This is a genomic window from Nonomuraea sp. NPDC050663, assembly GCF_044456985.1.
GTDB lineage: Bacteria > Actinomycetota > Actinomycetes > Streptosporangiales > Streptosporangiaceae > Nonomuraea.
In genome coordinates this window covers 372,205-484,717 of the sequence record NZ_JBITGL010000002.1, presented here as the reverse complement: position 1 = coordinate 484,717, position 112,513 = coordinate 372,205, and the positions used below count along the sequence as shown (strand labels likewise).

Sequence of the window (112,513 nt, the reverse complement as noted above, 5' to 3'; positions counted from 1 at the left end):
GCCGGGCAGCGGGCGGCGCACGGGCCGCAATACCAGCACTCGTCGACGTGCATGTAGGCCTTGCCGGTCTCGTCGCTGATGGCCAGGGAGTCGAGCGGGCAGACGTCCACGCAGAGCGTGCAGCCGCTGATGCACAGCGCCTGGTCGATGGTCACCGGGACCTCGACGCGCTGGTTGACGAGACTCACGGGTGCTCCTGTCTGCTGAGGTGGCCGCGCATGGTGAGGCGGTCGCCACGGAAGCGGATGAACTCCAGGTCGATGGGGCGGCCGTCGGCCAGGTGGGCCAGGCGCTCCACCATCAGCAGGGCGGCGCCGCGGGGCGCGCCGAGGACGGCGGCGGTGTGGGGGTCGGCGTTGATCGCCTCGACGGTCAGCTCGGCGCTGCCCAGGGGCTGGCCGGCGATCCGCTCCAGCAGCACGAAGATGTCGTTGTGGGCCAGGTCGGCGTCGAACAGGGGCTCGCCGACGTCGGTGACGATGTAGGTCAGGTCCAGCGAGAGCGGCACCCCGTTGAGCCTGCGCAGCCGCTCGATGTAGACGACCGGCTCCCCCTCGGCGATCCGCAGGCGGCCGGCGACGGCGGCGGGCGCCTCGATGATCGTCATCGATCTGACCTCGTTGACCACCTGGCCGTGCTCGTGGAGCGTCTCGGCCAGGCCGAGCAGCCGGTGCAGGCCGTGGGGATACTTCTCGCCCGCGACCGTGGTGCCCACGCCGGGGCAGCGGTCGATGAGCCCTTCCCGCCGCAGCAGGTCGAGGGCCTCGCGCATGGTGTTGCGCGTCGTGCCGTACTCTCGCGCGAGCACCGCCTCCAGCGGCAGCGGCCGGTCGCCGAACTGGCCGTGCAGCACCTGCCGGCGCAGCAGGTCGGCCACCTGCCTGGCACGATCCGCCCGTGTCCGCATCACGAACCCCCCTTCCCGACTAACCCTACTTAGGTGGTAGGAATATGGGAATAACGACGGGATTGCGCCACTTTTCTGCCTCTCCGACCTGGTGGAAAGGTGGACATCCGCCACCGGATACCGTGGCGTCCGTGGACGTCTGGGTGATCAGTGGACCGCCGGGAGCGGGCAAGTCGACCGTCGCCGCCGAGCTGCTGGCGACCCTCTCCCCCACCCCGGCCCTGCTCGACAAGGACACCGTCTACGGCGACTTCGCCGGCGCGGTCCTGGAGGCGCATGGCAGGCCGTTCGGCGAGCGCGAGGGCCCCTGGTACGACCAGCACGTCAAGCGCCACGAATACGCCGGGCTCACCCGCCTGGCCAGGCAGATCCGCTCCCACGGCTGCCCGGTGATGCTCGACGCGCCCTTCACCTCCCAGATCCACTCCGCGCCGTTGTGGGAGGCATGGGTGGAGGAGCTCGGCGGGCCCGCCGTGCACCTGGTCTGGGTGCGCTCCGACGGGCCCACGCTGCGGGCCCGGCTGGAGGCGCGGGGGCGCCCTCAGGACGCGGCGAAGCTGGCCGACTTCGACAACTGGCTGAAGGCGATCAGAGTGGACGAGCCGCCCGCCGTGCCTCACCTGGAGGTCGATCGGCGGACAGGTCGGTGATCGCCATGTGGCCGGGCAGGTGCGCGATGGCGTAGGGCACCCCGCTGACCATGATCGCGACCTGGGGCGTCACGCCGCAGGCCCAGAAGACCGGCGTCTCGCCCGGGCGCACCTCCACGAAGTCTCCGAAATCCGGCTTGTCAAGATTGATCGCGATCTCTTCGGGGCTGCCGACGTGGACGGGTTCGCCGTGCGCGTGCGGGAACCTCCGGCTCACCTCGATCGCCGCCGGCACGAGGTGGTCGGGGATCGGCCGCATCGACACCACCATCGGGCCCGAGATCCGCCCCGCGGGTTCGCACACGATGCTGGTGACGAACATCGTCACGTTGCGTCCCAGCTCCAGGTGGCGCACCGGCACCCCGGCCGCCAGCAGCGCCTCCTCGAAGGTGAAGGTGCAGCCGATCAGGAACGGGACGAGGTCCTCGCGCCACTGCCCGGTCACCTCGGCGTGTTCCTGCGCGACCCCCTCGCGGTAGACCCGGTAGCCGGGCAGGTCGGTCCGCAGGTCGCCGGGGAACCAGCGCGTGCTGTGCGCCCCGGGCTCGCCGACGTCGACCAGCGGGCAGGCCGCGGGGTTGAGCCGGGCGAAACGTTCCAGGTCACCGGCGTACTCCTCGGGGACCGCGATCAGGTTCGCCTGGGTCCAGCCCGCGCACCAGCCCGCCGTGGGAACCTTCTCGCCGTGGCGGAACCTGGCGCGTGCCTGGGCGGGCGTGAGTCTGGCAACCTCCATAGTTGGTCTTATCCCCCCGAGTCCCGCCGCGTCCAGACCGTGATGTCGTGACATTTACGGGTAGCGGCGCTGCCATGCGCCTGGACGTCAACCTCCTCGACTACGCGCTCATCGCCATCTACTTCGTCGTCGTCCTCGGCATCGGCTTCGCCGCCCGCCGGGCGATCACCACCCAGGACGACTTCTTCCTGGCCGGCCGCGGCCTGCCCGCCTGGGTCACGGGCCTGGCCTTCGTCTCGGCCAACCTGGGAGCCATCGAGATCCTGGGCATGGCCGCCAACGGCGCGCAGTACGGCGCGATGACCGTGCACTACTACTGGGTGGGCGCGGTTCCCGCCATGGTCTTCCTCGGCATCGTGATGATGCCCTTCTACTACCGCTCACGCGTGCGCAGCGTGCCCGAGTTCCTGCGCAGGAGGTTCAACCCGTCCACGCAGCTGCTCAACGCGATCATGTTCGCCGTCGCGCAGATCCTCATCGCCGGGGTCAACCTGTACGCCCTCGCCCTGGTGATGGAGGCGCTCCTCGGCTGGCCGCTGCCCGCCTCCGTGCTGGTCTCGGCGCTGATCGTGCTGTCGTACATCACCCTCGGCGGGCTGTCGTCGGCGATCTACAACGAGGTGCTGCAGTTCTTCGTCATCCTCGCCGGCCTGATCCCCCTGACCGTCCTGGGCCTGATGCGGGTGGGCGGCATCGACGGCCTGGCCGACCGGGTACGGCAGAGCACCCTGGGAGAGGCCGGGCTGCACACCTGGGCCGACACCGCCGGCGACAACCCCATGCAGGCGCACTGGATCGGCATCGTCTTCGGCCTGGGCTTCGTGCTCTCCTTCGGGTACTGGACCACCAACTTCGCCGAGGTCCAGCGTGCCCTCTCGGCCCGCAACACCAACGCCGCCAGGCTCACCCCGATCGTCGCCGCCTACCCCAAGATCTTCATCCCGCTCGTCACCGTCATCCCCGGCCTCGTGGCGCTCGTCATGTTCGACGGCCTGGGACAGGGCGACTCCGAATACAACGACGCCATCCCGATGCTGATGCGCGACCTGCTGCCCAACGGCCTGCTCGGCATCGCCGTCACCGGCCTGCTGGCGTCGTTCATGGCGGGCATGGCGGCCAACATCAGCGGCTTCAACACCGTCTTCACCAACGACCTGTGGGCCGCCCACGTCGTCAAGGACCGCGACGACGCCTACTACGTGCGCGTCGGCCGCATCGCCACCGTCGTCGGCGTCGCCCTCGGCGTGGGCACCGCGTTCATCGCCGCGGGCTACTCCAACATCATGGAGTACCTGCAGGCGCTGTTCTCCATCTTCAACGCCCCGCTGTTCGCGACCTTCCTGCTCGCGCTGTTCTGGAAGCGTATGACCGCCTGGGCGGGATTCTGGGGCCTGCTCGGCGGAACGCTCGTGGCCATCGCCTCGTACGTGCTGTACAAGAGCGGCACGATCGACTTCGGCACCGAGCTCAACGCCAGCTTCTGGGGCGCGGGCCTGGCGTTCGCCTCCGACATCCTCATCTCCGTCATCGTCACGTTCTTCACCGCGCCCAAGCCCGTCGACGAACTGCGCGGCCTGGTGTACGGGCTCACCGTCGACGTCGAGGACGACGCGCTCAAGGGCGACGAACGCTGGTACCGCAACCCGCTCGTCCTCGGCATCGGCGCCCTCGTCCTGTCCCTCGCCATGTACGGAGTGATCCTGTGAAGCTCGACATCAGGCAGGTCATCGGCGGGCTCTTCCTGCTCTACGGCGTCATCCTGATCGCGGTCGGCCTGATCGGCGGCGAGGCGCCCAACCTGTGGACGGGCGTCGCCATGGCCGTCTTCGGCGGCGCCTTCCTCGCGTGGGCGCGCCTGAAGCGGATCTAGAGTGGCCGGTGTGCCGCCGGAGAACCTGCCCGTCATCGAACGCGACGCGGTCCGCGTGGTCGTCATCGACTCCGCGGACCGCATCCTGCTCTTCCACACCCGTGACCCGACGATGCCCGAGAAGGGGCAGTGGTGGGAACTGCCCGGAGGCGGGATCGACCCGGGCGAGAGCCCGGCCGAGACCGCGGTGAGGGAACTGCGGGAGGAGACGGGCATCGCCGTCTCCCCTGAGCAGGTGTCGGCGCCCTCGTGGAGACGGGACGCCTCCTTCCGGTACCGGGGCACCCGGCGGCTGCAGCACGAGGTCGTGGTCGCGGTGCGGCTGGGAGTGCCCGGTCCGCCGGTCGACGGCGGCGGGCGGGTGGAGTTCGAGGACGAGGACTACTTCGGGTTCCGGTGGTGGCCGGTGGACGAGGTGGTGGGCAGCACGGAGCTGTTCTACCCGCGGGAGCTGCCCCGGCTGCTGAAGGCGTTTCTCGCGGGCGAGCAGATCGACCAGCCGTTCGAGCTGTGGTCCTAATCTCTGGCCACCACACCCTCAGGCGGCGTCGAGAGCTCCGGTGATCTTGCGCGACATGTCGGCCAGGGCAGGGCCGGGGGTGCCCTCGTGGGTGCGGGCGGCCGCCTCGACGGCGACGATGACGGTGCGACGGAAGTTGTCCGCCTCGTCCGGGACCTGCTGCTTGAGCAGGCTCATGGCCGCGGTCAGGGCCGGCAGCACCTGGTCGGCGATCGCCGCCACGGACGTGCTGTCCAGCTTCATGTCCTTGGGGTAGTCGGCCAGCACGTGCCCGACCAGCCCAGTGGCCGAGGCCAGGGCGAGGGAGCCCTGGGTGGCGGCCCGGTGGGGCTTGCCGGCGGCGTCGGCGGCCGACATCAGCGTGACGGCGCCGTAGGCGGCGGTGCGCAGGGTGAGCTTGTCCTGGTCGGTGAGGGTTACGGTCATGGCAAGTGCTCCTTAGTTGTCGAGTGCCTGGTAGACGGTGGTCCAGAAGTCGTGGAAGACGTGGGCCGAGTTGGGGACGGACAGGCCGACCTGGGTGACGAGGATGCCGGTGAGCTGGTTGACCGGGTCGGCGTAGGCGGAGGCGCCGCTGCCGCCGTCCCAGCCGAACTGGCCGATCGGGGCGTAGTCGCTCTGGTAGGTGCGCACCGCCATGCCCAGGCCCCAGCCGCCGTGCTGGCCCTGGCCGAAGGAGATGTGCACGTTGTCGCGGGCCAGCGCGTTGCGGGCGGCGTTCTGCTCGGCGGTGAGCCGGTTGGTGGTCATCAGCTGGACCGCGGCGCGGGACAGGATGCGCTGGCCGTTGTGGACGCCGCCGTTGAGCAGCATGCGGAAGTAGGCGTCGTAGTCGTCGACGGTGGAGTTGAGGCCCCCGCCGCCCGACGGGAACGCGGGCGGCCGACTGTGGCGTCCCCCGTCCGCCGGGTCCCACACGTGGAACTCGCCGGTCTCCGGGTCGGGCGCGTACAGGTCGGGCAGCCGGTACAGCTGGTCGGCCGGGACGTGGAAGCCGGTGTCCTTCATGCCGAGCGGGTCGAAGACGCGCTCGCGCAGGAACGACTCGAACGGCTGGCCGGTCACCCTGGCCACCAGCACGCCGAGCAGGTCGTTGCCGATGTGGTACTGCCAGCGTTCGCCGGGCTGGCTCATCAGCGGCAGCGTGCCCAGGCGGCGCAGCCACTCGTCCGGCTCGGGCATCGGCACCGGCAGGTTGGGCGTCAGCCCCTGCTCGAAGATCGCGTTGAAGATGGGCGTGCCCACCGCCGTGAAGTCCAGGCCGAGCCCGAAGGTCGAGGTCAGCACGTCGCGCACGGTGATCGGCCGCCGGGCGGGGACGGTCTCGTCCACGGGGCCGTCGATCCGCTTGAGCACCTGCCGGTCGGCCAGCTCGGGCAGCCACTGCTGGACCGGGTCGTCGAGCCGCACCCGGCACTCGTCCACCAGAACCATCGTCGCCGCGACCGTGACCGGCTTGGAGGTGGAGGCCATCCGGAAGATGGTGTCCCGCGCCATGGGAGCGCCGCCCCCGGCCGCCATCGTGCCGAGCGCCTCGACGTGGGTGTGCCCGCCCCGGCTGACCAGGGCGACGACTCCGGGGACCTTCCCCGAGTCGACGTGCCGCGCCAGCGTCTCGCGCAGCCTGCGCAGTCCGGAGGAGGAAAAGCCGGTTGATTCGTGGTTCGCCATGCTGAGAACGCTAGGCAGCGGCCCGGGGGCGCCGAATCTGTCGCGTTACCGAAGGTCCATGCGGGCGAGTTCGTGACGGGAGGCGACGCCGAGCTTGGGATAGGCCTTGTACAGGTGATGGCTGACCGTTCGCGGGCTGAGGAACATCTGCCCGGCGATGTCGCGGTTGCTCATGCCCGCCGCAGCCAGCCGTACGACCTGGAGCTCTTGCGCGGTGAGCTGGGCCAGCAGGTCGGGGGCCTGCTCGCGGGCCTGGGGCGTCTCGCCGGTGGCCCGCAGCTCGGTGGAGGCGCGCTCGGCCCAGGGGGTGGCTCCCAGCCGCAGGAAGGTCTCCAGCGCGATGCGCAGGTGGGGGCGGGCCTCGGCCCGTCGGCGGCCGCGCCGCAGCCACTCGCCGTAGAGCAGCTCGGTCCTGGCCTGCTCGAAGGGGACCGTGCTCGATCCGCTCAGCTGCACGGCCCGCGCGAACAGCCGCTCGGCCGCCTCGCCCTCCGCCAGGAGCGCCTGGCAGCGCAGCGCGACGGCGCTCACCCACGGCTGTCCCGTCGCCCGTGCCCAGGCGGTCAGGCTCGCCGACGGCTCGGCCGCCAGCTCGGGCCGTCCGGCGCGGACCGCCGCCTCGACGTGGGCGGCCAGGTGGGAATAGGTCCTGTTCATGGCGAACAGCCCGCTGGAGACGTCACGGACACTCCACCTCAGGACCTCCTCGTGGCGGCCCAGGCTGAGGTCGAGGAGATCGCGGGCGTCCAGCGCCTCGGTCCCGCTCTCGGTGATGCCGTGGCGCAGGATGTCGCCGGTCAGCTCCTTGCACCGCGCCTCGTCGCCCTGGATCGCCGCCACGCAGGCCAGCAGCCCGGCCAGGTGCCTGCCGTAATGGGTCCGCTCGGTGTCCTGGGCGATGCGCAGCCCCTCGGAGGCGGTGACCTCCACGTCGCGGAAACGCCCGAGGAGCCACTGGGCGCGGCCCACGTACAACAACGCCTTCGGGAGCGCGCCGATGGCGCCGACCGCGCGGCACTCCCGCACGATGGCCAGGGCCTCGTCGTGGGCGGCCTCGGCGTCGGCCATCCACGACAACCACGAGTGCAGGATCAGCCGTTCACGCGGACCGCGGTCCGGGTCGTCCCCGATGGAGTTCATGAGGTCGAGCAGGGGGGCCGTCACGCCGTCGGCCAGCTGCGCGATCGCGCCGGTGGCGCTGGCCAGTAAGGGGTCGCGGGATCCGGCCGCGGTGCGGGCCGCGAGGCCGGTGATGGCGGGCACGTCGCCCGGCGACCAGGCGGAGACGATGGCGTTGAGGAAGAGGAAGGCGGCCTCGCCCGGCGCCTGCCCGGCGATCCGCGCGGCCACCTCGGCCAGCTCGACCGCCTGCGCGCCGTGCTCTTGCTCCTGGGCCAGGGTGATCCGCATCTTGGCCAGGCGCGCCAGGACGTCCGGCCGGCCGGTGGAGGCGACGATCTGCTCGTCGAGGGCGGCGGCCACCTGGGTCTGACCGGCGTCGGCGGCGGCCTCGGCGGCGCGGGCCAGCCGCTCCGCCCGCCGTTCGGTGTCGGGCGTGAGCTGCGCGGCCCGCTGGTAGGCGGCGGCGACCGCCGCATGGCCGCCGCGCGCGGAGGCCTGCTCGGCGATGCGTTCCAGGTCGGCCGCGAGCCCCTCGTCGGGGCCGATGGCCGCGGCGCTCAGATGCCAGGTGCGGCGGTCCTGGTCGCCGCGCGCGCCGGACACCTCGGCGAGCGCTCGATGGACGGCGAGCCGTCTGGTGACGGTCGCCTCCCGGTAGGCGGCTGAGCGCACCAGGGGGTGGCGGAAGGTGAGGCGGCCGTCCACGAAGCCGATCAGGCCGTCGATCTCGACCGGCTCCAGGTCGTCGAGGCTGACCCCGAGGAGCTTTCCCGCGTCCAGGACGACGTCCAGGGCGCCGCTCTCCTCCGCGGCGGCGATCAGCACCAGCAGCCGCGACCTTTCCGGCAGGGCGCGCAGCCGCTGGGCGAACTGCTCCTCCAGCCGGCCCGACAGCTGCTGGGCGCCCAGCCGGAAGGCCTCGACGGGCAGTTCGCCCGCCCGCTGCGCCGCGGTGAGCGCGCCGGGCAACTCCAGCAGGGCCAGCGGGTTGCCCTGGGCCTCGTCGAGGATCTGGTCGCGCACGTGGGGCGCCAGGCCTGTCGGGTGTTCGGCCAGCAGCGCGGCGCCCGCCGTACGGGATAGCCCGCCCAGGCGCAGGTCGGGCAGGCCGGGGGCGGCGAACGGGACACCGTCGCGGGCCCCGAGGATCATCACGATGCCCTCCGCGTCGAGGCGCCGGCTGGCGAACAGCAGCGCGTCGGCGGAGGCCTGGTCGAGCCAGTGGGCGTCGTCGATCACGCACAGCAGCGGCCGGTCCTCGGCCAGCTCGCTGAGCAGCGACAGGGTGGCCAGGCCGACCATGAACCGTTCCGCGGGCCGGGCCTCGGTCAGCCCGAAGACCCCGCGCAGCGCCTCGGCCTGCAGGGGCGGCAGGGCGGAGATCCGGTCGGCGAAGGAGCCGAGCAGCAGGTGCAGTCCGGCGAAGGCCAGCCCCACCTCGGTCTCCACGCCCACGCCGCGCAGGATCCGCATCTCGTCGGCGGCGTTCTCCGCGTATCGCAGCAACGCGCTCTTGCCGATCCCCGCCTCACCGCGCACCACGACCGCTCCACTGCGCCCGGCGCGGGCGCCGGTCAACAACCGGTCGATGACCGCCCGTTCGGCCTCGCGCCCGTGGAGCACGTAAATCCTCCCACCAGTCGTGTTACTGATTCGGATCAGCGGACACAAAGCTTAGCGTTGCGTGCGACATGACCCTTTATTACGAGAAACGCGGCAATGGGCCGATTCTGGTGGTCTCTCCGACGCTCGAAGGCGACGCCGGATACACGGTCGACCTGATCGACCGGCTGGTCGATCACTACACCGTGGTGACCTACGACCGGCGCGGACTGTCGCGCAGCGCCACGGACCGGCGGGGAGCCGGGGTCACGATGGCCGAACACGCGGACGATCTGCACCACCTGGTGGCCGGGCTCACCGACGAGCCCGTCCGCATGCTCGGCTGCGGCATCGGCGCGGTCATCGGGCTGCACCTGGCGATGGGCCACCCCGCCCAGGTCGGCGCGCTCGTGGCGCACGAGCCCGTCGCGCCGCCGCTGCTGCCCGCCGACGCCCGCGGGCACTACGAGCGCCAGCTGGCCGGGATCCAGGAGATCCACCGGCGCGACGGCGTGGCCGCCGCCTTCCGGGCCGTCGCCCGGTCGTTCGGCCTGTCGGCCGCCCCCGTCGAACCCGGCCTGACCCCGCACCCGCTCACCCCGCGGCGGGTCGTCAACTTCGGCTTCCTCGTCGAGCACGACTGCACCGCGCTCGCCCAGGACGACGCCGACTACGCGGCGCTGCAGGAGAGCACGGTCCGCATCGTGCCGGCGTACGGCGGGGCGACGCCGCCGGCGAGCTTCGCCCACCGGTGCGCGGTCGAACTGGCGGGGCTGCTCGGCATCGAGCCGGTCGTGTTCCCCGGCGGCCACGACGGCGGCGTCACCCATCCGCGCGCGTACGCGGCCCGCCTGGTCGAGGTGCTGGACCGGGAGGAGGGCCCGGCCTAGAGGTCCACCCCGAACGTGTGCTCCCCCAGCCCGTAGCCCTCTCCCCGGGGAACGACGTGCCCCTGGGCGACGAGGCTGGTCAGGCTCTGCCGGACGGCGTCCTCCGGCAGTCCCGTCAACCGGCACAGGTCGTCGAACAACGCCCCCTTGCCCTCCACCGCCTCCGCGGCCACCGCCTCGTAGACGTGCAGATCGGCGTCGGACAGTCCCTGAACGTCGTGATCGCTCATCGCTCTCGTGCCCCCTCCCTGAGCCTGCCCGGATCCACGTGACGCTCCGGGTGGCGCCGCAGGTACTCGCTCTCCAGTTCGTTGGTGCGCGAGGTGTGCCGGGCCAGGGCGTCGTCGGAGCCGTGCAGGAACGTGTCGGTCCTGGTCTGGTGCAGATGGCGCAACTCTCGGAGCAGGTCGTCCTCGGTCAGGCCGCGCGGGTCGATTCCCATGGCTGTCATGAGGCAGCCTCTACCCAGGAATGCCCGACAGTTGCTAGTCATATTTCCTGACATATGTGTCACACTCCGCATATGGACCTCGAGCTCAGGCACCTCAGGATCGTCCGCGCCGTCGCGGACGCCGGAAGTGTCAGCAAGGCGGCGACTCGATTAGGGCTGGCGCAGCCGGCGCTGACCGCCCAGCTCAAGCGCATCGAACGGCTGCTCGGCGGGGCGTTGTTCGAGCGCGACAGGACGGGAGCGCGGCCGACGCCGCTCGGCGAGCTGGTGCTCGACCGGGCCAAGGTGCTGCTCCCCGCGGCCAAGGAGCTGCAGGACGAGGCGGTGCGCTTCGCCAACGGGCCGACGACCGGCTACCGGATCGGGGCCACGGCGGGCAACGTGCTGGGCGGCCTGGTCGACCGCCTGGCCGGTCACGGTCCCGTGCGCACCTCCACCTCCTGGTCGGCCAACGAGCTGGCGACCATGGCGGAGCTCGGGCGGCTCGACTTCGTGCTGGTCGGCGTCTGCGGCGACGCGGGGCCGCCGGGCGAGTCGATCAGCTGGGGCACGATCGGCACCGACCCGGTGTTCGTCATGGTCGGCGAGGGGCACCGGCTGGCGGGTCATCACGACGTGGAACTGTCGGAGCTGGCCGGGGAGTACTGGGCGGTCAATCCGGGCGACGGCTGCTTCGGCGACTGCTTCGCCGCGGCCTGCGCGCGGGCGGGATTCACGCCGGGCACCATGTACGAGACCGACGTGGCGACCTGCTACCACCTGGCCAAGGTGGGACGGGCGGTGGTGCTCTGCCAGGCCACCCACCGGCCTGTGCCCGGCCTGGTGATGCTGCCCCTGCGCGGAGCCCCGCTGCGCTGGCGCCACCTGCTGGGCTGGCATCCTTCGACGCCGGGCGCCTCATGGGTGCTGGCCCAGGCCAGGCTCGCCCACCAGGAGGCGGTACGGCAGAGCCCGGTCTACGACGCGTGGCTGGTCCATAACCCCGTGATAGGGGCGAAGTGGTAGTCCTCGGTCGCCGGGAGCGCCGTTACGGTGACGGCACCCCCAGCGAGCAAGGAGAAACCATGCTACGCACCCCCGCGCTGGTCGCCATCGCGATCGGCGCATTGGTCCTGACCCCCGTCCCTGCCTCGGCCGCACCCACCGCCGAGCCCCCGCAGGGCATGGTCGACGCCATGGAGCGCGACCTGGGCATCACCCAGGACCAGGCGATCAAGCGCCTGGCCAACGAGGCCCACGGCAACGCCACCGCCCCTGACCTGGCCAAGCAGCTCGGCGACTCCTACGCGGGCGCCTGGTACGAAGGTGCCGAGGGCACGTTCGTGGTCGGCACCGTCAAGAGCTCCGACTCGCGCGCGATCCGCCGCGCGGGCGCCCAGGCCAGGGTGGTCGCCCGTTCCCTGGCCCAGCTCAACGGCGTCAAGGAAGGCCTCGACAAGGCCGCGCGCCCGTCGTCCTCCGTGCACTCGTGGGGCGTCTCCCCGCAGGACAACGCGATCGTCGTGGCCGCCTCGGACGCCGCCGCCGCGCAGGCGTGGATCGCCTCCGCGGGCGTGGACGCCGCCGGCGTGAAGATCGTCGAGTCGGCCGAGCAGCCCAAGCCGCTGGCCGACATCCGCGGCGGCGACGCCTACTACATCCCGGCCGCCGGCTACCGCTGCTCGGTGGGCTTCGCCGCCCGCCGCACCAGCGACAACGCGCTCGGCTTCACCACCGCCGGCCACTGCGGCGACGTCGGCCAGGCGACCAACGGCGCCAACCAGCAGGCCCAGGGCACCTTCCGCGTCTCGTCGTTCCCCGGCGACGACTACGCCTGGGTCGAGACGAACTCCAGCTGGACCGCGCCCGGCGTGGTGAACGGCTACAGCGCGGGCATCCTGCCGGTGCGCGGCCAGACCGTCACCCAGCCGCAGGGCTCGATCTGCCGTTCCGGCTCCACCACCCAGTGGCACTGCGGCACGGTCACCTCGCTCGGCCAGACGGTGAACTACCCCGAGGGCACCGTCTCCGGGCTGACCCGCACGACCGTCTGCGCCGAGGGCGGCGACTCGGGCGGCGCGTTCATCACCAACGACCAGGCCCAGGGCATGACCTCGGGCGGCAGCGGCAACTGCACCTCAGGCGGCACCACCTACTTCCAGCCGCTCGCCGAGATCCTCAACCGCGGCTACACCCTGGTGCTCGCGGGCGGCGGCCCGAACCCGCCGACCGGATGCGCGGCCTACAACGAGAAGTTCACCGCGTCGATCTCCTCCGGCCAGAACCAGTACCACCCGAACAACTCCTACTACTACTCCTCGGCCTCCGGCACCCACGCGGGCTGCCTCGACGGTCCCGACGGCACCGACTTCGACCTCTACCTCCAGAAGTGGAACGGCTCCTCCTGGGCGACCGTCGCCACCAGCAACGGCTCGGGGCCCGATGAGAGCACCAGCTACAACGGCACCTCCGGCTACTACCGCTACCGGGTGCACGCCTACAGCGGCTCGGGCTCCTACACGATCGGCCTGAACCGTCCGTAATCCGCCTTCCGGACGGTGCCTCCCGAGGGCGGCACCGTCCGGATACCGCATGAACCAGCAGATGCGCTGATCGTTGGTGTATAACCACGCCTGATGCTGAATATCGGGTCGGGGTGGAACGATCTGCCGGTGGGCCGGGCCGTACGGGTGATCGGGACGCGCGCGGACACGCCGGCGTCCGACCCGCTGACGCCCGCCGTCGCCGTGCTCTGCCCGCGCGGGCGCGACCTGCCGTCGCAGGCGCTCGACGAGGTCGAGTCCGCCTGCCTGCGGCTGTTCCCCGCCTGGTTACCGGGCGCCGAGGGGCTGGCGGGTTCCGGCGGCGCCGCGCCGGCCGCCGCCCGGAGCCTGGCCCACGACCTCGCCCGCCGTACCTCCCACTTCGGCCCCTGGCTGAGCGACCTGGCCGAGCGCGCGGTCACCGGCTCGCGCGGGCGCCGCTTCCCCGCCGAGACCAGGGCCGTGGGCCTGTCCAGGGTCCTGGCCGCCTCGTACGGCAGAGCGTCGGCGGCCCTCCTGGTGCGCGTCCCCGAGGGGCTCGGTCCCGGCGACGAGCACGCGTTCGTGTCGGGGGCGCACTGGCTGGCCAGGTCCGGCCGCTTCGGCGTCTGGCTTACCGGCGCCGAGCTGCGCGAGCCGATCGAGGGCGCCGAGGTGCCCGTCGCCCCGCCCTCCGGCTGGCACCCGGATCTCCCCGCGTCGTGCTACCCGCCCGTGGCCGGGCGCCCCCACCCCGGCAGCCCCGCCGAGCTGCGGCTGGAGCAGGCCCTGGCCCGCCATCCCTGGGCCGCGGGCCGCGAGTGGAACCGGCCCTACCAGCACACGCCGCTGCACCCGCCCATCCATCCCGACCTGATGTGGCGGGCCGACAGGTGCGTCGTGGAGGTGGACGGTCCCGACCACCGCGGGCCGGCCAAGTTCGCCCGCGACCGCCGCCGCGACGTCGACCTCCAGCTCGACGGCTTCGCCGTCCTCCGCTTCACCAACCAGGACGTCCTCACCGATGTGGCGTCCGTTGTGGCACGGATCGAACGTTTCCTCCGCACCCGCAGAGAAGGCTGACCCATGACCCTCCCCCTCTCCCAGCTCAGCGCGCTGCTCATGCTCATGGCCGAGACAGGTCAGGCCACCAACACGGCGCTCAAGGAGCGGTACGGCAGCGCCATCGACGGGCAACTCCGGCGCACGCTGAACGAGGCGAAGCTGGTCGAGAGCCACAAGCACGGACGCGGGTTCGAGCACGTCCTGACCGACTCCGGCTGGGCCAGGGCCGCGGAGGCGCTGCGCGAGGGCGTGCCCGTGCCGTCGCGGGCGGGCACCGTCGCGGCCCGCGTGCTGCTGGCCTGGCTCGGCGCCACCGTACGGCGCGGCGAGCGCAGCCTGGCCGAGCTTTTCGCCCCCGACGAGGTGCTCGGACACCGGGACGACGCGGAGGGGCGGGTCCGCGCCGCCTACGCCGCGCTCGCCGCGCGCCCCGGCGAGTGGGTCCGCCTCGCCGTCCTGCGCGAGCACCTGGCCGACCTGCCCCGTGACGCGGTCGACGCCGCCCTGGTCCAGCTCAACAAGGCGGACGGCATCCTGATCCCCGAGGGCAACCAGAAGACCCTCACCCCGGACGACAGGGCGGCCGCCATCGTGATCGGCAACCAGGACAAGCACCTGCTGGCGATCGGCGCCTGATGAGCGAGCTTCAGGCTCTGGCCGCGCTCAGGCTGCACCCGGTCGAGCACGCCGACGACGTCTGGCGCCCGTCGCCCTTCCACGTCGAGGCGCTGTACCCGGCCGCCGAGCACGTGATCGGCACGGCCCTGGACGAAGCACGCCAGAGCCAGGGCGCCAGCCCCGTGGGCCTGGCCGTGCGCGGCATCAGAGGCACGGGCAAGACCCACCTGCTCGGCTGGCTGCGCGAGCGCACCCAGGCGGAGGGCGGCTACTTCTTCCTGGTCGGCCTGCTCGACGCCAAGGGCTTCTGGGAGAGCGTCGTGATCTCCCTGCTGGAAGGCCTGGCCAGGCCGTCGGCCGACGGCCGCACCCAGCTCTCGGTGTTCCTGGCGAAGCTCGCGGCCGAGACGAACCTACCCAGGATGAAACGGCGCGAGGCCGACGGCCGCTCCCCGCTGACCCGCGCCACGCTCGACGAGCTCGTGGACAAGCTGCGTCTGCTGCACCCGCGCACCGGCCGCGAGCAGCGCGACGTCGCCCGCGCCCTGGTCCTGCTCGGCGCCGGCGACCTGGGCCTGCAGGACATCGGCGAGTCCTTCCTGACCTGCGTGGCCGAGGGCGAGCCTGGCGAGCGCGGCCGCTGGGGCATCAGCGGCGCGCGGCCCACGCCGCAGGAGATCGTCCGCGGCGTCTCCCGGCTGCTGGCGCTGACCGGCCACTGCGTCATCGCCGTCGACCAGATCGACACGCTGCTGGCCCAGGCGGGCATGACCACCTCGGCGGAGGAGGGCTTCTCCTGGAACGACCGGCTCGTCGTGGAACGCGTCGGCGGCGGGCTGATGTCCCTGCGGGAGGTCACCTCCCGCACGCTGACCGTGCTGAGCTGCCTGCCCGCCACCTGGGCTCTGATCCGGAAACACGCCACGGACTCCGTCCAGGACCGTTTCCGCGAGGTGCCGTTCCTGCAGCACCTCGGCACGGAGGACCGGGCGCTCGCACTGGTCGCGCGGCGCTTCGCCGTACGGTTCTCCGAGGTGGGCTTCGAACCCGCCTACCCCACCTGGCCGGTGCGGCCGGAGTTCCTGCGCGAGGCCACCGAGTTCACGCCGCGGCAGTTGCTGCAGGACATCGACCGGCACGTGCAGGACTGCCTCAAGGACGGGGTCGTCAGGGAGCTCGGCGCCGGGGCCGGCGTGCCCGCCGGGCCCGTGGAGCCCGCCGGGCACGACCATGCGGCACTGGACGCGCTCTGGGCCGGGCTGCGGGGCCGTACGGACCAGAACCCGCGGCTGGAGCCCGACTCGGAGGACCAGGTGATGCCGCCGCTGCTGGCGGCGGGACTGGCCGCGTGGATCATGGAGCAGGGGGCCGAGTCCGGCGCCTACCGGCAGGACGCCCCGCCGAGCGCCAAGCCCGCCCTCCACGCGCGGCTGCGCCGGGCGCTGGACGAGCGGACGGAGGACGAGATCCACTGGGCGTTCCGCGCGATCAGCGCCAAGCATCACAACGCGGTGCTCTCCCGGCTGCGGGTCGCCTCCGTGGCCGCCGGGCTGGACGAGGCGGTGCCCAAGCGGCGGCTGTTCGTGCTGCGCAACGGCGCCTGGCCCGGCGGTCCCGTGACGCGGACGACCGTGGAGGAGTTCGAGAAGCGGGGCGGGCGGGTGCTGCCGCTCGGGGCGGAGGATCTGGCGCTGCTGGGGGCGTTGCGCGATCTGCTGGCGGTCAACCCGCCGGGGCTGGCGGGCTGGCTGGCGGAGCGTCGGCCCACCCGGGAGCTGGCGGTCTTCCAGGACGCCCTCGGCGAGCCCGCACCGGCCGAGGCCGTCCGCTCACCCGACGCCCCACCACTCGACGCCTCACCCACCGCACCGTCCCCGGCACCGTCCGCCGCAGTGCCGGTCTCCTCTGCGCCGGTCTCCTCCGCGGTGCCGGTCTCCTCCGCGGTGCCGGTCATCCCCGTCGGCCGCGACCTGCTCACCGGCACCCCCACCCGCCTCGACCTGGAGGCCCTCCGCAAGCACGCCGTCATCTTCGCCGGATCGGGCTCGGGCAAGACGGTGCTGATCAGGCGGCTGATCGAGGAGTGCGCGCTCCTCGGCGTCTCGGCCATCGTCCTCGACCCCAACAACGACCTGGCCCGCCTCGGCGACCCGTGGCCGCAGCCGCACCCGGAGAGCGCCCGCGCCGAGGAGTACCTGAACGGCGCCGAGGTCGTCGTCTGGACCCCGCGCCGCGACGGCGGCCGGCCCCTCGTCTTCCAGCCGCTGCCCGACTTCACCGCGGTGATCGACGACCCGGACGAGTTCAACGAGGCCGTCGAGTCGGCCGTCGCCTCCCTGATCCCGCGCGCCAAGCTGGAGGGCCGCACCGCCAAGGCCCACCGCGGCCAGGCGCTGCTGCGGGAGGCGATCGACTTCTACGGCAGGCGCGGGCGCACCGGGCTCGCGGGCCTGGTCGACCTGCTCTGCGACCTGCCCGACGGGCTCAGCACCCTCGACGGCGCCTGCAAGATCGCCGGTGAGATCGGCGAGAGCCTCAAAGCCGCCATGATCATCGATCCGCTGTTCGGCGGCTCGGGCGCCCCCGCCGACCCCGGCGTGCTGCTCACCCCCTCCCCCGGCCGCCGCGCCAGGATCTCGGTGATCAGCTTCGTCGGGCTGCAGTCCGACGACCAGCGCCAGAGCTTCGTCAACCAGCTCCAGATGGCGCTGTTCGCCTGGATCAGGAGGAACCCGGCGGGCGACCAGCCGCTCGGCGGCCTGTTCGTCATGGACGAGGCCCAGACCTTCGCCCCCTCCGGCACCATGACCGCGTGCACGCAGAGCACGCTCGCCCTGGCCGCCCAGGCGCGCAAGTACGGCCTCGGCCTGGTCTTCGCCACCCAGGCGCCGCGCGGCCTGCACAACCGCATACCCGGCAACGCCGCCACCCAGTTCTTCGGCCTGCTCAACGCCCCCGCCCAGATCGCGGCGGCCCGCGAGCTGGCCTCGGCCAAGGGCAGCTCCGTCGACGACATCGCCCGGCTGCGCACCGGGCAGTTCTACGCCGCGCTGGACGGCGAACCGTTCGTGAAGATCCAGGCGCCGCTGTGCCTGAGCCACCATCCGCGCGCCCCGCTGTCGGTGGAGGAGGTGCTGGAGCGCAGCCGCCGCTAACCGCCCCCGGCCCTCGGCGTCGCCCTCACCAGCGCCACCACCTGGACGGCCACCGCCGCGACGCACACGACGACGAGGGCGACCGGATGCCACGGCGGGTTCTGATAGATGTATCCCGCCTGGTCGTCGTAGTTCATCTCGCCCGACATCGGGTGCAGCCAGGTGAACAGGGCCAGCACGAGCAGGTACGGCGCGCTGAACAGCCAGGCGGGGACCAGCCTGCCCGGCGTGACCCCGCGCCGCCTCATGCGCCATCCCAGCGCCACCACGGGCAGCGCCGTGGCACCGATCAGCAGGAGCCACCGCCCCAGCAGACCCGCCGACTCCCAGGCCCGCCGTACCAGCCAGGAGCGTGAGCTGTCGTTCCACGGCGCGCCGAACACGTCGGTCGGCGTGCGCGGTTCCGTCGCCAGGCGGATCGCCACCAGGTTGACCACCGCGTAGGCGGCGACCGCCAGGATCGGCCCGGCCACCAGCAGCCGCGAACCCCGCCCTCCCTCCTGCCACGAACCCTCGCGCATCGCCAGGGCCACGGCGGCCAGCTGCGTGACCGCGGCCGCCCAGAGCACGAAGGTCAGCGACGGCAGGTACCAGCCGGGCTCCAGCCGCTCGAACGGCGGGCTGCTGAAGCCCCCCATCGGGAAGTCGCTGATCGGGTTGAACCAGCGCACCAGCAGCAACCCGGCCCAGTAGAGCCCCGTCACCACCCCGGTCGCCGCCAGGGCTGCCGGGGAGCGCCTGCGGGCGGCCCACAGGAAGAAGATCGCGAAGCCCGCCTGGACGGCGGCGATCACCAGGGAGCGCTGGACGCCGAACTCCTCCATCGCCGCCACGGGCCCGGCCGGATGGCCGACCTGGACCCCGGCGAGGTTCCCGCGCGCCTGCAGGACGGCGGCCACGTCGAGCCCCAGCACCACCAGCGCGTACGGCCCGGCCGCGCGCATGAGGAGCGCGGCGCGATCCCTCATTTCGGCACGACCGTGCTCATGTGATCCAGCGCCCTCCTGAGCACCCGTTCACCCCTGCGCAGCGCCCCTTCGAGATCGTTGCCCGCCGCCACCTGCCATTGCAGGTAGACCACGGTCGTCCCGCTGCGCACCGAGACGGCGACGTGGGCGTAGGAGTCGCGGGAGGTCGGCTCGTCCGGCATGCGGCGCACGCGCGCGGCGAAACGTTCGATCTCCCCCGTCCACCGGCCGTGCCCGAACGCCTCCAGGGTCACGGGTACCCCGACCGCCCCCTCGAGGCTCTGGTCGTCCCAGTGACGGCACGGTTCGCGCAACCGCCCATCAAGGACCCTGTCGGACTCGCTGTGCATCTTGCCGCGCCGGATCCGCTCGGCCTGGGCCTCGTCGGAGGCGACGTGGACACTTTCCTGGACGGCCGCCTCCCCCAGCATCGAGCGGTCGACCGACTGCATGGAACTGACGACGGACGTCCTGGAGTACAGGTGTGCGCAAGCCAGGTCGGTGTCCTCGTCGCCCCTCGGCCGGACCCGCATGCGCGTGCCGTACGACACGGGATCGGGCAGGACCCGGCTCAGCCACGTCGGCGCCTCGTCCGCGCCCGCGTGGGTGAGGGCCCACTCGACCTGCTGCAGCCCGCCGGTCGTCCAGTGCGGCATAGGCCATCCCACGGCGCCGCGCACCTTCCACCAGGCGTGCGCCACCCACGGGCCCTTGGACGCCACGACGTGCCCCTCGGTCCTGGGCTTGTAGATCCACGCCGCGGGACGTTTGGCGAGCGTCTCGGCGACGACCTGGACCCCCTCCCAGCCGCCGCGCGTGTACGGCTCCACGCCGACGTCGCCCTCCATCATCGCCCCGTACTCCTCGACGGCCGGTCCCTCACAGGCCTTCGCCTCCCTGCCCGCCGCGTGAGCGAGCTCCCGCGCGGCGGTCGCGTCGGCCAGCCTCATGAAGCGGACTTGGATCGGCGGATCGGTGCGGAGCCGGGCGGCGTAGACGGCGACGCCGCGCGGTTCGTCCACTTCGCGCCGCGCACCCGTGCACAGCGAGAAGACGTCGTAGGCCCAGAAGTGCGGCTCCTCGTCGGGGGCCTCGTGCGGGCGCAGCATGCGGGCGAGCTCCTCGACGGTGCCCGCGGGTTCGGCGGGCGGCAGCCGCGAGGCCGACGGTGGCCCGCTGCCGCCGGCGGCGCCGATCAGCACCGCCGCTAGCCCGACGAGCACGATCTTCCGCATGCCCGGTTAGACGCATGTGACAGCGAAAGAGTTCTCTGTCCCGTTGAGGCGGGTATTGCGAGTAGGGCGGGCGGGACTTGAACCCGCGACCCATGGATTATGAGTTCCCTGGTTCGGTGCCGCGGTGTGACTGGATGGGATTGGGTGTGCTGGTTTGTCCACGACTCCGCCGATTCCCGGGCCGGGCCGTCCCGGGTGGTGACGCCCCGTGCCGGGGTTGCCGATCCCCGGCCGAGCACCAAACGTGATCACCTAAGTCTTCTTAAGCTGTCGGAGCCAGTGCTCGGCTTTCTGAGGACTGTCCCCGATGGCTGCCCAGCCCTCCGAGGGATCTGGCTGCCGTGGTGCCCATGAACGCGGACGAGGCATCTTCAGAGCAGCCTGAACCACGCGAGTGACGGCAGGCGGGGGCTGATCGTAGGTCAGGATTTCGAGCAGAAGGGGGTGACCGCTGGATTCATCAAACTTCAGATCCCACGCCCTGCTGGTTACCTGGCAGTGGTGGTCCATCTCGAAACAGGCGACCATGCAGGTCTGACCCTGTTCGTGTGAACGGAGCCAGAGCAGCCGGTCTCCGGGCACCAGCCGCTCTCGGCCGATGATCGGCATGTTCCGCACACGCCGATCACGATCGACGTACGGCACGGGGTCCGCTTCTCCATGTTTGTCGTAGTCGCTGACGCCGGCCACATGCCCGGGGTTGTTGTCGCCCATGAGTTCGAGGAGATCGCCGTCGCTGTGCGCCTGCCAGACGTCGATAATCTCCGCCTGCGGCGCCATGAGGCCTGGATACGCGATGACGAAAAGCAGGTCACCTTCTGCCAGTGTCAAAGCAAGACGGTCTCCGTGGCGGACATGCTGAACAGCGTCGTCCCAGCTCTCGATGCTCGCAACTGCGAGCGCAGCAGCCCGCAAGGTTTCAATCGCATGATCGACAGACGCCCGGAAGTACTCCCGGCCCGGGTTCGGTCGGACGTCCTTCAGAAGCTTGTGGACCTGCTTCTCTACGGCGAGTGGATGTGACGTCATCAAGCGAAAGACAACCTCAAACCGACCGGGAACTCCCGACTTGCCTTGGTATAGTTCACTGGCCCGATCCTCCGAGAGACGGCTCGTCATGCCGATCTTTACTAAATCCGGCATGAACTCGTTGGTGAGGACGTAGACGAATCCGACCTCGCGGTGTGCGGGCATCTTTTGCTCCTCCCTGGCTCGACGCTCGTGAGCCGCAGCCCCCCGCGACATACGCCGACGTCCGTTAGCCTCGATCGAGGAGAGCCCGCATCCGGGCGATTTGCTTGTCGAGATTCTTCACCTGCGTGGAGCCCACCCCGAGTTCCTCGACGAGGAGTACGCGGACCGCTTCGAGTTCGGCCAACGACTCGTCGGAACGGCCAGCGCTCGCAAGCATCTGTGCGATCACGAAGCGTGACTCGCGAATCTGCTCCGGTGCCTCGTCGCTCGTCCCGGTCGCGTTCTGCACGAAGAACCGTAGTTGAGGCAGTGCCTTCTCGGAATTGCCGATCTCTGCGTAGGCGTGGCCCGCGTGGTAGGCACAGTGGAGGACATACGAGTTTGTCGGGGGTAGGTGTTTGGCATAGTCGCGGCCGACGACCTCGAACAACGATCCGGAGCGGGTGTATTCGCCGGCGTAGAAGAGTGCAGCGGCCAGCGAGTGGCGCAGTTGCAGCTCAATGAAGGAGTCGTGAGCAGCACGGGCTACACCGTCTTCGAGCAGGCTGATCGCCTCGGACGGCCGGTCATTGTCCAAGAGCGCTTTGACGTTGGCCTTCAGCTCTTCCGCCTGCTGCTCGGTGATTCTGCCTCTGCTCGTGGTCGGCTCCCGTCGTTTGGCGGGCGCGAGCAGAGGTCGCCGGAAGGGACGGGTCGGGTCGCGGTTCTCATCGCCGCCCGTGGGTTGCTCCGAGCCTGTCGCGAGTGGCAGCAGCGCCTCGTAGACGGCCTCGGCGGACGGCCGGGCAACCGCCTGTTTGTCCAGCATGGAGGACACGAGGTCATCGAGCTCGGGCGAGATCTCGGGGCGGCGTGCTCGGACTGACGGCACGGGTGATTGAAGGTGATGCGCACATAGTGGCATAGCGGTCGTGCCGTGATAGGGCACATCTCCGGTCAGGAGTTCAAACAGGAGACAGCCAAGAGAGTAGATGTCCGAGGCGGTGGTAACCGCCTGACCGAGGCATTGTTCTGGGGACATATATGGCGGAGTGCCGACAGTTCGGTCGATCTGCGTAAGTCGGGGGAGCGCGCCCGCGCCGCGCAGAATGGCGATGCCGAAGTCGAGAACCTTCACGAGGCCGCCGTCGACGAGCATCACGTTGGCCGGTTTGAGGTCGCGGTGGACGATATCAACCCGATGGACGTCGGTCAGGACTGCTGCGATCTGCCCGGCGATGGAGGCGGCCCACGCAATGGTCGGCGGGGTCGTGTCATAGTTCGCGTGGTTGAGGAGCGACTCCAGCGTCGAACCGCGCAACAGTTGCATGACGAGCCATAGCTGCTTACCTCCGTCTGGTCCCTCGTCGCCGGTGTCGTAGACGGCGGGGATGCCGGGGTGTTCCAGCTGTCCGGTGATGCGGATCTCGCGGAGGAACCGCAAGCGGTCACGCTCTAGGGAATCGAGGATTTCGGCTGCCTCGGGACTGTCCGGCGTCGCCGGGATCACCACCGACGCCGGAGAGCGGAGCAGCTTGATCGCGACGCGGCGGTCGAGGCGCTCGTCGTAGCCATGGAAAACCTCGCTCATGCCGCCGCGACCGATTGACCCGTCAATGCGATAGCGCTTCGCGAGCCGCTGCTTCTCGTCCGGTTGCCCTGCTGTGTCCGACACTCCACCCCCAGCTAAGAGATCAAATTCTTTGCCAACTCCTCAACGAGAGCAAGGGGCGGGCGGGACTTACTGTGCGGAATGCTCACCGGTCTCGCGCAGCATTTCGGCCCGCAGTCGTGCCAGCGCCTCGTCGCGTGCCGGTTCGGTGATGATCCGGTACGCGCGCTTGCGGGCGGCTTCCTTGATGGCCTTCTGGAACTCGTTGTTGTCGAAATACAGCTTCATGAAGGCGGTGTTACGCTCGGCGTTCTCCGCGACGATGTCGTCTAGCCGGTCGTCGGCGACCTGGCCGAACCGGGCCTCGTCGTTCATCAGCGCGATCTGCTGCATCCCGACGTCTTCGACCAGGCCGACGACCTGCTGGTAGATCAGGATCTGGTCGGCGGTGCCCAGGCCGAGGCCGAACCGGTCGTTCAGCTCCTCGATCACCTCCGAGAGTGGCTTCACCTCCGGCTCCCGGTAGCCTCCGCCGTCGGCGGCATGGCCCCGCACGGCCCGGTCGCCGACCGCCGAGAGCGAGACGTTGTGCCGCCCGGTGTGCTCCAGCCGAAAGTGACTCAGGTCCGCGTCGCCGATGTCGATGGAGGTTGAGGGCCGTCCGGGTAGCCGGAGCAGCAGAATCCGGCCGTACTGGTAGAGGCGTTCGAGGTCCCGATCACCCCAGGCGACAATCTGCGCGATGAGACTGTAGGCCCGCACATAGTCTTGGAGTGCCTTCCGGAAACCCTCCCGCTCGTCGTCGGTCTCCAGAGCGTCGAAGCGGTCCAACGCGGGCTTGAGGTATTCGTGCAGCTCCGCGTGGAGCTTCCGCTCCGCCGCTTCGGGCAGTCTGCCCGGCCCTGCCGCTGCCAGGACCCGGATGAACGCCTCCATCTCCGAGGCGACCAACAGTTCGTACTCCATTACCTCGCGCTGCTTGGTGTAGAGCAGGTTGGGGTCGCTAGGCTCGGTGATCGTCGTCTCGAACCAGTCCTCGAATGCGGCCTGGATGTCGGCGGCTTGGTTGACGAAGTCCAGGATGTGCACGTCGTCCTGCGACTTCAGTGGGTGGATTCGGTTCAGCCGTGAAAGCGTCTGTACGGCTGTGACGCCGGTCAGGGGCTTGTCGACGTACATCCCGCACAGCAGCGGCTGGTCGAAACCAGTCTGGTACTTGTCCGCGACGACCAGCAGGCGATACTCGTCCTGGTTCCGCGCGACCGCCTGCGGGTCGTCGGCCTTGGTGTACGCGAACCGGTCCGGCAGCTGAGACTCAGGAAAACCGTTGAGCTGTGACTCGGTGAACTCCAGACCGGCATCGTTCTTCAGCTGTCCGGAGAATGCGACGAGCGTGCCGCAGTCGGTGTATCCACGCAAGGAGACGTAGTTGCGGATCGCCTGGTACAAATCGAGCGCGTGCTGCCGCCCGCTGGTGACCACCATGACCCGCGCCCGTCCGCCGAGCCGCCCGACGATGTTTTCCCGGAAGTCGTCGACGATGAGTCGGGCCTTCTGCTCCAGCGACTTGGGGTGCAGCTCCGCGAGCCGGACCAGCGTCGCTTTCGCCTTGCCCGCGTCGACCTCAGGGTTGGCGATCTGCGACTCGTTCTGTTCGACGGCCGCGTTCCGCAGCCGCCATTTCGTGTCGTAGGTGATGTAGTTGGCCAGCACATCGAGGATGTAGCCCTCGTCAATTGCCTGCCGCATTGAGTAGATGTGGAAGGGGACGTACATCCCGACCTCACCAGTACGGGGGTTCACCCTCTCCGGGTCGAGGGTCCCGAACAGCTTCAGCGTCGGCGACTTCGGGGTGGCCGTGAACGCGAAGTACGACAGATTCGGCTGCTTGCCGCGCACCCGCGTCATGTACGTCGCGTCGTCCTCATCCTCCTCCCGCGGCGTCGCGTTCGCCCCGAGCGCCTGCTTGAGCTGGATCGCGGACTCCCCGCCCTGCGAGGAGTGCGCCTCATCGATGACGACGGCGTACCGCTTGCCCGCCAGCCCCACGTCGACGATCTTCTTCAGCAGGAACGGATACATCTGCAGGGTGCTGATGACGATCTTCGAGGTGGCATCACCGAGCGCCCCCGCGAGCTGCGTCGAGTCCACGTCGATTTTCTTGACGACGCCGGGCGTGTGGTCGAACTGGAAGATGGTCTTCTGCAGCTGGCGGTCGAGCACGACCCGGTCAGTAATCACAATGATCTTGTCGAACACCGCCCGGTTGCCCTCGTCGAAGAGGTTCGAGAGCCGGTGTGCCAGCCACGCGATCGTGTTTGACTTTCCCGAGCCCGCCGAGTGCTGGATTAGGTAGTGCCGCCCGGCCCCGTGCGCCCGCGCATGATCCACCATCTTCTGTACGGCATGCCACTGGTGGTAACGAGGAAAGACCTTCGGCGAGGTGTGCGGGTTCTCCTTCACGCCCTTCCGGTCCGACACCTGAATGTGCACGAACCGGTGCAGGATCTCCAGCCAGTTGTCGCGCTGCCAGATCTCCTTCCACAGGTAGTCCACGCTGTACGACCCGGGCTCGGCCGACGGGTTCCCCGCCTCACCGGACTTGCCAGGCCCGTTGGAACCGAGGTTGAACGGCAGGAACTGCGTGTCGGCGCCGCGTAGCCGCGTGGTGATGAAGGCCCGATCGGGGTCCACCGCGAAATGGACCAGCGCCCGCTTGGCAAGGAACACGTCGTTCTGATCCCGGTCACGCCGATACTGCCCGATGGCGTGGTCGGCGTTCTGCCCGGTGTTCGGGTTCTTCAGCTCGACCGTGGCGGTCGGCAGCCCGTTGACGAAGAGCGCCATGTCGAGCGAACGCTTCGGGTGCCGGGTACTGTAGTGCAGCTGCCGGGCGACCGTCAGCACGTTCGCGTCATACTCCGCGAGGGCGTCGGCGGCCAGGGTGTGGCCGGGCCGGAAGTACGCCAAGTCGATCTGCACCCCCCGGTCCCGCACCCCCTGCCGCAGCACATCCAGCACCCCACGCGCATCGACCTCGGCGGCTACCCGTTGCGCGAACTGGCGCTGCGCCGTTGTCGGGTCACCCCCATAGAAACCGACGAGTCGCTCCCACTTCTTCCCCTGCGTCGCACCGATGAACCGGAACATCTCCCCGGTGTCGAGCCCCAGGTCGACGTTGAATGTCCCCTGCGCCTGCACCCAACCACGATCGAGCAGCTCCGCCTCGACCCGATCCTCGAACCTCCGCTCGCCAAACGCTCCAGGCGTCATGCCGACCCACCTCCAGCCAGGGAGAGACCGGACGTATCGACCCCACGCGCGGTCGTGACATCAATCTGCCCGGTAACAGCGGCAGTGATAAGCGCCTGGCGACGCTCGGCAAGCAGGGCGAGCTGGTCGTTACGCAAGGCGCTCTCGGCTGTGATCACCGCAAGTCCTTTATCGATATCCGCGACAAGCCTTCGCTGCTCATCAACTGAGGGGAGGGTGACAACAAGGTCTCGAATGTCCCCCAGCGAGAGTTGGGTCTTGGTTCCACCATACTGACTCCCCAGCAGGAGTTCTTGAACCTGCGGCGCAGACAACGCATACGCGAGCCAACGTCCTTCAACCGCTTTGCTGGGCCTGGCCAGACAAACATGCTGACTCACATTTGCCTGCGCGATTCGCCGGTCAACCAACGATACCCAGCCCGTGTTCGCACCTGTAATGCCGATCAATACATCGCCGACACGTACCATGGAACGCTGAGCTTCAGCGGACGCCGAAGGGGGCACATCCACCAATGCTAGAGACTCGAGATTTGGATCGATGCTATCTCGTCGTAGATTCGCACTTCGGAAGAACGGCGTACCTTTGGATCCGACGTATTCGCCCCAACCGCGCGGACCACTGGTAACCAGATCAAGGTAGTAGCCGAGTCGGGCGCTACCGCACTCAGAATCCGGAAAGATTGACATGAGCAGCGCACGGCGCTTGGCCTGAAGAAGATTCAAACTCCCAGACATCGAACTAACCAACTGATCGATCCGGGCTGTCTCGGCGTCGAGGAAGTCGGCGATACGTCGCTGTTCATCGATAGTTGGGAGCGAAACCGCAATGTTCGCATAACGTTCGGCGTTGAAGTTCTGAATCGTTGACGTAACCGCATCTGCCTCAATGGCAGCTTGAAAGAGGCGTGATGCCGCCAGATAAGCCATAAACCGCGGTTCTACACTCGGGCGAGGCCGGAAACGCACAAGGTATCCCGCGTAGGTACTCGGCTCTTCAAGATCCCTCAAGAGCATCGCGCGCCCGAGCGTACCGCTACGTGACAACAGAAGGTCGCCATCCTTCAGCTCATGACGACTGTCCAGCGATGTATCAATAAAAACAGCATTTTCGCGCGAGCGAAGACCTCCGTTCTCATCGATGTCCGACGTACGGATGAGACGATGACCGCTGGACGTGTAGTCCTGTGCAGCGACATTGAGGCCATATTGGCCTGCGTCAACACAGAGATGTTTCAGTCGCGTCGCCGTCCAACTCATCCTGTTACCTCCCCCAAGAGCTTCTGGATCTGCGTCTCCAGTTCGCGCAACTCGGCGTCGATCTCGGCCAGTGGGCGGGGCGGAGTGTAAACGTAGAAATGGCGGGTGAAGGGGATCTCGTAGCCGACCTTAGTTTTGTCGTGATCGATCCAGGCATCGGGGACGTGAGGGGTGACCTCTCTGGCGAAGTACTTCTCGATGTCCTCGTCAAGCGGGATGTTCTCGTAGTCGCGTAGGTCCGGGTCGGGGATGATCGAGCCGTCCCGGTTCTTCTGGACCTCGCCCTCGGGATCGGAGACGGAGACCGCGCCCCAGACTGCTTTCAGTAGCGCGGCGGTGGAAGGCCATTGGGCTCCGCCCGCCGCAGTCGCCGCGTGGAGGGCGTTCGTCGCCTCCTTCTTCGTCCACCAGACTGTCCCGATTACACCGCGCAAGGCCGTTACCAGCGCCTCGCGTCCGCCCCACTTGGCCAGGGCCTTCGCACTGCCCATTGCGGCCAGGGTGTCCTCGGTGATCTCGAAGCGGAGCTTGAGCGGGCGCTCCACGGTGATGCGGTGGTAGCCGAAGTCACGGGTACCGAAGATCTTCACTTTGGTGTGGTCCGGATACCCGGTGTCCGCCGCGATCTTCACCGCATCGACGTACAGCTCGGTGATGTGCTTGATCTGGTCGTCGCTTATCTGCTTACGCTTGTCCCCGAAGGACTTACGCATCTTCTCCCACTGATCGCGGGCGTCAAGCAAGATCACCTTACGGCGCAGCTTCTCGTCCTTCCGGTTGGACAGGATCCAGAAGTAGGTGGAGATGCCGGTGTTGTAGAAGAGCTGGTCCGGCAGGGCAACGATGCCTTCCAGCCAGTCGTTCTCCAGGATCCACTGACGGATCCGCGACTCGCCGGACTCGGCCGCGCCGGTGAAGAGCGGTGAGCCGTTGAAGACGATCGCCAGTCGTGAACCCTTGCCTTCCACCGGGTCCATCTTGTCGAGCATGTGCTGCAGGAAGAGGAATGAGCCGTCGTTGATGCGCGGCAACCCGGCCCCGAAACGGCCCGCGTGGCCGAGTTCGGCCTCGTTCTCGACGTCGATCTTAACTTTCTTCCACTCCACTCCGAAGGGAGGGTTGGCCAGCATGTAGTCGAATTTCCGGCCACGGTGGCCGTCCTCGCTGAAGGAGTTGCCGAAGTGGATAGTGCCGCGCTGCTCGCGCATGAGCATGTCCGCCTGGCAGATCGCCCAGGACTCCGCGTTGAGCTCCTGGCCGAAGAGGTAGACCGTGGCGTTCGGATTAAGCAACTTGATGTAATCCTCGGCGGCGGTCAACATCCCGCCAGTGCCGCAGGCCGGGTCGAGGATGTTGATGACCTGGCCATCGCCGGCGATAGTTTCCGCGTCCGGGGCGACCAGTAGGTTGACCATCAGCTTGATGACCTCACGCGGAGTGAAGTGCTCACCGGCGGTCTCGTTGGAGTCTTCCGCGAACTTCCGGATCAGGTGCTCGAAGACGTAACCCATGTCGTGGTTACTGAGCCGGTCGAGGTCCCGCATCTCGGCGAACTTTCCGACTACCCCGTAGAGAATCTTCGCGCCCGCCAGTCGGGTGATCTCGTTATCCAGGTCGAACCGGCTCAGGATCGTCCGCACATTCGGGGAGAACCCGTTGATGTAGTCGCGCAGGTTCTTGGCGACGCTAGTCGAATCGCTGGCGATCGTGGCGAAGTCCTGCTTGGAGGTGTTGTAGAACGGCAGTTTCGCCACGACCTCCAACATCTTCTGCTTGTTCTCGATGGTGAGCGAGGAGTCGCGGTCGCGTACGGCCTGCCGGGTCGGGGCCATCACCGCGTCGAGGCGGCGCAGCAGCGTGAACGGCAGGATTACCCCGCCGTACTCGTGGCGTTTGTAGTCACCGCGCAGCAAGTCCGCGACCGACCAGATGTCGGCCGCCATCTTGGTGTGGCTGGGTCCCGAGGTCACAGCTCTCCTATCTCCTCATCAACCGCACTCGTGTCATCAGTGTTCTTCATCAGTGTGAACTCCGGAGCCAGAACCCCGGCAGTCAGGCCGTGCACGGTCTGTTCGATGAGATGCGCGCTCGCTCTCTCCAGCGCTGCGAGCACGTCCTCCACCTCCCGCAGGTGGCGGAACGCGTCGCCGTAGCGGCGCTGCTCGACCAGGGACAGCCGGGGAACGCGGCAGCGACGCAGGTCCTCGCGGTTGAGCGCGCCAAGGGTGTTGGCCGCAGGGAGCGCCCCGGCGTCGGCCCGCAGGAAGGTCGCCAGGAAGTGCGCGTCCAGCCGAGCGGGGTCGATCTCAACGACCTGCGCTACCCCGATGTCGTCTCCAGCCGTACCGGTCGCGACGACCGGCGGGCGGCCGAGAGTCCGCAGCAGCACGTCTCCCGCGCGGGGGGTATCGTCACGAGCCCTGATGGTCAGCACCCCTGCTCGTTCCAACTCGCCGAGGGTGACGAGCGAGTGGCGGGTCGGCGTGGGGGGCGCGGAGAAGCGCGGCAGTCCCCGCGCAGCATGCGAGTAGAGGGCCTGTAGCCGGTCGGTGACGCGGGTGAAGTCATCGGCGTTCGCCTCGACCCGAGGGGTGACGTAGCGGGACGGCAGCAGGTTCGCGTCACCGTCCAGGAGCTCCAGGCGTGGGACCGCACGGGACACCGTCGGGTCTGCGTCACCGAACAGCCGCTGCCAAGCGGCGAACTCGTTCGGGACGTCGGCGGCGTCACCCAGAACCGACAGGTCGATCATCCGGACATCCCGGTAGTCGGGAGTCCCGTAGGGCCGCTGTAGGACCCAGAGATAGACGTCGGTGTCGGGGGCGGAGCCCATTCCCTTCGGCAACGCGATCACGTCGCGGAGGGCGCCGGACCGCACCAGCGCCGCGCGGATCTGCTGCCCCGACGGCTGTATGCAGGTGCGGGGTGTCACAGCGACGACGGCTACACCGCGCGGTCTCAGGTGTGCATAGCAGTGCTGTACCCAGGCCAGTTCCCCGTCGCGGGGGGCCGGGGTGCCGAACTCCCAACGGGGATCGGTCGCGAGTTCGGCCGTGGGCCACTGCGTTAGGTCGAACGGCGGTTCGCAGACGACGGCCGCCGCCGCGCCTAGATATTGGCCGAGTCGGTTTTCCAGCAGGGAGTCACCGGTATGGATCTCATACAACGTATCGAGGGGATTGTGGCTCAGCCTCCGCACAGCCGCCTCGGTCGCAGACAGTCGAATCTCCTGCCCGGCCAGCCGGACCTCGGTGCCGAAGCGGTCGGCAACGGCCAAGAGCAGCGTCGCCTCCGCGCAAGCGGGGTCCAGCACGACGGGCACGTCCGCGTCCCAATCGCCGGACGACCCTACCGAAGTTGTCGAACGCGGCAGCAGCGACGCCATCACCCTGGCAAGCAGCTCTCCCGAGGTAAGGTCAGCGACGCCGCGCTCTCGCCCCTGTTCCGACAGTCGACCGAGATCGCTTCGCTCCCATGCGTGGGAGGAGCCGCCCGGGAACGGAACAGGGTCGTCGACGCGCTGCGTCCCCGTCTCGGTCCGCCCGGCCGTCGACAGCTGATCACCCTTCCCTGTCGCCTTCAGCCACGCCTCGACCTCCTCCAGGGAGAAAGTCGGGCTGTGCTCGCTGCCGCCGACCGGTTTGGGGAACCCCGGGTAGCGCCTGCGCCAATTCGCCACGGCGGCACGGCTGACGCCGGCCAGCCGCGCGATCGCAGCCGCCGTCACCTCGTCGCGCTCGCCAAGACTCATGGGGAAACCATACCTGGTGGTATCGACTAAACCAAGCCTTTGTTAGCGTTCGTGAGCATTGATATGAATGTAAACAAGATGTGGTAAGTTGACCCCTGAAAGAGTGATGGTCGCTATCTCAAGCGCCGTAAGTCACGGGTGATGAGCACGATGATGCCCGCTCCGTCGGGCATCATCGGTGTCCTCAGTCAGCCGACCCGTGGCTGGGCACATCCGCTCCCAGCGCCTTCCGGGGAGCGCAGGCCCGCCCCACGCACAAGATGCGCCGAGTCGCGCCCAGAGAGACAGCTCACCTGGGCCCAGCTCGTCGGTACGGGGGCTTTTGCCACGCCGACAGCGCACCCAGAACCTGTGCGCACGTCGCACCGCACTTCCCCAAATGTTCGGGCTGTCCAGCCCCTGTACCTCAGATGAGGACCGACATGAGCACCGAGAACCACGACGTCCCGGCCGCCGCCGAGAAGGCCACGACCCCGCCGACCACCCGCAAGACTTCCCTCTACCGCCTGCGCGCCGCGAGCCAGAACTCGAGCCTCCGCTCGTTAGTCCTCTCCCGCTACCTGGACCGGGAAGGGTTCAAGAGCACTGAGGTCGACCACGAGGGTATCTCCGGCCTCCTCATCACCGGCACGATCGCCCCCGGTCCCGCCGACTGGTGCACCCCACTCAGCGCCCTGAGTGGACATCCCGTCGCGGAGGAGAACCGGACGACTCTCGGCCTCCTCCTGGTCCGTACCGAGCAGGCGGTCTACGGCCTCGCCTACGGTATGGGTCACCTGATGATCGACCCAGCCCGGATCGACCCCGGATTCGGCATCGAGCTTGCCATCCGCTGCCTGGACGCCGACCACATCACCAAGGTCCGCCGCCAGGTCATGGACGCGCGGGGGCGGACTGACGAGAACTCCGCCACCGGCGGGGAGAACATCCGGGGCTTCGGTATCGAGCAGTTCGGGGAGATCGTCAGCCAGATCTCTGGCCAGATCGCCAACGTCCCGCTGACCTTCACCAAGGACCGCACCCGGCCCGCGCACATCACCGGAAACGACCGTTCAGTCAAGCTGCACCTCGGCAGCACGCCCGCCTCCCTGCTCCACGATCTCCAGCGGATCGAAGAGGTGTGCGCTCAGCCCAGCCCGCTGCCGGAGTTCGAGTTCATCGCCCAAGTCCGGCCGCTCCCCCCGAAGTCCGAGCAGGCGCAGCTCCTTGATGAGCGCCTCGACGCCATGCTCGGCGAGGATGAGCAGTCCCTCGTCGCCCTTGCTGTGCCCAGCGTCTGCCGGGACCGGTACGACTCCGCGGAGTCCTTCAAGGTGACGCTCGGCGGTCGCTCCCAGTACTGCGCCGAGCTTGAGATCGTCCAGTTCGTCGAAGCCGTCCGGAATCGGCAGCCGGGGAGCCGCCTGCGGACCCTGCGCGACGGGCGTATTCAGATGTTCGCCGATACCGAAGGGAACGAGCCGATCAGCACCAAGGTCCCCGCCGACCACTGGCTCACGGCCGAGGTGTCCGAGGACAGCTTCCACTACTTCTACTGGCAGCGTCGGTGGTACGAGATCGGCGCGGAGTACCTCACCGTCATCGAGCAGCGGATCGCCGAACTCCTCTCCCGTCCGACCAAGGTCACCATGCCTCCCTGGACTAAGGGCACAAAGGCCAAGCCACATGACGAGGACTGGTACAACCGGCAGGTCGCCGCCCAGGAGGGATACGTACTGCTCGACAAGAACACCGTACATACCGCACGCCTGCGCGGCGGCGGCCTCGAGATCTGCGACGGGCTCGGGCCGATCGGACAGTTCCTCTGCGTGAAGAAGGCCGAAGCAACCGCCGAGCTTAACCACCTCTTCGCACAGGGCAGGGTTGCCATGGAGACCCTGCGTTTTGACACCGAGGTCCAGCAGAAGTTCCTCGCCAAGATCGACGAGCTCGCACCAGGCCACCCCATGGACAGGACGTTCAGGTCGCTGACCCTCGTCTACGGCATCCTCCTCAAGGACGGAGTGCCGCTGACCCCGAACTCCCTGTTCGCCTTCGCGAAGGTCTCGCTGCTGCACGCGGTGACCGCTCTGGAGGGGATGGGCGTGCGCGTGGAGATCGTCTCCATCTCCCGGACCTCGACCACCGGGACGGTCACGTCGCGGGGAGATGCAGATCCGTCCTGACTGTCGCCGACCCGTCCTGCGGCCCCGAAAGCTCGCACTGGTCGATCGTCACGGTGTACGGCACCTCGGCGAAGGACCTGCTGGCCCCAAGCGCCCGGCCCAGTCTGACAAAGAAGTTCAAGTCGGCTGGTCACTCCTCGACTGGGTTTACCCAGATAGCCTCACCGCCACTTGAGGGCAAGCCTCCCTTGCCCTCAAGTGGCGGGAGCGCCATGACTGTGGGACGGGCTGGCAGGCTGTCGCAAAATGGTGATCCGCCTGTCCCGCAAATCCCGAAGTTATGGAAGACTGCACACTTGCGGGGCGGTAGCTCAGCTGGTCAGAGCAGTGGACTCATAATCCATAGGTCGCGGGTTCAAGTCCCGCCCGCCCTACCACCTACCTGCGGTTATGCGTCGAAGAAGTCCTCGTCGACCTCCTTGAGAGTGATCGTTTCTCCGGTGTGGACGCCACAGCCGTGCTCGACCATCAGCCGAGCGAGTTTCAGCCCGTCGATCAATATGATCCGTGATGAGACCTTGGCGACGTAGTCTGCGGCGGACTTGGTGAAGTGGCTCGTCGTGACGAACACCCCGCGGTCGGTTTGATGGCCGTGCAGCGCACCGACGAATGCTTGGACCTCGGCAGGGCCTACCGGATGGTCGGCAGCGTAGCGCTTGGCCTGGACATAGACCTGCTCGAGGCCGAGCGGATCCTTGCGGACCATGCCGTCGACTCCGCCATCGCCGGGGCCACCGAGGTGGACGGCGTCGCTGACCGCGCCGCCGTACCCCATCGCGACCAGCAGCGCGAGTACGGTGTGCTCCAGGAACTCCGGTGGCGCGGCCCGGAGCCTTTGAAGTAGCTCGTCGGCAATGGCCTCGTGCCAGCGCGCGACCAGCCGCGGGATGGCTTCCCTGGGAATCTCCTCAGCATCGGAGGAATCAGTCGGGACGGCGGCTTTCTTGGTCTTGGTCGGCTTTACCCACGCGGCGTGCTCGGGAGAGACGGAGGATAGCGCTTCGCGGTTGATCGCCCCGGAGTGCTCTGCGAGGAAGGTCCGGCCCCTGTCGGTGACCTGGGTGAAGCCGCGGCGCGTACGGACGAGGAGTCCTGCCTTGACCAGGTCCCTGATAGCCCAGTCGATCTTGCTGCGAAGCAGGTTGTGCCCGCCACCTCGGGTCCGTTGGGCCTGCTCCACCGGCGTGAGGTTGAAGGACTTCGCGATGGCGTCCCCTATGTCTCGCCGGCGGTGCTCGCCGCCCTCCTGGAGGAGCTCCAGCACGGGACGCATCACCGTCTCGAAGTCGGGAATCGCCACGTCGTGCCCCTTCAGCATCACGGAGTTGACTGAAGGCTACTGCCGCCGCCCCGGCCCCCCGGTAGCGCGAACTTGTCACCCGCCCCACAGTCGATCAATCGTGCGCGTGTGGAAGGGCGGTTGACATGCGGGAATGGATGTTCGACGAGCCGAGGCCTGAGCTGGTCTGGACGTCGGTACGGGACGGGATCTACCAGGGCGGCCAGATATGGCGGAAGGTCTTCGCGACCGACCCCGAGCAGATCCCCAGGGTGCGTCACCTCGTTCGGACTCTACTGAACACACAGGCAGAGACGGCCGAGTACATCGTCTCCGAGCTCGCGACCAACGCGGTCCTCCACGCCAGAGGGACGCACTTCCTGCTCGAGATCGCCACACTTCCCCGAGGAATCCGGCTCGCCATCTACGATCAGGGTGGCGACGGCTCGCCCAGCTTCATCCCGACGGCCGCCATCGCGCTCGGCCAGCACGGCTACGGTCTCCAGGCAGTCGCCCAGCTCTCGGCACGCTGCGGGTTGTCCGGCAACCCGGAGACCGGTCACGTCGTGTGGGCCGAGCTCGACGCCCTATAGGGCCGCGTGCCGTACGAGCATGGGCGTCCCTAACCCATCGCCCACCGAGAACGCGCCGGGCGCACGCGCGAAAATCAGGGCCGCGACTTGGGGTTCTCTATAGACCACCCGACTGGAGTTGCACCGTCCGTGACTACTTGGAAGCGTTACGTGGACTATTAGGTCCGGTGTTACAACCGGAAGGAGTCAGCGCAATGGGAGTAGTCATGGGCAACCTTCGCCGAGGAAGCACCGCTCTCCTGGCCGTGCTCATAGTGGCAGCCTGCGAGAGCGCCTCGGGCGACAACGAACCACTCGCTGTGGAGACTCCGCCACCAGCGACCTCCGCCGACCCGCTCGCGAGTGTGCGCGACCAGGCCCTCAACGCCTACCGAGGGCTCATGCGGGACTTCGCGAAGGCCGCTGAAACCGCAGACCACGGCCCGAGTACGCTCCGCCGCTACGCCGACGACCAGGCGCTCGCGGTCCTCATCAACGCACTGCGCCTCAACGACGAGCAGAACGCCATCGCCCAAGGAGAGCCGAAACTCAACCCGACGATCGTCTCCGCAACCCCGGAGAAGGTCGTCATCGAGGACTGCACCGACACCAGCAGCGTCCTGCTCTACAACCGGAAGACCGGCAAGCCAATCAACGACGAGCCCGGCGGGCTGCGCAGGATCGATGCCACGATCAGCCGGAAAGAGATCGGCTGGAAGGCGACCAAGATCCGGATCTGGCAGGTCGGGTCATGCTGAAACGGCTCGCGGTCGTGCTCATGGTGACGTTGGCGGCATCCGCCTTCGCCGTGAGCACAGCCGCGGCCGACGACATCTTCGGCAATGCCGAATGCGGCGAAGGCCGCCAGGGCGCAGGTTGCAACGTCGTCGCAGGCAATCGGATCAGCCGCGACGGTACGCCGGTCGGTCGCCAGACACCGAGCAGTGCGTCGGGCTGCCGTGACTCCCTGGGCCGGAGCGCCGCCTGCAGCGACCCCGCTTACGGTGTGATGGGGACCGACGGCTGCTACTACAGCGGCGGATCCGCTCCAGGCACGGCGACCAGGACCTGCCGGGACGCCAACGGCAACATCATCTTCGACACAGTCCCCGTTGGCGACGGCAGTGGCGGCGCGCCGATCGACCCGCTCACCGTCGCGTACATCGCCCGCGACAACCTGGTCCTCCCCAAGCCGGTCATCGCCTCCTCGCCCAAGACCACGGACTTGCAGCTCACCCGCCTGCCCACCTGGCTCTGGACCACCTCGCCGTGGACAGCGCAGAGCGCCAGCGCCTCCGCACCGGGGATCACGGTCACCGCGACCACGACCCCGGCCGAGGTCCGCTGGGAGATGGGCGACAGTCGCCGCCAGCTGTGCAAGGGGCCAGGCACGCCCTACGACGGGACGAAGGACCCGCGCGGGCCTCCCCGGATTGCTCGCACACCTACCTCGTCAGCTCCGCTCACCAGAAGAACGACGCCTACCCAGTCGTCGCCACGATTGTCTGGACGATCACCTGGTCCTCCGGTACGACGAGCGGCACGCTCCCGCCCTTGGTCACCACCGCCACCACGGCGTTCCGGGTAGCCGAGGCGCAGTCCCTGGTCACCGCATAAGGAGGCGCGTGAAGACCGCAACGAAACCCCCCGAAGTGCGACTTCAGGCACCTCGCAGGCACAAGCGAAGCATCGGCTGGGCACTGATCGGCCTGCTCCTCGCCGTGGGTGGCGGCATCGCGGCGGCCGTCACGGTGTTCGAGGCAGGCGAGCGGACCAGCGTCCTTGCCGTAACCCAAGCACTTCCCGCCGGCCACCTTGTGCAGCTCGCCGATCTGCGCAGCATAGAGATCGCGAGCGGCCCGGAGCTTCATACGATTCCGGTGCGGCAAGCACGGAAGGTCATCAACCAGCCACTCGCTCTGCCACTGGCAGCCGGGGCGCTCCTCACCTCGGAGGCACTCGGCACCGGCACCTACCCACCGGCAGGCGAGGCCGTGATCGCGGTCGGCGTCAAGCGCACCCTCTTCCCGCCCGCTGTCACCTCCGGCTCTCGCGTCTCCGTCGTCCTCGTCAACGGCGAAGGGAAGGAGGACGTCGCCCAAGCCCTCGTCACGGCCGTCGTCCCAGGAACGGAGTCGGCGCAAGAGATCACAGTCCAGCTCCAGCTCCCCGAGCATGACGCGACCGCCGTGGCCGCCGCGGCGATGACCGGCGAAGTGAGTCTCGCCGTACTGCCTAAGGGCGGGGGAAACTGATGCCCTTGTTCGGAATCGGCTACCTCAAACGCCCACCCGCCGGATGCACGCTCACCGCCACGGCCCTCGCGATGACTTGGCCCGGCGACACCCGGGTGCTGCTCATGGAGTGGGATCCCAGCGGCGGCACACTCGCGGCCCGGTTCGGTCTCGCCGCCCAGCCGAATCTGGTGACCCTCGCGGGTTCGACCCGCCGGAGCGCCTCGCCGGACCTGATCTGGGAGCACTCGCAGAACCTCGGCGGCGCCTTGCCCGTTGTACCAGCCCCGGCTGGCGCGGAGCAGGTGGCCGCAAGCCTCGCGACCCTCGCTATCTCGTACGGCGAGACGATCACCTGGCTGGCTGAGGAGTCCGACCAAGTGGTCCTTGCTGACTGCGGAAGGCTGACGGCGGATTCGCCCGCGCTCCCGCTACTGGCCAGCGCCCGCCTCCTCGTCATCATGGAGCCGGATCTCGCAGGGCTCGCCTGCCTTGAGACACAGATCGACGGGCTCAAGAAGGATTGCCGCGGAGTCGACCTGCTTCTTGCCGGGCACAGTTTCCCCGCCTCCCAGGTCGAAGAGGGGCTGGGCCTCCCGGTTCTCGGCACCATCCCTCGTGACGACAAGGCCGCCATCACTCTGCGCGACGAAGCTGGAAGACGACGACTCCACCGCCGACCATTGCTCCGGTCGGCCTTCGAAACCACCAACAGGCTCACCGGGCGGCGGCATGATCGATCAGACCATCGATAGCGTCCGCCAGACCGTCCATGACCAGCTCGCGGAACACGCCAAGGACGAAGCCCGCAGCGAGGCCGATCGGCAGCACCTCGGGAAGGACCTGATCCTCGCCGCTCTGGACCGTCACGCCGAGGACGCCCTCCGCCTCGGCCGCACTCCGCTAACCCCTGCCGAGGAGGAGCACGTCGCCACCACGGTCTTCAACTTCTCAGGATGTCCAGCGCCGCCTCGGTCTGGGCGATCTTCTTCTCCGCTTTGGCCTTGCCCCGGACCAGCGCGGCGTTCTCCTTGCGCAGCCGCTCTATCTGTGCCTGCTCGGGTGTCTTGTGAGCGCGCGAGGGGGTGGCCGGGTTGGAGAAGCCCGCTCGCCATTGTCTCGCTGCCGCCGCCACAGATCGATGCTGGTGCTGTAGAGGCCTTCCCGGCGCAGCACCCGGCCCTTCTCACCCTCGGGGGACCTCGTACTCCGTGATGATCCTTAGCGTGTACTCGGTAGAGAAGTGCCGTCGCTTGGGCCGGTCACCTCGGGGGCCGTCACCGGATTGAAGGTCGTGGCTAGCCATGGTCACCGCGCGTCGTACCCGTTCTCGCCCTGCTCATGCCAGCTAAGGAACTTAGTCCCTATTCGTCTCACTTGAGCTTGACACAGAGGGCGTCGGCGCGGGCATCGAGGCAGTGACAGAAGGCGCTACGGAAATCGGAAATTTCGCTCAATGCCTGGATCGGGCTGGCTGGGTGCAGGAAGCTGGCAGACACGGCCACCGCCTTCGTCGTCGCTTGTTTCGCAACTTCGAAGATGAGGCGGTGGCCGCCTCACGCCACGCCGTACGCGTTAGGCCACATTCCACTACATCCGGATATGCGGCAATTCTCCCCGAATTCGCCTCGGATGCTGCCCGCGTCCAGATCAAGGGTTAAACCTCAAGCTAAGGCCCAGAAGGACCGTGCAACCTAAGCAACACCGAAAAGGAGCCTGTCGTGGTCCTTCGCCTGCCCGGAGGCCACCTGTAAGAACAGCTACGTCGGTGAACACGGTGACTGCGGCTGAGGCACCCGCAGGCGCCGCAAAACCCACCTGCTCACGCCGCCACGATCGCGATCACGGCCCCCGTGACAATGACCAGCGCGGGCACGACCATCCAGAAACGCTGGGTGCTCCCGGTCGCCCGCCGGGTCAGCCGGTAGAAGGACGTCGCCTGATGTCGCTGGTCGGAAGACTTGAGCACCTCGGCGAGAGCCGGATCACCGGTCGCGAAGTACCGCTCGTCGAGCAGCGTCCGGAAAGCTTCGGCCCGGCGTCGGTTGCGCTGGTAGAGCTCTGTGTAGGCGGCGGCGAACGCCAGTCCGATGACCCCGATGAAGACCACGAGCATGCTGGCGGGCACCTCATCGCGCTTGAGGTTCCCGTCGGACGCGATGATGGCGACCAGCGCCGACGCCACGACCAGGACGATGTTGATGGCGTTGGCTCGCAGCGTCTCCGCGTGCCGCGCATGTGCGCGCATATCGGTGTACATACCCCAGAGCAGGTCCTTCTGGGCCTGTGGCCTGCTGGAATCGTCGGTCACGTGATCTCCCATGCGTCCATGATTGCCGGGCTACTTCACATTGATGCCTGGACGACGGACTCTGTAAAGCAGATGCCCTCGTGCGGACGATGGGATGACGGATGCCACGGCGTAACGACGTTTCCGAGTGGCGAGTGTTGCCGCATCAGGTCCTGATTCTTCTGGACTCGTGGCTGGATCGGGACGGGAGCGACCTCATCCTCAAAGGCTGGTTCCCGGCCGGTCGCGGGCGTGACCCGGTCGGCCTAGTGGAGCGCTCCAGAAATGGGGAACAATGCAATCTGGTCGCGAAGTTCTACCGGCCGCCGGTCCAGCTCAAGGTCGCCAAGGTCACCGGCGCCCGGGCATCCTCGCCGATGTTTCCTCACCTCGCGCTGCCGCAGGGCGACCCCGTCTCGCTCGGTGAGTGGACGCTGGTGTTGCATGATGTCGCGCGCGGCGATCTCGGCACGGTGCGCCCGTTGCAGGAACCCGTGGTGCGCGGCGACCCGAAGGCGGGGGGCTACTGTTCGGACATCGTCGGTTCGATCGTGCGGGACTGGAACTGCGGCAGCGGAACGGACGCGCCACAGTGGAGCTCGATGACCGTCGCGCATTTCATGCGGACGATCCTCGGTGACCGCATAGGTCCCGGAGGCCCCATCCAGGAGTGGGCGGCCCGGGCAGACGTTCCCGTCAGCGGCCGACCGGACAGCCTGGCGCTGCCCGGCTGGAGCTGGAGCCTGCCCAATCCCTTCAGCTTGCTGAACAACCGCGCCCACCGTCGGCTGTCGGCGGACTCAGTGGTGACCGGTCGCGCGCACGGCGATCTGAGCGGGCGCAACATCCTGCTACCGATGAGTCCCCGACCCAGGCCAGAGGAGTACGTCCTCATCGACCTCGACCGCTTCGACACCGCGGCGCCCCTGGCCCGCGACCCCATGCATCTGCTGGTAGCCCTGGCCATGGACCTTCTGGCCGACAAGGACCTCGACGCCACCGCTCGACGTGACCTCGTCAACGTGATCGTGGACCCGCAGGCCTCATCCGCCAACGACATCGTCGAGCGCTTCGGCCGGATCAGCGCAGCCGTACACGAGGCGCCCGTGCCGTGGGCACAGAGGTCCGGCCACGGACAGGAGTGGCGGACACAGAGCACCCTCGCGCTGGTAGCGGCGGCGCTGATGCATGTCGGCCGCAGCTTCTTCAGCGAGCAGGACAGGGCGTGGTGCTTCGACCTGGCCGCGGTGGCGACCGAGCACTACCAGGACCTGACCAGCCGAGACGACACCTTCGCGCCCCGGCGACAGGCTGCTCCGGCCCCGCTGAGTCCTCCGCCCGATCCCGACGAGCCGATGGACACGCTGCGACTGGTCGTGCTGCACGCACCGGACGGACAGGCGTTCCTGGCAACGATGACCGACCGGCTACGCTCCCTGCCGGTGGGCGTCTGCGGCCTCCCCTCCGGCCCGGACGACGCCGGTGAGCTCGCACGAGCCGATGCCGTAGCCGTCGTCCTCACCGCTGGATTCACCCTCAGCCAGTCCCTCCTCCGGGCGCTGGAGGAGGCCGCGCGCCCGATCCTGTGGCTGCGGGTCCACCGAACGGCGAACCCACCGAAGCCGCCGCTGGCCGATGCGCACTTCGATTTCGTCATCGGCGGAGACTCACAGTGGGAGGAGATGCTCGGCCACCTGCGGTGGATCGGCTCGCCTTCTTACCTTATCGATCTGTACGGCAAGCGCCTGAGCGCGCTCGATGAGCGACACAGCACACTGGCAGACTGGGCTCTAGCGCGCAACGAACAGGCGTGCATGCTGCTCGAGGAGCGCCGCGCAGCCCAACAGACACGCCGGGCTCGCCAGAGCGCCCTGTCCGCCACTGCGGTGGCCTCCGGAACAGCAGGAACCCGCGAATCAGCTGACGGCGGGTTGCGGTGCTACGGTCGACCGGCACCGCAGGACAATCCGCTGGATCGGCTCAACGAGACCGACCAGCTGGTCACCCTGCTGGAGCGGGGGAACACTCCGGTGGCATTGACCGGCCCCGAGGGGTTCGGTAAGACCGCGATGGTTTCCCGGCTGCTGCATCGCATCCGGAAGGACCGGAGCATCCTGCCCATCGACGGCTTCGTCTACCTCCCCGCACGTGGGCCTCATCTGATCGACGCGGCGACCGTCCTCGGTGCGATCACCGAGGTCAGCCCTGATCGCGGCCAGGCGGAACGGGTCCGCGCCGAGGTCATGAACTCCGCAGTGCTGTGGACCCGGAAGGTGGACCGGGTCCTCGAGGCTCTGGCGGGCACCCGGGTACTGCTCGTCCTGGACGACGTTCAGGACCTGGTCAACTCTGCTGGGGAGCTCGACGACCGCCAGCTGCTCAGCGCGCTGACCATGGCCTTGCAGCAGTCGGATGGCCGCTTGCGCCTGCTGATGGTGAGCACCCGCGAGGTCGTGGAGCCGCTCCCCGCGCCGGTTTCGCTCCGCCTCGATCTGGGGCTCGACCAGGACGCCGCATGGCAGCTGCTCTGCGGCATGGACCCCGATCATGTGCTCAACCTCGCCGCCCACGAGGAGCTCAAGAGCGACCTCACCAGGCTTACCAAAGGAAATCCGCGCGTGCTGGAGCTCGTGGCCGCGCTGCTGCACGGCGATGTCAGGCTCACACTTCCTGATCTGGTCGAGCAGCTCAAACGGGAGCGGTCCACGTGGTCATGGGCCAACCGGGTGCTGGTCGGACTCGACCGAACCGAACAGCGGGTGCTGCAGGCCCTGGCCACGCTCGGGATGCCCGTCGAGGCGAAGACGGTCGACGCGGTCCTGGCTCCGTTTCTGCCGGGACAGATCAACGGTCCCGTCCTGGACGAGCTCGCGCGCCGACGGCTCATCCGCCGGGACGGCCGCCATTACACACTCCCTCGCGATCCTGACGGAGGCTGTGAGCTGGGCCGGGTTGACTGCGATCTTCCCGGCGCCGGAACCGATTCGGTTCCCTTGACGCGGCATGCGCTCAGCAGCCTCGCCGCCGATCACTTCGCGGCGTGCGCGCCGGTCGTTCACGACGAACAGGACATGCGCCTGCGCCTGACGGAAGTGGAGATGCGGCTGGCCGGCGGCGAATGGGATCAGGCACTCGAAGCCATGTATCTGCTGGACGAAAGCCACCGAGAAGGGCGGACACCGAGTCCATGCCCTGCTCATCTGCGCGATCGTATCCCGCCGCGGGACACCTATCTAGGCGCCCACAACCTGGCGTCACGAGCGGAGTCCCGGCTGCATGAGGATGACGCAAGCACCGCGATCACCGATCTCGAACAGGCGTTGGAGATCTGCCTGCTTCCGAAGAACGCCTTCCGCGACACGGCCTGTAGAGTGGCCATCCAACTCGGCGGAGCACAATTCCACGATGGGAACACCGCAAAGGCATCGGAACGCTACGAATTCGTCCTTGAGAACAGGGAGGCCGACTGGCATCTGCTGCGTGGGCAGGCACATGCCGGGCGGATGCGCTGCCTCTACGAGTGGGGAAAGTTCGCCGACGCCATGCGAGAGTACGGGCTGGCGCAGCAAGCCTACGACCGAAGTGACGACCCCGACAAGCCGTATTTCGTCGTGAGCTTGCAGCTGGACCTCGGGATGCTCCACGCGGCATGCGGCGACTGGGCGCAAGCCAGGCAGGTTCTGCGCAGAGGCGAGCAAGAGGCCCGCCGGCTTAGCCAGCCCCACCTGGAAGGTTCCTTCATCGGCCAGCGAGCGATGGTCTGCCTGGACAGCGGCGAGCCCGACAAGGCGGTCGAGCTCGCGTCCCGGGCCCAGGAATTCGGCGCGCAGACGAACAATATCCCGCTCATCCGGGAAGCCGCTACGTGGCTGGCTCAGGCCCACCTAGCCAGGGGGGTGGATCAGGACTTCCTCCGAGCAGCCCAGAAAGCCGCCGAGCACGCCGTTTATTACAGCAAGTCGAACAAGGCCGGCACCGCTTTCGCGGTGTACGGCATTACACTGCTGCTCCTTGACAGGATCGCCGATGCCAGAATCGCCTTCCATGACGCGTTCACGCGTGCGAAGGAGCTCTGCGATCTCGATCCCGCCAACTTCGAGTCGAGGCAGCTGCTGGGTTTGGCCAGCTGCGGGCTGGGAGTATGCGGGGATGCTCAGCGGTTCCGGGAGGCCGAGGAAGCGTTCACGGCTGCCCGGCACATCACCGGGGAGAGAGTCATTCTTCTGCGGACCATGCGTCTTCTCGGCCGTCTGATCCCGGAGCCGACCGACCGGACCCGGCCGGTCGTGGACGCGGTGAGCGGGGTGCCCGACAGCTATCCGTGATCACGGAGCTCAGCGCGTATCGCAACCGCCACGCGTGGTCCACGTCGTCGTCACGCTGGACGAAGGGCGGGGGTGTCCCCAACCGGCGGCCCCAGCGGATCATCATTGATCTCGTCCTCTCGCCACTGGCACGCTCGATGGCGTCCACGCTAGGAACACCTGAAGCGAACGTCCATGACATCCATCGATGTCGGTATGCCGCCATGCCCGGCGATCTCCGGGCGTGTGCCGCTGCCGACGCGGCGCATGACTGCCAGACTTACCGCGATGTTCGTTCGGATAGCCGTCTTCGATCCTCTGCCGGTCTACCGGCACGGCGTCATGGCCACCCTGCGCGAAGCCGGGCTGGGCAGCGAGTCGCCGGATGACGTCTTCGCTTGGATGGACGACGATCACCTCCGTCTCGTGGTGCTGTCCGTGCAGACGAGCGAGGACTGGGAGTGCCTGGTGCAGCTGTGCCGCACCCACCGCGACGCCCTCGTCGTGGCACTGCTGCCCGACGACGCGGTCACCACGCATGTTCGTGCGCTGACCGGCGGAGCGGTCGCCACGCTGCCTCGCGATGCGCAGCCGTCGGCGGTTCGAGCGGCCGTGGAGGCCGTCATCGACGGCCGGTCCGTCGTGCCCGTCGATGTGCTGCGCGCGCTGACGGTCGCAGGGCCCGCGGCCGTATCGAACGAGGAGGTGCCGTCGCCGCAGGAGCGGGAGTGGTTACGGCGGCTGGCGGCCGGCAGCACCGTCGCCGACCTGGCCGACGGTGCGGGGTATTCGGAACGCATGATGTTCCGCCTGCTCCGTGACCTGTACAAGCGCATCAAGGCGGGCAACCGCACCCAGGCGCTCATGCTGGCCAGAGAACGCGGCTGGCTCTGAACGAGGCTGACATGGCAGCCTGCCGACGCCTGGACTGCGTCATGGACCCGCTACCGACCGGTTTCTTAACGTCATGGGTGCGAGAACCGTGAGCACGGGGAGGCGAGACCCATGATGACTCGCTGGGGGACGAGGTCTGGCAACGCGCCGCGCCTCAAGCAACCCAAGGGCGACGCGGATCCGAGCTGGCTGGCGAGGCTCGTGTCCGGCGGGAGCCGCCCGGCCCCCCGTGTCTTGAAGCCGTCCCCCACGGAGTTGGAGTGGTTGCGGCGACTGAGCGCCGGGAGCACTGTGGCCCAGCTGGCCGCCCGGGCAAGATGGACAAAGCCGAAGATGTCCCACCGCCTTCGCCAAGTCTGCCGGCGGTTGAACGTCGACACCTGCGACAAGGCGATCCGCCTCGCCAGAAGACGCGGCTGGCTGTGATCACGTCTTCCGGGCTACTCACCTGGTGCCCAACGGGAACAACTTGGCGGCCAACCCCTAAGCTTCAGGTTTAACCCGACCGAGCGGTTGTGATCTCTAACGCGTGTCGGGGTTTCATCCGGGTTTTCCGACTGGATGGCGGAGTGCTGGAGTCGAATAAGGCGGTGGCCGCCTCACGCCACGCCGTACACGTTAGGCCACATTTCCGCTACATCCGGAAATGTGGCAATTCTCCCCGAATCTGCCTCGGATGCTGCCCGCGTCCAGATCAAGGGTTAACCTAAAGCTTAGAGCGCGGCGATCTCGGCGTGACGATGCACCGGGGAGCCCCGAGCTGGGATTGCCAGTCATATGGCAGCGAGTATCCGCAGGTAGACACCTTGATCGGCGATCTGCGCCCGACATCAACGGGATTATGAGTCCACTGCTCTGACCAGCTGAGCTACCGCCCCGTAAGTGTGCAGTCTCCCACAACTTCGCGGCCCGCGGGACCCGTGATCGCCGCAAGCTGACACACCCCGCGGAAATGATCGTTCACCGCCCCAGCACGATCAGTCGCAACCGCCTGCGTGCCCGTTTCGCCCACCACGCCGACCGCTCGTTGGCCTGGGGGAACGGCGCCGCCGGGACCGGCACGCCGAGGAAGGCGCACAGCGGCGCCCACCCCTCGCGCACGTCGAAGACCAGCAGCCGCTCCGCGGGAAGGGCCTCGCGCACCTGCTCCACGTGCCGGTCGAAGACCTCCAGGACGTGCGCCCGGTCACCGACGCGGCCGTCGAAGACGCGGTCCATGATGGTCGCCCTGGCCATGCGCGGGTACAGGGCGAAGTCGGGCGCGCGGCGGGCCACCAGGCGGCGCATGATCCGCCGCCGCAGCGGCGCCGGGCGGCCCTCGGCGAGGGCGCTGCGGAAGATGGTGGCGCTGACGCTGTCGTACCAGGCGGCGGGGTCGCGCACGGTGAGGACGATCTTGGCGTCGGGGTAGTGGCCGGCGAGCTCCCGCCAGTAGGAGGCGGCGGGCCAGTCGACGGCCGAGTGGAAGCCGGCGAACACCTCGTCCCAGTCGGCCGGGCGACCCTCGCCGATCTCCAGCCATTGACGCACCCTGCGCGGCTGGTCGATGACGGTGGCCATGTGGTAGCACGGGCCGTACCCGAGCAGGTCGAGCGCGGCCTGTAACGACCTGGTCCCGGTGCGCCCGAACCCCGCGCCGATCACCTTCATCCCGGATGCCCTTCCGATCGAACTCTGATCTGCGCCGTCTACCAATGGGACCATGGCGGATCTGTTTCCACACCCCCTGCTCGAAACTCTCGGCGAAGCCTCAGACCGGCCGGTCGTCGAGCACGGGTCCAGGGTCGTCAGCCGGGGCGAGCTGCTCGGGCTGATCAGGCGGCTGGCGGCGGCGATGCGGGCGGCGGGGCTCGGTCCCGGCACGGGCGTGGCCGTACGCACGGAGGTGACGCCGGAGGCGCTGGCCGCGCACCTGGCGCTGCACACGATCGGCTGCCGGGTGGTCGGCGTACGGCCCGGCTATCCGGCGGCGCAGCTCGCCCACGTGTTGTCGATGGGGGTCGAGGCGGTGCTGGTGGACCGGGTCAACGCGGGCGCGGTGCCCTCTCGCGCGCTCGTGCTGGAGGATCTCCTGGCGCTGCCCGACGACGGCGGCCCGCTGGTGTCGACCGCGCGGCCCGACGACGTCGCGCTGCTCGCCTTCACCAGCGGCAGCACCGGCCGCCCCAAGGGCTGCGCGTTCACCTACCGGGCGCTGGGCGAGCACTGGGCCTGGCAGCCGCGTGTCTGGTCGCCGGTCGCCGCCCGCTTCGCCGAGGCGTTCGAGCGGTACCTGCTCTTCGGCACCCTGGCCAGCATGGTCGTGCTGGAGTTCGTCGCGCCCTGCCTGCTGGGCGGTGGTGTGGCGGTGATCCCGGAGGACGACGGCCGCCCGCTGTTCCCGCACGCGATCGAGCGCCTTCGCATCACCGGCGCGATCATCACCGTCCCGCGGCTGCACGGGATGCTCCGGGTGCCGGGGGCCGACGTCAGCAGCCTCAGGGCGCTGATGGTCTCCGGCTCGCCGATCAGCGCGGCCCGGCTGAGGCAGGCCGCCGAGCGGCTCGGGCCCGTGGTCTTCCAGGGGTACGGCCAGACGGAGGCGGGTTCGATCTCCATGCTCACCCCGGAGGACCTGCCAGGGGCGGCGGACACGGTCGGCAGGCCGCATCCGGGCGTCGAGGTCGGCATCAGGGACGGCGAGGTCCACGTCCGCAGCCCGTACATGATGACCGGCTACTGGGGCGCCGCGCCCCACGACGGCTGGATCAACACCCGCGACCTGGGGCGCATGGACGGCGGTTTCCTCCGGCTCGACGGCCGCACCCGCGACGTGATCATGGTGAACGCGATGGTGGTGTACGCGGGCCCGATCGAGCGGGTGCTGGCCGCCCACCCCGGCGTCGTGGAGGCCTACGTGGCGGGGGCGCCGGACGACGACACCGGCGAGGCGGTTCACGCGTTCGTGGTGCCCGCCGCCGATCGTGCTCCCGACCAGGAGGAGCTGGCCGCGCTCGTGCGCCGGGAGCTGGGCGCCGACAGCGTCCCGAAGACCGTCACCGTCGTGCCTGGGGTGCCGGTCGCGCCCAGCGGGAAGCCCGACAAGCGGGCGCTGCTGGGCTCTGAGCAATCTCTGAGAAACCCCCGCCAACAATGAGTTGTGATTTCAACCACCTACGACTATCTCGTCATCGGCGCCGGTCCCGCCGGGCTCCAGCTCGGCCACCACCTGCACAGGGCCGGTCGTAGCCACCTCATCCTGGAGGCGGGACCCTCCCCCGGCACGTTCTTCCGCACCTTCCCCCGCCACCGCACGCTCATCTCGATCAACAAGAAGCACACCGGCTGGGAGGACCCCGAGCTCAGGCTCCGCATGGACTGGAACTCGCTGTTGTCGGACGATCCCGGACTGCTGTTCACCGGTTACAGCGACCGCTACTTCCCCGACGCCGACGACATGGTCCGCTACCTGGCCGACTACGCCGAGGCCTGCGACCTGCCCATCGCCTACGACACCCCGGCGAGGCACATCACCCGCAGCGGCGAGGAGTTCGTCGTCGACGGCCGCCACCGCGCCAGGCGCCTGGTCGTCGCCACCGGCGTCAGCAGGCCCAACATCCCGGCCATCCCGGGTATCGAGGAGGCCGAGCTGTACGGCAGCGCCGACACCGCCCCCGAGAGCTACCTGAACCAGCGGGTCCTGATCATCGGCAAGGGCAACTCCGCGTTCGAGACCGCCGACAACCTCGTCGAGACGGCCGCCGTGGTGCACGTGGCGGGACCGCACTCGATCCGCATGGCCTGGCGCACCCACTACGTCGGCCACGTGCGCGCGGTCAACAACAACTTCCTCGACACCTATCAGCTCAAATCGCAGAACGCCGTGCTCGACGGCGATGTCAGGCAGATCACCCGCCAGGCCGACGGCACCTACCTGGTGACGGTCGCCTTCGCCAGGGCCAACGAGATCACCAAGGACATCCCCTACCACCGGGTGATCGTCTGCACCGGCTTCCGGTTCGACTCCTCGATCTTCGCCGGGGAGGTGGCGCCCGCGCTGGTCATCGACGGCCGCTTCCCCGAGCTCACCCCCGCCTACGAGTCGGTCAACGTGCCGGGGCTCTACTTCGCGGGCACCATCACCCAGTCGCGCGACTTCAAGCGCGGCACGAGCGGCTTCATCCACGGGTTCAGGTACGGCGTGCGCGCGCTGCACCGGATCCTGGAGTCCAGGCACCACGGGGTGCCGTGGCCCTGCCGCGAGCTGCCCGCCAACCCCCAGGCCGTCGCCGACGCGATCATCGCGCGGGTCAACCACAGCTCGGCGCTGTGGCAGCAGTTCGGGCTGATGAGCGACGTCGTCACCCTCGAAGGCGGCCGTGCGCGTTACCGCGAGGAGCTGCCCGTCGGGCTGGAGGAGGGCGAGCACCTCGCGGTCACCCTGGAGTACGGCCCGCACCACGACCAGGTCGACCCGTTCGACATCAACGTCGGCCGCATCAGGCAGAACGACGCCGCCCGCGCCGCCGAGGGCCACTACCTGCACCCGGTGGTGCGCCACCACCGGCCGGGACTGCCGCCCGCCGTCCACCACATCACCGAGAACCTCGAGAACGAGTGGACCTCGCCCGAGGTGCACGTCGAGCCGCTGCGGGCCTTCCTGGCGGAGGCGATGGGCTGATGTCCCGGTCCGAGGACCGGGCCGAGGCCGAGGCCCGGATGGATCCCGCGCACTTCGCCTACTACGCCGGCTGGGCGGGCGACGGGATCACCCTGCGCGCCAACGAGGAGGCCTTCCGCCGGCTGCAGCTGCTCCCCCGTGTCCTGCGCGGCGCCGGCAAGCTCGACACCGGCCTGACCCTGCTCGGCTGCCGTACGGCGGCGCCCGTCCTCGTGGCGCCGACCGCCTTCCACCGGCTCGCCGATCCCGAGGGCGAGCGGGCCACCGCGCGGGCCGCCGCCACCACCGGCACGATCATGATCGTGAGCATGGCGGCCACGGTGGGGATCGAGGACGTCGCGGCGGCGGCGCCGGAGGCGACGTTGTGGTTCCAGCTCTACATCCAGCCGGACCTCGACTTCACGTGCTCCATCGTCGGCCGCGCCGAGGCGGCGGGATGCAGGGCGCTGGTCGTCACCGTCGACGCGCCCGTCAGGGGACACCGCGACGACGACCACGGCTTCACCGACCTGCCCGACGGCCTGCACTGCGAGAACCTGCGCGACGGCGCGGGGGTGCGGCCGATCGTCATGTCGCCCGAGTTCGGCTGGGAGCACCTCGCCCGGCTGCGGGAGATGACCACGATGCCGATCGTCGTCAAGGGTGTCCTGCGTCCCGACGACGCCCGCCTCGCCGTCGACCACGGCGCCGACGGCATCGTGGTCTCCAACCACGGCGGGCGCCAGCTCGACACCGTCCCCGCCACCATCGAGGTGCTGCCGGGGATCGCCCAGGCCGTCGGCGGCGCCGTACCCGTGCTCCTCGACGGCGGCGTGCGGCGCGGCACCGACGTCGTCAAGGCGCTGGCGCTGGGCGCCGACGCGGTCGCCGTCGGCCGCCCGGTGTTGTGGGGGCTGGCGGCCGGCGGCGAGCCCGGCGTGACCCGCGTGCTGACCACCCTGCGCGGCGAACTGGAGTACGCGCTGACGATGTGCGGCTGCGCGGGCCTCGGCGACGTCGGCCCCGACCTGGTGAGACGGCCATGCTGATCCTCCTGGCGGCCGCCGCCGTCGTCGTCGTGGCCGGCGTGCCGTGGTGGCTGCCGGGCCGGATCGTGGCCCTGCGCACGCGGCTGTTCGCGCGGATCAACGGCGACGACGGCATCACCGTCCCCGGCGAGCTGGTCGCGCCCGACCGCTTCGAGGAGGTGTACGGTCACCCGGCCGCGATCGGCCGCAGCAAGGGCGCGGCCTTGTCGGACCTGTTCTGGTACTGGCTGTCTCCCGGCGCCGCGATCCACCAGGAGCACCTCGAAGCCGGTGAGCGCTACGACGCCGTGGCGCTCACCACCAGGGCGTTCCTGTCCGTACGGCGAGCGGAGATCGAGGAGCTCGCCCGCCGCTGCGCGGCCACGACCGTGATCGGCACGTCGGGACACGTCCGGCTGCGCGACTTGATGATGCCGCTGTGGGCGGAGTTCTCCTACGAGCTGGTCTTCGGCGAGCGCTGCCCGCCGAAGGCGCGCGAGCTCATCGTGGGCGCCGCCGACGACGTCGCCACCGCGCTCAAGTGCTGCGGCCTGCGTCACATGGACCGCCGCGAACGCCTGACCGCCTACCTGTCCGCCAACCTGCACCGGGTACGGCTCCCGCTGCCCGAGGGCCTGTCCGATCAGGAACGCGCGCTCTACCTGCAGGGCACCTTCTTCGTCACCGCCGTCGTGCAGATGTCGGAGGCCATGGCACACCTGCTGCTCGTCCTGGCCCGGCATCCGGCGGCGCAGCGTCGCGCCAGGGCCGGCGAGCCAGGCCACCTCGACCGGGTGATGGCGGAGACGATGCGGCTCTACCCGCTGTTCGGCATCGCCCACCGCGTCACCGTCGCCGACATCGAGCTCGGCGGCGGCGCCCGCATCACCGCCGGGTCCGTGCTGTGCTTCGACTACCCCGCCTTCCACCACGCCGGGGTCGCCGCGCCCGGCCGCTTCGACCCCGATCGCCCCCGGTGGCCGCACCACCTGCCGTTCGGCGTGGCCGCCAACCGGCCGTGCCCGGCCTGGCGGCTGGCGCCGATCGCCATGCGCGCGGTCACCGAGGAGCTCCTGGCCCACCACGCGCTGCACTCGGCCGCCACGCACACCAGGTCGATGCCCAACCGGGGCCCCTGCCTGATCACCGCGCCCGGCGCCGCTCCCGCGTTCGGCGCGCTGGCGCTCATGCGCCTGCGCGACCGCTGGGAGGACGTCTGGCGCAGCCTCGTCCAGCTCGTGCTCGGCACCTACATGGTGTGGGACGCCCGCAGGCAGCGCCTGTGCGCCCGCCACTTCGAACGAGAGGAGAACGCGCATGCTCGACGCCAACCTTGAGCTGATGCTGAAGGTCTTCCCGGCGCTGGTCGTCATCCTGGTGACCTCGGCGGTCTGCGGCCGCCTGGCCATGATGGTGATGCAGCCCCGTGTGCTCGGCGAGATGGTCGCCGGCGTCCTGCTCGGCCCGACGTTGTTCGGCTGGCTGTTTCCCGAGGCCCAGGCGGCGCTGTTCCCGCAGGATGTCAGGCCGGTGCTGTACGTGCTGTCCACGATCGGGCTGACCCTCTACATGTTCCTGGTCGGCGCCGGGATGGACCACAGCGCCAAGAGCCCGGGCGAGGTGCGCAAGGGCTCGGTGCTGGCGGCCTCGGGCATCGTTCCCGCGCTGGCTCTCGGCGGCGGCGTCGGGCTGCTGCTGTACGACATGCTCTCCGTGCCCGACGTGAGCCGGTGGGAGTTCGCCCTGTTCGTCGGTGGCGCGCTGTCGCTGACGGCCTTCCCGATGCTGGCCAGGATCCTGTACGAGCGCGGGCTGGAGAACAGCCGGCTCGGCCGCCTGAGCCTGCTGGCCGCCTCCATCGACGACGCTCTGGCCTGGTGCCTGCTCGCCGTGCTGACGGCGGTGCACCTCGGACGTGGCTTCGAGGGCGCGGTGCCGACCATCGTGCTGGCGGCGGTGTTTGCGGCGGTGATGTTGCTGGTGGTCCGGCCCTTGCTGCGGCCGCTGGGCGCGGCGGTGGCCAGGACCGGCCGGTTCAGCCCCACGACCGTGTACGTGGTCATCCTGGTGGCGCTCACGGCCGGCTGGATCACCGACTGGATCGGCGTCTACGCGGTCTTCGGCGGCTTCATCGCGGGCCTGGCCATGCCGCGCGATCCGGCCTTCCGCGACGCTCTGCACGGCCGCATGCTGGAGGTCGTCTCGACGTTGCTGCTGCCGGTCTTCTTCACCTTCTCCGGGCTCAACACGCAGCTCGGCGGCATCGCGGGCGGCGCGATGTTGCTGGCCTTCGGCCTGATCTTCGTCGCGGGCTTCGTCGGCAAGTACTTCGGGTGCGCGCTGGCGATGCGGGGCATGGGATTCGGCTGGCGCGAATCGTACGCCGTGGGCGGACTCATGAACGCGCGCGGGCTGATGATCCTCATCTTCATCAACATCGGCCTGGCCCAGGGGATGATCACCAGCGAGCTGTTCGCCATGCTCGTGCTCGTCGCCGTGATCACCACCGCCGGAGCTCTGCCGCTGTACAAGCTGGCGCTGCCCGACAGGTACGAGCCCCAGCAGCCGAAGAGCCCCGTTTTGGAGCGGGCCGATGCCTGACCGGCCCTGGAAATCCGGTGGTGGCGGTGCAACCGTTGGAGGGTGGCGCCGACACCACTGCTCCTCGTCGAGGACGACTGCGAGCTCGCGCACATGCTGGCCGAGCTCTTCACCGAGCAGGGCTACGCGGTCGACCTGGCCGGAGACGGGCAGCGCGGGCTGCACCTGGCCCTGAGCCGCACCTACGAATCGATGATCATCGATCGGGGCCTGCCCACGATGGACGGCGTCGAGCTGCTGCGCCGCCTGCGGCAGCGCGGCGTCACCGTGCCCGTGCTCGTGCTGACCGCCTTCGGCTCGCTGGAGGACCGGGTCGAGGGGCTCGACGCCGGCGCCGAGGACTACCTGGTCAAGCCCTTCGAGATCGACGAGCTGCTGGCCCGGGTCCGTGCCCTGCACCGCAGGAACCTGGACAGGGCCACGCTGCTGCCGCTCGGCTCCGGCTGGCTGGACCCCGAGTCGCACACCGTGAGCCTGCCGTCCGGCGAGGAGGTGACGTTGTCGGGGCAGGAGTGCCGGCTGCTGTCGGCCCTGGCCCGCCGCCCGCGCCAGGTGCACACGCGGGCCTCGCTTCGTCACCGCATCTTCGACGGCGCGCAGAAGGACTCGATCGTCGACACCTACGTCTACTACCTGCGGGGCAAGCTCGGGCCCGGTGTGATCAGCACGGTGCGCGGGGTGGGCTACCGGCTGGGTGAGTTGTGATGGACCATGACCATCGTCTGTTGCTGCAGGCGCGCAGGCGGCTGACCGTCCAGGTCGCGGGGGCCATCTCGGCCGTGCTCGCGATCTTCGGCGCGGTCGTCTTCTGCGTCGGGCTGCACGACCAGCACTTCAGCTCACGGCGCGAGCTCGCCTCCATCGCCCAGCGCGCCACCCTCGAGAACCCGCCGCCGTGCGTGTGGCTCTTCTCCTGGAACGCCCCCGGCTCCGTGCGCGGCTCGCCCGGCGCTCCGGCGGCGCTCCCCCTCGCCTCCGTCCTGGACCAGGTCGCCGCCGGCGGGCGCGAGCGGGTCGACGAGATGACGGCCGGCGGGCGCACCTACCTGGTCCACACGCTGCGCCGCGACGGCGTCGCCGTCCAGGCCGCGATGGACCTGCACGCCCAGGCGAGCGAGCGCAGCAGGCTCCTGCACACCCTCATCGTCTCCGAACTGGCCGGGCTGCTCGCCGCCCTGCTGATCGGCCAGATCGTCGCCCGCCGGGCCATCGCCCCGCTCGGCGAGGCGCTGGCCCGTCAGCGCAGGTTCGCCGCCGACCTCAGCCACGAGCTGCGCACCCCGCTGACCAGACTGCACACCAGGGCCCAGCTGCTGGCCCGGCGGCTGCGGCGCGGCACGGAACCGGCCGTGCTCGCCGACGAGGTCGACCGGCTCGTCGCCAGCAGCAAGGAACTGGGCGAGGTGGTCGAGGACCTGCTGCTGTCGGCACGCTTCGCCCAGCTCGACCGCACCTTCCACCCGGTGGACCTGACCGAGCTGGCGGCCGACCAGATCGCCCTGGAGCAGGCCCGCGCGCACTCCCTCGGCATCCGCATCGAGCAGCGGTGCCGGGGTACGGCGGCGCCGGTCGTCAGCGGGGTGCCCTCGGCGCTGCGCCGCGTGATCTCGGCGCTGATCGACAACGCGCTGCGGCACACCGGGGCGGGCGGGCACGTGTGGGTGACCGTGTCGGGCGGGCCCAAGCTGGTGGAGCTCGTCGTGCGGGACGACGGGGTGGGGCTCGACCCGCACGACAGCGAGCGATTGTTCGTCAGGTACGCCAGCGGCAACCGCGGGTTCGGGCTGGGGCTGGCGCTGGTGCGGGAGGTCGTGGAGGGGCACGGGGGCACGATCGTCGCCGACGGGCGGCCGGGGGTGGGCGCGGCCTTCATCGTGCGCCTTCCGGCCTGCCCCGCGCCGGACCGCTCCGACCCGGCCGACGTCTGGCCCCACCCGCCGTCCCTGCCCGAGGCCCCGTGGCCGCACCCCGCACCCCACGCCGAGGCGCCCAGGGTGCCGTGAGGCGGGGCTTGCGGCGCTCGCGCGCCGGGCCGCTCCGCCGTACGGCTAGCGCGGGATGTCGCGCCACTGCCCCGCGCTGCTCGCGACCGCCTCCAGCACGCGCTGCACCCGCAGCCCGTCCGCGAACGACGGCTCGGGCCGCTTCCCCGCGCAGATCGCCTCCACCAGGTCCCTGGCCTGGTGCACGAACGTGTGCTCGTAGCCGATGGCGTGCCCGTACCACCAGGCGGGGTCGCTCACCCGCACCTTCTTGAACCCCTCCCCGTCGAGCACGAGCAGGTCGTTGGGCGAGCCGAGGTCGAAGATGACGCTCCCCCCTTCGGCGTCGATCTCCACCCGCAGCCCCTCCGCCCGCCCCGGCGCGTAGCGGCTGGCCTCGAAGACGCCGAGGGCGCCCCCGCCGAAGCGGGCGACGAAGGCGGTGGCGTCGTCGACGGTGACCTTCTCCAGCCGTCCCTCGCCCGTGGGCCGCTCGGCGACGAACGTCTCGGTCAGCCCGCTCACCCCCGTGATGAGGTCGCCCGCGAGGTGCTGGGCGAGGTCGACGGCGTGGGAGGCGAGGTCGCCCAGGGCACCGCTGCCGGCCTCGTCGGCGCGCAGCCGCCAGGCCATGGGCGCGGCCGGGTCGGCGAGCATGTCGTTGAGGTAGCTGCCGCGCACGTGCCGGATGCGCCCCATGCCGGCGACCAGTTCGCGGGCGGCCACGACGGCGGGCAGGCGCCGGAAGTTGAACCCCACCATGGCCTGTCCTGGCGCGGAGGCGGCGGCCTCGGCCATCGCCTCGGCCTCCTCGACGGTGTTGGCGAGCGGCTTCTCGCACAGCACGTGCTTGCCCGCCCGGAGCGCGGCCAGGGCGATGGGTGCGTGGGTGGCGCCGGGGCTGCAGATGTCGACCAGGTCGACGTCGTCGCGTTCGACGAGGCGGCGCCAGTCGTTCTCGTGCGCGGCGAATCCGAGGGCGGGCGCGGTGAGGGTGCGCCCGCACAGCACCGAGAGCACGGGCCGGGCGGGCAGGTCGAAGAAGTGCCCGACGTTGCGCCAGGCGTGGGCGTGGGCGCGGCCCATGAAGCCGGTGCCGATCACGCCCACCCTGATGGCCTGGTTCACGTGCTCCTCCTCGTGCGGCGGTACTCCTCCACGACCAGGTCGGTGAGCTCCTGCAGGGAGGTCTCGGCCGTGGGTCTGTCGAAGGTGATGGTCCCATGTTGCAGCAGGTTGACGCGGTCGCAGACCTCCAGGATCTGGGCGTGGTTGTGGGCGATGATGATGATGGAGACGTCTCCGCGCGCCTTGAGGTCGCCGACGAGGTCGAGGATGAGCGCGCCCTCCTTGGCGCCCATCGCGGCCAGCGGCTCGTCGAGGAGCAGGATGCGGGAGCGGGAGTACACCGAGCGGGCGACGGCGATGGCCTGGCGCTGGCCGCCGGAGAGTTTGGCGACCTCGACGTCGACCGAGGGGATGCGCACGCCGATGGCGTCGAGGTGTTCCTGGGCGACGCGCCGCATGCGGCGGTTGGCGAGCAGGCGCAGGGGCCCGATCTGCTCGCGGCCGAGGAACATGTTGTGGTAGACGCTGAGCTCGTTGATCAGTGCCAGGTCCTGGTAGACGATGTCGATGCCCAGTTCGCGCGCGTGCCGTACGGACTTGAAGCTCACCTCGGCGCCGTCGACGAGGATGCGTCCGCCGTCGGGCTGGTGGAAGCCGCACAGGATCTTGACGAGCGTCGACTTGCCCGCGCCGTTGTCGCCGATGAGCCCGAGGACCTCGCCCTGCCGGAGGGTGAGGTTGACTTCGCTGAGGGCGGTGACGGCGCCGTAGCGTTTGGTCAGGTGTTCGGTCTGCAGGATCATGTGCGGCCCGCCCGGCGGAGTCGGCTGAGGTAGACGTTGGCGATCATCGACAGCAGGATGGCCGCGCCGAGGATCAGGAAGTACGGGTTGGCGCTGATGCCGATGAGGTTCATGCCGTTCTGCAGTTCGGCCAGGACGAGGGCTCCGAGTGCGCCGCCGATGATGGTGCCGGAGCCGCCCGCGAGCGCGGTGCCGCCGATGACGGCGGCGGAGACGGCGGTGAACATCAGGCCGGTGCCGCCGCCGATGTTGGGGTCGATGGTGTTGATGCGGAAGGCTTCGATGATGCCGGCGAAGGCTCCCAGCGAGCTCGCGATCATGAAGTTGCCGATCTTGATGCGGGCGACGCGCACCCCGGCCTCGGTGGCTCCCAGCAGGTTGCCGCCGACGGCGACGGTGTGCAGGCCCCAGCGGGTGTAGACGAGCACGACGTGGAGGAAGCCGACGATGGCCACGGCCCAGGCCAGGTGCGCCCACGGCCAGACGCCCAGCCACTGGGCGATGGTGCCCTGGACGGCTTCGGGGATGGGCGCGGGGTAGGCGTGAGAGGTGGTGAGGACCACGCCGGTGATGAAGTAGAAGGTGCCGAGCGTGGTGACGAACGACGGCACCCGCAGGACGACGGTGACGAAGCCGTTGACGAGGCCGATCACCGTGCCGGTCGCGACGGCCAGCACGATGGCGGGCAGCGCCGGGAAGCCCCAGTAGTCGATCGCGTAGTGGATCATGAAGGGCGCCAGGGCGGCCACGACGCCGACCGACAGGTCGATCTCCCCGCTCACCAGCAGCAGCACCATCCCGCACGCGACGATCGCGGCGGGCGCGGTGGCCTGGGTGATGTTGACGAGGTTGTCGGAGGTGAGGAAGACGTCGGTCGCCGAGACGAAGTACAGGCCCAGCCCGAGCGCCACGACGAGCACGCTTGCCTCGCGGTGGCGCGTGAACTGCTCGCGTAACGCGGGAAGGATCGCCATCACGTGATCACCTACAGATGTTCGCGCTAACAGCCTGCGGCCCGCACAATGCCGATCCGCACGAGGTGACCTGAGTGTTAGCGATAACAAGGGTGCTGTCAACGCTACGGGAGCACCCTCTTGTCACCCTCTGTCGCACATGGTCAGATACAGCCACCCGCCAATAAGTGGTTACTGATCGGAGAGCGCGCATGGCCGATATTCTCCAGGATCGTTCAGACATTCTCGGCGAGATCGCCGGTCACACCATCTGTGGCCAGCTGAGAGACATCGCCGCCGAGCACCCCGACGCCCCCGCGTACTCCAATCCCTCCGGCGACGGCTGGGAGACCATCACCTACGGCGAGGCCAGGCAGCGTGTGCTGGAACTGGCCGCCGGTTTCATCGCGCTGGGCGTCGAGCCCGGTGACAGCGTCACCCTCATGATGGTCAACCGCACCGAGCACTGCCTGGCCGACCTGGGCGCCCTGCACGCCGGCGCGGTGCCGATCACGGTCTACTCCACCCTCGCGCCCGAGCAGGTCACCTACATCGCGCGCGACTGCGGGTCCAAGGTCGCGATCGTCGGCGGCGAAGCCGAGCTGGCCCGCTGGCAGCACGCCCTGGAGGAGCTCGACCACATCGCCAAGGTGATCGTCCTCGACTCCAAGGCCTGTCCGGAAGGTGAGCGTTTCCTGACCTGGGAGGCCTTCGTCAAGCTCGGCCAGAGCACCTACCAGGAATCCCAGGTGGCCGAGCGCTACGAGTCGGTCGGTCCCGACGACGTGCTGACGGTGCTGTACACCTCGGGCACCACGGGCAACCCCAAGGGCGTGCCGCTCACGCACACCAACGTCACCTACGAGGTGGCGGTCGTCGACCGCATCGGGCAGCTGGAGCCGCTCGGCCCGCAGATCTCCTACCTCACCTACGCGCACATCGCCGAGCGGGTGCTGAGCATGTACCTGCCGCTGTTCAAGGCCGCGCACGTGCACTTCTGCCCCGACCCCACCCAGCTGGGCGCCACGCTCGGCAAGGTCAGGCCGGTCACCTTCTTCGGCGTGCCCCGCGTGTGGGAGAAGCTGATGGCCGGGCTCCAGGCGGCGCTGTCGATGCAGCCGGAGGACAAGCAGGCCCAGCTCAAGCAGGCGATGGCGGTGTCGCTGGCCTACTACGAGGCGGGGCAGAAGGGCGCGACGCCGTCCGACGAGGTCAAGGCGCTCTACGAGCAGGTCGCCCCGGCGCTGGCCGGCGTACGGGCGCTGATCGGCTTCGACCGCGCGGGCTGGGTCGGCTCGGGCGCGGCTCCGCTGGCGCTGGAGGTGCAGCAGTTCTTCGCCGGCCTCGGCATCAACATCCTCGAGGTGTACGGCATGACGGAGACCACCGGCGCCTTCACCGCCAACGGTCCCGACAACTACGCCTTCGGCTCGGTGGGCCCGGCCGTGCCCGGCATCGAGGTGAAGATCGCCGAGGACGGCGAGATCCTCATGCGCGGCCCCATCGCGACCGCCGGCTACCGCAACCTGCCCGAGACCGAGCTGTTCGACGACGACGGCTGGCTGCGCACGGGCGACGTGGGCGAGGTCGACGCCGACGGCTTCTACCGCATCGTCGACCGCAAGAAGGAGCTGTTCATCACGGCGGGCGGCGAGAACATCGCGCCCTCGCTCATCGAGAACTTCCTCAAGCAGCACCCGCTGATCGCCCAGGCCCTGGCCTACGGCGACCGCCGCCCCTACCCCGTCGCCCTCATCACGCTCGACGCGGAGATGGCTCCGAGGTGGGCGGCGGCCAAGGGCCTGACCTACACCAGCCTCGCGGAGTTCACCCAGCTGCCCGAGGTGATCGCCGAGATCGACCAGGCGGTCGAGGCGGCCAACACCAAGCTCGCCCGGGTGCAGCAGGTCAAGCAGTGGCGGCTGCTGGAGGTGGAGTGGACCACCGAGAGCGAGGAGCTGACGCCCAAGTTCTCGCTCAAGCGGCGAGTCATCCACAGCAAGTACGCCGACGTGATCGACACCCTCTACAACGACTCCAAGTAGGCCAGCACGCGGCTCTTGCCGCCGTACTGCGCCCAGCCCAGGGGCGTCGACCCGTGCTCGCGGTCCTCGATGGACGGGTCGGCGCCCAGCTCGATCAGCGTGCGCGCCATCTCCACGTCGTCGTTCCACGCGGCCTCGTGCAGCGGGGTCGCGCGCTCCAGCTGGTCGACGTCGAAGCCGAGCCGTACCAGCAGGCGCACGGCCGCGACCTTGCGGTGGCCGGCCGCCAGGTTGATCAGACCGGGGTGCGTGGCGCGCACGCGGGCGGTCAGCTCCGGATCGTGCGGGTCGTCGCCGCGCATGCAGGCCGCGACGAACTCCTCCATCGCGCTGAGGGAAGCATGGGCGCCCGCCTCGCGCAGGATCTCGGCCACCTCGTGATGACCGTGCAGCAGGGCGAGCTCCAGCGGCGTGCGCCCCTCGAAGGCCGGGTGCGCGGCGATCCCGTCGGGCTGCGCGCCGTGCTCCAGGAGCAGCCGGGTCCGGCGTGGCCCGCCGCGCAGCGCCGCGGTGGCCAGTTCCTCGCGCATGAGCTGCTCGGGCGAGGCCAGGGCGTGCCCGAGCCGCCGTTTCCACGCACCGCCGTCACCGCGGCCCAGCCCGTGCGCGAGCAGCAGGCCGAGGATGTCGGTGCGATCGGACCAGGAGCCGCCCAGGCCGTTGTTGTAGAGGGTCTGGGCGTCGTTGGGGTCGGCGCCGTGCGCCAGCAGCAGCCTGGCCAGCTCGAAGGCCGCGGGGTGCGGCGGCTGGTCGCCCTCTCCCCCGCCGAGGGCCCCGGTCAGCGCGGTGAACGGGCTCGGCAGGCCCTCCCACAGGAACCCGGTGTCGGGGTCGGCGCCGTGCTCCAGCAGCAGGCGGGCCGCGTCGACGTGGCGTCCCGCATCGACGCGGGCGTAGCACAGGTAGAGCAGCGGCTCCCAGCCGAACGGCCCGCCCTGGGCGACGGCCAGGCCGGGCTCGTGCGCCAGCAGCTCGCGCAGCTCGTCATGGGAGCCGGTGGCGGCCATCGTGTGCACGGTGGGCTCGAAGGCGACCGAGCGCGCCGACTCCAGCCGCCCCGGGACGTCGGCGCCGTAGGTCAGGCAGGCGCGGCGCAGGAACTCGTCGGCCGGGTCGGCGGCCTCGGGCACGGTGTGCGGTGACCGGGAGTATCGTTCGACGGTCTCGAGGTGCTCGACCAGCCGGGGCCAGCTGGCGAAGCCGTACAGCCGGGCCGTGACCAGGTGGGCGTCGGCCAGCCTGAACTCGGCCGGGGGTCGCGGGTGCAGCTCTGCCACCAGGGCGAGCGCTCGGGGCTCGCCGTCGTGGACCTGCCTGGCCAGGCGTTTGGCCAGTTTGCGCAGCTTCTCGAGGCTGGGATGGTCGGGCAGGCGGATCATGCGCGCGTCTCCGTTCCGTTGCGCCCGATGTCCGCATGGTCAGGCCGGAAGGAGCCGTTGATCACTTCACGTGCTGATCAGGTGGGCTGAGCCCTGCCCGCGGACCGGTCGCGCCCTGACTGCGCCCTCCCAGGATAGCCTCCAGGGCCACGCCACGGTCCAGGGCCAGCTTGGCCACCCGGTATTCGGCGCAGCGCGCCTCCAGCTCCGCCTCCGCCTCGGTCATGACCGCCATGGTGACCACAGAGCGTGATCACTCGCCGGCTTTTTGGACTACCTCGACCTTCCCCTGTGCCCCGTCGACCCTGATCAGGTCGCCGTCGTGGATGCGGGCGGTGGCGTTGCCGGTGCCGACCACGGCGGGGATGCCCAGCTCGCGGGCGACGATCGAGGCGTGCGACAGCGGCGCGCCCATGTCGGTGACGACCGCGGCGGCCCGCGGGAACAGCGGCGTCCAGCCGATGTTGGTCAGCACGGTCACCAGGATCTCGCCCCGCGCCAGCCGGTCGCCGTCGTCGGGCCCGGCGAGCACGCGCGCCACGCCCTCGACCACGCCGGGCGCGCCGGGGAAGCCCGTGACGGCGTCGCCCTGCGGCGCCGTCACGCCGCGCTCGTCCCAGAGGTCGCCGCGCCGGTCGGGCGAGGCGGCCCACCTGTCGGGGTCGAACTCGCCGACGATCACGGTGGGGTACGGCGGCAGCGAGCGGTAGTGCTCGTAGGTCGCCTTCCTGACCGACACGTCGGGCATCGGCTCACCGCGCAGCACCTGGAGGATCTCCTGGATCGACAGGAAGAACAGCGCCTCCCCGTGACCGGTCACCTCGCCGGCGCGCAGCACGAACTCGCGCAGCGACCAGAAGACCCTGATGACCTCCGAGCGCATGGTCTCGCGGTCGCGGGCGACCTTGGCCCACTGCGCGACCTTGCGCCGCATCGGGCGCACCTTGCGCGGGTGGCGGGCGGCGAACCGCTCCCAGGCGGCCCGCCTGGCCTCCTCCTGCTTCTCCAGGAGCCGGTCGAGCGAGCCGAGCGCGGCCGCCTGCCCGGCGATCCAGGCGGGGTCCTCGCCGGGCCTGGGCAGGGAGATCTCGAATTCGTGCGGGCCGCGGTGCCCGTAGCGGACGGCGAACTCCCCTGCGGTGATCTCGCCCCTGGCCAGCCGCTGCAGGCCCAGGACGGGGCCGAGGCTGGCCAGGCCGCCGTCGTGGTTGGCGCCGGTGAGCATGGCCTCGGCGTCGGACTCGCCGACCAGGGCGCGCAGCCGGTCGCGCACCCAGACCAGGGTGCTGCCGCCCTGCCGGGTGGAGGCCTCGAAGATCTCGCAGGTCTCCAGGAAGTACGGCTCCAGCTCGCGTTCCCAGAGGCCGGGCAGGTCGTCGGTGGTGGCGATCTTCCGCCGCATGTCCTCCCAGCGGAGCTGGGCGCCCGCGACGTAGGCGGGCAGCTTGCGCATGTTCGCGGCGACACGGCGGCGCAGCCGGATCGCGACCGGCACGACGGTCTTGATCACCTGCCAGCGGCCGATGGGGATGAGCGGCACGTCGACCCCGGCGGGCAGCCTGCCCATGACCTGGTCCATCACCCCCGATCTGTGCTGCATGCCGAGCGCGTGGAGCATCGTGTGGGCGGAGCTGAGGTTCATGTAGAAGCGGCCGCCGATGTTGCCGACGAAGCGGAAGCCGGGCATGGCCGTGGCCGACATGGCCTTGGCGATGAAGATCTGCACCAGCGACCAGGTGGCCGGGGTCATCACGTCGGGGATGGCCTCGCCGAGGTTGCCGTTGGACCACAACCACAGGTGTCCCCTGCTGTCGTTCCACTCCTCGCGCAGGCCGGTGACGGGGCGGGCCTGGAGGATGAGGAACTCCCCGTCGCGCAGCGCCCACTCCACGTCCATCGGCGTGCCGTACAGCTCCTCGATGCGGCGGCCCAGCGCGGTCAGCTCGCGCACCTGGGCGTCGTCGAGCACGCGGGCGCGGCGGCGCGCCTCGGGGACGGGACGTTCCTCGGTGCCGTCGGCGGTGCGCACGGTCATCACGGCCTTGTCGGAGACCTCGGCCTCGACCTCGGCTCCGGCGGTGTCGCCCACGGTGTAGGTGTCGGGGGTGACCAGGCCGCCCACGATCGCCTCGCCCAGCCCCCACGAGGCGCTGATCACCGTCGTCGACCGGTCGCCGGAGACCGGGTCGGCGGTGAACAGGATGCCCGCAGCGTCGGCGTCGGCGAGCTCCTGCACCACCACGGCCATGGCCACGTCGTCGTCGGGGACGCCGTGCTGACGGCGGTAGGCGACCGCGCGCTCGTTGTGCAGCGAGGCCCAGCAGCGGCGCACCGCCTCCACCAGGCCGTCGCGCCGCACGTTGAGGAAGGTGTCCTGCTGGCCGGCGAACGACAGGCCTGGCAGGTCCTCGGCGGTGGCCGACGAGCGCACCGCCACGGCGACGTCGGAGCCGAGGCCGTCGTAGGCCTTCAGGATCTCCTCGGGCAACTCGGGCGGGTCCTCGCGGTAGGCCTGTGTCGTCACCACGAAGCCCGGCGGCACCGGCAGGCCGGCGCGGCTCAGCCGGGCCAGCGAGGCGCCCTTGCCGCCGGCCGTGGCCAGGTCGGCCGCGGGATCGTCGAGGTTCATGATCCTCATCCGAGTGCCTCCTTCAGCTTGCTCTCCCCCACGTCGAGGGCCAGCGCGAGGAATCTCCTGGTCGCCTCGACGGCTTCGGGACCGAACGGCCGCCCGGACTCCAGGGTGCGGTGCACGCTCTCGCCGACCAGCTCGGCCAGGCGCTCGTCGGGCAGGCGGAACTCCTCGGGCATGCGGGCCGCGACCGTCAGGAAACCCTGCAGCACCGAGCCCAGCACGGTGGCGTGCTCGCCGGGGTGCAGGTCGTCGCGGACGGCGCCGAGCTCGGCCAGGGTCTCGAAGTAGCCGAGGAATCCGGAGACCAGCTCGGTGTCGGGCTTCTTCTGCCTGGTCAGCTTGCCGAGCACCTGCGAGTCGTTGAGGACGCTGGCGCGGATCAGGGGGTCGCGCATCACGCCGAGCGCCAGGTGGCGCACCAGGTCGTCGAGCGTCTTGGGGTCCGCCCGCTGTACGGCACGCAGCATGGCCACCCGCTCGCGCCGCAGCAGGGCGACGAAGAGCTCGTCACGCGTGCGCCAGTGCAGGTAGATGGTGCCCTTGGCGACCTCGGCCGCCCGTGCCACGTCCTCGATGGTGGTCTTGTCGTAGCCCCATCGCACGACGAGCCCGGCCGCCGCGTCGAGGATGCGGTGCGCCCGCTCCAGCTGGCGCGCCGCGTCGACGGGCGGCCGTCCTGCCTTCCTAGCACCCATTGTTTGACCCGATTTCCTCATTCGGTCATTCAATGGCCACTATATGCCCTCCACGAGCCCGTAGGCGATGGCCTCCTCCACGTTGAGATGGCGGCCCCTGACGGAGTCGTGCCGGATCTCGTCGACCTCCTTACCGGTCAGGTCGGACAGCCGCCAGTAGATCGTGTCGAGCATGCGGCGGTTCTGCTCCTGCTGGTCGAGCACCTCCTCGGTGGTGCCGTGCGCGGTCAGGTGGGGCTCGCCCATGCGGAAGAGGGAGTTGGGCGAGCCGCGGCGGCGGGTCACGGCGGCCAGCAGCGCCGTGGCCGGGCCGCCGAGCCGGCCGGTGACCTGGGCGTGCACCTCGACGGTCAGCGAGTCGAGGGTGTCGAGCATGGTCAGCACCGCGCCCAGTTCCCCGTCGGGGATGCTCAGGTGCAGCTTGATGGGCTGGCGGCCGATGGCGCCGAGGGTGAGCAGGCCGGCGCACCAGGGGGTGACGTTCTGCTCGGTCAGCTCCCCGTGGGCCAGCACGATGCGCTGCTCGAACAGGCGCTCCGCGATCGGGTCGTGGGTGACGTGGACGGAGTAGGAGGGGCTGCGCAGGGGCATCGGCTCGGGACGGGGCAGCGGTGGCAGGGGCCCAGGGCGTTCGGGGGGCATGCCGGGTGGGGTCCAGCGGGCCTGGAAGCCCACCCCGGCGAAGCCGGCCCTGGCCTGCCCGGGAGCTTCGGGACCTTCGGGGATCTCAGGGACTTCGGGCACATCGGCGATCGCAGCGACGTCGATGGATTCGGGCGCCTCCGGGACGTCGCGGACGCGGGAGACGTCGGGCAGCTCCGGATCCTGCGGGATCTCAGGACCGTCCGGGGCGTCGCAGTCTCCTGGAGCCGAGTCCGCCTCCGGTGGACGGCGGGGTGCGAGGGTCGAGGAGGGGGCGGGGTTCGTGGACGAGACCGCTCTCCGCGGGCTCCGTTGGCGTTCCGGTGACAGCGTCAAGGCTCAACCTCCAGCTGATGCGGTGGCCGATCGCGGCGGCGTACCGTTCGAGCGTGGAGGCGCGCACATCGGCCTCGCCCGACTCCAGCCGCGCGACCGCAGACTGCGAGGTGCCCATCCTGGCGGCCACCTCGGTCTGGGACAGACCCGACGACCTGCGCTCCTCGGCCAGCCGTTCGATCATCTCGCGGCGGGCCATGGCCATCTCGCGGAAGCCCGGCAGCAGGGGCAGGTCGTCTTCGTCGTCCATACCACCGACGGTATCTCTTATTCGAGATACCGGCTAGAGCATGACCACCTGCCGTACCGCCTCGCCGGTGTGCAGGCGATCGAAGCCCTCGTTGACCTCGTCGAGGGTGAGCCGGCCCGACAGCAGCCGGTCGACGGGGAGCAGGCCCTGCTTGTACAGGTCGATGAAGGCCGGCACGTCGCGGCGCGGCACGCACGAGCCCAGGTAGCTGCCCTTGAGCGTGCGCTCCTCCGCCACGAGCGACAGGGCGGGCAGGCTGAGCGGCACGCCGGGGTCGGGCAGTCCGACGGTGACGGTCACGCCGCCGGGCGCGGTGGCCTCGTAGGCCTGGGCGAGCACCGGCACCACCCCGGTGGTCTCGACGACCTTGTCGGCGCCGCCGCCCGTCGCCTGCCGTACCTCCTCGACCGCGTCGGGGCCGCCCTTGATCACGTGGGTGGCGCCGAGTTGCCGGGCGAGCTCCAGCTTGGCGTCGACGACGTCGATGGCGACGAGCGTGCCGGCGCCCGCGGCCCTGGCGGCCAGCAGCGCCGACAGTCCCACGCCCCCGAGCCCGAAGACCGCCACCGTGTCGTCGGCGACGACGCGCGCGCCGTACCTGACCGCTCCCGCGCCGGTCAGCACCGCGCAGCCGAACAGGGCCGCGATCTCGTACGGCAGAGCGGGGTCGACCTTGACCGCCGACTGCTCGGAGACGACGGCGTAGTCGGCGAATCCCGAGACTCCCAGGTGGTGGTTGACCCCTCCGGAGAGCATGCGCGAGCCGCTCAGCAGGGTGCCCGCCCGGTTGGCCGCCCCTCCCGGCCCGCACAGCGCGGGCCGGCCCTTGGCGCACATCGTGCACGAGCCGCAGGCCGGGACGAAGGTCAGCACGATGTGGTCGCCCGGCCGCATCGTGCTGCCGGGACCCGTCTCGACGATCTCCCCCGCCGCCTCGTGCCCCAGGGCCATCGGCAGCGGGCGCGGACGTGAGCCGTTGACCACCGACAGGTCGGAGTGGCACAACCCGGCGGCGCCGACCTTGACCAGCAGCTCGCCCTCGCCGGGCGGCCGCAGCGTCAGCTCCTGGATCTCCAGCGGCCTCGACCGCGCGTAGGGCGCCGGGCGGCCGGACTCGACGAGCACCGCCGCCCTGGTGGTCAGCGTCATGCGAGCATCGCCTCCATCGCGGCGCGGGTGCGCCCCTCGATCGGGGTGGGGCGGCGGGTGACGCGGTCGACGAAGACGTGCGTGAACTCCGCCTCGGCGATGAGCACGTCGTCGTGATCGCGGAACAGGCCCAGCTCGTAGCGCACGCTGGAGGTGCCGAGCTTGCCGATGCGCAGGCCCACCCTGATCACGTCGGGAAAGCTCGCCTCGGCCTTGTAGACGCAGCGGGACTCCACGCACATGCCGATCCGCGGGCCGCGCGGGTCGAAGCTCGCCTTCTCCACCAGCCAGGTGTTCACGGTCGAGTCGACCATCTCGTAGTGGACGACGTTGTTGAGATGGCCGTAGGAGTCGTTGTCGTTCCAGCGGCTCGGGATGGAGCGCCAGTAGTGGTAGTCGTTCACAGGCCCAGATCCCGTCCGATGATCTCGCGCATGATCTCGTTGCTGCCCGCCCAGATCCTGGTCACGCGGGCGTCCATCCAGGCCCTGGCCACGCGGTACTCCCGCATGTACCCGTAGCCGCCGAACAGTTGCACGCAGGCGTCGATGACCTCGTTCTGCACCTCGGAGGTCCAGAGCTTGGCCTTGGCCGCGTCGACCGCGCTCAGCTCCCGCCGCGCGTGGGCCTCGACGCACTGGTCGACGTAGGCGCGCGAGACGTCGAGGCGGGTCACCAGGTCGGCGAGGGTGAACTTGTTGTACTGGAAGCCGCCGATCGGCTGCCCGAACGCCTTGCGTTCCTTGACGTAGGCCAGCGTCTCGTCGAGGACGGCGGAGGCGTGGGCGACGTTGGAGACCGCGCACGACAGCCGCTCTTGCGGCAGGCGCTCCATCATGGCGATGAAGCCGCGGTCGACCTCGCCGACGCGGTTGGCGTCGGGCACCCGCACGTCCTTGAAGAACAGCTCGGCGGTGTCGGCCTCGGGCTGGCCCACCTTGTCGAGCTTGCGTCCGCGCTCGAAGCCGGTCGTGCCCGCCTCGACCGCGAACAGGGTGATGCCCTTGGCCTTCTTCTCCGGGCTGGTGCGGGCCGCGACGATGACCAGGTCGGCCTGGTAGCCGTTGGTGATGAAGGTCTTGGAGCCGTTGATCACCCAGTCGTCGCCGTCACGCACCGCCGTGGTGGCCAGCGCGGCCAGGTCGGAGCCGCCGCCCGGCTCGGTCATGCCGATCGCGGTGATGAGCTCGCCCGCGGCGAAGCGCGGCAGCCAGCGCCGCTTCTGCTCCTCGGTGGTCAGCTCCACCAGGTACGGCGCGACGATGTCGTAGTGGATGGCGAATCCGGAGGCCAGCGCGGCGCTGACGTGCGACAGCTCCTCGCCCAGGACCGCGTTGAACCGGTAGTCGCCGGCCTCGCCGCCGCCGTGGACCTCGGGCACCTCCAGGCCGAGCAGCCCTTGCTTGCCCGCCTCCCGCCACACGTCGCGGTCGATGAGGCGCCGCTCGATGAACTCCTCGGCCCTGGGGGCCACGGAACGGGCGATGAACGCGCGTACCGTCTCGCGAAACGCCTCGTGGTCCTCGCCGTAGATGCTGCGTCGCATGTGCTGCCCTTCTGCTCCTAAGCGCACGCTTAGTTTATGCTTTCACGCCCAGCATCCTGGCGGCCAGGTGGGCGTAGAGCGCGCCGACCTCGTCCGGGGTGCGCGGGCCGTCGGGGTGGTACCAGCGGGCGACGTCGACGCACATGGAGACGATCGCCCTGGAGGTGCCGCTCAGGTCGGCCACGTCGAACTCCCCGGCCGCCGCGCCCCTGGCGACCTCGGCGAGGACCAGGCCTTCGGTGGCGTCGCGCATGCCGCGGATGGTCGCCCACTGGGCGGGCGGGAGGGCGGCGAGCTCGTTCTGGGTCACGCGGGCGGCCAGCTGGTGGCGGGAGTGGAAGGCGGCCAGGGCGTAGACCATGCCCCGCACCACCGTGGCCGAGGAGTCGCGCGGGGTTCCCCCTGCCACGACGGCGGCGTGGGCGGTGACGTGGACCGTGTGGATGATCGTGTGGAGCAGCTCCGCCTTCGTCGGGAAGTGCACGTACATGGCCGCCGGGCTGAGCCCGGCCCGCTCGGCGATCTCCCGCGTGGAGGCTCCACCGTACCCCCTGGCCGCCAGCAGCTCCACGGCCGCCCGCAGCAGCCTGCGCGCCGCCTCGGACTCGACGCCGTCCCACAGATCCTCCATGCCTCACATACTAAGCGGACGCTTATCTTCGCGGAGAGCGGAACCCACAGCCGGGGGTTGAGCCGTACGGTGGGGTGGGCGAAGGGAGAGTGCATGGCCAAGGCGTTCTGGCTCGACCGGGGTGACAGCAGATACGCGACCCATGTCCGGAAAAATGTCCACGAATTCGCCGACAGCTGGGGTGACATCGCCCCCGTGACCTTCGCGTGCACCGCGTGGCACATCGCCACCCCGCCGTTCCTGACCCCCGGCCACGTGCACCGCGACCCCCGCATCCTCCACGCCCACTGCCTGCGCAACACGTGGGACGGCTCGCTGACCGCCGAGGTGCGCCTGGCCGCGCCGCTGCCCGAGAGCCTCGACCGCTCGCGCGCCGCCTGGTGGCGCGACCGCGGATGGCAGGGCTGGCAGCGCACCCTCGGCCAGTACGTCGAGCCCACCCAGCACGACCTGACGCGCTCGCCGTTCCTGCGCGCCTCGATGCTCCTGCAGGCGCCCATCCCTCTCTCGGAGCTGCCTCCCGCGCCCGAAGGGCCGCACGACGGGGTCGAGGACCGTGCCCAGCGCGCGCTGATCGTGCTGGTCAAGGAGCTGAACGCGCTCCTGTCGCCGATCCTGGAGCAACTGGGGCCCTAGCGTCGTGTGACTCATGTCGGCCGTGATTCTGGGTAGTGGCCATCCATGAAAGGGTTGCTCACAGTGATCGCAGCGCTGCTCCTCGCAGGCTGCGCCACGGACACATCAGCGCCGGCGAGAGTCGCGGAAGACTTCTACCGCGCGCTGTCCGAGGGCCGCCCGGATGCCGCCTGCCTGCTGCTCGCCTCCCGCACGGCGGCCAAGCTGCCCGACGACGGGGAGAGTTGCGGTCAGGCACTGGGCGAGCTCCGGCTGAGCGGCGGCTCGCTCCAGGAGGCGGTCGCGTGGGGCGAGGAGGCCCAGGTACGCCTCAGCGAGGACACGCTCTTCCTGCACCGTTACGCCGAGGGCTGGAAGGTCAAGGCCGCCGGCTGCGAACCGCGGCCCGACCTGCCCTTCGACTGCGAAGTAGAGGATTGAGCCATGCGGGTGGTCTTCGCGGTCACGGTGGCCATCATCGTGATCGGCTTGATCTGGTTCTTCGCGATGGGGGTGCTGCACCGATGAAGATCAGGCAGAACGCCCTGTCGCTGGCCTTCCTCGGCCTGTTCGCCGCCGCCCTGGTCGGCCAGGCGATCGCCGGGACGGCCGGCTACAACGAGCGGCAGCTGGTCGACGGCGGCTCGACGCTCTCGGTGGTGCAGTACGTCGCCACCTCCGAGTTCGCGGTGGACGTGGCGGAGAACTGGCAGTCCGAATACTTGCAGTTCTTCCTGTTCGTCCTGGTCACGGTGTGGCTGATCCAGCGCGGCTCGACCGAGTCCAAACCGCCCGGCGAGGAGGGGGCGGGCACCGACGAGGAGCAGAAGGTCGGCAGGCACGCGCGGGCCGACTCCCCCTCCTGGGCCGCCGAGACCGGCTTCAGGCACTGGCTGTTCAGCAACTCCCTGGGCCTGACGATGGGCTTCGTCTTCCTGGCCTCGTGGCTGGCGCAGTCGGTCGCCGGCATGGCCGCCAATAACGGCGAGCGGCTGTCGGAGCTGCGCGACCCGATCTCGTGGGGGCAGTACGTGCTCTCGCCCGACTTCTGGAGCCGCACGCTGCAGAACTGGCAGTCGGAGTTCCTGGCCGTGGCCTCGATGGTGGTGCTCTCGATCTACCTGCGCCAGCGGGGGTCACCCGAGTCGAAGCCCGTCGGCGAGCCGCACTCCTCGACCGGCGTGTCGGGCTGACCGGTCACCACGGCCACGATGCGGGTGCCCCTGGCGAAGCGGCCCCGCCGTACGAGATCGAGGATGCCGTAGATCATCTTGGCGACGTACACCCGCTCGAAGCCCATGGCGTCGAGGGCAGGGGTGGACTTGGCGTAACCGCCGAAGTGGTAGCCGAGCTCGATCGACCAGTTGCCGGTCGGCCTGCCGTACTCCCGCTGGAGCCTGGCCACCTCGGCGTTGAGGAACGCGCCGCCCTTGAGCGCGGCGAAGCCGATGGCCCGCTTGCCCGGCGGCAGGCCCGCGGCGATCCCGGCCAGCGTGCCGCCGGTGCCGACCGGGCAGCAGACGACGTCGTAGTCGTCCTCGATCTCCCCCGGCAACTCCGCGCAGCCCCGCACGGCCGCCGCGTTGCTGCCTCCCTCGGGCAGGATGAAGACCTCGCCGAACTCCTCCCTCAGGCGTTCCTGTACGGCAGGCGTGTGCTTGAGCCGGTAGGCGGCGCGGTCGAGATAGGTCAGGCGCATGCCGTGCGCCGCGGCCCCGGCCAGCGAGGGGTTGAGCGGCAGGTGCTCCTCGCCGCGGATCACCCCGATCGTCTCGAAGCCCCGCTCGTGCCCCGCCCTGGCCACGGCGGTGACGAGGTTCGAATATGCTCCGCCGAAGGCCAGCACGCGAGGGTGGCCGAGGTTGTATTTGAGCTTGCGCGGCTTGTTGTCGTCGTGCAGCAGCGAGATCTGGACTCCGGCCACCTCCATGCCGCTAGAGTACCGGCGGAGGTATGTTGGATTATGGGCGTTGTTGAAGCTTTCCGTTCGGCTTTCGGTGCCGACCCCGAGACCGTGTGGCGCGCGCCGGGCCGGGTCAACCTGATCGGCGAGCACACCGACTACAACGACGGCTTCGTGCTGCCCTTCGCCGTGCCGTGGGGCGTCAGCGCCGCGGTCAGCCGGCGCGACGACGGGGCCATCCGGCTGCTCTCCCTCCAGGGCGCCGCCGAGCCCGTCACCCTGGCCACCCGCGAGCAGGCCACCGGCTGGCAACGCTACGTCGTCGGCGTCCCCGCGATGCTCGGCGAGCGGGTCGGCGGCTTCGACATCGCCATCGACGGCGACGTGCCCGCCGGCGCCGGGCTCAGCTCCAGCGCCGCGCTGGAGGTCGCGGTCGGCTCGGCGATCAACGAGATCCACGGGCTCGGCATGACGCCCATGGAGATCGCCCTGCTCGGCCAGAAGGCCGAGAACGACTTCGTCGGCATGCCCTGCGGGATCATGGACCAGGCCGCCTCCGCCTGCTCGCAGGAGGGCAAGGCGCTCTTCCTCGACTGCCGCTCGCTCGGCTTCCGCCAGGTGCCGCTCGACCTGGCCGCGCACGGGCTGCGCATCCTCATCATCGACACCCGCGTCCACCACGAGCTGGCCGACGGGCAGTACGCCAAGCGCAGGGCCGACTGCGAGTCCGCCGCCCGCAAGCTCGGCGTCGAGGCGCTGCGCGACGTCACCGACCTCGCCGGGGCGCTGTCGCGGCTGCAGGGCGACGAGCGCAACCGGGTGCAGCACGTCGTGACCGAGAACCACCGGGTCGAGGCGCTCATCGGGCTCCTGCGCGCCGGGGCGATCACCGAGATCGGGGCGCTGCTCAACGCCTCACACCTGTCGCTGCGCGACGAGTACGAGGTCTCCTCGCCCGAGCTCGACGTGGCCGTGGAGGCCTCGCTGCGCGGCGGGGCCAGGGGGGCGCGCATGACCGGCGGCGGGTTCGGCGGCTCGGCCATCGCGCTGGTCGCCGAGGAGCGGGTGGACTCGGTTCAGGAGTCGGTGTCCGCCGCCTTCGCGGCCAAGGGCTGGGCCGAGCCGCGCTTCATGCCCGCCGTACCCTCGGCCGGCGCCCACAAGACCGCCTAGACCGCCTAGATCGCCTGGACCGCTGGACTTCCTACAAGTTAGAGCGGTGGGAAGGCCGGGTCGCGGCGCTCCAGGAAGCTCGCGACCCCTTCGGCGAAGTCGGGCCGCCTGAAGCTGTCGAGCATCTCCTTGACCGCCGTGTGCGCCGACTGCTCCAGCGTGGCCTCCCAGTCGCCCCACACCTGCCGCTTGATCACCGCCATCGACGCCGGCGAGCTGTGCACCGACAACTCCAGCGCGTAGGCCCTGGCCGCGTCCAGCAACTGCTCGCCCGGCACCGCCCGGTTGACCAGCCCGAGCTCGTAGGCCTCCGCGCCGGTGAAGGTGCGGCCCGACAGCAGCAGGTCCATCGCCCGCTGCTGGCCGACGAGCTTGGGCAGCACCCAGGCCAGGCCGTACTCCGCGACCAGCCCGCGCCGCGCGAACGCCGTGGTCCACTTGGCCTCCTCGGCCGTGAAGACCAGGTCGCACACGAGCGCGTGGACCAGCCCGAGCCCGGCGCAGGCGCCGTTGACCGCGGCGATGATCGGCTTGCCGATGGTCGCCGGGAAGGTGTTGGGCCGGGGGTCGGGCTCCTGCGCGTAGGAGCCGTCCTGGATCTCGCCGAGGGTCTGGAAGTCGGCGCCCGCGCAGAAGCCCCGGCCCGCGCCGGTGACGACGATGGCCCTGACCGCGGGGTCCTTCTCCGCGTCGGCCAGGGCGTCGAAGTAGCGCCTGCCCATGGCGTCGGTCCAGGCGTTCAGCCGTTCGGGGCGGTTGAACGTCAGCGTCAGCACGCCCCGGTCGAGGTCGGACAGCACAAGTTCGGTCATAGAACAATGTTCTACACTATTGCGGGTGATGAACAAAGGCCGGTGACAGCGCGCTGTCGTCGTAGTAGCGGTGGAAGACCGGCGTCAGCGAACCCGACATGGGCGGCACGATCCACGACCAGTCGGCCGGGCAGACGCGGCCCGCCCTGTCCTCCTTCTCCAGGTGTTTCATGAACCGCCTGGCCTCGGTGTGGTGGTCGGTCATGGTCACCCCGTCCTCCTCGAAGGAGTGCAGCACGGCCACGTTCAGCTCGACCAGCGCCGCGTCGCGCCACAACGTGCGCTCGCTGGAGGTGTCGAGGCCCAGCCGCCTGGCGATGACGGGGAGCTGGTTGTAGCGGTCCTCGTCGGCCAGATTGCGGGCGCCGATCTCGGTGCCCATGTACCAGCCGTTGAAGGGCGCGCACGGGTAGCAGATCCCGCCGATCTCCAGGCACATGTTCGAGATCGCGGGTACGGCGTGCCAGCGCAGGCCCAGCTCGGCGAACCACGCGAAGTGGGGATGCCTGATCGGCACCTCCAGGACGGCGTCGCCGGGCAGGTTGCACAACAACGTCTTGCCCCGCCCAGGATCGATGATCATCGGCAGCACGTCGAAGGCGCCGTTCCTGCCGCTCCAGCCCAGCTTCGCGGCCAGGTCGGTGATCTCCACGTTGCGCGGGTCGCCGGCGATCGTCCCGTCGTCCATGCGGTAGCCGGCATAGCGGATGAGCTGCTCGTTGAGGATCCTCGGCGCCCTGCGCCCCGGACGGTCGGGCGCGAACACCGTGATCGTCGGGCGCAGCTTGCCGTCGCCCGTCGCCTCACGCAGGTGCTGCACGCACTCCAGCGCCACCCCCTCCGCGGTGCTCACCTTGCGCCGGTCACGCACCTTCAGCGAGCGCCAGTACAGCCGCCCGATGCACCTGCTGCTGTTGCGCCAGGCCACCCTGGCGCCGAAGGCCAGCTCCTGCGGGGTATGGGTGTACGTCCCCGTCCTCGCGACCTCCCTGGCGACCTCCCGCATCCTGGCCGGCGGGTCACCGCCGTTCTCCGCGCAGTACAACTCGACGAACCGCTCGGCCTCCCCGAGATCCACCCGATGGGCGGTCTCCGATGTCCTGTCCAGGACGGCCGAGCCTTCCGGTCTTCCGTTCCGCACGGCGAAACCGTGCGATGGACGCAATGCCCTGATCCAAGCGCGCACGCAGCAACCAACACATTCCGCTCTTCGAGCCGCCCCTCCGGTTCCGGGCCGGTGGCGCCGCCCTCGCGATGGCGCCCTTCCCGCCACCCGGTCTTTTGTCCACGGCAAGCACATCTTTCACTGCAAACCCTGGGCTTGTCCCGGTAAATGGGAAAATCTGCGATCTTATGGTTACTCACCGTGATATCAAAGCGGTCGACGCTCCAGGCCCTCCAGATCGCCCAGGCGGCGTTTCAGGACACGCCGGTCCGGCACCGGCAGCCTGGGGCCGCCCAGGCGCGCTACAGCCCCAGGAAGGTGGCGACCACGGAGGCGTCGAGGCGCCGGGTGCGCCCGTCACGCTCGGCCGTACGGCAGTTGCGGTCCAGGTAGACCAGGGCGCCGGTCCCGTCGTCGTAGCGCACCAGGATCGACAGTTCGTGGGAGAAGCCGACCTGCGAGCAGGCCCGCACCCCCGTCGTGTCGACGGGCGGCAGCTCGTTGAGCACCTCCACCAGGCGGCTCGCGTCCCCTTCGATGATGCGCCGCCGGTCGGGCTCCCTGCCCTCGCGGCGCGTGACCCCCAGCTCGCACAGGGTCGCCGACACGACGCCCTCGGCGGGCACGAGCGGCCCCGGCTCAGGACCGTACGCCCAGCGGGCGGGCCAGGTCGTCGGGCAGTCCACGGCACCCGACGGCGCCGCCTCCACACCCGCGGGCCCCTCCGCGACCGAGACCGCGAACGCCACCGCGACCACGAACGCGACCACCGCCGCGACCACGGCCGCGATCGTCGCGGCCACCGGCGCCACGGCCAATCGTGCGATCACCACGCCGCTCAACCTACGCGACCGCGACCGGTCAGGAATCGAGAAGCGTCCATCCATGGCCCGACTTAGCGTGACGACCATGGACATCACGATTCATGCGAGTTTCCTGCCCTCCGACGACCCCGACGCCTCGCTGGCGTTCTACCGCGACGCCCTGGGCTTCGAGGTGCGCCATGACGTGTCCTACGACGGGATCCGGTGGCTCACCGTCGGCCCTGCTGGCCAGCCCGGCCTCTCGATCGTCCTGGAGCCGCCCGGCTCCGATCCCGGCGTCTCGGACGAGGAGCGACGGATGATCATCGAGATGATGGCCAAGGGCACCTACGCGGGCATCCTGCTGTCGACGGACGACGTCGACGAGACGTTCGAGAAGGTCCAGGCCAGCGGCGCCGACGTGGTGCAGGAGCCGATCGACCAGCCGTTCGGCGTGCGCGACTGCGCCTTCCGCGACCCGTCGGGCAACCTGATCCGCATCCAGCAGGGCCCGTGAGGCATTAAGGGAGCGTGGCCTGCGTCACCGCCGGCGCGCGAGGTGGACGGTGATGTCGGCGGCGATCTCCACCGCCGCGGGCAGGACCTGCAGGATCCGGCCGAACACCTGCTCGCGTTCCGCGGCCGGCAGCACGAGGTAGGCCGAGACGGTCGACAGGTAGCCGACGAAGTCGTGGGCGCTCATCGTCAGCCGCGACTCGATCACCGCCTGCCGTACGTCGCCGAACCATTCGGAGCGCTGGAGTTCCGTGCCCGGCCACTGCATCTCGTGGTCGGGTGGCGTCCCGTCCGGTGAGGGGATCTCGTCGCTTGCCAGGAACGGCGAGCGCGCCACGCGGACGGCCTCCGCCACGTCCGGGTCGGCCAGCTGGACGGGCCCGCCGAACGAGGCGAACACGCCGCCGGGCTCCAGGAGCGCGGCCACGCGCGACCATCGGTGCTCCGGGTGCGTCCAGTGCAGCGCCGCCGCCGCGAACACCAGGTCGTAGGTCTCGCCCGGCCGCAGGTCCTCGAACGCCGCCCGGACGGTCGTGACGGTGCCGGGCACGTGCTTGCGCAGCTCGGCGAGCATCTCGGCGTCGGGCTCCGTCGCGGTGACCGTGACCCCGCGCCGGGCGAGCAGGCGGGTCGCCTTGCCGGTGCCGGCACCGATCTCGAGGGCGGTCAGGATCGGCCGCCGCGCGTACGCCACCACCGTGTCGAAGAGGGCGGCGGGGTAGCCGGGGCGGAAGCGTTCGTACGTTTCGGCCACCGCTCCGAAGCTCAATGCGCGACCAGACATGCGGAGCATCCTGACACACCGCGAACGCCGCAGGCCCCCTACCCGAACGGGGTAGGGGGCCTGTGTTGCGTCTTCTGCCCTGGGGGCCAGCTCCCGCGATAGGACTCGAACCTATAACCTGCCGGTTAACAGCCGGCTGCTCTGCCGATTGAGCTACACGGGATCGGACTTCGCGCTGCTCGGCCGGGCGTTTGGGCCCTTCCTTGCGGCGCAGGAATAGATTAGCGCACTCCTGGAGTGCGTGTCGCATCGTCGTCGGGGTAGGCCCGGAGAAGCGGAGGTGGAACATGCGATATCGGATGGCGTTCGCCGTCGGAATGGCGGTCGGTTACGTGCTCGGGAGCCGCGCGGGTCGCGAGCGGTACGAGCAGATCAAGCGCACGGCGCAGCGCGTGGCGGACAGCCCGACCGTGCAGGAGGCGGCCGGTCTGCTCGGCGCGCAGGTGTCGAAGGTCTCCGACGTGGCCAGGACCAAGGTCGGCGACACGTTGCACAACCGGCTCCCGTTCCTGAACAACCACAAGGACACGGGAACCGGCTGGCCCGGGGAGGGCACACAGGAGGACGAGAAGCTCGACAGGAGCGGTCTGCCGTACTAGCGGCGGTCAGACGCCCATGCTGCGCCGTACACCCTCCAACGCCTGCTCGGCCTGAGCTCGAAGGCCTGGATCCGCCGGATCCAGGCCTTCGTCGAAGACGAAGGTCCATCCGAGCACGTCGCCGCCGGGCTTGCGGCGCGCCACCAGGCGCACGCCGCCGTCGACGCCGGGCAGGTTCACGTGCTTGTTGACCACGATGGTGGAGTTGACCCGCTCGCGCAGGGCCTCGGGGACGCGCCCCGGTTCGGTGACCGCGACGCGCACGGTGGTGCCGTCGGCCCGGATCACGGTGAGCCCGCGCTGGTCCCAGGAGGCTTTCTCGATCTCCTCGTACGGCACGCGACCGCCGTCGGGCAGCAGCAGGGCCTGGTCGGTGGCGGCGAGATGTCCCTCGCCCGAGGGCGCGGAGACGAGCAGGCGCTCACCGCGAAGGAGGCGTTCCCGCAGCGCGGCGGGAGTCCGGCGAAGAAAGCTCATCCGTTCACGGTATCGGCGAGCAGATCGAGGGTGAGCGCCGCACTCCAGGAGAAGTCGCGGCAGCCGCGCCCGCTGCCGTCGAAGGGGTCGAAGCACTCGCGGAAGCCCGCCTGCCGTACCAGGCGCAGGGTGCCGGTGGTGAGCAGCTGGGTCAGGTGCGACAGGCCGTGGACGGCGGTGGCGCGGCGCAGCAGCCAGTTGGTGTTCACCCAGGAGGGCCCGCGCCAGTAGCGGGTGCGGTCGAACTGGGCGGCGCGGATCTCGCAGCTGGGCACCGGGTAGCCGGTGGCGCCCATGAAGCGCGCCGACTCCAGTACCTCGACGAGGCTGACGACCCGTTCGGCGGGCAGCGCGGGGTCGAGCAGCGGGCCGAAGGAGCCGACGGTGCTGACCGGGATGAGGTGGTCGCCGCGCAGGTCTCTGGCGTGGAAGCAGCCGTCCCACAGGCGTTCGTGGAGCGCCTGGCGGATGCGGGCGGCCTGTTCCAGGTGCGGGGCCGGGTCCTGGCCCGCGACGGGCGCCAGCTCTGCCAGGGCCATGCAGGCGGCCAGCCAGATGCCGTTGAACATCGGGTCCTCGATGGCGAACGGGTGCTCGTCGCGCAGGTATTCGGCCCGGTATCCGGCGTTGCGGTAGCGCAGGGCCAGCCACACGTAGCGGTCGTGGGCGCTGTCGGGGTGGCGCTCGTCGAGGTCGACGTTGCGGTAGCCGTACCTGATCTCGGGCAGGGCGGCGAGCGGCTCGTCCCAGGCGGGGCTGTCGTCCATGCCCGATTCCCACGGGTGCACGATCGCGGCCAGGCCGGCGCCGCCGAGGTCGCGCGAGGTGGCCAGGTAGCGGTGCTGGGCGGACAGGGCGGGGAAGACCCGGCGGACGAATCCCGCCATGTCCGAGCCGTGCCTCCATAACCACCACACGGCCAGGGCGTGCATCGGCGGGGCGGTCAGCCCGGAGGTCAGGACGGCGTTCGGCGCCGACTCCTGGTCCTGCGAGCGCCACACGGACGGTCCTGGGAAGTACATCTCGGGCGTGTGGAAGACGATATGCGGCACCATGCCCGTGGCCCACTGTCCCTCCAGCAGGCTGAGCAGCTCCTGCGCGGCCTGGGCGGGCCGGTGCCTGGCCATGCCGATGGCGACGAACGCGGAGTCCCAGCTCCACTGGTGCGGGTAGAGGCCGGGCGCGGGCACCGTGGCGACGCCCGTCCAGTTCGCTTCGAGCACCGCCAGCGCCTCACGTTCGAGCGCGGCGTCGTCGACAGCCGGCCGGCCCTCCATCCACCCACTATGCGCGCGTGGACGCCGGGGGAAAAGCCCTGCGCAGCACCAGCAGGGCGATGTCGTCCTCGTGCTCGTCGCCGGTGAGCTCGCCGAGGATGCTGTCGCAGACCTCGTCGAGGGTGCCGCTGACCTGTCCGGCCAGGGCCTGGAGGCGGTCGAGGCCGTCGATCAGGGGCATGTCGCGGCGCTCGACGAGCCCGTCGGTGACCAGCAGGAGCGTGCCGCCCGGCGGGATGGTCAGCCGGACGTCGCCCGATCTGGGCAGGTCGGCGCCGAGTAGCGGGCCCGGCAGGGTGTGGTACTCGGCCCGGCCGGAGGCGTCGACGATCAGCGGCGGCAGGTGGCCGGCGTTGGCGGCGCGCACCTCGCCCGTCATGGTGTCGACCGACAGCAGGCAGACGGTGGCGACCTCCTTGGGGTGGAAGCGCAGCAGCAGCCGGTTGACGTGCCGCAGCACGTCGCTCATGGTGTGGCCTTCGAGGGCGTAGGCGCGCAGCGTGTGGCGGATCTCGCCCATCACCGTGGCCGCGTGCACCGAGTGCCCCATCACGTCGCCGATGGCCACCAGCAGGCCGTCCTCCAGCTCCACGACCTCGTAGAAGTCGCCGCCGACCTCGGCCTCGCGGCTGGCCGGCACGTAGCGGGCGCACAACTCCAGTCCGGGTACGACGGGCAGCTCGGGGGGCAGCAGCGCGCTCTGCAGGGTGAGGGCGATGCGTCGTTCCTCGTCGCGGGCGCGCAGCGCCTCCACGGCCAGCGAGACGGCCTGGGCGAGCTGGCCCAGGACGTGGCGGTGCTCCTCGCCCGGCGCCGCCTCCACGGGCACCGTGACGGCGACGGGCGGCCTGGCGGCGTTGGGCCTGGAGAGGGCGACCCACTGCTCCTGATCGGTCACCAGGCTCATGGGCCAGGCGCCAGACTGCTCGACGGTGATCGTCAGCCCGGTCGGCGCCGACCAGACCTCGTCTCCGGCGAACTCGCCGGCGGAGGGGTCCGCGGTGGCGTATCTCGTGCCGGCGAACACCGCGGCGGGGCCGCCGAAGATCCTCCCGGCGCCCTCGGCGGCGGCGGCGAGCAGGTCCTCGACCCGTCCGGCCAGGTTGACGGCGAGGGTGGTGTCGGCCAGCCCGGCCAGCATGTGCGCCAGTTGCTCGGCCTGCCGCCGTGCGCGCGCGTAGCGCAGCATCGCGTTGACGGTCGCCAGCAGCACCTCGGGCTCGACGGGCTCGATCAGGTAACCGTCGGCGCCGCGGGCCAGGCCCTCGGCCCAGTCGGTGACCTGGACGGCGGTGGCGGTCAGGTGCACGACCGGGGTGGCGGCGGTGGCCGGGTCGGCCTTGATCTGCTCGCAGACCGACATGCCGCTCATGTCGGGCAGGCTGATGTCGAGCAGCACCAGGTCGGGCCCGGCCTGCGCGACCTGGTCCAGGGCCTCCCGCCCGGTGGCCGCCACGATCACCTCGTAGCCGGCCTGCTGCAGCCACATGGAGACGACGTACCGGTTGGCCTCCAGATCGTCGACGACCAGGATCAGGTCACTCATTCTCGACTCCGGCCAGCGCCCGCAGGAGCAGCCCGCGGGTGAGGGTCGCCTTGGCCAGCACGGCGTTGGCCCCCTCCGGCTCCCCGGTCAGCTCGGCCGAGGTGATGAGCACCACGGGCACGGTCCGGGTGCGCTCCTCGGCCCGCAGCTCGCGCAGCACCGAGAGACCGTCCATGCCGGGCATGAACACGTCGAGCAGGATCGCGTCGTACTGCTCGCGGCGGGCCAGCTCCAGTCCCTGGAGGCCGTCCTCGGCCTCGTGGATCACCTCGGCGCTCCCCTCGATCAGGGAGCGCACCACCCTGCGGTAGGCGGGATCGTCGTCGGCGATGAGGACCCGGTCCAGCCGCAGGGTGTACGGGTGCGGGAGCCGTACCTCGAAGGTCGTGCCCTCGCCCAGCCGGCTTCGCACCTCGAGCGTGCCGCCCAGGATCTCCACGAGCTTCTTGGCGTACGGCAGGCCGAGCCCCGTGCCCCTGACGCCCGTCTGGTGGTCGCCCTTGACCTGGTAGAACTCCTCGAAGATGCGCCCCAGCTGGTCGTCGGGGATGCCGACGCCGGTGTCGGCGACGGTCAGCACCGCCACGTCACCCTCGGCGCGCGCGCTCAACCGGACAGTGCCCGACTTGGTGAACTTCAGGCCGTTGGTCAGCAGGTTGCGCAACACATGAGTCATCATCTCAGGGTCGGCATGGAGCAGCTCCAGCGACTCCGGGTCTTCCATGACCAGCTCGACGCCCTCGGGGGCCAGCGGGCGCAGCAGACCGTCAAGACGCGCCAGCATCAGGCGCACGTCCACGTCGGCGGGGTGCGGCTCCAGGCGGCCCGACTCCGCCTTGGCCAGGTCGAGCAGCTCGTTGACCAGGCCGAGCAGGTCGTTGGCCGAGGAACGCACGAGCTCCACCTCCCGGCCGCCGCCCATGAGGCGGGTCAGCCCCAGGATCGAGGTGGCGGGCGCGCGCAGCTCGTGGCTGACGTTGGCCAGGAAGCGGCTCTTGGCTTCACTGGCCTCTTTCAGCTGCGCCGACTTGTCCTCCAGCTCGGCGTAGAGGGCCACCACTCCCTGGTTGGTGCGTTCGAGCTCCTCCGACAGCTGGGTGTAGAGGGCCATGACGCCGTGGTTGGTCTCCTCGAGCTCGGTGTTGGTGCGCTGAACCTCCTCCAGCGCGGCCAGCAGTTCCTGGTTCTGGGTCCGAAGCTCGTCGAGCGGGCTGCTGCGCACCAGGCCTGTCAGGTGTTCGCGCAGCTCGCGCAGCCGTGCGCGGGGAAGGCGCGGCAGTGCCTTGAACAGGATGATGCCCTCCTCATCGAGTTCCGTGCCGTCCATCAGGCGGGCCGCGGCGACGATCCCCGTGGCCTGCGTGGTCAGTCCCGGCTGCCGCAGGACGAGCTCCAGCCGGCCGTCGCTCAGGCGTACCACGGCGGTGGCGGCCGCGCCACGGCTCAGGCATTCCCGGCCCGCCTCGCTCAGCGCCGCGGCCACCCTGACCTGGTCCTGGTAGTCGAGCCCGATCGCGGCGGCGGCGGCGCGGCCGAGCTGGCGGGCGGCGAAGACGTCGGCCTCGTCGCGCAGCTCAAGGAAGAGCAGGTCGGAGTCGTCGCTCATGTCCGTGCCACCAGCACTCCGGCGTCGTCGCGGCGCAGCCCGGCGTCGCGCAGCAGCGTCGCCGCGATGACCAGCGGCGCCCTGGTGCGCAGGCCGGGGTAGGAGTCCAGATTCCAGCGCGGGTTGAGGCCGTCGGAGTGCAGGATCACGAGCGCGCCGACAGGCAGCGCGTAGTCGTACGCCCGCACGGTCGGCGACTGGTGGCCGACGATGCCGGGCAGCGACGTGAGGTTGCGCTGCTCCCGTCCCGCGATCACGCCGTTGATGTTGCCCAGCCCGGCGAAGCGCAACCGCCCCTGGGCGGGGTCGAGCTCGGCGACGCCGACCGCGGCGCCCCGGGTGTGGCGCAGCCCCTCGTGCAGGTGGCGCAGGAGTTCGGCGGGAGGCAGCGGGGCGACAGCGAGGAAGGCCCGCACCGCGTTGCGGGTCGCCGACTCGGCCAGCGGCCCGTGCCCGAGGCCGTCGCTCATCATCAGCCGCGTCAGGCCGTCGTCACGCCGGACCGCGAAACCGTCGCCGCAGGCCGACTCCCCCGCCAGCGGCCGGATGAGCCCGTCGGCCTCCTCCTGCTCGCAGGCGAAGCCCGCGGCGAAGACCGAGCCGCGGCCGGGCAGGGAGTAGGCGTCGTGCCAGTCGCTGAGCCGGGCGATCGCGCCCAGGCCGATGCCGAGCGTGCCCGCCGTGGAGCCGCCCTGCCGCGCGAACGGCAGCGGGTCGGGCATGCCGGGACCGGAGTCGAGGGTGAGCAGCTGCAACCCCGCCCCGATACGGCGCACCAGCATGGATCCCTTGCCGGCGTGCTTGACCACGTTGGTGGCCAGCTCGGTCGCGGCGATGAGCAGCTCGCCCGCGCGGTGTTGCGACAGGTCGTTCTCGCGCGCGTGGTCGGAGACGGCGCGGCGCACCGCCGCGATCTCACCGTCGCCCGCTAGGTGGATCCACACCTGCTTGGCTATCGGGCCCACTTCGTCACCGTCACCGTCGTGCCCTGGCCCGGCTCTGATTGGATCTCGAAGGCGTCGACCAGCCGCTTGGCGCCTCCCAGGCCCAGCCCCAGTCCGCCGCCGCTGGTGTAGCCGTCGCGCAGCGCCAGCGCGAGGTCGGGGATGCCGGGGCCGTCGTCGTGGAAGAGCGCGCGCACGCCCGCGCGCGCCCCGTTCTCCACACGCTCGATCCTGGCGCTGCCGCCTCCCCCGTAGGTCAGGGTGTTGCGCGCCAGCTCGCTGGCGGCGGTGACGAGCTTGGTCTGGTCGACCAGCGACAGCTTGGCCTCGATCGCCAGGGCGCGGACCGCCTGGCGGACCCGGACCACGTCGGCGTCGCCGTTGATGGGCAACTCCTGTGCCGTCATGACAGCAGTCGCAGACCGCGCTCGACGTCGAGCGCCGTCTTGATGCCGTTCAGCGACAGCCCCAGCTCCACGAGGGTGATCGCGACCGCCGGCCGCATGCCGACCACGACGGTCTGGGCGTCGAGGATCTTCGAGATGCCGGCGATGGCGGCCAGCATGCGTCCGGCGAAGGAGTCGACGATCTCCAGTCCGGAGATGTCGATGAGCACGCCGCGCGCGCCCGTCGCGGCGATGCGGTCGGCCAGGTCCTCCTGCAGTGCCAGGACCATCTGGTCGTGCAGATCGGTCTGGATCGACACCAGCAGGGTGTCGCCGATCTTGAGGACCGGGATGCGCTCCATCTAGCGGCTCCGCTTGGCGATCTCGGCATTGACATCCACGTCGAGGCGGCTCAGCGCGAGCAGGAGCGCGTCGGCGAGGCTGGCCTTGGTGGCGATGTCGCCGAACTCGATGCCCAGCGCCACGATCGTCTGGGCGATCTGCGGACGGATGCCGGAGATGATGCACTCGGCGCCCATGAGCCGGGCGGCCACGACGGTGCGCAGCAGGTGCTGGGCGACCTGGGTGTCGACGGCGGGCACGCCGGTGATGTCGATGATGGCGTGCTCGGAGCCGGTGTCGACCAGCGTCTGCAGGAGCTTCTCCATGACGACCTGGGCGCGGGCGGAGTCGAGCGTGCCCACCAGCGGCAGCGCCACGACGCCGTCCCAGAGCTTGACCACGGGCGTGGCCAGCTCCAGCAACTGCTCGGCCTGGTTGGTGATGACCTCTTCACGAGCCTTGGTGTAGGTCTCGAAGGTGTAGAGGCCGAGCTCGTCGATCACGCGGAAGAAGCCGGCGACGTCGTCCTCGCCCAGGACCCGGCTGACCGCCTCCTTGAGGCCGAAGACGCTGACGGCGGTCTCGCGCGGGCTGAAACCCTGCTGGGCCCGGTCGCGCGAAAGCTCCACCAGCAGAGCACGCACCTCGGCGTACGGCTCGGCCAGCGGATCGGTGCCTCCGCCCGCCTCCAGGGCGCCGAGCAACGCGTCGAGGATGTCGCGCAGCTCCTTCTCCACCAGAGCCGCCGGAAGCCTGCCCGACAGGGAGCGGGCAACGACGTCGCGCCACTCCTGTACCAGCTCGGACTCGTTCTGCCGGCACCGCTCGACCACATTGCCAAATGTCATGGGACACCACACTAGAGAAGCCACTCGGCCCGTGATAGGCCTACGGTTGCATCAGGACAACGATTATGGACGAGGTGTCGTAGTGCGTGTATCAGTCGATCTGGTCGAACCGTTCGCGGTGGCGGCTGTGGCGGGGGAAGTAGACTCCACCACGACCGGCCGCCTGCAGGCGGCCATCGACGAGGCCGTGAAGCTTTCCCCCCATCTGCTGCTCGATCTCTCCGAGATGGGTTTTCTCGACAGCGCGGGCATCAGGGTGATCCTTCACGCCTTCAACCATGCCAGGGAGACCGGCGGGAGCCTGGCGATGTGCAGCCTGCGGCCCTCGCCACAGCGGCTGATCGAGCTGGTCGGGCTGGCGGAGTACATCCCCATCTACCGCACCCGTGACGACGCCATGGAGATCGGCCCGGTGCTGCCCGTGTGACGTTGACCACGCCTCTGGTGTGAATCCATGCCCAATATCGCGGGAACCGCCTGGACAGATCAACCGTTGACCCGATAAATCAGCTCATAGCGAGGGGGCACGGGGGTTCCAGGAGGCGCTCATGAGCACGCCCATCAGCAAGGACGGGGTCGATCACGCGCTCAAGGCGCGCCGGGCCGAGCAGGACCGCATTTCCGAGAGCCTGCTGACTCTGGAGTCCAACACCACCTACCAGCTGCTCGACGGTTCCGCCTTACGCGGCGGCACCCTCGTCAGGTGGTCGGTGGCCAAGGATGCCGCCACCACGATGTGGGCGCTCAACGACGCCTACCGCCGCACCATGCGCCGGGCCGAGGACGTGCGCGCCAGGCGCGCCAGGGTCGGCTCGCAGGAGCTGGCCGAACTGAACGACCTGCTCAGCGCCCCCACGATCGAGATCCCCTCCCCCGGATCCAAGCCGCTCACCCTGCTGCCCGCCCCCGACGAGCGCATCAGCCTGGACGAGGTCGTCGACCGCATGGAGGTCGCCTTCCGCCAGGTGATGGAGGTCGTCGAGGCCGTCGACGCGGTCTGGTCGGCCGCCTTCCCCCGCCTCGACGAGGCCGCCGCGGCCGTCAAGGAGGCCCACGACCTGGCCGGGGAGCTGGGCGAGAGCCCGGCCCTGGGCAGCGCGGAGGACGAGGTGCGCGCGATGCGCGAGGCGGCCCTGCTCGATCCCCTCGGCGCCACGCTGCCCACGGCGCGCCTGGACCAGGTGCTGGCCGCGATCCGCTCCCGGCTCGCCGCCCTGCGCGCGGCCGCCGCCACGATGCGGGAGTACGGCAGGCGCAAGGAGCTGCTCACGACCGCGATCGCCCGGGTGGCAGGAGCCGAGCAGCAGGCTCGGCTGGCGCACACCGAGGTGGCGGCCAAGATCCTTCTCCCGGCCACCGCCCGCCCCCAGGACGGCGCCGGGCGGCTGAGCGCCGAGCTGGAGTCGATCGACGCCTCCGCCGAGGGCTGGTCGGCCCGCGCCGACCGGCTGACCGCCCTGGAGCACTCCGCCGTCGAGGCCGAGACCAGGGCGCTGCGCCGGGCCGGAGCCCTCAGGGGACTGCTCGACAGACGCGAGGAGTTGCGCGGCCGGCTCCTTGCAAGTCAGGCGAAAGCCGTACGAAAGCGACTCGCGGAAGATCCAGAAGCGAGCCGGTTATACGACGAGGCCCGCCAGCTGCTGTGGACCGCGCCGTGCGACCTCAACCGTGCAGCACAGCTGGTCGAAAGCTACAGCAGGGAGGTCAACCGATGACGGCCTGTCGTGAGCCCGGCTGTCCAGGGCAGATCGCGGACGGCTACTGCGACTACTGCGGCAACCCGGACACCACCACCGGGTCCACCCCCATCACGGCGAGCTCCGCGCCGTCGAGCCCGGTGAGCTCGACGCCCCTGAGCACGCCCGTGAGCACGCCCGTGAGCACCCCCATGAGCACGCCCATGAGCAGTCCGGTCACGAGCCCGGTCAGCCGTTCCACCGGCTCGACCGGCTCGGCCAGCCGCTCGCGCGGCGAGCTGCGCGACGACCTCGACGACCTGCCGCAGGTGCCGGTGCGCAACCCGCAGGACGTCATCATGGCCAACCCGATGGTGCCCGAGCACAAACGGGTCTGCGTCAAGTGCGACGAACTGGTCGGCCAGTCGATCGCCGGCAATCCCGGCCGCACGCGCGGCTTCTGCCCGCGCGACCGCACGCCGTTCGACTTCGAGCCCAAGCTGGGCAAGGGCGACCTGGTGGCGGGGCAGTACGAGGTGGAGGGCGCGCTGGCGCACGGCGGCCTGGGCTGGATCTACCTGGCCTCCGACCGCAACCTCGACGGCAAGTGGATGGTGCTCAAGGGCCTGCTCAACGCCGGCGACACCGAGGCCATGATCGCCGCCGAGGCCGAGCGGCGGTTCCTGATCACCGTCGACCACCCCAACATCGTCAAGATCTACAACTTCTGCCAGCATCAGGGCGCCGGCTACATCGTGATGGAGTACGTCGGCGGCCCCTCGCTCGCCGAGCTGCGCAAGCAGGGGCTCATCCCGATGCGCGAGGCCATCCGCTACGGGCTGGAGATCCTCAAGGCCTTCGGCTACCTGCACGACGAGGGCCTCGTCTACTGCGACCTCAAGCCGCACAACGCCATCCGGGTGGGCAAGCAGCTCAAGCTCATCGACCTGGGCGCGGTGCAGCGCCTCGGCTCGCCCGCGGGCACCTCGTGGGCGACCGTCGGCTACTACGCGCCCGAGGTCGAGAAGCATCCGGCCACGGTCTCCTCCGACCTGTACACCGTCGCCAGGACGATCGCGGCGTTGTGCGTGCCCGGCTTCTCGCCGACCACCCAGGGCAAGGTCAACCCGCTGCCCGCCGACTGCGGCGACGACTCCTTCCGCCGGGTGCTGATGCGCGCCACCGCGCAGCGGCCGGAACGGCGCTTCCAGAGCTCGGCGGAGATGGCCGAGCAGCTGCGCGGCGTGCTGCGTGAGCTGAGCGCGGCCGAGGAGGGCCGGCCGTACGAAAGCCCGTCGAACCTGTTCGGTCCCGACCGCCTGGCCCACGGACGGGTGACGGACCGGCCGGGACCCGACACGCTGCCGGCGCCGCAGGTGGACCCCGACGACCCGGCCGCCGGCGCGCTCGCCGGCCTGATCGCCCGCAACCCCGCCGAGCTGATCGCCCAGCTCGACACCCTGCAGGAGACGCCCGAGGTGGTGCTCGCCAAGACCAGGGTGCTGGCCGAGAACGCCCTGCCCGGCGCCCGCGAGGCCGTCGTGGCCGCCTCCAGGGCGCTGCCGGGAGACTGGCGCGTCACCTGGTGCCAGGGCCTGCTGGCACTGGCCGAGGAACGGGGCGACGAGGCGACGACGCTCTTCGAGGAGGTGCTGTCGTTCCTGCCCGGCGAGCTCGCGCCCAAGCTGGCGCTCGGCCTGGCCGCCGAGGTCGCGGGGCACGACCCGGCGCGCTGGTACGAGGTCGTGTGGCGGACCAACCGCACCTACGTGAGCGCCGCCTTCGGGATCGCCAGGCACCGCCTGCGCGCCGGCGACCTGGACGGTGCGATCACCGTGCTGGAGCAGGTGCCGCGCAGCTCCAGCCGCCACACCGCGGCCGTGCTGACGATCGTGGAGGCCCTGGCCCGCAGCCCGCGCCGGGCCGAGGACCTGCCCCTGGCCGCCGACCGGCTGGAGGAGCTGCACGACCTGGACCAGCGCCGCCGCGACCTGCTGATCACCACCCTCCTGGAGACCGCGCTCAGGTTCCCCGGAGCGCCCGGGCTCGAGATCGCGGGCACCGAGTTCACCGCCACGGCCGTGCGCCACCGGCTGTCGGACCTGTACCGGCGGCTGGCCAAGGCCTCCGACAACCGGCAGGAGCGGCACGAGTACGTCGACCGCGCCAACGCCGTCAGACCCAGGACGTGGATATGAAGTGCCCCGTGTGCGACTCCCCCGTGCAGCGTGACCACTCCTTCTGCGAGAACTGCGGGCACGAGCTGGCGGCGGCCACCTGTACGGCCTGCGGAGGATTCGACACCGACGGCTCCGGCTACTGCTCGCAGTGCGGCCAAAGCATGCCGAGCGGGCGCGACCACCTGGAGATCGAGCTCGACGACGGCGCGGCCGGCATCACCGACCGGGGCCTGCGGCGACGCCGCAACGAGGACGCGATGGCCCTGGTCTCGTCCGACAAGCTCGTCATCGGCGTCGTCTGCGACGGCGTCGCCACCTCCCCGCGTGGTGACGAGGCGGCGATCTCCGCCTCGGAACTGGGTGCGGCCAAGCTGCTCGAAGAGCTGGCGGCGGGCGCCACCCACCACGAGGCCACCGTGCGCGCCTGCCGGGTCTCGGCCGCGGCCGTGGCCGCCATGGGCGTGCCCGACGACGCCCCCGCCTGCACCTACGTCTCGGCCATCGTCGAGCCGGGCACGATCACCATCGGCTGGATCGGCGACAGCCGCGCCTACTGGCTGCCGGAGTCGGCTCCCGCCGTCCTGCTCAGCCAGGACGACGTGGCCTCCCATGGCGTCCTGACGAGCTGGCTCGGCGCCGACGCCGACGTGGTCGACGCGCACGTGCACACCTTCGCCCCCGAGTCTCCCGGTCTGCTGCTCGCCTGCTCGGACGGGCTGTGGGAGTACCTGACCAGGGAGGCCTTCCCCCAGTCCGGCACGCCGCTGGAGCGCGCCAGGGACCTGCTGCGCCACGCGCTCGCCTCGGGCGGCCGCGACAACGTGACCATCGTTCTCATCCCGGGAGGCCCGGCATGACTTTCGTCCTCCATGTCGACCAGAACAAGTACCTGCCAGCCGACGGCACCCAGGTGCACGCCGTCCTCACGGTCGAGTCCACCTCCGAGGTGACCGTGGAGACCAGCCGCCCCGCCCAGGCGGCCGAAGTGATCATCGTCGACACCTCGGGGTCGATGTCCGGAAGCAAGATCCGCGACGCGCGGGCGGCGGCGGCCGCGGCCGTGCAGGCCCTGCCCGACGGCGCCCGCTTCGCGGTGATCTCCGGGGACGACCAGGCCAGGCTGATCTACCCGCGCGGCAAGCAGCTCGCGCTCGCCTCCCACGCGACCCGCTCGGAGGCGGTCAAGGAGATCGGGCGCCTGCTGGCCAGCGGCGGCACCGAGATCGGCAAGTGGCTGCGGCTGGCGGGCGACCTGCTCGACGGCCACCCCGAGGCCGTCAGGCACGCCATCCTCATGACCGACGGGCAGAACAACGAGTCCGCGACCGTCTTCCAGAAGGCATTGACCGCCTGCCAGGGGCGCTTCACCTGCGACAGCATGGGCATCGGCACCGACTGGGTGCCCAGCGAGCTGGCCAAGATCTCCGACGCGCTGCTCGGCACCCACACGTTCGTGCGCGACCAGAGCACCCTGGCCGACTACTTCCGCACCCTCACCAGGACCGCCATGAGCAAGACGGTGGCGGAGCTGATCCTGCGGGTCTGGGTGCCGAAGGACGCCAAGATCCTCTACCTCAAGCAGGTCTCCCCCACCCTGCTCGACCTGACCGGCAAGCGCGCCGAGGTCAACGAGCTGACCGGCGACTACCCGACCGGCTCCTGGGGCGCCGAGGAGCGCGAGTTCCACCTGTGCATCGAGATGCCCGTGCGCAACCTCGGCCAGGAGGTGCGGGCCGGCTGGGTCAAGCTGATGCTGCCCGAGACGCAGGAGGTCTTCGCCGCCGGCAACGTGCTGGCCACCTGGACCGACGACCTGGCCCAGTCCACCAGGATCAACCGCAAGGTCGCCCACTACACCGGCCAGGCGGAGCTGCACACGCTCATCCAGGAGGGCCTGCGGGCCCGCGAGGGCGGCGACGAGGACACCGCCACCGCCCGCCTGGGCAAGGCCATGAAGCTCGCGGAGACGTCGGGCCGCGAGGACACCGCCCGGCTGCTCAACAAGATCGTCGAGGTGGACGAGAGCGGTACGGCACGGCTGCGGCGCAACGTCGACAAGGCCGACGCGATCGAGCTCGACACCGGCTCCGTGCGCACCAGCAGGCTGAAGCGCGGCGAGCCCGGCGACGGCGCGGGCGGCGCGCCCGCGGGGCGGTGAGGCGGCCGTGACGGCGATCTGCCCCCAGGGCCACACCTCCGGCGACGACGAGTACTGCGACACCTGCGGTGACCGCATCGCGGGAGCCGCTCCCTCGTCCGCGCCCTCCGGGTCGTCGGCGCCCACCCTGTGCCCGGTCTGCCAGGAGGTGCTGGCCGACCGGTACTGCGAGGTGTGCGGCCACGACTCGCTGGCCGCCGTGGTCCCGGCCGCCCCCGCCGCCGGGCCCGTCACGTGGGAGGCGGTCGTCTCCGCCGACCGCGCCTACTTCGAGAAGGTCATCGCCGACGGCGGGCCCGACGCCGCCGCCATGATGTTCCCGCCCTACTGCCCCGAACGTTCCTTCCCGCTGAGCGGGCAGCAGGTCCGCATCGGACGGGCCAGCCGCTCGCGCGGGACCGTCCCCGAGATCGACCTCGGCTCGGCGCCACCCGATCCCGGCGTCTCGCACCTGCACGCCGTGCTGCTGGGCCAGGACGACGGCACCTGGGTGCTGGTCGACCCGGGCTCGGCCAACGGCACCCAGCTCAACGGCAGGCCGGTGCACGAGAACACGCCCGAGCCCGTCCGCGACGGCGACCGCATCCACCTGGGCGCCTGGACCCTGATCACCATCCGGGGGAGCGCCTGATGGCCGTCACCCACGCTCCCGCCAAGTCCCCGGCGCCGGCCCCCGCCCCCGGCGCCCCGGTGAAGGCCCCGGCGAAGACCCCGCCACGGCCCGAGTCGGTGCCGGGGCGGGTGCGCCTGCTGACCGGGCTGTCGCTCGGCGCGCTGGCGCTGATGCTCGGCTCCGTCGTCCTGGGCGCCCTGGTGGCCGGGGCGGGCGTCGACGACATCGGGCGCGACGCCGGCCCGCAGGCGCTGGCGACGACCGGCATGTACCGGAACATGTCCGAGATGGACGCCCTGGTCGCCGAGTCGCTGCTCCAGGGCCGCGACCGCGGTCCCGAGCAGGCCGATCTGGAGCTGTACGACCAGCGCCGCCGGCAGATCGCCGAGGCGCTGCTGGGCGCGCACGAACTGGCCCTGGACAACACCGCCGAGAAGAACACGATCACGTCGCTGATCGAGGGCCTGGGACGCTACGAGCGGCTCGCCTCCCAGGCGCGGCTGCTGGACCGCCAGTCGCAGCACGCCCCCGGCCCGCCTCCCGCCGACGTGGTCGCCGTCTACCAGCGCGCCACCGACCTCATGCACAAGGAACTGCTGCCGCAGGCCTACAACCTGACGCTGGAGAGCGGCACGATCGTGCGCCGCGCCTACGAGGACGCGCGCTCCTCGGCGACCCTCGCCAACAGCGCCGTGGCCCTCACCGGCGTGCTCACGCTCGCCCTGCTCGTCGTGCTGCAGGTGTACCTGACCCGGAGATACCGCCGCGTCTTCAACCCGATGCTGGTGGGCGCCACCGCACTCGTCGCCGTCGGCCTGATCGGCGGCGCGGCGCTGCTGAACTCCCAGGACTCGGCGCTGCGCGACGCCAAGCAGGACAGCTTCGACGAGGTGCTGGTGCTCAGCCGGGCCAGGGCCATCAGCAACAGCCTCCACGGCGACCAGATCCGCTCGCTCATCGACCCCGAGCGGCGCGACACCTACAACCACACCTTCTTCGACAAGTCCCAGTCGCTGGTCTACATCGAGGCCAAGAGCCTGGGCGACTACCAGGCCGGGCTCAACGACGGCTTCGTCGGCCTGCTCGGCACCACCCTGGTCGGCCAGGACCGCGCGCAGGTCTTCACCGCCTTCCAGCGCTTCCAGCAGAGCGACTCGCAGCTGCGCGCCTCCGACGTGCGCGGCGGCATCGCCGTCTTCCAGCAGGCGGCCAAGGCCGACTACGCCGCCTACGACCAGACCATGGAGACGCTGGCCAAGCGGCACGAGGGCGACTTCAATCGCGCCATCGACGCCGGCGCCGACGCGCTGGCGGCGTTGTGGCGGTGGGTGCCGGCCGTGCTGGTGCTGGCCGGGGCGCTCGTCCTGGCCGGGGTACGGCCGCGGCTGAAGGAGTACCGGTGAGGCGGGGCCCGGCGGCGCTGCTGGCCGTCCTGGCCGCCGCGTCCCTGGTCACCGCGTGCTCGGCGGGCGAAGCCGGGTCGATCATGGACAAGGACACCCTGGTCGTCGGGGTCAGGCCCGACCTGCCGCAGATCGGGCTCGAGGTCTCCCCCGGCAGCTTCCAGGGCTTCGACGTGGACGTGGCCGCCTACCTCGGCAAGGAGCTCGGCAAGGAGATCACCTTCGTCAGGGCGCTGGCCGCCGACCGCGAGCGGCTCATCATCGAGGACAAGGCCGACCTGGTCGTGGCGACCTTCTCCATCACCCAGGAGCGCAAGACGAAGATCGGCTTCGCCGGGCCGTACCACATCTCCTACCAGGACATCCTGGTGCGTCCCGACGAGAGCCGCATCACCGACGTGCGCTCGCTGGCCGGGCGCGCCATGTGCGCGGTCGAGGGCTCCAACGCGGCGGAACGGGTCGTGGAGGAGCGCGGCGTGCAGGCGAGGCTGGTGCCCGCGCCCGACTACGACACGTGCCTGCCCAAGCTGAAGAGCGGCGAGATCGACGCCATCACCACCAACGACATCATCCTGGCCGGGCTGGCGCTGCGCGACGGCACCGGGCTCAAGCTGCTCAACGCCCAGTTCAACGAGCAGCGCACCGGCGTGGGGCTGCGCAAGGGCGACGTCAAGGGCTGCGAGGAGCTCAACCGCGCGATCACCCGCATGTACCAGGACGGCACCGCGCGCATGCTGCTCGACAAGTGGTTCGGCAAGTCCGGCATCGACCTGTCGATCGTGGCGGTGCCGCAGTTCGAGGGCTGCTCGTGAGGCGGGCGCTGGTCGCGCTGTGCCTGCTCGCGACCGCGTCCTGCTCGGGGTCGGGGCCTGCCTCGATCATGGACAAGGACGAGCTGACGGTGGCGATCAGGCTCGACATGCCGCTGATCAGCTTCGAGACGCGCGGCGACGTCGACGGCTACGACGTGGCGGTGGCCAAGGACCTGACGAGGCGCCTGGGCAAGACGGTGCGCTGGATGCCCATCAAGGCGGGCGAGCAGCTGCAGGTGCTCGCCGACGGGCGGGCCGACCTGGTGTTCGCGCACATGTCGGTCACCCAGGAGCGCAAGAAGACGATCGGCTTCGCAGGGCCGTACCACATCGCCCACCAGGACATCGCCGTACGGCCTGGCGACGTCTCGGCGGTGCGCGACGTGCGCGACCTGGCGGGGCGCAGGATCTGCTGGGTGCGTGGCACCAACATCGCCACCCGCATCATCGACGAGCGCCACGTCAAGGCGACCGCGGTGGCCGCCCCCGACTACAACGCCTGCCTGTCCATGATCAAGACGGGCGACATCGACGCGATCTCCACCGACGACACGATCCTCGCGGGCCTGCTCACCAAACCCGGCGTCGATCTGCGCATCGTGGGCGCCGCCTTCAACGAGCAGCGCACCGCCGTCGGCATCCCCAAGGGCGACGTCCGGGCCTGCGAGGACCTCAACCGCGCGATCACCGGGATGTACCAGGACGGCACCGCGCGCATGCTGCTCGACAAGTGGTTCGGCAGGTCCGGCATCGACCTGACGACGGTCGCCGTGCCGCAGTTCGAGGGGTGCTCCTAGGATCGTCTGATGCGTAACGCCGAGTTCAACGATCCGCGCCTGGTCGAGCTGTACGACGCCGCCTTCGGGTGGGGCAGGGACGACGACTTCTTCGTCGCCGTGGCTGGGGAGACGCCCGGCGCGAGGGTGCTGGACCTGGGATGCGGCACCGGCCGGGTGACGATCGCGCTGGCCGCGGCGGGGCACCGGGTCACCGGCGTCGACCCGGCACGCGCCTCCCTCGACGCCGCCAGGGCCAAGCCGGGCGCCGACCGGGTGACATGGATCGAGGGGATCTCGTCCGCCGCCCCCGAGCAGTCCTTCGACCTGGCCCTGATGACGGCGCACGTGGCGCAGTTCCTGCTCGACCAGGAGTGGCCCGCCGCGCTCGACGACCTGGCGCGAGCCCTCGTGCCGGGCGGGCGGCTGGTCTTCGACTCGCGCGACCCCCGCGACCGGCGGTGGGAGCGCTGGAACCCGGAGGAGTCGCGCACCGTGACCCGGTTGCCCGGCGGGACGGAGGTCGAGTGGTGGACCGAGGTGACCTCGGTCGTGGAGCGCGACGTCAGCTTCGCGCACCACTACCTGTTCCCCGGCGAGCGGCTCGCCAGCTCGGGGATCCTGCGGTTCCGCACCGAGGAGGAGCTGCGCGGGTCGCTGGAGGCCGCCGGGTTCGACGTGGAGGCGATCTACGGCGGCTGGGAGCGGCAGCCGCTGGGCCACGCGGACGGCGAGCACCTGGTGATCGCCCGCCGCCGCTAGCCCCGCCCCACCCGTCCGTCAGCGCCTGCGGGCTCGCAGCACGGTGTCGTGCATGGTCGCCTCGCGGCCGTCGGGCGCCCGCATCGAGCGTGTCCTGCCCTCGGCGGTCAGCACCTCCCATCGGGCCGGGTCGAGCCCGGCGGCGACCTCCTCGGCTGTGAAGTGCACCTGGGGCCCCGAGGCGTGGGCGGCGCTGTGCTCGTCGGACGGGTGGTGCCCGACGATCAGCAGGGTCCCTCCCGGCGCGACCGCCGCCGCCAGCCGGTCCATCAGGTCGTCGCGCGGTCCCGCCGGGTGGACGTACGCGGAGTAGACCAGGTCGTAGGCCTCCTCCGCGGGCCTCCACTCCGTGAGGTCCACCCGCTGCCAGTCGACCAGGCCCTCGGCGTCCTTGGCCCTGGCGTTGTCGAGCGCGGTGGCGCTGATGTCGACCGCGGTGACGCGCCAGCCCCGCCCTGCCAGCCAGCGCGCGTCGGTCCCCTCGCCGCAGCCCGCCTCCAGGGCCCGGCCAGGGGTCAGGTCGGCGCTCTCCTTCTCCAGGTGCGCGTTGACGTTCCCCGGCAGGTAGCCGGAGCGGTGGCGCTCCTCCCAGTACTCACGGGAGAACTGCTTGCCCGCGGCCACGGCCGACCTGGTCTCCTCGGCGACCAGGTCGGCGTTGATCTGCGCCCCGGCCATGGCTCCCGCCGCCGCGGAGGCGCCCACCTGCGCCATGAGGTCGGTGACGTTGCCCGCGACCCACAGGCCGGGAACCTCGGTACGGCCGAAGGCGTCGGCGGGGACGTGCTCGCCCGCTCCGCTCGGGTGCTCGACCGCTCGCAGGCCCAGTCCTTCCAGCATGCCGGCGCGGGCGGTCATGCGCGTGGCGACCGCCAGGGCGTCCCGCTCGACCAGCGTGCCGTCGGCCAGCCGTACGCCCGTGAGCCTGCCGCCGGTGGACTCGGCCGCCGTCACCTCGCCGGTGACCACGCGGATGCCGCGTGCCGCCAGCTGCTCGGCTTCCTCCTTGGTGAGCGGCCGCGTGTGGGCGAAGTAGGTGACGTCGTCGCTCAGCTGGCGGAAGAGCAGGGCCTGGTGCATCGACATCGGGCCGCTGGCCAGGACGCCGATCGCCTGGTCGCGCACCTCCCAGCCGTGGCAGTAGGGGCAGTGGAGCACGTCCTTGCCCCAGCGCTCGCGCAGGCCCGGGATCGGGGGCAGCTCGTCGACCAGCCCGGTGGTCACCAGCAACCGTCGCGCCCGCACGATCCTGCCGTCGGCCAGGGTGACCACGAACTCGTGCTCGTCATCGGCGTGCTCCGCCGCACTCCCGTGGCCGTGCCCATGCCCGTGCCCATGCCCGTGCCCGTGCCCGTGGAGCGGGCGGCGCTCGGCCGAGACGACCTCGCCGGTCACCACGTGGGCGCCGTAACCCCTGACCTCCTCACGGCCGCGCGCCAGCAGCTCGGCGGGAGGGGTGCCCTCCCTGGCGAGCAGCCCGTGCACACCCTCGGCGGGCGCGTTGCGCGGAGCCCCCGCGTCGATCACGGCCACCGACCGCCGCGACCGGGCCAGCATCAGCGCCCCGTTCAGCCCTGCGGCTCCCCCGCCGACCACCACCACGTCATAGCTGCCGTTCAGCTCATCGGTCATCTCGACCACCTCCGCGTCCACTATGCGAACCTACCCACGCGTTTCGCAAACTTCATTGCCGATCTGGCAAACTGACGTCATGGACGACGACCTGAACACCACGCTCGACGCGGTCGGCGCCCGCCTGCGCGAGCTGCGCACCCAGCGCGACATCACCCTGACCGACCTGGCCGCGACGACGGGCATCTCCGTGAGCACCCTGTCGCGCCTGGAGTCCGGGGTGCGGCGCCCCACGCTGGAGCTGCTCCTGCCGCTGGCCAGGGCGTACGGCGTCACGCTCGACGAGCTCGTCGACGCCCCGCCGACCGGAGACCCGCGCATCCACCTGCGGCCGATCAGCCGCCACGGCATGACGATGTTGCCGCTGACCCGCCGGGCGGGCGGCATCCAGGCGTTCAAGCTGGTGATCTCGCCCGACAGCCCGCGCCGGTCGCCCGAGCCGCAGACCCATGAGGGCTACGAGTGGCTGTACGTGCTCAACGGGCGGCTGAGGATCGTGCTCGGCGAGCACGACCTGGTGCTCGAACCGGGCGAGGCCGCCGAGTTCGACACGCGCGTGCCGCACTGGTTCGGGCCGGCCGACGACGAGGCGGTGGAGTTCCTGAGCCTGTTCGGCACGCAGGGCGAGCGGGCCCACCTTCGCGCCCGGCCCAAGTCCCGGGACACGTAACACCCAATACCGCGCCATTCCCGATCCAGCGGATGACTCGACGTCCAACTCGGGACAATAAGCAAGAGTAATGGCCTTCAGCACAAGAGCAGCGTGGTTGATGTCAACACGACAGTCAGCCTGATCCCTTGAGCGCGACAAGCCGGAGTGGTGTCCTCACGCCCACTCCGGCTTGTCGTGTTCCCCGCAAAGTCAGCCCCGTTGTCAGGCTTATAAAGCATGACAATCGAGCCTGTTTCCATCCTCGAGAACAATGGTCACACGAGCCGCTCTCGATCCTGTCAAGCCCTTGTCTCAAACCCTTCCAGACCCCCATGATCTCCCTGAAGGAGGGCGCGTGAGATTTCGGATTCTGGGGCCCGTGGAGCTCCTGAGCGACGGGCGGCCGCTCACCGTCCCCGGTCTGAAGGCCCGGAGCCTGCTGGCCGTCCTGGTGCTCAACGCCAACACGGTCGTGCCGCCCGGCAGGTTGCTCGAGGCGGTCTGGGGCCTGGACGTCCCTCCGACCGGGCTGCGGCGCCTGCACACGCATCTGTGGGCGATCCGCCGGTTGCTGCCCGACCCCGCCGACCTGGTGGGGACGCCGGCCGGCTACCTGCTCAGGGTGCGGCCGGGCGAGTCCGACCTCGACGTGTTCACCACCGAGACGGCCGCCGCCCGCGCCGCCGCGGCCGCGGGAGACCTGACCGGGGCGGCCGACGCCTTCAGGCGCGGCCTGGCGCAGTGGCGCGGCCCCGCTCTGGTGGGGGTGCGCCCCGACCTCCAGGCGAGCGAGGGCGGCCCGCTGGAGGAGCAGCGTCTGGCCGCCCTGACCGGGCGCATCGACGTGGACCTGCGGCTGGGGCTGCACGCCGAACTGGTCGCCGAGCTCAGGCAGCTCGCGACGGCGCACCCGCTCAACGAGCACCTGCGCGGGCAGCTGATGACAGCCCTCCACGGCGCCGGGCGTACGTCGGAGTCGCTCGCCGAGTACCAGAGCGCCCGCCGGCTGCTGCTCGACGAGCTCGGGATCGAGCCGGGCGAGGCGCTGGCGCGGGTGCACCAGGCCGTCCTCGCCGGCGACGCCCCCGCTCCCGTCGCCGTCCGGGTTCCCGTCCCGCGCCAGCTGCCGCCCGACGTGCCCGCCTTCACGGGGCGGCGCGAGGCCGTCGCCCGGCTCGACGAGCTCGCCGCGGATCCCGGCGACTCCCCCGTCGTCTGCCTGGTCTCGGGTACGGCAGGCGTCGGCAAGACCGCGCTCGCCGTCCACTGGGCGCACCGCGCGGCCGGGCGCTTCCCCGACGGCCAGCTCCACCTCAACCTGCGCGGCTACGACCCCCTCGACCCGCTGTCGCCGGGTGCCGCCCTCGACCTGCTCCTGCGCGGCCTGGGCGTCGAGACGGTGCCGCACTCCCCTGACGAGCGCGCCGCCCTCTACCGCAGCGTCCTGGCCGGCAAGCGCATGCTCATCCTCCTCGACAACGCCCGCACCGCCGAGCAGGTCCGCCCGCTGCTGCCCGGTACGGCGGGGCATCTGGTCCTGGTGACGGGCCGCGACAGCCTGCCCGGGCTGGTGGCCCGCGACGGCGCCCGCCGCCTGCGCCTGAGCCCGCTGTCCCACGACGAGGCCGGCGATTTGCTGGACAGGCTCCTCGGCCAGGAGCGCGCCGGCCAGGACCCGCAGGCACGCCGCGCCCTCATCGCCTACTGCGCCGCGCTGCCGCTGGCGTTGCGCATCGCCGCCGAGCACCTGCTCGACCATCCCGGCATGACGCTCGGCGGGCTCGTCGACGCGCTCGCCGAGGAAAGCGGGCGGCTCGACCTGTTGGAGGCGCACGGCGACCCCCTGGCTGACGTCCGTACGGTGTTCTCCTGGTCCTACCGGGCGCTGCCGGTGCCCGCCGCCCGGCTGTTCCGCCTGCTCTCGCTCGTCCCCGGTCCCGACTTCGACGTGCACGCCGCGGCCAACCTGGCCGGCCTGTCGGAGACCGGGGCTCGCCGCCTGCTGGACGCCCTGCGACGCGTCTCCCTCGTCGAGGACGCCGGCGCCGGGCGCCACCTCCTGCACGACCTGCTGCGCGCCTACGCCACCGAGCGGTCGCTGGCCGAGGACGACCCGGCCGACCGGCGGGCCGCGCTCACCCGGCTACTCGACTGGTACGCCTGTTCCGCGCACGCCGCCATGGACGTGATCGATTGGTTCCGCCCGCCGTTCCTGCCCGCGTCGGCCTTCGTGCCGGTGGCGCCGCTGCCGCCGTTCGAGGAGGTGGACCGGGCGTGGGCGTGGCTGGAGGGCGAGCGGGCCAACCTGGTGGCCGCCGTGCGCAGGGCCGCCGCCGACGGCCTGGCCGAGCACGCCTGGCGCATCTGCCACGAGCTCCAGCACCTGTTCTTCATCCGTGGACACGGCCAGGCGTGGATCGACACGCACGGCGTCGCCGTGGCGGCGGCGCAGGCCGCGGGCGACGACCTCGGCGTGGCGGCCACCACCTCCGGCCTCGCCTCCTTCTACGCCATCCAGGGCCGCAGGCGGCAGGCCCTGCGCCTGCGGGAGTGCGTCGTGGAGCTCTACCACCGGCTGGGCCTGCACCACGCCGAGGCGGTCTCGCGGGTCTTCCTGGCCGACGCCCACTTCAACCTGGGCAGGCTCGACGAGACCGAGCGCGAGTGCGAGCGCGCCCTGGCGCTGTCGCTCGCGCACGACGACTTCTTCGCCCAGGTCCTGGCCCGCTGGGGGCTGGCGCGCGCCCACTCCAGGACCGGCAGGTTCGACCGCGCCCTGACGGCCCAGCTGGAGCTCCTGGCCCTGGCCGAGGAGACCGGTTCGTTGCAGAGCCAGTCGGTCACCCTCGTCGAGCTGGCCACCACCCATCTGCTCGGCGGCGACCTCGCCCAGGCCACGGAGCGGTTCGAGCAGGCGCTTCGCACCAGCAGGCTGGTGGGTGACCGGCGCAGCGAGACCCGCGCCCTGGCGGGCATCGGCACGGTGCGCTTCCGCACGGGCGGGCCCGAGGAGGCGGTCTCCTGGTGGGAGGCGGCCCTGGAGCTGAGCCGGGACCAGTACACCCCCGACCTCAGCCTGCCGATCCTGGAGGACCTGGCGCAGGCCTGCCACCGGGCGGGGCTCCTGAGCCGGTCCGCCGGCTACCGGCGGGAGGCCGAGGCGCTGGCCGCCCGGCTCGACTACGAGCCCGCCGACGACGAGCACTCGATCGGCGGAGCGCTCCCCCGCTGACCTCCCACGACCGGCGACGGAGCGGCTCAGCGGCGGGGCAGGGCGTAGGCGCGGTCGGCGGCGAACGACACGGTGACGTTGGTCCCCTCGGCCAGCAGCTCGCCGGGGTGCGGTCCCGCCACCGTGCAGGTCAGCGTGCCGCCGGCGGTCTCCACCTGGTAGTCGACGCTGGCTCCGTGGAAGGTGACGCCCAGGACGCTCCCGTTGCCCTCGACGGCCGTCGGGGTGACGCTGACCGACTCGGGCCGGATCATCAGCAACGCGGTCGAGTCGCCCGTGAGCAGCGGGTGGGCGGCGACTATCTGGCGGCGGCCCAGCACGGTCACGACGGCCTGGCCGCCCGTCATCGAGGCGGGCACCTCCAGGAAGTTGGCCCTGCCGATGAAGTCGGCGACGAACACGCTGGCCGGCCGCAGGTAGATCTCGGCCGGAGTCCCGATCTGCTCGACGCGGCCCCGGTCGAGCACCACGATGCGGTCGGACATCGCCATCGCCTCGTCCTGGTCGTGGGTGACGTAGAGCGAGGTGATCCCGAGCAGGTTCTGCACGCGGCGGATCTCGGCGCGCATCGCGCCGCGCAGCTTGGCGTCGAGGTTGCTCAGCGGCTCGTCGAACAGCAGGACGTGCGGCTGCACCACCATCGCGCGGGCCAGGGCGACCCGCTGCTGCTGGCCTCCCGACAGCTCGTGCGGGTGACGCCCTTCGAGGCCGACGAGGTTCATGCTGGTCAGGGCGATGCGCACGGCCTCGGTGAGCTCGGCGCGGGTGCGGTCGCGAAGGCGCAGGCCGTACGCGACGTTGTCGAAGACGGTCAGGTGCGGGAAGAGGGCGTAGTTCTGGAAGACCATGGCCATGGAGCGGCGCTGGGCCGGCACGTCGTCGAGCGGCCTGCCGTCCAGCAGCACCCGGCCGGAGGTGGCGGTCTCGAAGCCGGCGACGATCCGCAGCGTCGTGGTCTTGCCGCAGCCCGACGGGCCCAGCAGGGTGATGAACTCGCCGGGCGCCGCCTCCAGGCTCACGTCGTCGACGACGGGAGGCGCGTCCCAGGTGAAGCTCTTGGTCAGGTTCTCCAGCTGGAGCAGGCCGGTCATGCGACCACCTTTCTGATCGCGGCCAGGCTGGCCAGGACGATCACCGTGAGCACGGTGCAGTAGGCGAAGGCGACGCCGTAGTAGCCCATGCCGGCGGCGCTCAGCACCTGGGCGGTGATGATCTTGGTGTCGGGGGTGACGAGGAAGACGATGGTCGACATCGAGGTCATGCAGCGGGCGAAGCCGTAGCTGAGCCCGGTCAGCAGGGCCGGCCTGATGAGCGGCAGCGTGACCCTGCGGAAGGTCTGGAACGGCCGGGCGCCCAGCCCCGTGGAGGCCTCCTCCAGGCTGGGATGGAGCTGGGCCAGCGCGCCGGTGGCGGTGCGCAGCCCCGCGGGCACGCTCCTGACCACGAAGGCCAGGACGATCGCCAGCGACCCGCCCGCGACCGCGCCGCCGCCGACCAGCCCCGGCAGCACGGTGACGCCGCCGATCTCCAGGTCGGAGCGGTAGGCGAGCACGTAGCCGATGCCGAGCACGGTGCCGGGCACGGCGATGCCGAGGGTGCCGGCGAAGTCCAGCCAGCCCGACCCAGCGCGCAGATGCCGTACGGCCAGCCACGCCATGACCAGCCCGGCCAGTCCCGCGATGGGCGTGGCCACGGCCGCCAGCACGGTGGTGTCGGCGATGGCCTCGCTGCCCAGTGCCACCCGCAGGTGGTCCAGCGTGAGCGTGAAGTCGACGCCGAACACCTCGGTCACCGAGCCCGCGAGCACCGTGCCGTACAGGCTCACGATGACCAGGGCGACCAGCACCGCCAGGCCGTAGAAGGGCCAGCGCGCCCAGCCCCTCACCAGGTGCACCCGCCCCGCGGGCTTGCCGGTGACGGTGACGCGCACCTTGCGCCCGACCCAGTGGCGCTGCGCCAGATACAGGCCGATCGCGGGCACCAGCAGGACCAGGCTGTAGACGGCCGCCGACGTCGTGTCGTACTCCCCCGTCACCGCCAGGTAGGCGCGGCTGGCCAGCACCACGTAGTCGCCGCCCAGCACCAGCGGGTTGGCCAGGTCGGCGATCGCCTCCACGAACAGCAGCAGGAACGGCGCGGCCAGGCCGGGGGCCAGCAGCGGCAGGACGAGCGTGCGGAAGACGCGCCTCCGGGAGGCGCCCAGGTTCATCGCCGCCTCCTCCATCGCCGGGTCCAGGGCGCGCATCATGCCGAGCAGGCCGAGGTAGGCGACGGGGAAGAACGACAGCGACAACACCAGGACCAGGCCGTCGAGGCCGTAGATGTCGTAGTCGAGTCCGAACAGGCCGTGGGTGACCAGGCCGCGCCTGCCGTACAGGACCACGGTCGCGGTGGCGACCGCGAACGGCGGGCTGACCATGGGGATCAGGGCGATCCAGTGCAGCAGGCGCTTGCCCGGCACGTCCAGCCGGGTCTGGACGAACGCGAACAGCAGGCCGAGCGCGGTGCCCGCGGTCGCGACCAGGAGGCCGAGCACCAGCGTGTTGCGCAGGATGCCGAGGTCGGAGGCCGACAGCAGGCGCGCGTATCGCGGCAGCGCCGCCGGGGTGGCGGCCTCGGCCAGGACGTTGGCCAACGGGTAGACGGTGCCGGCCAGGACCAGGGCCGCCGCCGCCCCGATCGCGATCCTGACCGGCAGGCGCCCGCCGCGCTCACGGCGCTCGCGGCTCACGAGGCCGCCATGATCTCGTCCTCGAAGCGCCTGACGAGCCCCGGCTTGGCCTGTCCCGCCCCAGGCACGTCGTAGTCGACCAGCGTGATCTTCGACAGGTCGGCCGCCTTGGAGTCGGGCGTGACCCCGGCGTTGGTGGGCAGCGCGTAGAAGCCCACCGTGGGCCCCAGGCGCTGCGACTCGGCGCTCAGCGCCCAGTCCACGTAGGCGCGTGCCCCCTGCGCGTTGCGAGCCCCCTTGATCACCGCGACGGCGCCGATCTCGTAGCCCGTGCCCTCCTCGGGGAAGGTCACCCGCAGCTTGGTGTAACCCTGCTGCTGCTGGGCGACGCAGTCGTGGGAGAAGACGACCCCCACCCCCACCTCGCCCCTGCCCGCCTGCTGGGCGGCGGCGTTGCCCGACTTGTTGAACTGCAGCACGTTCGGGTGCAGGCGCCGCAGGTAGTCGAGGCCCGCATCCTGGTCGCCGCCGCCGAGCGCCACCTGCGTCCACATCACCGTGTAGCCCGTGCCCGAGGTGGCCGGATGCGCAACGCCCACGTTCTTGCGCAGCCGCTCGTCGAGCAGGGCCCGCCAGCTGGTGACCGGCCCCAGCCCGGTCTCGGCGAGCACGTCCGGGTTGTTGCAGAAGCCCAGGACGCCCAGGTACACCCCGGTCCACGCGCCGCCGGGGTCGCGCCACTCGGGCTTGATCCGCGCCGCCTCCGGCGAGAGGTACGGCTCCAGCAGGCCCTCCTTCTTGGCCGCCTCGTATCCGTCGGCCGGGCCCCCGTGCCAGGCGTCGAACTCGGGCTTGCCGCGCGCGGCCTTGATGCGGGCCAGCGCCTCGCCGCTCGACAGGCGGACGAAGTCGGCCTCGATGCCGGTCTGCTCGGCGAAGCGCCGGGTCATGGTGGCGCACCACTGCTCGTGGGCGCCGCAGGCGATCGTGATCCGGTCCTTGCCGCCGCCGTAGCAGGCGGCGGCGCTCGCCAGGGTGAGGGCGATGGGGACGGCTAAGGTCTTCTTCATGGCCTCACGGTAGGTTCGCGCGACGGGCCGCCGGTGAACGCCAGGTGAGGTTAGGTGAGGCCGTCGTCACCTTCACCGCCGCCTCCCTCCCCGAGCACCGGCATCAGGTAGCCGACGCCCCTGATCGTGCGGATGTAGACGGTGCCCGGGTCGACCGCGGCCAGTTTCATGCGCAGCCGGTAGATCTGCGACTTCACCACGTCGTAGGCGCCGTGCAGGTCGACGGTCTGCCAGGCCTGCTCCCACAGGTCGCTCCACTTCACGGGAGCGCCCCGATTCCGGCCCAGGATCGACAGCACCACGAAGTCCAGGTCGCTCAGCTCCAGCCGCCGCCCGTTCAGGTACGCCTCCCGGCCCGCCAGGTCGATCGTGAGCTTGCCGTTGCGGATGACCCGGTCGTCGCGTCCGCTGCGCCGTACCAGGGCCTTGGCCCGCAGGGTCAGCTCGCGCGGGTGGAAGGGCAGCACGACGTAGTCGTCGGCGCCCCGCTCCAGGCCGGCCACCACGTCGTCGGGGCTGTCGCGGCCGGTCAGGAACATCACCGGCAGGTGCGCCCACCGGGTGCGGATGATCCCCAGGACGGTCAGCCCGTCCATCGCGGGCATGGTGATGTCGAGCACCACCAGGTCGACGCGGGTGGTGTTGAGCAGGTTGAGCGCCGTGGCGCCGTCGTGCGCGACCAGCACGTCGAAGGCGGCCGTCTCCAGGGCCATCGCGACGATCATCGCCATCTGCGGGTTGTCGTCGACGACGAGCACCACCGCGCGCCTCATCGGGGCACCGTGACCAGGATGGTCGTGCCCTTCATCGCCGCCGTGTCGACCATGATCGCGCCTCCGTGGAGCTCGATGATCGTCTTGGTGAGGACCAGGCCGAGACCGGTGCCGTCCCCGAGCGGCCGGCTGGTGGTGAACGGGCGGAACAGCGCCCTGCGCTGCTCGCGGGTCATGCCCGCGCCGTCGTCGGTGACGTAGAGGGCGATGCCGGTGTCGATCACCGCGACCCGTACGGCGATGCGCCCGCCGACCGTGGTGAAGCGGCTCGCGTTCGCCAGCAGGTTCGTCACCGCCGCCTGCAGCAGCCTCGGATCGGCCCGCACCTCGGGCGTCACCTGCGGGGTGTCCAGGGTGATGCGCTGGTCGTTCTGCGCGCACAGCGGCCGCATCGCGGCGACCACCTCGCGGGTCAGGCGGCTCAGGTCCGCCCGCTCGAAGGACGGCTCGAACAGGCCCGACTCCAGGCGGGCATGGATCAGCAGGCTCTCGCACAGGTGGATCACCTGGGCGCACTGCAGGTCGATGATGCGCAGGAAGTCGGCCTGCCTGCCGGTCAGCGTGCCCTCCTGGAGCATGTCGGCGGCGGCCTTGATCGTGCTCAGGGGTGTCTTCAGCTCGTGCCCGAGGGCGCTGACCTGGTCGGCGCGGCTCTGGAGCTGCGCCGTCAGGCGGGCGGTCTCCGCCTGACGGTCCAGGAGCGTACGGCGGGCGAGGGCCAGCGTGCCCAGCGCGCCCGCCACGACACCCGCCAGGACGGCGGCGGGGACCGGGTGGGCGAGGGTCAGGAGGACGAGACAGGCGGCGGCGCCGGCCAGGGCGGCGAGCCACAACCAGCGGCGCGGGAGGGTGAGGAAGGCGGCGGCGCCTCCTAGCGCGGTGAGTCGTAACCATCGGCGCGGGAGGGGCGGCATAGGGCCGATTGTCGCGGGGCGGGCGACGCGGGGGAAGGGGCGCGGATGCCGGACGTCGTGTCGCGCGGGAGCCCGGTCGTCGTGTCGCGCTGGAGCCGGTCGTCATGTCGCGCGGGAGCCGGACGTCGTGTCGCGCTCATGCCGGTCGGCGCGCTTGGCGCGTGCCGTACGAAAAGATCCCCCGGCCGTGGTGGCCGGGGGATCCCCCTCAGTCGGGGCGCCTCGTCAGTCGAGGTAGTCGCGCAGCATCTGCGCCCTGGTCGGATGCCGGAGCTTGGCCAGGGTCTTGGACTCGATCTGCCTGATGCGCTCGCGCGTGACGCCGAACTCGCGACCGACCTCCTCCAGCGTCCGCGGATGGCCGTCGGCCAGCCCGAAGCGCAACTGGATGATGCGCTGCTCGCGGTCGGAGAGCGTGGCCAGGATGTCGTCGAGCTGATCCTGCAGCATGATGAAGGCCGCGGCCTCCATGGGCACGACGGCGTCGGCGTCCTCGATGAAGTCACCGAGGTCGGAGTCCTCTTCACCGATGGGCGACTGCAGCGAGACCGGTTCCTGCGCGATGCGCTGGATCTCCACCACGCGGTCGACCGGAAGGTCCATCTCCTTCGCGATCTCCTCGGGCGTCGGCTCGCGGCCGTAGTCCTGATGCAGCTGCCGCTGCACCCGGACCAGCTTGTTGATCGTCTCCACCATGTGCACGGGGATCCGGATGGTCCTCGCCTGATCCGCTATCGCTCGCGTGATCGCCTGGCGGATCCACCACGTGGCGTAGGTGGAGAACTTGTAGCCCTTGGTGTAGTCGAACTTCTCCACCGCGCGGATCAGGCCGAGATTGCCCTCCTGGATGAGGTCCAGGAAGAGCATGCCGCGCCCGACGTAACGTTTGGCGATGGAGACCACGAGCCGCAGGTTGGCCTCGATCAGCCGCTGCTTGGCCCTGGTGCCCTCCCACACGAGTTCCCTGAACTCCGGGAAGGCCAGCCGTGAGACACCGCCGCCGAGCTTGTCCTCGGCGAAGAGTCCGGCCTCGATCGATTTGGCGAGTTCCACCTCCTCCTCGGCGGTGAGCAGCGGGACCCTGCCGATCTCCCTGAGGTAGATGCGGACCAGGTCGCTGGTCGGCGCCCGCTTGCCTACGTCCTCCTCATCGGCGCGGACGACGTCCTCGTCGCCCTGAGGCTCGAGCACCTCCACGCCGTTCTCGGCGAGCATCCGCACGACGCGTTCGAGCGCGTCGGAGGGAAGCTCGGATCGGTCAAGCGCGGCTGCGACGTCATCGACGGTTACGCTTCCGCGCTCCCTTCCTTTCGCGACGAGGTCCGCCACCTGATCTACCGAAGGCGGTCCACTTGGCAGCACCGATGCACCCACGGGACACAGTCTGCAGTATTGGTAAGTGAAAATGGCAGACCTATTTTTGTCACAGAAGGTAAGCCGTGCATCATTACCAAATTGATATCTGGGCAAGGTTTGGCCGGAGTTTGATCAGGAAAGTAATGCCTATTGCGCGGTCGTCCGAGGTCAGAGGGGCCAGGACGACGTTGGTGCGTGCGTTCTACCGAATTCTCCCCCGGCCGACCGGGAATGGCGATAAAGATCATCCTTTAGGGCGCGTGGATCACATACGGCATGCGCCGTAATGAGGAGTATCACCCGGCGTCGAAGTCCGCCGCGTGCTCGACGGCCCACTGTTCGAACCCCAGTGCAGGCCGTCCGAGAATCTCCTCCACCTCGGGCGAGACCAGCCCCGGCTGGAGGTATGACAGCCCCTGCATCGCGATGAATCCCCGGGCCGCCCCCTCGGAGAACCCCTGCCGCACGAGCCCGTGCTCGGCGGCCTGCGCGGAGACCGCCTGATACCGCAGCGGCCTCCCGATCGCCGCCCCGATGGCCTCGACCATCTCCTGCTGCGTCAGCGCCCGTGGCCCGGTCAGCACCGGCCGCCGCCCCAGCAGCTCGTCGCCGAGCAGAGCGTGCGCCGCCACCGCGGCCAGGTCCCGCTCGTGCAACGGCGCCCACGCCGCCTCCGGGAACGGGCTGCGCACGACGTCGCCCGCCCGGATCTGCGCTCCCCACTGGCTGACGGTGTTGACCGCGTAGTACCCGGACCGCAGCGCGCACCAGTCCAGCCCCGAGGCGACCGCCGCCTCCTCGGCCTCCTTGTTGAAGTCCCCGCGCTGCCGCGAGGGCTGGTGCTCCAGCGGGTGGTCGACGTTGAGCGCCGACATCGCCACCACCTTGACGGCCCCGCCCCTGCGCGCTTGCTCAAGGAACTCCGCCGCCCGCAGCCCCACGGCCCGGGGGTTGAGGAACACGCTGCGCACCCCCTCGAACATCCCGGTCCCAGGCGCGACGACCTCCACCTTGTCCGGCTGCCCGGCCTCCTCCGGCCGACGGCTGACCGCCCGCACGCGGACCCCTTGAGCGAGGAGCAGGTCCACCAGCGGACGTCCCACCAGCCCGGTCGCTCCGGTGACCAGGACGAGTTCTTCTGTGTGTCGTATCATATGGAAACCATACGACTTAATACGAGAGTCATACAATATGAGCTACGTAACACCTGGCTCCAGCGACCGCCGTCGGCTCGTGACCGACGTCCGCGAGGCCCTGCGCGATCTCAACATCCAGCTGTCGCTCCTCAACCGCCGCTTCGGTGCCCGGGCCGAGCTCAAGGACGTCGACTGGAACTGCGTCGACCTGCTCAACAGGTACGGCCCGCTGACTCCCAGCGCCCTGGCCCGCCGCGCCGGGCTGCATCCGGCGACCGTGACCGGCGTGCTCGACCGCCTGCAGCGCGGCGGCTGGATCACCCGCGAACGCGACCCGGACAACCCCGACAGGCGCGCCGTCACCATCCGGGCGCGCAAGGAGCGCAACGCGGAGCTGTACCAGCTCTTCTCGGGGATGAACCAGCAGATGGATCAGATCTGCGCGGACTACACCGAGTCCGAGCTCGAACTGATCGCCACCTTTCTGCGCCGCACCACGAGCGCCGGAGACGTGGCCACGCGCCAGCTGGAGGACGAATGAGCACCGTTAGGGTGGAACGATGCCGTCTGTGAAGAAGGTCCAGGTCACGTTCGACTGCGCGGATCCCGAGCGGGTCGCCCGCTTCTGGTGCGAGGTGCTCGGATACGTTCCGCCGCCCCCGCCCGAGGGATTCGCCACCTGGGACGACCACGCCCGCACGCTGCCCCCCGAGGAGCGCGGCGCGTGGTTCGCGTGCAGCGACCCCACCGGAGTGGGGCCGCGCCTGTTCTTCCAACGGGTGCCCGAGGGGAAGGTCGTCAAGAACCGGGTGCACCTCGACGTCCGGGCCGGCACCGGGCTCGTGGGCGCGGAGCGCCTGGCCGTCCTGGAGGCGGAATGCGCCCGGCTCGTGGCGCTGGGGGCGGTGCGGGTGCGCCTGCTGGAGGCGGACGAGGTGAACGAGTCGTGCATCGTCATGCAGGACGTGGAAGGGAACGAGTTCTGTCTCGACTGAGGTCCCGTTCCGTGTCACCGCGGCGCGGAAGGATGTGTATGCCAGGCCGTACCGGATGGGTCGGAATCTGTCGCCTGGGGCCAATAGACTCGCTGGCGTGGCAGGCCGGATCCGTGACGTCGATATCGCACTAGTTCGTGAACGCTCCCCGATCGACTCGGTCGTCGGTGACTACGTGCAGCTCCGCAACGCCGGGGGCGGCAACCTGAAGGGCCTGTGCCCCTTCCACGACGAGAAGAGCCCCTCGTTCAACGTCACCCCCGAACGCGGGATGTACTTCTGCTTCGGCTGCCAGGCGGGCGGCGACGTGATCAAGTTCGTGGAGGAGATCGATCACCTCTCCTTCACCGAGGCCGTCGAGCGCCTGGCCCAGCGGGCGGGCATCCAGCTCCAGTACGAACAGGGCGGCTACGTACCCAAGCGTGACCACGGCGAGCGCGCCCGGCTCGTCGAAGCGCACAAGGTCGCCGCGGAGTTCTACATGGAGCGGCTCGTGGCGCCCGACGCGGCGCCCGGGCGCAAGTTCCTGTCCGAGCGTGGCTTCGAGCGGGCCGACGCCGAGGTGTTCGGGGTCGGATACTCCCCCAACGAGTGGGAAGGGCTGACCCGGCACCTGCTGGCGCGGGGGTTCACCGCCGACGAGATCGTCAAGGGCGGGCTGGCCAAGGAGGGCCGCCGGGGGCCGATGGACCGCTTCCGCGGGCGGCTGATGTGGCCGATTCGCGACGCCACCGGCGACGTGATCGGGTTCGGGGCGCGCAAGCTGCTCGACTCCGACGAGGGCCCCAAATACCTGAACACCCCGGAGTCGCCGCTCTACAAGAAGTCGCAGGTGCTGTACGGCATCGACCTGGCCAAGCGGGAGATCTCCAAGCGGCTGCAGGCCGTGATCGTCGAGGGCTACACCGACGTGATGGCCTGCCACCTGTCGGGCGTGCCGACGGCGGTGGCCACGTGCGGCACGGCCTTCGGCGAAGAGCACATCAAGGTGCTGCGGCGCTTCCTGCTCGACCAGGCCGAGTTCCGCGGCGAGGTGATCTTCACCTTCGACGGCGACGAGGCGGGCCAGAAGGCGGCGCTGCGGGCGTTCGCCGACGAGCAGAAGTTCGTCACCCAGACCTACGTCGCCGTGCAGGCCGACGGGCTCGACCCCTGCGACCTGCGGGTCAAGCAGGGCGATGCGGCGGTGCGCGACCTGATCGCGTCGCGTGAGCCGCTGTTCCAGTTCGCCATCCGCAGCACGATCCGGCGCTACGACCTGCGCAGCAACGAGGGCAAGATCGCGGCGCTCGACGCCGCGGCCCCGATCGTGGCGGGCATCAAGGACGTCGGGCTGCGCAAGCGCTACGCCATCGACCTCGACCGGTGGCTGGGCTTCATGGACGAACGATTCGTCATGCAGCGCATCGCCGAGGTCGGCAACGCCCAGGCCGGCCGGCCCCAGCGGGCCCCGCGTCAGGCGCCCGTCGACCCGCACGTGCGGGTGGAGGCGGAGCTGATCAAGCTCGCCGTCCAGCGGCCCGCGCTGCTCGGGCCCCGATTCGACACCCTGGAGCCCGACGCGTTCACGGCGCCCGACCACGTGGCGGTACACAAGATCATCGTCGCCGCGGGCGGGATGGACCGCGCCGGGCACGGCGGCCGCGAGTGGGTCGACGCGCTGCTGTCCGAGGCGCCCGACGAGGCGGCGCGGGGGTTGATCACACGGTTCGCGGTCGACCCGATCCGGGCCGAGTCGCACGTGGAGGAGAGGTACGGGTCGGCGATGCTCGCGGCCATCGAGGCGGTGGCCGTCGACCGGGCGATCGCCCAGGCCAAGTCGCGGATGCAGCGGCTGAACCCGGTGGACGAGCAGGCGGAGTACAACCGGCTGTTCGGGGAGCTGGTGGCGTTGGAACAGCAGCGGCGGGTGCTGAGAGAGCGGGCTGCGGGGAGCTAGGCGGGCGGGGGGTGGGTCGCTTGGGTGGTTGTGAGGGGTGGGGCTGGTAGCGCCGCCCTAAGGGTGGCAGCACGTCGTTGCACCCACAGCTCGCAGGCATCGCGGGTGGGCAACCCGCGTGCGCGGGGAGCACACGCCGACGTCGCGGAGCTTGGGGCCGAACGCGGGACCATCCCCGCGTGCGCAGGCAGCACTCTTCGTGACCTGCGTGTTTATCGCCGGGCCAGTCCTACAACACAGCCCCTCGCCCCACCAACCAACGTCATCGTCTTCCTCAAGACAGGGCCCGACAGCAAACCCCGCCTGACCCGCTCACCCACACCACAACGGCCACGATCGAACGCCCACAAACCCGCTCCACCGTGGGCTGCCCGGGCGCAGCCTGGGCCGGAAGAAGGCGCGCGAGCGGAGCGAGCACCTCACGGGTGGGCGTCAGGCGGGTGACCCCGGAATCGCGCCACGGGTGGGCCGAGGGAGGGGGCGGGCAGGCAAGAAGCACAGTACGAAGGCGAAACAGTCAAACAGGTCATGACCTATCCCCAAGTCGGCTACAAAGGTAAAGGTTGTCGTTCGATACGGTGACACAGGTGAGGATCATGCGATCGGGGCATATAGGCGGACTTGCGGCTGTGTTGCTGCTCACCAGCGCGTGTGCCCAGGGCACAGGCGTGGCTGGGGTGGCCACCAAGCCCCCGGAGACGCCGCCGGTGGCGAGTCCGTCGGTGACGGCGACGATCCCGGAGACGACGGCGACGACGGTGCCGACCAGCGAGCACCAGGCGGGGGCGATCAAGCCGCCCGCCGAGGAGCCGGTGAAG

The 112,513-nt window shown here is 70.3% G+C and carries 103 protein-coding genes, 2 tRNA genes and 1 pseudogene (2 of these 106 running past the window's edge); 48 read left to right on the top strand and 58 right to left on the bottom strand.

The window, feature by feature from the left end; genetic code table 11:
* Together ACIBH1_RS06950 and ACIBH1_RS06945 are read right to left on the bottom strand one after the other, a co-directional pair.
* Nucleotides 1-188: the 5' portion of a ferredoxin family protein gene (locus ACIBH1_RS06950; RefSeq protein WP_181608086.1), read on the bottom strand. 40 nt of this gene lie to the left of the window's left edge; the window shows 188 of its 228 coding nt (coding positions 1-188); it begins with the start codon at nt 186-188; its stop codon lies off the left edge, out of view.
* Nucleotides 185-907, bottom strand: a complete 723-nt coding sequence (locus tag ACIBH1_RS06945; RefSeq protein ID WP_397313094.1) for a GntR family transcriptional regulator — start codon at nt 905-907, stop codon at nt 185-187. Before ACIBH1_RS06945 ends, ACIBH1_RS06950 begins: the two co-directional genes overlap by 4 nt.
* A 131-nt stretch (nt 908-1,038) precedes the next feature.
* Between ACIBH1_RS06945 and ACIBH1_RS06940 the strand changes: the two genes are divergently transcribed.
* Nucleotides 1,039-1,557, top strand: a complete 519-nt coding sequence (locus tag ACIBH1_RS06940; RefSeq protein WP_397312648.1) for an AAA family ATPase — start codon at nt 1,039-1,041, stop codon at nt 1,555-1,557.
* Here ACIBH1_RS06940 and ACIBH1_RS06935 read toward each other — a convergent pair.
* Entirely contained in the window at nt 1,496-2,293 is a 798-nt protein-coding gene (locus tag ACIBH1_RS06935; protein WP_397312647.1) for a putative hydro-lyase, read from the bottom strand. The two genes, ACIBH1_RS06940 and ACIBH1_RS06935, sit on opposite strands and share 62 nt — an antisense overlap.
* Nucleotides 2,294-2,340: 47 nt before the next feature.
* On the opposite strand from ACIBH1_RS06935, the gene ACIBH1_RS06930 reads away from it, so the two are divergent.
* The 3 genes from ACIBH1_RS06930 to ACIBH1_RS06920 are packed head-to-tail and all read left to right on the top strand — an operon-like array spanning nt 2,341 to nt 4,683.
* A complete protein-coding gene (locus ACIBH1_RS06930; RefSeq protein WP_397312646.1) occupies nt 2,341-3,999 on the top strand; it encodes a sodium:solute symporter family protein in 1,659 nt (552 codons plus the stop codon).
* A complete protein-coding gene (locus tag ACIBH1_RS06925) occupies nt 3,996-4,163 on the top strand; it encodes a hypothetical protein (protein WP_397312645.1) in 168 nt (55 codons plus the stop codon). Before ACIBH1_RS06930 ends, ACIBH1_RS06925 begins: the two co-directional genes overlap by 4 nt.
* Before the next feature lie 10 nt (nt 4,164-4,173).
* Nucleotides 4,174-4,683: an NUDIX hydrolase gene (locus ACIBH1_RS06920; RefSeq protein ID WP_397312644.1), complete on the top strand. Its 510-nt coding sequence runs from the start codon at nt 4,174-4,176 to the stop codon at nt 4,681-4,683.
* 18 nt (nt 4,684-4,701) lie between these two features.
* Here the strand turns inward: ACIBH1_RS06920 and ACIBH1_RS06915 are convergent, their stop codons facing one another.
* The 3 genes from ACIBH1_RS06915 to ACIBH1_RS06905 are packed head-to-tail and all read right to left on the bottom strand — an operon-like array spanning nt 4,702 to nt 9,099.
* On the bottom strand, nt 4,702-5,109 hold the full coding sequence (locus ACIBH1_RS06915; RefSeq protein ID WP_397312642.1) for a hypothetical protein: 408 nt from the start codon (nt 5,107-5,109) through the stop codon (nt 4,702-4,704).
* Between the two features lie 12 nt (nt 5,110-5,121).
* Nucleotides 5,122-6,354, bottom strand: a complete 1,233-nt coding sequence (locus ACIBH1_RS06910) for a serine hydrolase domain-containing protein (protein WP_397312641.1) — start codon at nt 6,352-6,354, stop codon at nt 5,122-5,124.
* A gap of 45 nt (nt 6,355-6,399) precedes the next feature.
* Nucleotides 6,400-9,099, bottom strand: a complete 2,700-nt coding sequence (locus ACIBH1_RS06905) for an AAA family ATPase (RefSeq protein ID WP_397312640.1) — start codon at nt 9,097-9,099, stop codon at nt 6,400-6,402.
* A gap of 68 nt (nt 9,100-9,167) precedes the next feature.
* Between ACIBH1_RS06905 and ACIBH1_RS06900 the strand changes: the two genes are divergently transcribed.
* Complete coding sequence (locus ACIBH1_RS06900) at nt 9,168-9,968, top strand: alpha/beta fold hydrolase (RefSeq protein WP_397312639.1); 801 nt, start codon at nt 9,168-9,170, stop codon at nt 9,966-9,968.
* Here the strand turns inward: ACIBH1_RS06900 and ACIBH1_RS06895 are convergent.
* Both ACIBH1_RS06895 and ACIBH1_RS06890 read right to left on the bottom strand, forming a co-directional pair.
* Nucleotides 9,965-10,204, bottom strand: a pseudogene (locus ACIBH1_RS06895) (hypothetical protein); the annotation flags it as partial. The gene ACIBH1_RS06900 and the pseudogene ACIBH1_RS06895 sit on opposite strands and share 4 nt — an antisense overlap.
* Nucleotides 10,195-10,419: a DUF6158 family protein gene (locus tag ACIBH1_RS06890; RefSeq protein WP_397312638.1), complete on the bottom strand. Its 225-nt coding sequence runs from the start codon at nt 10,417-10,419 to the stop codon at nt 10,195-10,197. The gene ACIBH1_RS06890 and the pseudogene ACIBH1_RS06895, both read right to left, overlap by 10 nt.
* 72 nt (nt 10,420-10,491) lie before the next feature.
* Here ACIBH1_RS06890 and ACIBH1_RS06885 point away from each other — a divergent pair, with 72 nt between their 5' ends.
* The 5 genes from ACIBH1_RS06885 (at nt 10,492) to ACIBH1_RS06865 (ending at nt 17,758) form a co-directional block, all read left to right on the top strand.
* On the top strand, nt 10,492-11,424 hold the full coding sequence (locus tag ACIBH1_RS06885) for a LysR family transcriptional regulator (RefSeq protein WP_397312637.1): 933 nt from the start codon (nt 10,492-10,494) through the stop codon (nt 11,422-11,424).
* A gap of 59 nt (nt 11,425-11,483) precedes the next feature.
* Nucleotides 11,484-12,941 carry a S1 family peptidase gene (locus ACIBH1_RS06880; RefSeq protein ID WP_397312636.1) on the top strand — a complete coding sequence of 486 codons (1,458 nt, stop codon included), beginning with the start codon at nt 11,484-11,486 and terminating at the stop codon, nt 12,939-12,941.
* A 93-nt stretch (nt 12,942-13,034) separates the two neighbouring features.
* Nucleotides 13,035-14,003: an endonuclease domain-containing protein gene (locus tag ACIBH1_RS06875; RefSeq protein WP_397312635.1), complete on the top strand. Its 969-nt coding sequence runs from the start codon at nt 13,035-13,037 to the stop codon at nt 14,001-14,003.
* Between the two features lie 3 nt (nt 14,004-14,006).
* Nucleotides 14,007-14,621: a hypothetical protein gene (locus tag ACIBH1_RS06870; protein WP_397312634.1), complete on the top strand. Its 615-nt coding sequence runs from the start codon at nt 14,007-14,009 to the stop codon at nt 14,619-14,621.
* Nucleotides 14,621-17,758 carry a helicase HerA domain-containing protein gene (locus ACIBH1_RS06865; RefSeq protein WP_397312633.1) on the top strand — a complete coding sequence of 1,046 codons (3,138 nt, stop codon included), beginning with the start codon at nt 14,621-14,623 and terminating at the stop codon, nt 17,756-17,758. The genes ACIBH1_RS06870 and ACIBH1_RS06865 overlap by 1 nt, the downstream gene beginning before the upstream one ends.
* Here ACIBH1_RS06865 and ACIBH1_RS06860 read toward each other — a convergent pair.
* The 8 genes from ACIBH1_RS06860 to ACIBH1_RS06825 form a co-directional block, all read right to left on the bottom strand.
* Nucleotides 17,755-18,726 carry a hypothetical protein gene (locus ACIBH1_RS06860; RefSeq protein WP_397312632.1) on the bottom strand — a complete coding sequence of 324 codons (972 nt, stop codon included), beginning with the start codon at nt 18,724-18,726 and terminating at the stop codon, nt 17,755-17,757. The two genes, ACIBH1_RS06865 and ACIBH1_RS06860, sit on opposite strands and share 4 nt — an antisense overlap.
* Complete coding sequence (locus ACIBH1_RS06855) at nt 18,723-19,961, bottom strand: hypothetical protein (protein ID WP_397312630.1); 1,239 nt, start codon at nt 19,959-19,961, stop codon at nt 18,723-18,725. Before ACIBH1_RS06855 ends, ACIBH1_RS06860 begins: the two co-directional genes overlap by 4 nt.
* A 252-nt stretch (nt 19,962-20,213) precedes the next feature.
* Nucleotides 20,214-21,155, bottom strand: a complete 942-nt coding sequence (locus ACIBH1_RS06850; RefSeq protein ID WP_397312629.1) for a GIY-YIG nuclease family protein — start codon at nt 21,153-21,155, stop codon at nt 20,214-20,216.
* Nucleotides 21,156-21,219: 64 nt separating this feature from the next.
* Nucleotides 21,220-22,809, bottom strand: coding sequence for a protein kinase (locus ACIBH1_RS06845; protein WP_397312627.1), 1,590 nt, complete (start codon nt 22,807-22,809; stop codon nt 21,220-21,222).
* 66 nt (nt 22,810-22,875) lie between these two features.
* Nucleotides 22,876-26,019: a type I restriction endonuclease subunit R gene (locus ACIBH1_RS06840; RefSeq protein WP_397312626.1), complete on the bottom strand. Its 3,144-nt coding sequence runs from the start codon at nt 26,017-26,019 to the stop codon at nt 22,876-22,878.
* On the bottom strand, nt 26,016-27,278 hold the full coding sequence (locus ACIBH1_RS06835; protein ID WP_397312625.1) for a restriction endonuclease subunit S: 1,263 nt from the start codon (nt 27,276-27,278) through the stop codon (nt 26,016-26,018). Before ACIBH1_RS06835 ends, ACIBH1_RS06840 begins: the two co-directional genes overlap by 4 nt.
* On the bottom strand, nt 27,275-29,221 hold the full coding sequence (locus tag ACIBH1_RS06830) for an N-6 DNA methylase (protein ID WP_397312624.1): 1,947 nt from the start codon (nt 29,219-29,221) through the stop codon (nt 27,275-27,277). The genes ACIBH1_RS06835 and ACIBH1_RS06830 overlap by 4 nt, the downstream gene beginning before the upstream one ends.
* A 23-nt stretch (nt 29,222-29,244) precedes the next feature.
* Nucleotides 29,245-31,029: an N-6 DNA methylase gene (locus ACIBH1_RS06825; RefSeq protein WP_397312622.1), complete on the bottom strand. Its 1,785-nt coding sequence runs from the start codon at nt 31,027-31,029 to the stop codon at nt 29,245-29,247.
* A 422-nt stretch (nt 31,030-31,451) separates the two neighbouring features.
* On the opposite strand from ACIBH1_RS06825, the gene ACIBH1_RS06820 reads away from it, so the two are divergent.
* Both ACIBH1_RS06820 and ACIBH1_RS06815 read left to right on the top strand, forming a co-directional pair.
* Complete coding sequence (locus tag ACIBH1_RS06820; protein ID WP_397312621.1) at nt 31,452-33,194, top strand: DUF6119 family protein; 1,743 nt, start codon at nt 31,452-31,454, stop codon at nt 33,192-33,194.
* Nucleotides 33,195-33,494: 300 nt separating this feature from the next.
* A tRNA-Ile gene (locus ACIBH1_RS06815) sits at nt 33,495-33,571 on the top strand.
* An 11-nt stretch (nt 33,572-33,582) separates the two neighbouring features.
* Here the strand turns inward: ACIBH1_RS06815 and ACIBH1_RS06810 are convergent.
* On the bottom strand, nt 33,583-34,494 hold the full coding sequence (locus ACIBH1_RS06810; protein WP_397312620.1) for a restriction endonuclease: 912 nt from the start codon (nt 34,492-34,494) through the stop codon (nt 33,583-33,585).
* Between the two features lie 137 nt (nt 34,495-34,631).
* Here ACIBH1_RS06810 and ACIBH1_RS06805 point away from each other — a divergent pair, with 137 nt between their 5' ends.
* Both ACIBH1_RS06805 and ACIBH1_RS06800 read left to right on the top strand, forming a co-directional pair.
* On the top strand, nt 34,632-35,066 hold the full coding sequence (locus ACIBH1_RS06805; RefSeq protein WP_397312619.1) for an ATP-binding protein: 435 nt from the start codon (nt 34,632-34,634) through the stop codon (nt 35,064-35,066).
* Between the two features lie 380 nt (nt 35,067-35,446).
* Nucleotides 35,447-35,803: a hypothetical protein gene (locus ACIBH1_RS06800; protein WP_397312618.1), complete on the top strand. Its 357-nt coding sequence runs from the start codon at nt 35,447-35,449 to the stop codon at nt 35,801-35,803.
* Nucleotides 35,804-36,074: 271 nt separating this feature from the next.
* Here the strand turns inward: ACIBH1_RS06800 and ACIBH1_RS06795 are convergent, their stop codons facing one another.
* Nucleotides 36,075-36,437: a hypothetical protein gene (locus ACIBH1_RS06795; protein WP_397312617.1), complete on the bottom strand. Its 363-nt coding sequence runs from the start codon at nt 36,435-36,437 to the stop codon at nt 36,075-36,077.
* 233 nt (nt 36,438-36,670) lie between these two features.
* Here ACIBH1_RS06795 and ACIBH1_RS06790 point away from each other — a divergent pair, with 233 nt between their 5' ends.
* Together ACIBH1_RS06790 and ACIBH1_RS06785 are read left to right on the top strand one after the other, a co-directional pair.
* Entirely contained in the window at nt 36,671-37,300 is a 630-nt protein-coding gene (locus tag ACIBH1_RS06790) for a hypothetical protein (protein ID WP_397312616.1), read from the top strand.
* Nucleotides 37,301-37,305: 5 nt separating this feature from the next.
* Nucleotides 37,306-38,034, top strand: coding sequence for a hypothetical protein (locus ACIBH1_RS06785; protein WP_397312615.1), 729 nt, complete (start codon nt 37,306-37,308; stop codon nt 38,032-38,034).
* Here ACIBH1_RS06785 and ACIBH1_RS06780 read toward each other — a convergent pair.
* The 3 genes from ACIBH1_RS06780 to ACIBH1_RS06770 form a co-directional block, all read right to left on the bottom strand.
* On the bottom strand, nt 37,997-38,149 hold the full coding sequence (locus ACIBH1_RS06780; RefSeq protein ID WP_397312614.1) for a hypothetical protein: 153 nt from the start codon (nt 38,147-38,149) through the stop codon (nt 37,997-37,999). The two genes, ACIBH1_RS06785 and ACIBH1_RS06780, sit on opposite strands and share 38 nt — an antisense overlap.
* Nucleotides 38,150-38,222: 73 nt before the next feature.
* On the bottom strand, nt 38,223-38,414 hold the full coding sequence (locus ACIBH1_RS06775; protein ID WP_397312613.1) for a hypothetical protein: 192 nt from the start codon (nt 38,412-38,414) through the stop codon (nt 38,223-38,225).
* A 687-nt stretch (nt 38,415-39,101) separates the two neighbouring features.
* A complete protein-coding gene (locus ACIBH1_RS06770; protein ID WP_397312612.1) occupies nt 39,102-39,590 on the bottom strand; it encodes a hypothetical protein in 489 nt (162 codons plus the stop codon).
* Nucleotides 39,591-39,691: 101 nt separating this feature from the next.
* Here ACIBH1_RS06770 and ACIBH1_RS06765 point away from each other — a divergent pair, with 101 nt between their 5' ends.
* Entirely contained in the window at nt 39,692-43,894 is a 4,203-nt protein-coding gene (locus ACIBH1_RS06765) for an AAA family ATPase (protein ID WP_397312611.1), read from the top strand.
* A 267-nt stretch (nt 43,895-44,161) separates the two neighbouring features.
* Nucleotides 44,162-44,767: a hypothetical protein gene (locus ACIBH1_RS06760; protein WP_397312610.1), complete on the top strand. Its 606-nt coding sequence runs from the start codon at nt 44,162-44,164 to the stop codon at nt 44,765-44,767.
* A 960-nt stretch (nt 44,768-45,727) separates the two neighbouring features.
* Here the strand turns inward: ACIBH1_RS06760 and ACIBH1_RS06755 are convergent.
* Nucleotides 45,728-46,417, bottom strand: coding sequence for a sulfotransferase family protein (locus ACIBH1_RS06755; RefSeq protein ID WP_397312609.1), 690 nt, complete (start codon nt 46,415-46,417; stop codon nt 45,728-45,730).
* Nucleotides 46,418-46,469: 52 nt separating this feature from the next.
* Here ACIBH1_RS06755 and ACIBH1_RS06750 point away from each other — a divergent pair, with 52 nt between their 5' ends.
* Genes ACIBH1_RS06750 through ACIBH1_RS06720 form a run of 7 tightly spaced genes read left to right on the top strand, consistent with a single transcriptional unit; the run spans nt 46,470 to nt 55,038 of the window.
* Complete coding sequence (locus ACIBH1_RS06750; protein WP_397312608.1) at nt 46,470-47,903, top strand: class I adenylate-forming enzyme family protein; 1,434 nt, start codon at nt 46,470-46,472, stop codon at nt 47,901-47,903.
* A 3-nt stretch (nt 47,904-47,906) separates the two neighbouring features.
* Entirely contained in the window at nt 47,907-49,427 is a 1,521-nt protein-coding gene (locus ACIBH1_RS06745) for an NAD(P)-binding domain-containing protein (RefSeq protein WP_397312607.1), read from the top strand.
* Nucleotides 49,427-50,455, top strand: a complete 1,029-nt coding sequence (locus ACIBH1_RS06740) for an alpha-hydroxy acid oxidase (protein ID WP_397312606.1) — start codon at nt 49,427-49,429, stop codon at nt 50,453-50,455. The genes ACIBH1_RS06745 and ACIBH1_RS06740 overlap by 1 nt, the downstream gene beginning before the upstream one ends.
* Entirely contained in the window at nt 50,449-51,771 is a 1,323-nt protein-coding gene (locus ACIBH1_RS06735; RefSeq protein WP_397312605.1) for a hypothetical protein, read from the top strand. The genes ACIBH1_RS06740 and ACIBH1_RS06735 overlap by 7 nt, the downstream gene beginning before the upstream one ends.
* A complete protein-coding gene (locus ACIBH1_RS06730; RefSeq protein ID WP_397312604.1) occupies nt 51,752-53,035 on the top strand; it encodes a cation:proton antiporter in 1,284 nt (427 codons plus the stop codon). The genes ACIBH1_RS06735 and ACIBH1_RS06730 overlap by 20 nt, the downstream gene beginning before the upstream one ends.
* Before the next feature lie 42 nt (nt 53,036-53,077).
* Nucleotides 53,078-53,740, top strand: coding sequence for a response regulator transcription factor (locus ACIBH1_RS06725; RefSeq protein WP_397312603.1), 663 nt, complete (start codon nt 53,078-53,080; stop codon nt 53,738-53,740).
* Nucleotides 53,740-55,038 (top strand): sensor histidine kinase, encoded by a 1,299-nt coding sequence (locus ACIBH1_RS06720; protein ID WP_397312602.1) that lies wholly within the window; start codon nt 53,740-53,742, stop codon nt 55,036-55,038. The genes ACIBH1_RS06725 and ACIBH1_RS06720 overlap by 1 nt, the downstream gene beginning before the upstream one ends.
* Before the next feature lie 45 nt (nt 55,039-55,083).
* On the opposite strand, the gene ACIBH1_RS06715 is transcribed toward ACIBH1_RS06720, so the two are convergent.
* Genes ACIBH1_RS06715 through ACIBH1_RS06705 form a run of 3 tightly spaced genes read right to left on the bottom strand, consistent with a single transcriptional unit; the run spans nt 55,084 to nt 57,862 of the window.
* Nucleotides 55,084-56,145 (bottom strand): Gfo/Idh/MocA family protein, encoded by a 1,062-nt coding sequence (locus tag ACIBH1_RS06715; protein WP_397312601.1) that lies wholly within the window; start codon nt 56,143-56,145, stop codon nt 55,084-55,086.
* Nucleotides 56,142-56,888 carry an ATP-binding cassette domain-containing protein gene (locus ACIBH1_RS06710; protein ID WP_397312600.1) on the bottom strand — a complete coding sequence of 249 codons (747 nt, stop codon included), beginning with the start codon at nt 56,886-56,888 and terminating at the stop codon, nt 56,142-56,144. Before ACIBH1_RS06710 ends, ACIBH1_RS06715 begins: the two co-directional genes overlap by 4 nt.
* Entirely contained in the window at nt 56,885-57,862 is a 978-nt protein-coding gene (locus tag ACIBH1_RS06705) for an ABC transporter permease (RefSeq protein WP_397312599.1), read from the bottom strand. Before ACIBH1_RS06705 ends, ACIBH1_RS06710 begins: the two co-directional genes overlap by 4 nt.
* 191 nt (nt 57,863-58,053) lie before the next feature.
* Between ACIBH1_RS06705 and ACIBH1_RS06700 the strand changes: the two genes are divergently transcribed.
* The gene (locus tag ACIBH1_RS06700; RefSeq protein WP_397312598.1) at nt 58,054-59,886 is read left to right on the top strand and encodes an AMP-dependent synthetase/ligase; all 1,833 of its coding nucleotides are present in this window, start codon (nt 58,054-58,056) and stop codon (nt 59,884-59,886) included.
* Here ACIBH1_RS06700 and ACIBH1_RS06695 read toward each other — a convergent pair.
* The 10 genes from ACIBH1_RS06695 to ACIBH1_RS06650 all read right to left on the bottom strand — a co-directional run bounded on the left by ACIBH1_RS06695 (nt 59,868) and on the right by ACIBH1_RS06650 (nt 69,149).
* Nucleotides 59,868-61,265, bottom strand: coding sequence for an ankyrin repeat domain-containing protein (locus tag ACIBH1_RS06695; RefSeq protein WP_397312597.1), 1,398 nt, complete (start codon nt 61,263-61,265; stop codon nt 59,868-59,870). The two genes, ACIBH1_RS06700 and ACIBH1_RS06695, sit on opposite strands and share 19 nt — an antisense overlap.
* A gap of 61 nt (nt 61,266-61,326) precedes the next feature.
* Nucleotides 61,327-61,491, bottom strand: coding sequence for a hypothetical protein (locus tag ACIBH1_RS06690; protein WP_397312596.1), 165 nt, complete (start codon nt 61,489-61,491; stop codon nt 61,327-61,329).
* A gap of 27 nt (nt 61,492-61,518) precedes the next feature.
* The gene (locus ACIBH1_RS06685) at nt 61,519-63,903 is read right to left on the bottom strand and encodes a PEP/pyruvate-binding domain-containing protein (protein ID WP_397312595.1); all 2,385 of its coding nucleotides are present in this window, start codon (nt 63,901-63,903) and stop codon (nt 61,519-61,521) included.
* Nucleotides 63,900-64,595 carry a TetR/AcrR family transcriptional regulator gene (locus ACIBH1_RS06680; RefSeq protein ID WP_397312594.1) on the bottom strand — a complete coding sequence of 232 codons (696 nt, stop codon included), beginning with the start codon at nt 64,593-64,595 and terminating at the stop codon, nt 63,900-63,902. The genes ACIBH1_RS06685 and ACIBH1_RS06680 overlap by 4 nt, the downstream gene beginning before the upstream one ends.
* A 39-nt stretch (nt 64,596-64,634) precedes the next feature.
* Entirely contained in the window at nt 64,635-65,339 is a 705-nt protein-coding gene (locus ACIBH1_RS06675) for an ATP-dependent Clp protease proteolytic subunit (protein WP_397312593.1), read from the bottom strand.
* Between the two features lie 91 nt (nt 65,340-65,430).
* Entirely contained in the window at nt 65,431-65,823 is a 393-nt protein-coding gene (locus tag ACIBH1_RS06670) for a helix-turn-helix domain-containing protein (RefSeq protein ID WP_397312592.1), read from the bottom strand.
* A gap of 33 nt (nt 65,824-65,856) precedes the next feature.
* A complete protein-coding gene (locus tag ACIBH1_RS06665; RefSeq protein ID WP_397312591.1) occupies nt 65,857-66,972 on the bottom strand; it encodes a zinc-dependent alcohol dehydrogenase family protein in 1,116 nt (371 codons plus the stop codon).
* On the bottom strand, nt 66,969-67,376 hold the full coding sequence (locus tag ACIBH1_RS06660; RefSeq protein WP_397312590.1) for an acyl-CoA thioesterase: 408 nt from the start codon (nt 67,374-67,376) through the stop codon (nt 66,969-66,971). The genes ACIBH1_RS06665 and ACIBH1_RS06660 overlap by 4 nt, the downstream gene beginning before the upstream one ends.
* Entirely contained in the window at nt 67,373-68,518 is a 1,146-nt protein-coding gene (locus tag ACIBH1_RS06655; protein ID WP_397312589.1) for an acyl-CoA dehydrogenase family protein, read from the bottom strand. The genes ACIBH1_RS06660 and ACIBH1_RS06655 overlap by 4 nt, the downstream gene beginning before the upstream one ends.
* Nucleotides 68,519-68,552: 34 nt before the next feature.
* Nucleotides 68,553-69,149 carry a TetR/AcrR family transcriptional regulator gene (locus tag ACIBH1_RS06650; protein WP_397312588.1) on the bottom strand — a complete coding sequence of 199 codons (597 nt, stop codon included), beginning with the start codon at nt 69,147-69,149 and terminating at the stop codon, nt 68,553-68,555.
* A gap of 93 nt (nt 69,150-69,242) precedes the next feature.
* Between ACIBH1_RS06650 and ACIBH1_RS06645 the strand changes: the two genes are divergently transcribed.
* From ACIBH1_RS06645 to ACIBH1_RS06635, 3 genes are all read left to right on the top strand, one after another.
* Complete coding sequence (locus tag ACIBH1_RS06645) at nt 69,243-69,785, top strand: hypothetical protein (protein WP_397312587.1); 543 nt, start codon at nt 69,243-69,245, stop codon at nt 69,783-69,785.
* A 63-nt stretch (nt 69,786-69,848) separates the two neighbouring features.
* Nucleotides 69,849-70,205, top strand: a complete 357-nt coding sequence (locus ACIBH1_RS06640; RefSeq protein ID WP_397312586.1) for a hypothetical protein — start codon at nt 69,849-69,851, stop codon at nt 70,203-70,205.
* Nucleotides 70,206-70,288: 83 nt separating this feature from the next.
* The gene (locus ACIBH1_RS06635) at nt 70,289-70,957 is read left to right on the top strand and encodes a DUF6766 family protein (RefSeq protein WP_397312585.1); all 669 of its coding nucleotides are present in this window, start codon (nt 70,289-70,291) and stop codon (nt 70,955-70,957) included.
* Here the strand turns inward: ACIBH1_RS06635 and ACIBH1_RS06630 are convergent.
* Entirely contained in the window at nt 70,882-71,694 is an 813-nt protein-coding gene (locus tag ACIBH1_RS06630) for a 1-aminocyclopropane-1-carboxylate deaminase/D-cysteine desulfhydrase (protein WP_397312584.1), read from the bottom strand. The genes ACIBH1_RS06635 and ACIBH1_RS06630 overlap by 76 nt on opposite strands.
* A gap of 33 nt (nt 71,695-71,727) precedes the next feature.
* Here ACIBH1_RS06630 and galK point away from each other — a divergent pair, with 33 nt between their 5' ends.
* Nucleotides 71,728-72,840 carry a galactokinase gene (gene galK / locus ACIBH1_RS06625; RefSeq protein ID WP_397312583.1) on the top strand — a complete coding sequence of 371 codons (1,113 nt, stop codon included), beginning with the start codon at nt 71,728-71,730 and terminating at the stop codon, nt 72,838-72,840.
* A gap of 38 nt (nt 72,841-72,878) precedes the next feature.
* Here galK and ACIBH1_RS06620 read toward each other — a convergent pair whose 3' ends face one another.
* The 3 genes from ACIBH1_RS06620 to ACIBH1_RS06610 all read right to left on the bottom strand — a co-directional run bounded on the left by ACIBH1_RS06620 (nt 72,879) and on the right by ACIBH1_RS06610 (nt 75,650).
* A complete protein-coding gene (locus ACIBH1_RS06620) occupies nt 72,879-73,652 on the bottom strand; it encodes an enoyl-CoA hydratase-related protein (protein ID WP_397312582.1) in 774 nt (257 codons plus the stop codon).
* 16 nt (nt 73,653-73,668) lie between these two features.
* On the bottom strand, nt 73,669-74,793 hold the full coding sequence (locus ACIBH1_RS06615) for a nitric oxide synthase oxygenase (protein WP_397312581.1): 1,125 nt from the start codon (nt 74,791-74,793) through the stop codon (nt 73,669-73,671).
* A gap of 326 nt (nt 74,794-75,119) precedes the next feature.
* The gene (locus ACIBH1_RS06610; RefSeq protein WP_397312579.1) at nt 75,120-75,650 is read right to left on the bottom strand and encodes a hypothetical protein; all 531 of its coding nucleotides are present in this window, start codon (nt 75,648-75,650) and stop codon (nt 75,120-75,122) included.
* Nucleotides 75,651-75,726: 76 nt separating this feature from the next.
* On the opposite strand from ACIBH1_RS06610, the gene ACIBH1_RS06605 reads away from it, so the two are divergent.
* Nucleotides 75,727-76,137, top strand: coding sequence for a VOC family protein (locus tag ACIBH1_RS06605; RefSeq protein ID WP_397312578.1), 411 nt, complete (start codon nt 75,727-75,729; stop codon nt 76,135-76,137).
* A 24-nt stretch (nt 76,138-76,161) separates the two neighbouring features.
* On the opposite strand, the gene ACIBH1_RS06600 is transcribed toward ACIBH1_RS06605, so the two are convergent.
* Complete coding sequence (locus tag ACIBH1_RS06600) at nt 76,162-76,920, bottom strand: class I SAM-dependent methyltransferase (protein WP_397312577.1); 759 nt, start codon at nt 76,918-76,920, stop codon at nt 76,162-76,164.
* A gap of 90 nt (nt 76,921-77,010) precedes the next feature.
* Nucleotides 77,011-77,083 (bottom strand) — tRNA-Asn (locus ACIBH1_RS06595).
* Nucleotides 77,084-77,207: 124 nt separating this feature from the next.
* On the opposite strand from ACIBH1_RS06595, the gene ACIBH1_RS06590 reads away from it, so the two are divergent.
* Nucleotides 77,208-77,519: a YtxH domain-containing protein gene (locus ACIBH1_RS06590; RefSeq protein ID WP_397312576.1), complete on the top strand. Its 312-nt coding sequence runs from the start codon at nt 77,208-77,210 to the stop codon at nt 77,517-77,519.
* Between the two features lie 6 nt (nt 77,520-77,525).
* Here the strand turns inward: ACIBH1_RS06590 and ACIBH1_RS06585 are convergent, their stop codons facing one another.
* From ACIBH1_RS06585 to ACIBH1_RS06550, 8 genes are read right to left on the bottom strand one after another with little or no spacing between them, the layout of a single operon-like run.
* Nucleotides 77,526-77,996, bottom strand: a complete 471-nt coding sequence (locus ACIBH1_RS06585) for a hypothetical protein (RefSeq protein ID WP_397312575.1) — start codon at nt 77,994-77,996, stop codon at nt 77,526-77,528.
* The gene (locus ACIBH1_RS06580) at nt 77,993-79,273 is read right to left on the bottom strand and encodes an amylo-alpha-1,6-glucosidase (protein ID WP_397312574.1); all 1,281 of its coding nucleotides are present in this window, start codon (nt 79,271-79,273) and stop codon (nt 77,993-77,995) included. Before ACIBH1_RS06580 ends, ACIBH1_RS06585 begins: the two co-directional genes overlap by 4 nt.
* A gap of 7 nt (nt 79,274-79,280) precedes the next feature.
* Nucleotides 79,281-80,819, bottom strand: a complete 1,539-nt coding sequence (locus tag ACIBH1_RS06575; protein ID WP_397312573.1) for a SpoIIE family protein phosphatase — start codon at nt 80,817-80,819, stop codon at nt 79,281-79,283.
* Nucleotides 80,812-82,425, bottom strand: coding sequence for an ATP-binding protein (locus ACIBH1_RS06570; protein ID WP_397312572.1), 1,614 nt, complete (start codon nt 82,423-82,425; stop codon nt 80,812-80,814). Before ACIBH1_RS06570 ends, ACIBH1_RS06575 begins: the two co-directional genes overlap by 8 nt.
* Nucleotides 82,422-83,390: an ATP-binding protein gene (locus ACIBH1_RS06565; protein WP_397312571.1), complete on the bottom strand. Its 969-nt coding sequence runs from the start codon at nt 83,388-83,390 to the stop codon at nt 82,422-82,424. Before ACIBH1_RS06565 ends, ACIBH1_RS06570 begins: the two co-directional genes overlap by 4 nt.
* Nucleotides 83,378-83,776, bottom strand: a complete 399-nt coding sequence (locus ACIBH1_RS06560) for an anti-sigma regulatory factor (RefSeq protein ID WP_397312570.1) — start codon at nt 83,774-83,776, stop codon at nt 83,378-83,380. Before ACIBH1_RS06560 ends, ACIBH1_RS06565 begins: the two co-directional genes overlap by 13 nt.
* On the bottom strand, nt 83,773-84,117 hold the full coding sequence (locus ACIBH1_RS06555; protein WP_397312568.1) for an STAS domain-containing protein: 345 nt from the start codon (nt 84,115-84,117) through the stop codon (nt 83,773-83,775). The genes ACIBH1_RS06560 and ACIBH1_RS06555 overlap by 4 nt, the downstream gene beginning before the upstream one ends.
* The gene (locus ACIBH1_RS06550; RefSeq protein WP_397312567.1) at nt 84,118-84,945 is read right to left on the bottom strand and encodes an STAS domain-containing protein; all 828 of its coding nucleotides are present in this window, start codon (nt 84,943-84,945) and stop codon (nt 84,118-84,120) included.
* Nucleotides 84,946-85,027: 82 nt separating this feature from the next.
* Here ACIBH1_RS06550 and ACIBH1_RS06545 point away from each other — a divergent pair, with 82 nt between their 5' ends.
* Together ACIBH1_RS06545 and ACIBH1_RS06540 are read left to right on the top strand one after the other, a co-directional pair.
* Complete coding sequence (locus ACIBH1_RS06545) at nt 85,028-85,372, top strand: STAS domain-containing protein (RefSeq protein ID WP_397312566.1); 345 nt, start codon at nt 85,028-85,030, stop codon at nt 85,370-85,372.
* 121 nt (nt 85,373-85,493) lie between these two features.
* Nucleotides 85,494-86,660: a hypothetical protein gene (locus ACIBH1_RS06540; RefSeq protein ID WP_397312565.1), complete on the top strand. Its 1,167-nt coding sequence runs from the start codon at nt 85,494-85,496 to the stop codon at nt 86,658-86,660.
* A 52-nt stretch (nt 86,661-86,712) separates the two neighbouring features.
* Here the strand turns inward: ACIBH1_RS06540 and ACIBH1_RS06535 are convergent, their stop codons facing one another.
* The gene (locus ACIBH1_RS06535; protein ID WP_397313110.1) at nt 86,713-86,862 is read right to left on the bottom strand and encodes a hypothetical protein; all 150 of its coding nucleotides are present in this window, start codon (nt 86,860-86,862) and stop codon (nt 86,713-86,715) included.
* Between ACIBH1_RS06535 and ACIBH1_RS06530 the strand changes: the two genes are divergently transcribed.
* The 8 genes from ACIBH1_RS06530 to ACIBH1_RS06495 are packed head-to-tail and all read left to right on the top strand — an operon-like array spanning nt 86,810 to nt 95,325.
* Nucleotides 86,810-88,819: a tetratricopeptide repeat protein gene (locus ACIBH1_RS06530; protein WP_397313093.1), complete on the top strand. Its 2,010-nt coding sequence runs from the start codon at nt 86,810-86,812 to the stop codon at nt 88,817-88,819. The two genes, ACIBH1_RS06535 and ACIBH1_RS06530, sit on opposite strands and share 53 nt — an antisense overlap.
* A gap of 8 nt (nt 88,820-88,827) precedes the next feature.
* Entirely contained in the window at nt 88,828-89,658 is an 831-nt protein-coding gene (locus tag ACIBH1_RS06525; RefSeq protein ID WP_397312564.1) for a protein phosphatase 2C domain-containing protein, read from the top strand.
* Nucleotides 89,655-90,959, top strand: coding sequence for a VWA domain-containing protein (locus ACIBH1_RS06520; protein WP_397312563.1), 1,305 nt, complete (start codon nt 89,655-89,657; stop codon nt 90,957-90,959). The genes ACIBH1_RS06525 and ACIBH1_RS06520 overlap by 4 nt, the downstream gene beginning before the upstream one ends.
* Nucleotides 90,960-90,966: 7 nt before the next feature.
* Nucleotides 90,967-91,590 carry an FHA domain-containing protein gene (locus tag ACIBH1_RS06515; RefSeq protein WP_397312562.1) on the top strand — a complete coding sequence of 208 codons (624 nt, stop codon included), beginning with the start codon at nt 90,967-90,969 and terminating at the stop codon, nt 91,588-91,590.
* The gene (locus ACIBH1_RS06510; protein ID WP_397312561.1) at nt 91,590-92,975 is read left to right on the top strand and encodes a hypothetical protein; all 1,386 of its coding nucleotides are present in this window, start codon (nt 91,590-91,592) and stop codon (nt 92,973-92,975) included. The genes ACIBH1_RS06515 and ACIBH1_RS06510 overlap by 1 nt, the downstream gene beginning before the upstream one ends.
* Complete coding sequence (locus tag ACIBH1_RS06505) at nt 92,972-93,787, top strand: transporter substrate-binding domain-containing protein (RefSeq protein ID WP_397312560.1); 816 nt, start codon at nt 92,972-92,974, stop codon at nt 93,785-93,787. The genes ACIBH1_RS06510 and ACIBH1_RS06505 overlap by 4 nt, the downstream gene beginning before the upstream one ends.
* Nucleotides 93,784-94,584, top strand: a complete 801-nt coding sequence (locus tag ACIBH1_RS06500; protein ID WP_397312559.1) for a transporter substrate-binding domain-containing protein — start codon at nt 93,784-93,786, stop codon at nt 94,582-94,584. Before ACIBH1_RS06505 ends, ACIBH1_RS06500 begins: the two co-directional genes overlap by 4 nt.
* A gap of 9 nt (nt 94,585-94,593) precedes the next feature.
* Entirely contained in the window at nt 94,594-95,325 is a 732-nt protein-coding gene (locus ACIBH1_RS06495) for a class I SAM-dependent methyltransferase (RefSeq protein WP_397312557.1), read from the top strand.
* 18 nt (nt 95,326-95,343) lie between these two features.
* On the opposite strand, the gene ACIBH1_RS06490 is transcribed toward ACIBH1_RS06495, so the two are convergent.
* Entirely contained in the window at nt 95,344-96,957 is a 1,614-nt protein-coding gene (locus tag ACIBH1_RS06490; protein ID WP_397312556.1) for an FAD-dependent oxidoreductase, read from the bottom strand.
* Nucleotides 96,958-97,036: 79 nt separating this feature from the next.
* Between ACIBH1_RS06490 and ACIBH1_RS06485 the strand changes: the two genes are divergently transcribed.
* Together ACIBH1_RS06485 and ACIBH1_RS06480 are read left to right on the top strand one after the other, a co-directional pair.
* On the top strand, nt 97,037-97,627 hold the full coding sequence (locus ACIBH1_RS06485; protein WP_397312555.1) for a helix-turn-helix domain-containing protein: 591 nt from the start codon (nt 97,037-97,039) through the stop codon (nt 97,625-97,627).
* Between the two features lie 337 nt (nt 97,628-97,964).
* Nucleotides 97,965-100,841 carry a BTAD domain-containing putative transcriptional regulator gene (locus ACIBH1_RS06480; RefSeq protein WP_397312554.1) on the top strand — a complete coding sequence of 959 codons (2,877 nt, stop codon included), beginning with the start codon at nt 97,965-97,967 and terminating at the stop codon, nt 100,839-100,841.
* A 26-nt stretch (nt 100,842-100,867) separates the two neighbouring features.
* Here ACIBH1_RS06480 and ACIBH1_RS06475 read toward each other — a convergent pair whose 3' ends face one another.
* The 7 genes from ACIBH1_RS06475 to ACIBH1_RS06445 all read right to left on the bottom strand — a co-directional run bounded on the left by ACIBH1_RS06475 (nt 100,868) and on the right by ACIBH1_RS06445 (nt 108,779).
* A complete protein-coding gene (locus tag ACIBH1_RS06475; RefSeq protein ID WP_397312553.1) occupies nt 100,868-101,932 on the bottom strand; it encodes an ABC transporter ATP-binding protein in 1,065 nt (354 codons plus the stop codon).
* Nucleotides 101,929-103,572 (bottom strand): ABC transporter permease, encoded by a 1,644-nt coding sequence (locus ACIBH1_RS06470; protein ID WP_397312552.1) that lies wholly within the window; start codon nt 103,570-103,572, stop codon nt 101,929-101,931. Before ACIBH1_RS06470 ends, ACIBH1_RS06475 begins: the two co-directional genes overlap by 4 nt.
* Nucleotides 103,569-104,582 carry an ABC transporter substrate-binding protein gene (locus tag ACIBH1_RS06465; RefSeq protein WP_397312551.1) on the bottom strand — a complete coding sequence of 338 codons (1,014 nt, stop codon included), beginning with the start codon at nt 104,580-104,582 and terminating at the stop codon, nt 103,569-103,571. Before ACIBH1_RS06465 ends, ACIBH1_RS06470 begins: the two co-directional genes overlap by 4 nt.
* A 50-nt stretch (nt 104,583-104,632) precedes the next feature.
* Entirely contained in the window at nt 104,633-105,355 is a 723-nt protein-coding gene (locus ACIBH1_RS06460; RefSeq protein ID WP_397312550.1) for a response regulator transcription factor, read from the bottom strand.
* Nucleotides 105,352-106,269, bottom strand: a complete 918-nt coding sequence (locus ACIBH1_RS06455; RefSeq protein ID WP_397312549.1) for a sensor histidine kinase — start codon at nt 106,267-106,269, stop codon at nt 105,352-105,354. The genes ACIBH1_RS06460 and ACIBH1_RS06455 overlap by 4 nt, the downstream gene beginning before the upstream one ends.
* A gap of 225 nt (nt 106,270-106,494) precedes the next feature.
* Nucleotides 106,495-107,598 (bottom strand): RNA polymerase sigma factor RpoD, encoded by a 1,104-nt coding sequence (gene rpoD, locus ACIBH1_RS06450; RefSeq protein WP_376771722.1) that lies wholly within the window; start codon nt 107,596-107,598, stop codon nt 106,495-106,497.
* Nucleotides 107,599-107,921: 323 nt separating this feature from the next.
* On the bottom strand, nt 107,922-108,779 hold the full coding sequence (locus ACIBH1_RS06445; RefSeq protein ID WP_397312548.1) for an NAD(P)H-binding protein: 858 nt from the start codon (nt 108,777-108,779) through the stop codon (nt 107,922-107,924).
* Between the two features lie 37 nt (nt 108,780-108,816).
* On the opposite strand from ACIBH1_RS06445, the gene ACIBH1_RS06440 reads away from it, so the two are divergent.
* The 4 genes from ACIBH1_RS06440 to ACIBH1_RS06425 all read left to right on the top strand — a co-directional run.
* The gene (locus tag ACIBH1_RS06440) at nt 108,817-109,302 is read left to right on the top strand and encodes a MarR family winged helix-turn-helix transcriptional regulator (protein ID WP_397312547.1); all 486 of its coding nucleotides are present in this window, start codon (nt 108,817-108,819) and stop codon (nt 109,300-109,302) included.
* A 19-nt stretch (nt 109,303-109,321) separates the two neighbouring features.
* Nucleotides 109,322-109,756 carry a VOC family protein gene (locus tag ACIBH1_RS06435; RefSeq protein WP_397312546.1) on the top strand — a complete coding sequence of 145 codons (435 nt, stop codon included), beginning with the start codon at nt 109,322-109,324 and terminating at the stop codon, nt 109,754-109,756.
* 97 nt (nt 109,757-109,853) lie between these two features.
* Entirely contained in the window at nt 109,854-111,695 is a 1,842-nt protein-coding gene (dnaG, locus tag ACIBH1_RS06430) for a DNA primase (RefSeq protein ID WP_397312545.1), read from the top strand.
* Nucleotides 111,696-112,372: 677 nt separating this feature from the next.
* Nucleotides 112,373-112,513 carry the start of a M23 family metallopeptidase gene (locus ACIBH1_RS06425; RefSeq protein ID WP_397312544.1) on the top strand. The gene runs 651 nt beyond the window's last position, so 141 of the gene's 792 nt are visible here — the first part of the coding sequence; the start codon lies at nt 112,373-112,375; the stop codon falls past the right edge of the window.

Coding starts and splice junctions, on each gene's coding strand:
- ACIBH1_RS06915 (WP_397312642.1), bottom strand. CDS start 5,109: ATGACCGTAACCCTCACCGACCAGGACAAGCTCACCCTGCGCACCGCC.
- ACIBH1_RS06935 (WP_397312647.1), bottom strand. CDS start 2,293: ATGGAGGTTGCCAGACTCACGCCCGCCCAGGCACGCGCCAGGTTCCGC.
- ACIBH1_RS06590 (WP_397312576.1), top strand. CDS start 77,208: ATGCGATATCGGATGGCGTTCGCCGTCGGAATGGCGGTCGGTTACGTG.
- ACIBH1_RS06555 (WP_397312568.1), bottom strand. CDS start 84,117: ATGGAGCGCATCCCGGTCCTCAAGATCGGCGACACCCTGCTGGTGTCG.
- ACIBH1_RS06840 (WP_397312626.1), bottom strand. CDS start 26,019: ATGACGCCTGGAGCGTTTGGCGAGCGGAGGTTCGAGGATCGGGTCGAG.
- ACIBH1_RS06485 (WP_397312555.1), top strand. CDS start 97,037: ATGGACGACGACCTGAACACCACGCTCGACGCGGTCGGCGCCCGCCTG.
- ACIBH1_RS06465 (WP_397312551.1), bottom strand. CDS start 104,582: ATGAAGAAGACCTTAGCCGTCCCCATCGCCCTCACCCTGGCGAGCGCC.
- ACIBH1_RS06575 (WP_397312573.1), bottom strand. CDS start 80,819: ATGAGTGACCTGATCCTGGTCGTCGACGATCTGGAGGCCAACCGGTAC.
- ACIBH1_RS06445 (WP_397312548.1), bottom strand. CDS start 108,779: ATGATACGACACACAGAAGAACTCGTCCTGGTCACCGGAGCGACCGGG.
- ACIBH1_RS06850 (WP_397312629.1), bottom strand. CDS start 21,155: ATGCCCGCACACCGCGAGGTCGGATTCGTCTACGTCCTCACCAACGAG.
- ACIBH1_RS06805 (WP_397312619.1), top strand. CDS start 34,632: ATGTTCGACGAGCCGAGGCCTGAGCTGGTCTGGACGTCGGTACGGGAC.
- ACIBH1_RS06495 (WP_397312557.1), top strand. CDS start 94,594: ATGCGTAACGCCGAGTTCAACGATCCGCGCCTGGTCGAGCTGTACGAC.
- ACIBH1_RS06600 (WP_397312577.1), bottom strand. CDS start 76,920: ATGTCTGGTCGCGCATTGAGCTTCGGAGCGGTGGCCGAAACGTACGAA.
- ACIBH1_RS06800 (WP_397312618.1), top strand. CDS start 35,447: ATGCGGGACTTCGCGAAGGCCGCTGAAACCGCAGACCACGGCCCGAGT.
- ACIBH1_RS06580 (WP_397312574.1), bottom strand. CDS start 79,273: ATGGAGGGCCGGCCGGCTGTCGACGACGCCGCGCTCGAACGTGAGGCG.
- ACIBH1_RS06820 (WP_397312621.1), top strand. CDS start 31,452: ATGAGCACCGAGAACCACGACGTCCCGGCCGCCGCCGAGAAGGCCACG.
- ACIBH1_RS06740 (WP_397312606.1), top strand. CDS start 49,427: ATGTCCCGGTCCGAGGACCGGGCCGAGGCCGAGGCCCGGATGGATCCC.
- ACIBH1_RS06690 (WP_397312596.1), bottom strand. CDS start 61,491: ATGACCGAGGCGGAGGCGGAGCTGGAGGCGCGCTGCGCCGAATACCGG.
- ACIBH1_RS06630 (WP_397312584.1), bottom strand. CDS start 71,694: ATGGAGGTGGCCGGAGTCCAGATCTCGCTGCTGCACGACGACAACAAG.
- ACIBH1_RS06750 (WP_397312608.1), top strand. CDS start 46,470: ATGGCGGATCTGTTTCCACACCCCCTGCTCGAAACTCTCGGCGAAGCC.
- ACIBH1_RS06665 (WP_397312591.1), bottom strand. CDS start 66,972: ATGACGCTGACCACCAGGGCGGCGGTGCTCGTCGAGTCCGGCCGCCCG.
- ACIBH1_RS06825 (WP_397312622.1), bottom strand. CDS start 31,029: ATGAGTCTTGGCGAGCGCGACGAGGTGACGGCGGCTGCGATCGCGCGG.
- ACIBH1_RS06695 (WP_397312597.1), bottom strand. CDS start 61,265: ATGATCCGCCTGCCCGACCATCCCAGCCTCGAGAAGCTGCGCAAACTG.
- ACIBH1_RS06670 (WP_397312592.1), bottom strand. CDS start 65,823: ATGGACGACGAAGACGACCTGCCCCTGCTGCCGGGCTTCCGCGAGATG.
- ACIBH1_RS06710 (WP_397312600.1), bottom strand. CDS start 56,888: ATGATCCTGCAGACCGAACACCTGACCAAACGCTACGGCGCCGTCACC.
- ACIBH1_RS06885 (WP_397312637.1), top strand. CDS start 10,492: ATGGACCTCGAGCTCAGGCACCTCAGGATCGTCCGCGCCGTCGCGGAC.
- ACIBH1_RS06490 (WP_397312556.1), bottom strand. CDS start 96,957: ATGACCGATGAGCTGAACGGCAGCTATGACGTGGTGGTGGTCGGCGGG.
- ACIBH1_RS06760 (WP_397312610.1), top strand. CDS start 44,162: ATGTTCGTTCGGATAGCCGTCTTCGATCCTCTGCCGGTCTACCGGCAC.
- ACIBH1_RS06855 (WP_397312630.1), bottom strand. CDS start 19,961: ATGCGGAAGATCGTGCTCGTCGGGCTAGCGGCGGTGCTGATCGGCGCC.
- ACIBH1_RS06730 (WP_397312604.1), top strand. CDS start 51,752: ATGCTCGACGCCAACCTTGAGCTGATGCTGAAGGTCTTCCCGGCGCTG.
- ACIBH1_RS06645 (WP_397312587.1), top strand. CDS start 69,243: ATGGCCAAGGCGTTCTGGCTCGACCGGGGTGACAGCAGATACGCGACC.
- ACIBH1_RS06910 (WP_397312641.1), bottom strand. CDS start 6,354: ATGGCGAACCACGAATCAACCGGCTTTTCCTCCTCCGGACTGCGCAGG.
- ACIBH1_RS06705 (WP_397312599.1), bottom strand. CDS start 57,862: ATGGCGATCCTTCCCGCGTTACGCGAGCAGTTCACGCGCCACCGCGAG.
- ACIBH1_RS06510 (WP_397312561.1), top strand. CDS start 91,590: ATGGCCGTCACCCACGCTCCCGCCAAGTCCCCGGCGCCGGCCCCCGCC.
- ACIBH1_RS06655 (WP_397312589.1), bottom strand. CDS start 68,518: ATGCGACGCAGCATCTACGGCGAGGACCACGAGGCGTTTCGCGAGACG.
- ACIBH1_RS06830 (WP_397312624.1), bottom strand. CDS start 29,221: ATGGCGGCCGACATCTGGTCGGTCGCGGACTTGCTGCGCGGTGACTAC.
- ACIBH1_RS06720 (WP_397312602.1), top strand. CDS start 53,740: ATGGACCATGACCATCGTCTGTTGCTGCAGGCGCGCAGGCGGCTGACC.
- ACIBH1_RS06440 (WP_397312547.1), top strand. CDS start 108,817: ATGAGCTACGTAACACCTGGCTCCAGCGACCGCCGTCGGCTCGTGACC.
- ACIBH1_RS06605 (WP_397312578.1), top strand. CDS start 75,727: ATGGACATCACGATTCATGCGAGTTTCCTGCCCTCCGACGACCCCGAC.
- ACIBH1_RS06620 (WP_397312582.1), bottom strand. CDS start 73,652: ATGACCGAACTTGTGCTGTCCGACCTCGACCGGGGCGTGCTGACGCTG.
- ACIBH1_RS06435 (WP_397312546.1), top strand. CDS start 109,322: ATGCCGTCTGTGAAGAAGGTCCAGGTCACGTTCGACTGCGCGGATCCC.
- ACIBH1_RS06550 (WP_397312567.1), bottom strand. CDS start 84,945: ATGACATTTGGCAATGTGGTCGAGCGGTGCCGGCAGAACGAGTCCGAG.
- ACIBH1_RS06540 (WP_397312565.1), top strand. CDS start 85,494: ATGAGCACGCCCATCAGCAAGGACGGGGTCGATCACGCGCTCAAGGCG.
- ACIBH1_RS06650 (WP_397312588.1), bottom strand. CDS start 69,149: ATGGAGGATCTGTGGGACGGCGTCGAGTCCGAGGCGGCGCGCAGGCTG.
- ACIBH1_RS06475 (WP_397312553.1), bottom strand. CDS start 101,932: ATGACCGGCCTGCTCCAGCTGGAGAACCTGACCAAGAGCTTCACCTGG.
- ACIBH1_RS06875 (WP_397312635.1), top strand. CDS start 13,035: ATGCTGAATATCGGGTCGGGGTGGAACGATCTGCCGGTGGGCCGGGCC.
- ACIBH1_RS06890 (WP_397312638.1), bottom strand. CDS start 10,419: ATGACAGCCATGGGAATCGACCCGCGCGGCCTGACCGAGGACGACCTG.
- ACIBH1_RS06870 (WP_397312634.1), top strand. CDS start 14,007: ATGACCCTCCCCCTCTCCCAGCTCAGCGCGCTGCTCATGCTCATGGCC.
- ACIBH1_RS06900 (WP_397312639.1), top strand. CDS start 9,168: ATGACCCTTTATTACGAGAAACGCGGCAATGGGCCGATTCTGGTGGTC.
- galK (WP_397312583.1), top strand. CDS start 71,728: ATGGGCGTTGTTGAAGCTTTCCGTTCGGCTTTCGGTGCCGACCCCGAG.
- ACIBH1_RS06520 (WP_397312563.1), top strand. CDS start 89,655: ATGACTTTCGTCCTCCATGTCGACCAGAACAAGTACCTGCCAGCCGAC.
- ACIBH1_RS06765 (WP_397312611.1), top strand. CDS start 39,692: ATGCCACGGCGTAACGACGTTTCCGAGTGGCGAGTGTTGCCGCATCAG.
- ACIBH1_RS06570 (WP_397312572.1), bottom strand. CDS start 82,425: ATGAGCGACGACTCCGACCTGCTCTTCCTTGAGCTGCGCGACGAGGCC.
- ACIBH1_RS06860 (WP_397312632.1), bottom strand. CDS start 18,726: ATGAGGGATCGCGCCGCGCTCCTCATGCGCGCGGCCGGGCCGTACGCG.
- ACIBH1_RS06835 (WP_397312625.1), bottom strand. CDS start 27,278: ATGAGTTGGACGGCGACGCGACTGAAACATCTCTGTGTTGACGCAGGC.
- ACIBH1_RS06680 (WP_397312594.1), bottom strand. CDS start 64,595: ATGGGTGCTAGGAAGGCAGGACGGCCGCCCGTCGACGCGGCGCGCCAG.
- ACIBH1_RS06945 (WP_397313094.1), bottom strand. CDS start 907: ATGCGGACACGGGCGGATCGTGCCAGGCAGGTGGCCGACCTGCTGCGC.
- ACIBH1_RS06700 (WP_397312598.1), top strand. CDS start 58,054: ATGGCCGATATTCTCCAGGATCGTTCAGACATTCTCGGCGAGATCGCC.
- ACIBH1_RS06685 (WP_397312595.1), bottom strand. CDS start 63,903: ATGAGGATCATGAACCTCGACGATCCCGCGGCCGACCTGGCCACGGCC.
- ACIBH1_RS06635 (WP_397312585.1), top strand. CDS start 70,289: ATGAAGATCAGGCAGAACGCCCTGTCGCTGGCCTTCCTCGGCCTGTTC.
- ACIBH1_RS06455 (WP_397312549.1), bottom strand. CDS start 106,269: ATGCCGCCCCTCCCGCGCCGATGGTTACGACTCACCGCGCTAGGAGGC.
- ACIBH1_RS06560 (WP_397312570.1), bottom strand. CDS start 83,776: ATGACGGCACAGGAGTTGCCCATCAACGGCGACGCCGACGTGGTCCGG.
- ACIBH1_RS06460 (WP_397312550.1), bottom strand. CDS start 105,355: ATGAGGCGCGCGGTGGTGCTCGTCGTCGACGACAACCCGCAGATGGCG.
- ACIBH1_RS06865 (WP_397312633.1), top strand. CDS start 14,621: ATGAGCGAGCTTCAGGCTCTGGCCGCGCTCAGGCTGCACCCGGTCGAG.
- ACIBH1_RS06755 (WP_397312609.1), bottom strand. CDS start 46,417: ATGAAGGTGATCGGCGCGGGGTTCGGGCGCACCGGGACCAGGTCGTTA.
- ACIBH1_RS06735 (WP_397312605.1), top strand. CDS start 50,449: ATGCTGATCCTCCTGGCGGCCGCCGCCGTCGTCGTCGTGGCCGGCGTG.
- ACIBH1_RS06880 (WP_397312636.1), top strand. CDS start 11,484: ATGCTACGCACCCCCGCGCTGGTCGCCATCGCGATCGGCGCATTGGTC.
- ACIBH1_RS06585 (WP_397312575.1), bottom strand. CDS start 77,996: ATGAGCTTTCTTCGCCGGACTCCCGCCGCGCTGCGGGAACGCCTCCTT.